Annotated in this window: 110 protein-coding genes, 3 tRNA genes and 1 pseudogene (2 of these 114 cut by a window edge); 44 read left to right on the top strand and 70 right to left on the bottom strand. The window is 71.5% G+C overall.

Features of this window, described 5'->3' with window-relative positions; all coding sequences use genetic code 11:
• The 8 genes from G567_RS0103200 to G567_RS0103165 all read right to left on the bottom strand — a co-directional run.
• A protein-coding gene (locus G567_RS0103200) for a helix-turn-helix domain-containing protein (RefSeq protein WP_245585518.1) crosses the window boundary here: on the bottom strand, positions 1-1660 show its 5' portion. It extends 554 nt beyond the left edge of the window; only the first 1660 of its 2214 coding nucleotides appear in the window; it begins with the start codon at positions 1658-1660; the stop codon falls past the left edge of the window.
• A gap of 14 nt (positions 1661-1674) precedes the next feature.
• Positions 1675-2709 (bottom strand): alcohol dehydrogenase catalytic domain-containing protein, encoded by a 1035-nt coding sequence (locus G567_RS0103195; RefSeq protein WP_028928827.1) that lies wholly within the window; start codon positions 2707-2709, stop codon positions 1675-1677.
• 9 nt (positions 2710-2718) lie between these two features.
• Complete coding sequence (locus G567_RS0103190) at positions 2719-4062, bottom strand: malate dehydrogenase (RefSeq protein WP_084795798.1); 1344 nt, start codon at positions 4060-4062, stop codon at positions 2719-2721.
• Positions 4059-4688 (bottom strand): BMC domain-containing protein, encoded by a 630-nt coding sequence (locus tag G567_RS0103185; protein WP_028928825.1) that lies wholly within the window; start codon positions 4686-4688, stop codon positions 4059-4061. The genes G567_RS0103190 and G567_RS0103185 overlap by 4 nt, the downstream gene beginning before the upstream one ends.
• Positions 4685-5500: an ethanolamine utilization protein EutJ gene (gene eutJ, locus G567_RS0103180; protein ID WP_028928824.1), complete on the bottom strand. Its 816-nt coding sequence runs from the start codon at positions 5498-5500 to the stop codon at positions 4685-4687. The genes G567_RS0103185 and eutJ overlap by 4 nt, the downstream gene beginning before the upstream one ends.
• Positions 5501-6901 (bottom strand): aldehyde dehydrogenase family protein, encoded by a 1401-nt coding sequence (locus G567_RS0103175; protein WP_028928823.1) that lies wholly within the window; start codon positions 6899-6901, stop codon positions 5501-5503.
• An 83-nt stretch (positions 6902-6984) separates the two neighbouring features.
• Complete coding sequence (locus tag G567_RS0103170; protein WP_028928822.1) at positions 6985-7311, bottom strand: BMC domain-containing protein; 327 nt, start codon at positions 7309-7311, stop codon at positions 6985-6987.
• A gap of 86 nt (positions 7312-7397) precedes the next feature.
• The gene (locus G567_RS0103165; RefSeq protein ID WP_028928821.1) at positions 7398-7691 is read right to left on the bottom strand and encodes a EutN/CcmL family microcompartment protein; all 294 of its coding nucleotides are present in this window, start codon (positions 7689-7691) and stop codon (positions 7398-7400) included.
• A 180-nt stretch (positions 7692-7871) separates the two neighbouring features.
• Between G567_RS0103165 and G567_RS0103160 the strand changes: the two genes are divergently transcribed.
• Positions 7872-8876: a DUF7064 domain-containing protein gene (locus G567_RS0103160; RefSeq protein WP_028928820.1), complete on the top strand. Its 1005-nt coding sequence runs from the start codon at positions 7872-7874 to the stop codon at positions 8874-8876.
• Complete coding sequence (locus G567_RS0103155) at positions 8873-9856, top strand: HAD family hydrolase (RefSeq protein WP_028928819.1); 984 nt, start codon at positions 8873-8875, stop codon at positions 9854-9856. Before G567_RS0103160 ends, G567_RS0103155 begins: the two co-directional genes overlap by 4 nt.
• A gap of 29 nt (positions 9857-9885) precedes the next feature.
• On the opposite strand, the gene G567_RS0103150 is transcribed toward G567_RS0103155, so the two are convergent.
• The 4 genes from G567_RS0103150 to G567_RS0103135 form a co-directional block, all read right to left on the bottom strand.
• Positions 9886-12408: a pyruvate, phosphate dikinase gene (locus G567_RS0103150; RefSeq protein ID WP_051232170.1), complete on the bottom strand. Its 2523-nt coding sequence runs from the start codon at positions 12406-12408 to the stop codon at positions 9886-9888.
• Positions 12405-13025: a MarR family transcriptional regulator gene (locus tag G567_RS0103145; protein WP_028928817.1), complete on the bottom strand. Its 621-nt coding sequence runs from the start codon at positions 13023-13025 to the stop codon at positions 12405-12407. Before G567_RS0103145 ends, G567_RS0103150 begins: the two co-directional genes overlap by 4 nt.
• A 104-nt stretch (positions 13026-13129) precedes the next feature.
• Positions 13130-14563, bottom strand: a complete 1434-nt coding sequence (locus G567_RS0103140) for a hypothetical protein (RefSeq protein WP_028928816.1) — start codon at positions 14561-14563, stop codon at positions 13130-13132.
• A gap of 49 nt (positions 14564-14612) precedes the next feature.
• A complete protein-coding gene (locus tag G567_RS0103135; RefSeq protein WP_028928815.1) occupies positions 14613-15032 on the bottom strand; it encodes a PEP-utilizing enzyme in 420 nt (139 codons plus the stop codon).
• Positions 15033-15269: 237 nt separating this feature from the next.
• Here G567_RS0103135 and G567_RS0103130 point away from each other — a divergent pair, with 237 nt between their 5' ends.
• A complete protein-coding gene (locus G567_RS0103130; RefSeq protein ID WP_028928814.1) occupies positions 15270-16796 on the top strand; it encodes a class I adenylate-forming enzyme family protein in 1527 nt (508 codons plus the stop codon).
• 7 nt (positions 16797-16803) lie between these two features.
• Here G567_RS0103130 and G567_RS35345 read toward each other — a convergent pair whose 3' ends face one another.
• The 6 genes from G567_RS35345 to G567_RS0103100 form a co-directional block, all read right to left on the bottom strand.
• The gene (locus tag G567_RS35345) at positions 16804-17454 is read right to left on the bottom strand and encodes a hypothetical protein (RefSeq protein ID WP_211223830.1); all 651 of its coding nucleotides are present in this window, start codon (positions 17452-17454) and stop codon (positions 16804-16806) included.
• Complete coding sequence (locus G567_RS33835; protein WP_028928813.1) at positions 17409-17918, bottom strand: hypothetical protein; 510 nt, start codon at positions 17916-17918, stop codon at positions 17409-17411. The genes G567_RS35345 and G567_RS33835 overlap by 46 nt, the downstream gene beginning before the upstream one ends.
• Positions 17919-17981: 63 nt before the next feature.
• A tRNA-Arg gene (locus G567_RS0103115) sits at positions 17982-18054 on the bottom strand.
• A 54-nt stretch (positions 18055-18108) separates the two neighbouring features.
• Positions 18109-18197: transfer RNA gene (locus G567_RS0103110), tRNA-Ser, on the bottom strand.
• A gap of 83 nt (positions 18198-18280) precedes the next feature.
• On the bottom strand, positions 18281-20245 hold the full coding sequence (locus tag G567_RS0103105; protein ID WP_147200891.1) for an acetoacetate--CoA ligase: 1965 nt from the start codon (positions 20243-20245) through the stop codon (positions 18281-18283).
• 52 nt (positions 20246-20297) lie between these two features.
• Positions 20298-21002: a dienelactone hydrolase family protein gene (locus G567_RS0103100; RefSeq protein ID WP_028928811.1), complete on the bottom strand. Its 705-nt coding sequence runs from the start codon at positions 21000-21002 to the stop codon at positions 20298-20300.
• A 57-nt stretch (positions 21003-21059) separates the two neighbouring features.
• Between G567_RS0103100 and hisC the strand changes: the two genes are divergently transcribed.
• On the top strand, positions 21060-22112 hold the full coding sequence (gene hisC / locus G567_RS0103095; protein ID WP_028928810.1) for a histidinol-phosphate transaminase: 1053 nt from the start codon (positions 21060-21062) through the stop codon (positions 22110-22112).
• Between the two features lie 63 nt (positions 22113-22175).
• Here the strand turns inward: hisC and G567_RS0103090 are convergent, their stop codons facing one another.
• Both G567_RS0103090 and G567_RS0103085 read right to left on the bottom strand, forming a co-directional pair.
• Positions 22176-22448 (bottom strand): GlsB/YeaQ/YmgE family stress response membrane protein, encoded by a 273-nt coding sequence (locus tag G567_RS0103090; RefSeq protein ID WP_028928809.1) that lies wholly within the window; start codon positions 22446-22448, stop codon positions 22176-22178.
• A 134-nt stretch (positions 22449-22582) separates the two neighbouring features.
• A complete protein-coding gene (locus G567_RS0103085) occupies positions 22583-23275 on the bottom strand; it encodes a response regulator transcription factor (protein ID WP_245585517.1) in 693 nt (230 codons plus the stop codon).
• A 277-nt stretch (positions 23276-23552) separates the two neighbouring features.
• On the opposite strand from G567_RS0103085, the gene G567_RS36570 reads away from it, so the two are divergent.
• A complete protein-coding gene (locus tag G567_RS36570) occupies positions 23553-24686 on the top strand; it encodes a glycoside hydrolase family 16 protein (protein WP_211223829.1) in 1134 nt (377 codons plus the stop codon).
• A gap of 65 nt (positions 24687-24751) precedes the next feature.
• Here the strand turns inward: G567_RS36570 and G567_RS0103075 are convergent, their stop codons facing one another.
• Positions 24752-25504: an IclR family transcriptional regulator gene (locus G567_RS0103075; protein WP_028928807.1), complete on the bottom strand. Its 753-nt coding sequence runs from the start codon at positions 25502-25504 to the stop codon at positions 24752-24754.
• Positions 25501-26970, bottom strand: a complete 1470-nt coding sequence (locus G567_RS0103070) for an APC family permease (RefSeq protein WP_028928806.1) — start codon at positions 26968-26970, stop codon at positions 25501-25503. Before G567_RS0103070 ends, G567_RS0103075 begins: the two co-directional genes overlap by 4 nt.
• 218 nt (positions 26971-27188) lie before the next feature.
• Between G567_RS0103070 and G567_RS0103065 the strand changes: the two genes are divergently transcribed.
• Entirely contained in the window at positions 27189-29135 is a 1947-nt protein-coding gene (locus tag G567_RS0103065) for a primary-amine oxidase (protein ID WP_028928805.1), read from the top strand.
• On the top strand, positions 29125-30675 hold the full coding sequence (locus G567_RS0103060) for an APC family permease (RefSeq protein ID WP_028928804.1): 1551 nt from the start codon (positions 29125-29127) through the stop codon (positions 30673-30675). Before G567_RS0103065 ends, G567_RS0103060 begins: the two co-directional genes overlap by 11 nt.
• Before the next feature lie 68 nt (positions 30676-30743).
• On the opposite strand, the gene fmdA is transcribed toward G567_RS0103060, so the two are convergent.
• The 3 genes from fmdA to G567_RS0103045 all read right to left on the bottom strand — a co-directional run bounded on the left by fmdA (position 30744) and on the right by G567_RS0103045 (position 35329).
• Entirely contained in the window at positions 30744-31997 is a 1254-nt protein-coding gene (fmdA, locus tag G567_RS0103055) for a formamidase (protein WP_028928803.1), read from the bottom strand.
• A 128-nt stretch (positions 31998-32125) separates the two neighbouring features.
• Complete coding sequence (locus G567_RS0103050; protein WP_028928802.1) at positions 32126-32767, bottom strand: AmiS/UreI family transporter; 642 nt, start codon at positions 32765-32767, stop codon at positions 32126-32128.
• A 513-nt stretch (positions 32768-33280) separates the two neighbouring features.
• Positions 33281-35329 carry a M3 family metallopeptidase gene (locus G567_RS0103045; RefSeq protein WP_028928801.1) on the bottom strand — a complete coding sequence of 683 codons (2049 nt, stop codon included), beginning with the start codon at positions 35327-35329 and terminating at the stop codon, positions 33281-33283.
• A gap of 95 nt (positions 35330-35424) precedes the next feature.
• Between G567_RS0103045 and G567_RS37010 the strand changes: the two genes are divergently transcribed.
• The gene (locus tag G567_RS37010) at positions 35425-35766 is read left to right on the top strand and encodes a helix-turn-helix domain-containing protein (protein ID WP_373865875.1); all 342 of its coding nucleotides are present in this window, start codon (positions 35425-35427) and stop codon (positions 35764-35766) included.
• Positions 35652-36161 (top strand): zinc ribbon domain-containing protein, encoded by a 510-nt coding sequence (locus G567_RS26520; RefSeq protein ID WP_051232165.1) that lies wholly within the window; start codon positions 35652-35654, stop codon positions 36159-36161. The genes G567_RS37010 and G567_RS26520 overlap by 115 nt, the downstream gene beginning before the upstream one ends.
• A gap of 32 nt (positions 36162-36193) precedes the next feature.
• Here G567_RS26520 and mftG read toward each other — a convergent pair whose 3' ends face one another.
• On the bottom strand, positions 36194-37678 hold the full coding sequence (gene mftG / locus G567_RS0103035) for a mycofactocin dehydrogenase MftG (protein WP_028928800.1): 1485 nt from the start codon (positions 37676-37678) through the stop codon (positions 36194-36196).
• 18 nt (positions 37679-37696) lie between these two features.
• Here mftG and G567_RS0103030 point away from each other — a divergent pair, with 18 nt between their 5' ends.
• The 7 genes and pseudogenes from G567_RS0103030 (at position 37697) to G567_RS0102990 (ending at position 44685) form a co-directional block, all read left to right on the top strand.
• Positions 37697-38950 (top strand): M18 family aminopeptidase, encoded by a 1254-nt coding sequence (locus tag G567_RS0103030; protein WP_028928799.1) that lies wholly within the window; start codon positions 37697-37699, stop codon positions 38948-38950.
• A 107-nt stretch (positions 38951-39057) separates the two neighbouring features.
• Positions 39058-39282 carry a maleylpyruvate isomerase N-terminal domain-containing protein gene (locus G567_RS0103025; protein ID WP_028928798.1) on the top strand — a complete coding sequence of 75 codons (225 nt, stop codon included), beginning with the start codon at positions 39058-39060 and terminating at the stop codon, positions 39280-39282.
• Between the two features lie 92 nt (positions 39283-39374).
• Positions 39375-40195, top strand: a pseudogene (locus G567_RS26515) (globin domain-containing protein); the annotation flags it as partial.
• Between the two features lie 755 nt (positions 40196-40950).
• On the top strand, positions 40951-41823 hold the full coding sequence (locus tag G567_RS0103010; RefSeq protein ID WP_028928796.1) for an intradiol ring-cleavage dioxygenase: 873 nt from the start codon (positions 40951-40953) through the stop codon (positions 41821-41823).
• Positions 41824-42170: 347 nt separating this feature from the next.
• Positions 42171-42449: a FitA-like ribbon-helix-helix domain-containing protein gene (locus G567_RS26510; protein WP_037055588.1), complete on the top strand. Its 279-nt coding sequence runs from the start codon at positions 42171-42173 to the stop codon at positions 42447-42449.
• Positions 42446-42853, top strand: coding sequence for a type II toxin-antitoxin system VapC family toxin (locus tag G567_RS0103000; RefSeq protein ID WP_028928795.1), 408 nt, complete (start codon positions 42446-42448; stop codon positions 42851-42853). Before G567_RS26510 ends, G567_RS0103000 begins: the two co-directional genes overlap by 4 nt.
• Before the next feature lie 551 nt (positions 42854-43404).
• Positions 43405-44685, top strand: a complete 1281-nt coding sequence (locus G567_RS0102990) for a benzoate/H(+) symporter BenE family transporter (RefSeq protein ID WP_084795792.1) — start codon at positions 43405-43407, stop codon at positions 44683-44685.
• A gap of 32 nt (positions 44686-44717) precedes the next feature.
• On the opposite strand, the gene G567_RS0102985 is transcribed toward G567_RS0102990, so the two are convergent.
• Together G567_RS0102985 and G567_RS0102980 are read right to left on the bottom strand one after the other, a co-directional pair.
• Positions 44718-45380, bottom strand: coding sequence for a GOLPH3/VPS74 family protein (locus G567_RS0102985; RefSeq protein ID WP_051232163.1), 663 nt, complete (start codon positions 45378-45380; stop codon positions 44718-44720).
• A 164-nt stretch (positions 45381-45544) separates the two neighbouring features.
• Positions 45545-45629: transfer RNA gene (locus G567_RS0102980), tRNA-Ser, on the bottom strand.
• A gap of 188 nt (positions 45630-45817) precedes the next feature.
• Between G567_RS0102980 and ypfJ the strand changes: the two genes are divergently transcribed.
• Positions 45818-46759, top strand: a complete 942-nt coding sequence (gene ypfJ / locus G567_RS0102975) for a KPN_02809 family neutral zinc metallopeptidase (RefSeq protein ID WP_028928792.1) — start codon at positions 45818-45820, stop codon at positions 46757-46759.
• A gap of 39 nt (positions 46760-46798) precedes the next feature.
• Here the strand turns inward: ypfJ and G567_RS0102970 are convergent, their stop codons facing one another.
• A complete protein-coding gene (locus G567_RS0102970) occupies positions 46799-47443 on the bottom strand; it encodes a GNAT family N-acetyltransferase (RefSeq protein ID WP_028928791.1) in 645 nt (214 codons plus the stop codon).
• Positions 47444-47491: 48 nt separating this feature from the next.
• Between G567_RS0102970 and G567_RS0102965 the strand changes: the two genes are divergently transcribed.
• The 5 genes from G567_RS0102965 (at position 47492) to glfT1 (ending at position 51760) form a co-directional block, all read left to right on the top strand.
• Positions 47492-48487 carry an NAD(P)H-quinone oxidoreductase gene (locus G567_RS0102965; protein WP_028928790.1) on the top strand — a complete coding sequence of 332 codons (996 nt, stop codon included), beginning with the start codon at positions 47492-47494 and terminating at the stop codon, positions 48485-48487.
• Between the two features lie 56 nt (positions 48488-48543).
• A complete protein-coding gene (locus G567_RS0102960; RefSeq protein ID WP_028928789.1) occupies positions 48544-49107 on the top strand; it encodes a bacterial proteasome activator family protein in 564 nt (187 codons plus the stop codon).
• A gap of 78 nt (positions 49108-49185) precedes the next feature.
• The gene (gene wzm / locus G567_RS0102955; RefSeq protein ID WP_373865876.1) at positions 49186-50058 is read left to right on the top strand and encodes a galactan export ABC transporter permease subunit Wzm/RfbD; all 873 of its coding nucleotides are present in this window, start codon (positions 49186-49188) and stop codon (positions 50056-50058) included.
• Positions 50059-50063: 5 nt separating this feature from the next.
• On the top strand, positions 50064-50852 hold the full coding sequence (gene wzt / locus G567_RS0102950; RefSeq protein ID WP_028928787.1) for a galactan export ABC transporter ATP-binding subunit Wzt/RfbE: 789 nt from the start codon (positions 50064-50066) through the stop codon (positions 50850-50852).
• The gene (glfT1, locus tag G567_RS0102945) at positions 50849-51760 is read left to right on the top strand and encodes a galactofuranosyltransferase GlfT1 (RefSeq protein WP_147200890.1); all 912 of its coding nucleotides are present in this window, start codon (positions 50849-50851) and stop codon (positions 51758-51760) included. Before wzt ends, glfT1 begins: the two co-directional genes overlap by 4 nt.
• A 2-nt stretch (positions 51761-51762) precedes the next feature.
• Here the strand turns inward: glfT1 and G567_RS0102940 are convergent, their stop codons facing one another.
• Positions 51763-52164 carry a GtrA family protein gene (locus tag G567_RS0102940; RefSeq protein ID WP_051232243.1) on the bottom strand — a complete coding sequence of 134 codons (402 nt, stop codon included), beginning with the start codon at positions 52162-52164 and terminating at the stop codon, positions 51763-51765.
• 315 nt (positions 52165-52479) lie between these two features.
• On the opposite strand from G567_RS0102940, the gene G567_RS31715 reads away from it, so the two are divergent.
• The 8 genes from G567_RS31715 (at position 52480) to G567_RS35890 (ending at position 58796) form a co-directional block, all read left to right on the top strand.
• Positions 52480-53094, top strand: a complete 615-nt coding sequence (locus tag G567_RS31715; protein ID WP_051232160.1) for a hypothetical protein — start codon at positions 52480-52482, stop codon at positions 53092-53094.
• Entirely contained in the window at positions 53091-53411 is a 321-nt protein-coding gene (locus tag G567_RS0102930) for a transcriptional regulator (RefSeq protein ID WP_028928784.1), read from the top strand. Before G567_RS31715 ends, G567_RS0102930 begins: the two co-directional genes overlap by 4 nt.
• Positions 53401-54273: an ABC transporter ATP-binding protein gene (locus tag G567_RS0102925; RefSeq protein WP_028928783.1), complete on the top strand. Its 873-nt coding sequence runs from the start codon at positions 53401-53403 to the stop codon at positions 54271-54273. Before G567_RS0102930 ends, G567_RS0102925 begins: the two co-directional genes overlap by 11 nt.
• Complete coding sequence (locus G567_RS35900) at positions 54270-54593, top strand: hypothetical protein (RefSeq protein WP_245585516.1); 324 nt, start codon at positions 54270-54272, stop codon at positions 54591-54593. Before G567_RS0102925 ends, G567_RS35900 begins: the two co-directional genes overlap by 4 nt.
• Before the next feature lie 79 nt (positions 54594-54672).
• Positions 54673-55008, top strand: coding sequence for an ABC transporter permease (locus G567_RS35895; RefSeq protein ID WP_245585515.1), 336 nt, complete (start codon positions 54673-54675; stop codon positions 55006-55008).
• A 98-nt stretch (positions 55009-55106) separates the two neighbouring features.
• Positions 55107-55451: a N,N-dimethylformamidase alpha subunit family protein gene (locus G567_RS26495; protein WP_037055582.1), complete on the top strand. Its 345-nt coding sequence runs from the start codon at positions 55107-55109 to the stop codon at positions 55449-55451.
• On the top strand, positions 55448-57736 hold the full coding sequence (locus G567_RS0102910) for a N,N-dimethylformamidase beta subunit family domain-containing protein (protein ID WP_028928782.1): 2289 nt from the start codon (positions 55448-55450) through the stop codon (positions 57734-57736). The genes G567_RS26495 and G567_RS0102910 overlap by 4 nt, the downstream gene beginning before the upstream one ends.
• A gap of 79 nt (positions 57737-57815) precedes the next feature.
• Positions 57816-58796: a helix-turn-helix transcriptional regulator gene (locus G567_RS35890; protein ID WP_147200889.1), complete on the top strand. Its 981-nt coding sequence runs from the start codon at positions 57816-57818 to the stop codon at positions 58794-58796.
• Between the two features lie 88 nt (positions 58797-58884).
• Here G567_RS35890 and G567_RS0102900 read toward each other — a convergent pair whose 3' ends face one another.
• Together G567_RS0102900 and G567_RS26490 are read right to left on the bottom strand one after the other, a co-directional pair.
• On the bottom strand, positions 58885-59493 hold the full coding sequence (locus tag G567_RS0102900) for a DUF1707 SHOCT-like domain-containing protein (RefSeq protein WP_037055577.1): 609 nt from the start codon (positions 59491-59493) through the stop codon (positions 58885-58887).
• 50 nt (positions 59494-59543) lie between these two features.
• Complete coding sequence (locus G567_RS26490; protein WP_051232158.1) at positions 59544-61310, bottom strand: hypothetical protein; 1767 nt, start codon at positions 61308-61310, stop codon at positions 59544-59546.
• Positions 61311-61382: 72 nt separating this feature from the next.
• Here G567_RS26490 and dprE1 point away from each other — a divergent pair, with 72 nt between their 5' ends.
• A complete protein-coding gene (gene dprE1 / locus G567_RS0102890; protein ID WP_037055575.1) occupies positions 61383-62738 on the top strand; it encodes a decaprenylphosphoryl-beta-D-ribose oxidase in 1356 nt (451 codons plus the stop codon).
• A 33-nt stretch (positions 62739-62771) separates the two neighbouring features.
• Here the strand turns inward: dprE1 and G567_RS33830 are convergent, their stop codons facing one another.
• Positions 62772-63425, bottom strand: a complete 654-nt coding sequence (locus G567_RS33830; RefSeq protein ID WP_161631661.1) for an RNA-guided endonuclease InsQ/TnpB family protein — start codon at positions 63423-63425, stop codon at positions 62772-62774.
• Positions 63426-63556: 131 nt separating this feature from the next.
• Between G567_RS33830 and dprE2 the strand changes: the two genes are divergently transcribed.
• On the top strand, positions 63557-64306 hold the full coding sequence (dprE2, locus tag G567_RS0102880; protein WP_028928779.1) for a decaprenylphospho-beta-D-erythro-pentofuranosid-2-ulose 2-reductase: 750 nt from the start codon (positions 63557-63559) through the stop codon (positions 64304-64306).
• A 78-nt stretch (positions 64307-64384) separates the two neighbouring features.
• Here dprE2 and G567_RS0102875 read toward each other — a convergent pair whose 3' ends face one another.
• From G567_RS0102875 to G567_RS31705, 7 genes are all read right to left on the bottom strand, one after another.
• Positions 64385-65032, bottom strand: a complete 648-nt coding sequence (locus tag G567_RS0102875) for a response regulator (protein ID WP_028928778.1) — start codon at positions 65030-65032, stop codon at positions 64385-64387.
• Entirely contained in the window at positions 65001-65966 is a 966-nt protein-coding gene (locus G567_RS26480) for a sensor histidine kinase (protein WP_147200887.1), read from the bottom strand. Before G567_RS26480 ends, G567_RS0102875 begins: the two co-directional genes overlap by 32 nt.
• A gap of 93 nt (positions 65967-66059) precedes the next feature.
• The gene (locus tag G567_RS31710; RefSeq protein WP_051232155.1) at positions 66060-66464 is read right to left on the bottom strand and encodes a hypothetical protein; all 405 of its coding nucleotides are present in this window, start codon (positions 66462-66464) and stop codon (positions 66060-66062) included.
• Positions 66452-67084, bottom strand: coding sequence for a hypothetical protein (locus G567_RS26475; protein WP_147200886.1), 633 nt, complete (start codon positions 67082-67084; stop codon positions 66452-66454). The genes G567_RS31710 and G567_RS26475 overlap by 13 nt, the downstream gene beginning before the upstream one ends.
• Positions 67085-67103: 19 nt before the next feature.
• Positions 67104-67673: a hypothetical protein gene (locus G567_RS0102865; protein ID WP_028928777.1), complete on the bottom strand. Its 570-nt coding sequence runs from the start codon at positions 67671-67673 to the stop codon at positions 67104-67106.
• Positions 67674-67958: 285 nt separating this feature from the next.
• Entirely contained in the window at positions 67959-68624 is a 666-nt protein-coding gene (locus G567_RS0102860) for a nitroreductase family protein (RefSeq protein ID WP_028928776.1), read from the bottom strand.
• 7 nt (positions 68625-68631) lie between these two features.
• Positions 68632-69336: a class I SAM-dependent methyltransferase gene (locus tag G567_RS31705; RefSeq protein ID WP_161631660.1), complete on the bottom strand. Its 705-nt coding sequence runs from the start codon at positions 69334-69336 to the stop codon at positions 68632-68634.
• A gap of 170 nt (positions 69337-69506) precedes the next feature.
• Between G567_RS31705 and G567_RS26465 the strand changes: the two genes are divergently transcribed.
• The 3 genes from G567_RS26465 to G567_RS26455 all read left to right on the top strand — a co-directional run bounded on the left by G567_RS26465 (position 69507) and on the right by G567_RS26455 (position 78011).
• Positions 69507-72737 carry an arabinosyltransferase domain-containing protein gene (locus tag G567_RS26465; protein WP_051232153.1) on the top strand — a complete coding sequence of 1077 codons (3231 nt, stop codon included), beginning with the start codon at positions 69507-69509 and terminating at the stop codon, positions 72735-72737.
• 216 nt (positions 72738-72953) lie between these two features.
• On the top strand, positions 72954-75944 hold the full coding sequence (locus G567_RS26460) for an arabinosyltransferase domain-containing protein (RefSeq protein ID WP_051232151.1): 2991 nt from the start codon (positions 72954-72956) through the stop codon (positions 75942-75944).
• 90 nt (positions 75945-76034) lie between these two features.
• Positions 76035-78011, top strand: coding sequence for a glycosyltransferase (locus G567_RS26455; RefSeq protein WP_051232149.1), 1977 nt, complete (start codon positions 76035-76037; stop codon positions 78009-78011).
• 71 nt (positions 78012-78082) lie between these two features.
• Here the strand turns inward: G567_RS26455 and G567_RS0102835 are convergent, their stop codons facing one another.
• Together G567_RS0102835 and glf are read right to left on the bottom strand one after the other, a co-directional pair.
• On the bottom strand, positions 78083-80131 hold the full coding sequence (locus G567_RS0102835; protein WP_245585514.1) for a glycosyltransferase: 2049 nt from the start codon (positions 80129-80131) through the stop codon (positions 78083-78085).
• An 82-nt stretch (positions 80132-80213) separates the two neighbouring features.
• Positions 80214-81410 (bottom strand): UDP-galactopyranose mutase, encoded by a 1197-nt coding sequence (glf, locus tag G567_RS0102830; RefSeq protein ID WP_028928773.1) that lies wholly within the window; start codon positions 81408-81410, stop codon positions 80214-80216.
• Between the two features lie 96 nt (positions 81411-81506).
• Here glf and G567_RS0102825 point away from each other — a divergent pair, with 96 nt between their 5' ends.
• Complete coding sequence (locus tag G567_RS0102825) at positions 81507-83477, top strand: DUF6541 family protein (RefSeq protein WP_051232147.1); 1971 nt, start codon at positions 81507-81509, stop codon at positions 83475-83477.
• Positions 83478-83601: 124 nt separating this feature from the next.
• Positions 83602-84297 carry a class I SAM-dependent methyltransferase gene (locus tag G567_RS0102820; protein ID WP_028928771.1) on the top strand — a complete coding sequence of 232 codons (696 nt, stop codon included), beginning with the start codon at positions 83602-83604 and terminating at the stop codon, positions 84295-84297.
• Between the two features lie 36 nt (positions 84298-84333).
• Here the strand turns inward: G567_RS0102820 and galE are convergent, their stop codons facing one another.
• The 11 genes from galE to G567_RS0102760 form a co-directional block, all read right to left on the bottom strand.
• Positions 84334-85302, bottom strand: coding sequence for a UDP-glucose 4-epimerase GalE (gene galE / locus G567_RS0102815; protein WP_028928770.1), 969 nt, complete (start codon positions 85300-85302; stop codon positions 84334-84336).
• A gap of 173 nt (positions 85303-85475) precedes the next feature.
• Complete coding sequence (locus G567_RS0102810; protein ID WP_245585528.1) at positions 85476-86339, bottom strand: glycosyltransferase family 2 protein; 864 nt, start codon at positions 86337-86339, stop codon at positions 85476-85478.
• A gap of 11 nt (positions 86340-86350) precedes the next feature.
• Positions 86351-86770, bottom strand: a complete 420-nt coding sequence (locus tag G567_RS26450) for a DUF2304 domain-containing protein (RefSeq protein ID WP_051232144.1) — start codon at positions 86768-86770, stop codon at positions 86351-86353.
• Positions 86771-86774: 4 nt separating this feature from the next.
• Positions 86775-87431, bottom strand: a complete 657-nt coding sequence (locus tag G567_RS0102800; protein ID WP_245585513.1) for a glycosyltransferase family 2 protein — start codon at positions 87429-87431, stop codon at positions 86775-86777.
• A gap of 116 nt (positions 87432-87547) precedes the next feature.
• Positions 87548-88765 carry a hypothetical protein gene (locus tag G567_RS0102795; RefSeq protein ID WP_028928767.1) on the bottom strand — a complete coding sequence of 406 codons (1218 nt, stop codon included), beginning with the start codon at positions 88763-88765 and terminating at the stop codon, positions 87548-87550.
• 112 nt (positions 88766-88877) lie between these two features.
• Positions 88878-89795, bottom strand: coding sequence for a decaprenyl-phosphate phosphoribosyltransferase (locus G567_RS0102790; protein WP_028928766.1), 918 nt, complete (start codon positions 89793-89795; stop codon positions 88878-88880).
• Positions 89792-90316, bottom strand: a complete 525-nt coding sequence (locus G567_RS0102785) for a phosphatase PAP2 family protein (RefSeq protein ID WP_037055706.1) — start codon at positions 90314-90316, stop codon at positions 89792-89794. Before G567_RS0102785 ends, G567_RS0102790 begins: the two co-directional genes overlap by 4 nt.
• A 221-nt stretch (positions 90317-90537) precedes the next feature.
• Positions 90538-91350: a Cof-type HAD-IIB family hydrolase gene (locus G567_RS0102780; protein ID WP_028928764.1), complete on the bottom strand. Its 813-nt coding sequence runs from the start codon at positions 91348-91350 to the stop codon at positions 90538-90540.
• A gap of 190 nt (positions 91351-91540) precedes the next feature.
• Positions 91541-91993, bottom strand: coding sequence for a DUF350 domain-containing protein (locus G567_RS0102770; protein ID WP_028928763.1), 453 nt, complete (start codon positions 91991-91993; stop codon positions 91541-91543).
• 25 nt (positions 91994-92018) lie between these two features.
• Positions 92019-93185, bottom strand: coding sequence for a glutathionylspermidine synthase family protein (locus G567_RS0102765; protein WP_028928762.1), 1167 nt, complete (start codon positions 93183-93185; stop codon positions 92019-92021).
• Positions 93186-93809: a hypothetical protein gene (locus G567_RS0102760; protein WP_028928761.1), complete on the bottom strand. Its 624-nt coding sequence runs from the start codon at positions 93807-93809 to the stop codon at positions 93186-93188. It lies immediately after the preceding gene.
• 126 nt (positions 93810-93935) lie between these two features.
• On the opposite strand from G567_RS0102760, the gene G567_RS26445 reads away from it, so the two are divergent.
• Both G567_RS26445 and G567_RS0102750 read left to right on the top strand, forming a co-directional pair.
• On the top strand, positions 93936-95180 hold the full coding sequence (locus tag G567_RS26445) for a septum formation family protein (RefSeq protein ID WP_084795783.1): 1245 nt from the start codon (positions 93936-93938) through the stop codon (positions 95178-95180).
• A gap of 19 nt (positions 95181-95199) precedes the next feature.
• On the top strand, positions 95200-95550 hold the full coding sequence (locus G567_RS0102750) for a metallopeptidase family protein (RefSeq protein ID WP_028928760.1): 351 nt from the start codon (positions 95200-95202) through the stop codon (positions 95548-95550).
• Between the two features lie 133 nt (positions 95551-95683).
• On the opposite strand, the gene G567_RS26440 is transcribed toward G567_RS0102750, so the two are convergent.
• The 3 genes from G567_RS26440 to G567_RS26435 are packed head-to-tail and all read right to left on the bottom strand — an operon-like array spanning position 95684 to position 98238.
• On the bottom strand, positions 95684-96358 hold the full coding sequence (locus G567_RS26440) for a histidine phosphatase family protein (RefSeq protein ID WP_084795781.1): 675 nt from the start codon (positions 96356-96358) through the stop codon (positions 95684-95686).
• Complete coding sequence (gene pheA / locus G567_RS0102740) at positions 96355-97302, bottom strand: prephenate dehydratase (protein WP_028928759.1); 948 nt, start codon at positions 97300-97302, stop codon at positions 96355-96357. The genes G567_RS26440 and pheA overlap by 4 nt, the downstream gene beginning before the upstream one ends.
• A gap of 48 nt (positions 97303-97350) precedes the next feature.
• Complete coding sequence (locus G567_RS26435) at positions 97351-98238, bottom strand: hypothetical protein (RefSeq protein ID WP_245585512.1); 888 nt, start codon at positions 98236-98238, stop codon at positions 97351-97353.
• Between the two features lie 123 nt (positions 98239-98361).
• Here G567_RS26435 and G567_RS0102730 point away from each other — a divergent pair, with 123 nt between their 5' ends.
• Positions 98362-99168 carry a DUF2470 domain-containing protein gene (locus G567_RS0102730; protein WP_028928758.1) on the top strand — a complete coding sequence of 269 codons (807 nt, stop codon included), beginning with the start codon at positions 98362-98364 and terminating at the stop codon, positions 99166-99168.
• Here the strand turns inward: G567_RS0102730 and G567_RS0102725 are convergent.
• A complete protein-coding gene (locus G567_RS0102725) occupies positions 99165-99485 on the bottom strand; it encodes a DUF3817 domain-containing protein (protein WP_028928757.1) in 321 nt (106 codons plus the stop codon). The two genes, G567_RS0102730 and G567_RS0102725, sit on opposite strands and share 4 nt — an antisense overlap.
• Before the next feature lie 12 nt (positions 99486-99497).
• Positions 99498-99911 (bottom strand): hypothetical protein, encoded by a 414-nt coding sequence (locus G567_RS0102720; RefSeq protein WP_028928756.1) that lies wholly within the window; start codon positions 99909-99911, stop codon positions 99498-99500.
• A 37-nt stretch (positions 99912-99948) separates the two neighbouring features.
• On the opposite strand from G567_RS0102720, the gene G567_RS0102715 reads away from it, so the two are divergent.
• Positions 99949-100743: a CPBP family intramembrane glutamic endopeptidase gene (locus tag G567_RS0102715; protein ID WP_028928755.1), complete on the top strand. Its 795-nt coding sequence runs from the start codon at positions 99949-99951 to the stop codon at positions 100741-100743.
• 43 nt (positions 100744-100786) lie between these two features.
• On the opposite strand, the gene G567_RS0102710 is transcribed toward G567_RS0102715, so the two are convergent.
• From G567_RS0102710 to G567_RS0102660, 11 genes are all read right to left on the bottom strand, one after another.
• Positions 100787-101728, bottom strand: a complete 942-nt coding sequence (locus G567_RS0102710; RefSeq protein ID WP_028928754.1) for a DUF5926 family protein — start codon at positions 101726-101728, stop codon at positions 100787-100789.
• Complete coding sequence (locus tag G567_RS26430) at positions 101728-102696, bottom strand: DUF4328 domain-containing protein (RefSeq protein ID WP_245585511.1); 969 nt, start codon at positions 102694-102696, stop codon at positions 101728-101730. The genes G567_RS0102710 and G567_RS26430 overlap by 1 nt, the downstream gene beginning before the upstream one ends.
• A 19-nt stretch (positions 102697-102715) precedes the next feature.
• The gene (locus G567_RS0102700) at positions 102716-103048 is read right to left on the bottom strand and encodes a rhodanese-like domain-containing protein (RefSeq protein ID WP_028928753.1); all 333 of its coding nucleotides are present in this window, start codon (positions 103046-103048) and stop codon (positions 102716-102718) included.
• Positions 103049-103117: 69 nt separating this feature from the next.
• Positions 103118-104854, bottom strand: a complete 1737-nt coding sequence (locus G567_RS0102695) for a sodium/solute symporter (protein WP_028928752.1) — start codon at positions 104852-104854, stop codon at positions 103118-103120.
• A gap of 6 nt (positions 104855-104860) precedes the next feature.
• On the bottom strand, positions 104861-105811 hold the full coding sequence (locus G567_RS35330; RefSeq protein ID WP_211223828.1) for a hypothetical protein: 951 nt from the start codon (positions 105809-105811) through the stop codon (positions 104861-104863).
• Positions 105808-106677, bottom strand: coding sequence for a LytR/AlgR family response regulator transcription factor (locus G567_RS0102685; protein WP_028928750.1), 870 nt, complete (start codon positions 106675-106677; stop codon positions 105808-105810). The genes G567_RS35330 and G567_RS0102685 overlap by 4 nt, the downstream gene beginning before the upstream one ends.
• Before the next feature lie 146 nt (positions 106678-106823).
• The gene (locus tag G567_RS0102680; RefSeq protein ID WP_028928749.1) at positions 106824-107699 is read right to left on the bottom strand and encodes a S49 family peptidase; all 876 of its coding nucleotides are present in this window, start codon (positions 107697-107699) and stop codon (positions 106824-106826) included.
• Between the two features lie 25 nt (positions 107700-107724).
• On the bottom strand, positions 107725-108933 hold the full coding sequence (locus G567_RS0102675) for a sensor histidine kinase (RefSeq protein WP_084795777.1): 1209 nt from the start codon (positions 108931-108933) through the stop codon (positions 107725-107727).
• Between the two features lie 10 nt (positions 108934-108943).
• A complete protein-coding gene (locus G567_RS0102670; protein WP_028928747.1) occupies positions 108944-109819 on the bottom strand; it encodes an Fpg/Nei family DNA glycosylase in 876 nt (291 codons plus the stop codon).
• A gap of 3 nt (positions 109820-109822) precedes the next feature.
• The gene (locus G567_RS0102665) at positions 109823-110269 is read right to left on the bottom strand and encodes a hypothetical protein (RefSeq protein ID WP_028928746.1); all 447 of its coding nucleotides are present in this window, start codon (positions 110267-110269) and stop codon (positions 109823-109825) included.
• Between the two features lie 163 nt (positions 110270-110432).
• A complete protein-coding gene (locus G567_RS0102660) occupies positions 110433-111686 on the bottom strand; it encodes a cytochrome P450 (RefSeq protein ID WP_028928745.1) in 1254 nt (417 codons plus the stop codon).
• A gap of 158 nt (positions 111687-111844) precedes the next feature.
• On the opposite strand from G567_RS0102660, the gene G567_RS33825 reads away from it, so the two are divergent.
• Both G567_RS33825 and G567_RS26415 read left to right on the top strand, forming a co-directional pair.
• On the top strand, positions 111845-112345 hold the full coding sequence (locus tag G567_RS33825; protein WP_051232138.1) for a MarR family winged helix-turn-helix transcriptional regulator: 501 nt from the start codon (positions 111845-111847) through the stop codon (positions 112343-112345).
• Positions 112345-114189, top strand: coding sequence for an MDR family MFS transporter (locus G567_RS26415; RefSeq protein WP_084795773.1), 1845 nt, complete (start codon positions 112345-112347; stop codon positions 114187-114189). Before G567_RS33825 ends, G567_RS26415 begins: the two co-directional genes overlap by 1 nt.
• A gap of 36 nt (positions 114190-114225) precedes the next feature.
• Here G567_RS26415 and G567_RS0102645 read toward each other — a convergent pair whose 3' ends face one another.
• Positions 114226-114783 carry a methylated-DNA--[protein]-cysteine S-methyltransferase gene (locus G567_RS0102645; protein ID WP_028928744.1) on the bottom strand — a complete coding sequence of 186 codons (558 nt, stop codon included), beginning with the start codon at positions 114781-114783 and terminating at the stop codon, positions 114226-114228.
• Positions 114784-114963: 180 nt separating this feature from the next.
• On the opposite strand from G567_RS0102645, the gene G567_RS26410 reads away from it, so the two are divergent.
• On the top strand, positions 114964-115343 hold the 5' portion of the coding sequence (locus tag G567_RS26410; protein ID WP_084795771.1) for a phytoene desaturase family protein. It continues 1246 nt past the right edge of the window; 380 of the gene's 1626 nt are visible here — the first part of the coding sequence; it begins with the start codon at positions 114964-114966; its stop codon lies off the right edge, out of view.

Genomic DNA, 115343 nt, shown 5'->3' with positions numbered 1-115343 from the left:
CGATGGCCACGAGCATGTTGCCGCGGAGGCTGGCCAGGGCGAGCCCGCGCCCGTCCTCGGAGGATCGGACGGTACGTAGCACCTCGCGGCGGACCCGGTCGGTGTGCGAGGTGTCCCAGCCGTGTTCGGCGGCCAGCTCGTCGATGTTCTCGATCCGGCCGTGGAAGACCCGGAGGCCGCCCAGCAGCGACAGGTTGAGCTGCTGGGCCCGGGTGCGGGCGGCGAGCCGGTGCTCGACCGGCCCCTGCAGCAGGTCCCACAGGACCTGCTCGATCGCCTCGGCCCGGGCTCGGCTGGCGGCGCGCTCGCGCAGCAGCGCCAGCGAACACGCCATCGCGACCTGCCCCGAGGCGGCCTCCATGAGCTCGTCGGAGTGGTCGGCGGGAAGTAGGACGACGTGCCCGACCCGGTCGCCGTCCGCGTAGATCGGGCGGATCCAGCTGCGCGGCGCGACGTTGCGCAGGTCGGGCTCGGCCCCGCCCGGCGCCGTCCGCACGGTCGACGGCAGCGCGCTTTGCAGCCGAGTGCCGCTGTGGCCGGTGACGAGGCCACCGTCGCCGGCGTAGACGCCGACCTCGCCGCCGAGCTCGGTGGCGACCGCCCGGACGACGGCGGGGAGCCCACCGCCCTCGATCACGGTGCTGAGCAGCGTCTGCTGCAGGCGTGAGGAGCGTCGTAGCACGGCCACCTGGCCCTGTAGCGCGTCTCGGGCGCTCTCGGCCTCGGCGGCGGCGGCGGCCTGCTCGTCGTGCAGGCGGGCGTTGTCGATGGCGATGGTGGCGAAGTCGGCGAGGGTCACCATCCGGCGGGTGTCCCGCTCGGTGAACCGCGACGGGCGTCGCCGCCACACCTCGAGGACGCCGATGAACTCGCCCTGCAGCCGCAGCGGCACGGCGAGTGCGGACAGCGTCTCCTCCCGCTCGGCCAACGACATGAAGTCCTGGCTGATCGTCCGGTCCTCGAGGTAGGAATCGACCTTCGCCGGCTCGCCGGTGAGGAAGACCAGCCCGGCGACGCCTTGGCCGCGACGCATGCGCAACCGCGCGGTCTCGGCGACGCGGTTGCCGACGCACGCGCGCATCCGCACGACGTCGCCCTCCCGCAGCAGCACGCCGCAGATGTCGGCGTCGAGCAGCCGCAGGGTGCGCTCGGCGACGGTGTGCAGGACCTGGTCGAGATCGCGCACCGATAGCAGCTGGCGCAGGACGTCCTGCACGGCCGCAGCCTCGGCCGTCGCCGCGTCGATCTCGGCGTCCGAGTGTCGGCGGAGCATCAACAGGGACAGCCAGGCGCAGGCCTGCCCCAGCGCGGTACGCCACTCGGGTTCGAGCGGGACCTGCGGATCCCAGCAGACGGCCACGCCCCCGTCGGCCACCATGAGCACGCCGGCGCGGTCCCCGGGATCTGTTCCGTGTGGCGGCAGCCCGGTGAGCTCGGCCTGCGGCCCGGCGAGGACCGTCCACCGGTCGCCGGCCCACGCGGCGACCGTGATCGGCGTGCCGGTGAGCCGGCACGCGCGTTCGGCCAGGTCCCCGGCGGCCCCGTCGAGGTCGAACGGGAGGGTCCGGAGCAGGTCGGCGAGGTCGGCCGCTGCATCGCCGCGCCTCCACAGCGCACGCACCGGCACCGCCCTCGGGGGCTCGTCGGGCGTCGCGGTCAACTGCACCTCCGCCGCTATAGCGCGATCAGGGACTTGAGCGTACGGCGCTCGGCCATCGCCCGGTACGCCTCGGGAACGTCGTCGAGCGGCACGGTGTCCGTCACCAGGACGGTGGGATCCAGCATCCCGGACCGCAGCAGCGACAGGAGCGCATCCCCGTCGCGCATCAGATCCCCGATCGCGAAGCGCAGGGTCAGCTCCTCCGCGAACGCGCGCTCGACCGGCAGCGGCCAGGTCGGCCCGGCGGGCACGCCGACCGAGACGATCGTGCCGCGCCGGCGGACGAGCCCAAACGCGGCGTCCAGTCCGCGCGTACCTCCGACGGCGTCGACCACGACGTCCGCGCCGCGCCCGTCCGTGACGCGGTCGAGCACGCCGCGGGCCGCCTCCGAGGTCGCCGCCAGCGCGCCCTCGGCCGCGGCGAGTGCCCGCCGCTGCGCCACCGGCTCGACGAGGACGACCACGCCCGCCCCGCACGCCTGCGCGGCGAGGCTCGCGAGCTGGCCGACGGGGCCGCCGCCGAGCACCGCGACGCTGTCCCCCGGGCGCAGGCCGGACCGCTGGACGGCGGCGTAGCCGGTGGCGAGCGTGTCGCCGAGAAACACCGCAGCGTCGAACGGGACGTCCGGCGGGACCGCGCGCAGCACCGTGTCGGCAAACGGAACCCGAACCAGCTCGGCCTGAGCACCGGCCAGCGGGGGACCAAACGCCGAGCCGGTGCCGAAGAACTGGCGCCGGTCGCACTCCCAGTGATCCCCTCGGCGGCACCACCAGCAGCGTCCGCAGGCGGTGAAGTCCGCGCCGACGACGACGTCCCCGGTCCGGTGGCCCTGCACCGCGGCGCCGACCGCCACGATCTCACCGGCGTACTCGTGGCCGAGCACGGTACCCCGAGGTAGATGCTCGGGATGCGCGACGACGTGCAGGTCCGTGCCGCACACCGCGGCCCGCCGGACGCGCACGAGGGCGTCGGTCGGCTCGACCATCGCCGGGTCCGCGACGGATTCGACGGTGACCGCACCATCCGCGGCAAACAGGACCGCCCGCATCGCCGCCCCCTACGCCACTTCGGCGAGCGCCGCGAGACGCTCGCGAATGCGGTCGGCCGCCTCGCGTAGCGCGGCGAGCTCGTCCGCGCGCAGGTCGATTTCAACGATCTCGCGCACGCCGCCGCGCCCCAGCCGGGCCGGGAGCCCGACGTAGACGTCGCGTATGCCGTAGGTGCCGTCGGCGAGCACCGCGGCAGGCATGACCTCGCCGGAGTCGGCGGCCATCGCGAGCACCATGCGAGCGGCCGACCGCCCCGGCGCGAAGAAGGCGCTGCCGGACTTCAGCAGCCCGACGACCTCTGCGCCCGAGCCGCGCGCCCGGTCGACGATCGCGGCGAGCTCCGGACCGGCTACGAGGTCGGTGAGCGGGCGATCGTCGGCGGTGGCCTGCGACAGCGGGATGACCATCTCCTCGCCGTGGCTGCCGAGCGCCCACGCCTGCACCCGGTCGGCCCGGGCGGCCCCGGTGAGCGCGACGAGCGCCTGGAACCGGGCGGTGTCCAGCACACCGGCCATACCCAGCACTCGCTCGGCCGGGAAGCCGCTCGCCCGCCAGGCGTGCTGGGTCATCTCGTCGAGCGGGTTGGTCACGACGACGATCACGGCGCCGGGTGAGGTGTCCGCGACCCGCCGGGCCACGTCGCCGACGATCTCGGCATTCGTGCTGATCAGATCGGAGCGGCTCATCCCCGGCTGGCGCGGCTGCCCCGCGGTGATGATCACGTAGTCGGCGGGTCCGGCGGCCTCGACGGTGCCGACTCCGCGCACCCTCGTCGCGAACCCGCCGAGCGCGGCGGTGTGCACGAGGTCGACGGCGATGCCGGCGGCGCGGCCCTCGTCGATGTCGACCAGGACGACCTCGTCGAACACATCGGCGTCGGCCAGCCGCATCGCCGCCACCATGCCGACGTGGCCCGCACCGACCACGACGACCCGCCCGGAGGGTGTGGAGTCCCCGCTCAGCCGCACCGCGGCGGCGAGCGGTGCGCCCCTGCGGTAGAGCGCACCCGACGGCGGTCGTAGCGGCGCCGGGGCCAGGCGGGATCCGGCCGGGCGGGGGGCCACCCGCGGGATCGGCGAGGTCGGGGACGGTCGCGGCGAGCGTGCGGGCGGCCCAGGCGGCGGCACCGAGGCCGCCGGCGCGGGTGGCGCGGTCGGCTGCGGGACCGAGGACGTCGGGCGGTCCGGCACCGGCGCCGCCGGCTCGTTCGCAGCCGGGGCGGGGCCGACCACGATCTCCACCTCGAGCTCCCGGGCCCGCTCCCGCGCGAGCGGGGTGACGAGGTCACGGGGGCCGACGTGCAGCCGTCCGCCGATGGCCGCGTCCACATCGGAGGCGCCGAACACCGTCATCGCCGCTCCTCCCGTCCGTGCATCGATTCCAGTGCGGCGACGGCGGCGTCGCGCGCGGTCTGCACCTCGCTCTCGCTGCCGGACAGGAACATCCGCCCGAAGCGCCCGACGGCGCGCAGCTCGATGACGGTGATGTTCGCGGCCTTCTCCGCCTCGTTCGCGCCGATCGAGATGTAGGCCGCAGGCGCGACCTCCATCACGAACAGGCTCTGCCCCGGCATGAGCATCGAGCCCTTGCGCCACTTGTTGAGCAGCTGGGCCTGATACGGGTGCACATTGGTGATGAACTGGGTAGAGGCGATCACCGGTTTGAGCCGGTCGGCCTCGGTCATGCCGAGCTCGTCCAAGATCGCCTGGCCGGAGGCCAGCACCTCGGCCTGTTGCTCGGAGTGGATCTCGAGCAGCCCGAACTCGCGCTCGATGATCTGTAGCGCCGGGCGCACGCCCGCCGTCTTGAGCGCGATGTCGGCGGCCCGGAAGACCTCGTTCCCGGGAGCCATCTCGATGTAGAGCTCTGCCATGCCGGCCAGCGGGACGTCGCCGGGGCTGGTGGCCGCGATATGCGCAGCGCACTGCGGCTGCATCCGGTCGACGAACGCGTAGGTGCGCAGGGTCGGGCCGCTCATGAGGCCGCCCTCGCGATCCCGACGGGTGTGATCAACAGGGCGTGCGGATAGGTCACGACGGGCCGCTCCAGGTACCTGGCCAGCACGTCACCCGCGCCGGCGATCATCAGGGCGCCGCCCGCGAGGTGCAGCGGCAGGTCTTCGGCACCCCGGGTGAGGGCGCGCACGTTCTCCGCGACGCGCTGCAGCCCCGGCACCAGTATCGGGAACGCCTCGCGCGGGTGCGCGCGCTTGTACGGCTCGGCCTCCTCCAGCGGGATGCCCAGCGCCCCGGCCAGCATAAGATCGAGGTGATGCCCACCGCCGGCCCGGTCGTCGAGCTGGACGAGCTCGCCGTCGCGGAACACGCCGACGCCGGTGGAGCCGCCCCCGACATCGACGACGACGCCGTCACGCACCCCGAGCGTGCGCTGCGCGGCGGAGACCTCGTCAACGAGTACGACATCGGCGAAGCCCGCCGACTCACAGACGTAGGTGCACGCCCGCGCGTCCTTCACCGGGATGCACGGCGGATACGCGGTGGTCGCGGCCGTCAGCTCGACGTCGAGCGCCCGCTCCGCGGCCGCCTTGAGCCGGCCGACGGTTTCGACGGCTCGGGCGAAGTCCACGACGACGCCGTCGCGCAGTGCCCCTGACGGATGGGCCTCCACCCATACGGGCCGGTCCTCGGCGTCGAGGACCACGAGCACGCAGCTGGCCGTGCCCAGGTCGACACCGACCCGCAGCGGGCCGACCACGGCGTCGGGGGGTTCGGCTCCGATCCGGGCCGCCGCCGCGAGCAGCTCCCGCGGATCGCAGGCCAGGGCCGTCACCTAGAGCTCCACCGGGTCGTAGACGGTCCGCCAGGGCCGGACCTCGTGCGCAATGCGCTTGATGTTGATCAGATGCAGCGGAGTGACGTTGTCGGAGCAAATGGATCCGCTCCACGTACCCGTCCCGAGCTGGAAGGACGGGTCGACCTCGGTGGAGTAGCCCATCCCGCCGAACAGCGCCGGGGTGTTGATCACGATCCGGCCGGCGGGCAGCGTCCCGAACGGGGCGATCTCCTCCGGGTCGGCGGCGTGCACGGCGGTGGTGTGCCCCTCCCCGTCGAGGGCGAGGATCTCGCGGCAACGCCGCAGCCCCTCCGCGGCGTCGCGGGCGCTGTAGACCGAGAGGACCGGTCCGAGGATCTCGCGCGACAGCGGGGTCTCCACGCCCACCGAGTGCAACTCCGCCGCGAGCACGCGGGTCGTCGAGGGGACGGTGAAGCCGGAAAGCTCGGCCAGCCGCACCGCGGACTGCCCGACCGCGCCCGGGCGCAGGGCCCCGCGCTCGTCGAACAGCACCCGGACCAGCGCGTCCTGCTGGGCCGCGTCCAGCCAATAGGCCCCTCTGGCCTCGAACGCCGCGAGGAATGCCGGCGCGACCGCGTCGACGACCACGACCGACTGCTCGGCGACGCACGCGGTGCCGTTGTCGAACGACTTCGAGGCGATGATCATCTCGGCGGCCTCGGCGGCGTCCGGGACGCTCTCTCCCACGTACGCGGGGACGTTGCCGGCCCCGACCGCGATCGTCGGCTTCCCGCTGGAGTAGGCCGCCCGCACCATCCCAGGCCCGCCCGTCGCGAGCACCAGCGCGACCTCCGCGCGCCGCATCAGCTCCTGCGTGGACGGCAGCGTCGGCTCAACGAGGCAGGAGACCAGGTCCTCGGGCGCGCCGGCGGAGACCGCCGCGTCAGCCATGATCTCTGCGGTCCGCAGCGTGCATCGGGCGGCGCGGGGATGCGGCGCGTGCACGATCGCGTTGCCCGACTTCACCGCGGCCAGGCTCTTGAACAGGGTGGTCGAGGTCGGGTTGGTGACCGGGATGATGCTCCCGATCACACCCATCGGTGCGCCCACAGCGGTGACCCGGGCGGCGTCGTCGACCCACAGCACTCCGACGGCGCGACGCTCCAGCATCCACTTCGCGACGAACCCGGTGTTGTAACGGTTCTTGTAGATCTTGTGCTCGTAGACGCCGTATCCGGTCTCGTCGACGGCCAGCCGGGCGAGCTCCTCGGCGGCCTTCGTGCCGGCCAGTGCCATCGCGCGCACGTACCGGTCGAGCGTCTCCTGGTCGGTGCCCTCGAGTGCCTCGAAAGCGCGGCGGGCGGCGCGCGCCTTGGCCCGCACGTCGGCGAGCGCGGCGAGATCGGCGTCCAGAGCGGTATCAATGGCGGCGGTCATCTCTCACCTCGATGGGAACGGGGCGGACGGACAGGGGCCGGCGCGGGTCGGCGGACAGCGTCGACCCAGTGACCCGGCCCGAGTCAGCCCTTCGGTTGGGTGAGGGCCGCCAGGATGCTCTCGGTCTCGTCGTGCGGGCGCGGGATGACGTGCACCGAGACAACCTCTCCGGCCTTCCCCGCCGCAACCGCTCCGGCGTCCGTCGCGGCCTTCACCGCCCCGACGTCGCCACGCACCATCACCGTCACCAGGCCGCCGCCGATCTCGCGGTGGCCGACGATCTGCACGTTGGCGGCCTTCACCATCGCGTCGGCGGCCTCGACAGCCCCGACCAGGCCCTTCGTCTCGATCAGACCCAGGGCACCGCGGAGCGCCGGCGCCCCGTTCCCGCCTGCGGTGGTTGCAGCCATGTCGTCCTCCATGTGGTCTCGTCCTCGAGTGCCGGGGGTTCCCGGCCGAGCCGGGACGGGTGGAGTCGTGGTCGCCGTCGCGGCGGTCACGTCTTCTGGTAAGCGACCGAGCCGGACCGCACCACTGTGTCGGCGATGGCGACGACGGCCCTGTCGGTCGGGGTGTCGGCGCCGGCCGCGACCCGGGCAGCGCCGCCGGTGGTCACGAGGACCACCTCACCGACGCCCGCACCGACGAGGTCGACCGCGACGTAGGCGGCCCCGCTCGTCCGCTCGGGATCGGCGCCGGAGGCGTCCTGTACCAGCAACAGCGTGAACCGGGCGAGACCGGGTTCCTTGGCGGTCGAGACGACCTGGCCGAGCACCTTGGCCAGCTGCATGCCCGGTCACCTCCATCGGTCCGCTGGGCCGGAACAGTAGGGCGGGCAGAATCGCGCTGCGTTATCCGAGAGAGACAACGTCGCGATATGCCGTTGTCTGCGGACGCACTGGCCGGTGCGATGCGGAGCGGACACGCTCACAGAACACCGGCCGCGCCCGACACGCGAGGAGGTCCACCGGTGATCCGTCCCGAGGACGCGCAGTTCCATCCCCCGACCAGCAGCGACCCGCTGTGGGCCGAGACCAACTACTTCGGCCTGTACGCCGGGCAGGACACCGATCGGCCGATGAACATCGGTGTCTACGGGCTGTTCCGCGAACCGCTCGGCGTCGTCGGCTCGACGGTGTCGGTCAACTCCCGGCGCGTCACCGTGCCGTGGGCCGCGGACTACTGGGACGCCTGGGAGCACCTGGTGGTGCCGAAACCGTCGAACCTGCTCGACTACGAACTGGCCAACGGCCTGAAGGTTCGCTGCTCCGAACCCAACAAGGTGTGGGACGTCGACTACTCCGATGCCGCGGCCGGGCTGGAGCTGCACTTCCGGTACACGGCGCTGATGGAGCCCTACGACATCAACGATCCGGACATGGACCCGATGGCGGCCGGTCGCGATCTGGCCAAGACCTGGGGCCACGCCTACGCCGGACATTTCGACCAGACGGGGCGCTACGAGGGCGAGATCGTCCTGCGCGGGACGACAACCCCCATCGACTGCGTGTCCACGATGGACCACAGCTGGGGGATCCGTGCCGAACGCCAGACATCGCGACTGTCATGGCAGCACGCGCACGTCTCGCCCGACCTGGCGATCCACGTCATCTGCGACTTCAACACCGAGGCCGGCCCGGAGGCGCCGTCGGCCCAGACGATGACCCATGGCTACGTCCTCGACCACGGCAAGGTCTACGGGCTCAAGGCGGGCGGCGGCACCACCTGGCGTCGGGGTCTCTACCCCGAGGCGATCCAGCTCTCGGTGACCGACTCGGCCGACCGCACCTGGGAGCTCGAGGGCGACGCTCTCACCACCTTCCCCTGGCAAGCGTGGCCCGGAACGGTCGGTCACAATTGCCTGCTGCGCTGGAGCGTGAACGGCCTGCTCGGGTACGGCGAGTGCATGGACTTCATCGGGCTCGGCGAGCTCGGGGCGGTCTATGACCGGGTGCACGCGTCGTCGGGCGGATGATCCCGGTGCAGGCCCGGCCGCCGGTCCGGGCGGTGATCTTCGACCTCGACGGCACGCTGGTGCAGACCCGTGTGGCGTCGTGGGAGATCTTCGAGAAGGTCAGCAGACGGTTCGGGCTCGGGGTCGACCGGCCGGAGCAGTACTTCGGCCTGTTCCAGGGCAACGTCTACGCCTCGATCCGGAAGCTGTGCCGCGACGAGGCGCACGCCGACGAGGTCAAGGAAGCCTTCCTGCAGCTGCTGCGCGACGAGTACACCCCGCCCCTGGTCCCCGGGGTGGGCGACGTCGTGCGCCGACTCGCCGCTGACTGCACCCTCGCCGTGATGTCCTCGAATGCGACCCAGGTGCTGCGCCGGGTCCTGGAATCGAACGCGTTGGCGTTCTGCTTCGCGCACGTCTTCGGTGGAGACGTGACGCCGGACAAGCGCACTGCCATGCGCGCGTTCCTCGCGGACGGGGGCAGCGGCTTCGGACGCCGGTGCAGCGCCGACTACGACGAGGCCGGCCGACAGGTGGAGCTCGACGGGGCGAGCACCGTCCTGGTCACCGACACCGCGGGCGACGTGCGGGACGCGTTGGAGGTAGGCATCCGCGTCATTGGCGTGGCCTGGGGCATGCACACGGTCGAGGAGCTCACCGCCGCCGGCGCCGAGTTCGTCGCGCTGTGGCCCCAGGAGATCGCTCCGTATCTACTGGGTGACGCCGCCGCTCGTCCACCGGACGGTGCATGTGTGGTGCCGAGGGAGCTCGCGGAGCCGACGTCGGACTGCGGATGCGGCTGCGGCGGCGCGCCGGCCGGTACCGCGAGCGCCGACGGTGGGGTGGCGGCCGCAGCGGCGGTGCGCCGCAACCGGAGGCGAATGGCCGGCGTGCGGCTCCCGAGGCCGGCACCGTCCGGGGCGGCCACGGCAGGACGACCGGGCGCTACCGCGGAGGACGAGCTCGTGGCCGCGATCCGGCGGGTGTGCCGTCGTGGATGAGCCCGCCGGTGCTGGTTCCCACGTGGCGGTCAGCGGGCGAGCCCGGCCTTGCCCAGCGCGAGGATGAGAGGGCGAGTCTCCGCGGCGTCCACCGCGAACCGGCGGAAGCCGAGCGCGTACAGCTGCGCTGCCGCGGTCTCGGAGACCTCGCCGGACAGCCGCATCCCGACCTTGTCGCCGGATCGGTCGGTCGCCTCGGCGACGCCCTGCAGCAGGCGCTGGACCGACGGATCCAGCGTGGTGCGCGGGTCACAGCTCAGCAAACCGCGGCGCAGATAACCGTCCAGCGGCTCGGCGGTGAGCAGCTGGCGGGCGGGGATGCCGAACATCGCAGCCTGCAGCGTGCGCACCTCGAGCCAGACGACGTCGCTGACCGCGGCGATGTCCACCGCGCCGTGCGCGGCGCGCGGGCTGGTCAGGTATGTGCCGACGGCGATCTCCGGCCCGACCTGCTCGGCGAGGGCGTGCAGTGCCCGCGCCTCGGCGGGGTCGCTGACGTGTCGGACGGCGAGATGGATGCGGGCCCCGGACCCGGACTCCCGCAGTGCCCGCCGCAGGCCCTCGAGTTGCGCCCGTACCAGCTCCGGCCGCCCGAGCGGGACCGAGAGCTCCGGGTGCCGGGTGGTGACCGCGGTCTGCTGCAGCAACTCGCGGGCCTCGTCGGCGACGAGGTCGATCGCGCGCACGCCGACCTCCACGTCGCCGGCGGCCGCCAGCAGCGGGGCGAACTCGGCCTCCACCAGGGCCGCGATTCCGCCGAAGCCGTCCGCACCCGCTCCCTGACCGAGCAACCCCTCGACCAGGCCGTCGAGGTGCCCGGTGGCGGCGAGGACGTCGTCGACGGCGGTCACCAGGCCGGCGGCGCCGGCGGCCATCGCCTCGGCGACGTCGGCGGGCAGGGTGACTCGGCTGAGCACCTCGCAACCGCTCGCCGACGTGGCGGCCGCCAGCAGCGCGGCGAGGGCGTCGGTCGCGGCCGCGGGCGTGGCCGTCGGGAACCGCCCGGCGAACAGCTCACCCGTCGATCCGTCCAGCGAGACCTCGTCCCCCTCCCTCAGCGTCCGATCACCGACGGCGAGTGTGCGGGACGCCTCGTCGACGCGGATCTCCCCCGCGCCGACCACGCAGACGGTGCCCAACGCGCGGGCGACGACAGCGGCGTGGCTGGTCGACCCGCCGGTCGCGGTGACGATGCCGCGGGACGCGATCATGCCGTGGAGGTCCGCGGGGCTGGTGACCGGCCTGGCCAGGATCACCTCGCCTCCGGCGTCGGCGGCGGCCTTGGCGCGGTCGGAGTCCAGCACGAGCGCGCCGCCGACCTGGCCGGGGCAGGCGCCGATTCCGGTCGTGAGCAGCCGGTCGCCCGAGCGGGCGCGGTCGACCTCCCCGGGATCGAATCCGGGCCGCTGCACCTGCCGGACGTGCGCGGGCGAGACGTGGCGCGTCGCCACGGCCGGTGCCGTTCCCTCGTGCAGGAAATCGGCGGCGATCCGGACCGCCGCCTCCGGCGTGCGTTTCGCGCTGCGCACCTGCAGGAAGTACAGGACCGACCGCTCGACGGTGAACTCGATGTCGAGGACGTCACCCTGGCTGCGCTCCAGCTCGGAGCATGTCGTTCCCAGCTCGTCGAGCACCGCCGGGTCGAGCGCCTCGGCGATCGGGTCGGGCGTGCGGGTGCCCGCGACAACATCCTCGCCCTGGCTGTGGGCGAGGTACTCGCCGAACAGGCCCGGTTCCCCGGTGACGGGGTCGCGCGTGAACACCACGCCGGACCCGGAGTCCGCGGACAGGTTGCCGAACACCATCGCCTGTACTACGACGGCGGTGCCGATGTCGTGCGGGATCTTGTGGTGGTCGCGGTAGGTGCGGGCCCGGCGCGTGTTCCACGAGCGGAAAACCGCCTCGACCGCGCCGAGCAGCTGGGCACGCGGGTCGTCGGGGACCGCATCGCAGGTGTCGTCGGCCAACGCGCGTTGGCAGGCGTCCCAGATCCGGTCGTAGACGGCGCCGGGATCGTCGGCGGGGGCGACCCCGGCGACCAGCTCGTCGATCCCCTCGCCGCGGTCCATCGCGCCCAACACGGTCTCTGCGTACATCGCGTGGAACCGGGCGACCAGGTCGGCGACGAAGCGCGCATCGCCCGTCGCCTCCGCCATGGCGAGCGCGGCGGCGCGGTCCAGACCGAGGTTGAGGATCGTGTCCATCATCCCCGGCATGGAGATCGGCGCCCCGGATCGCACCGAGAGCAGCAGCGGCACCGGGCCGCCGCCGAACATCTTGCCGGCGGCGCGCTCCAAGTCGGCCAGCCGGGCGAGGACCTCGTCGGCGAGGCCGGCCGGCAGCGTCCCCTCCTCCAGGTAGCGACGGCAGGCTCCGGTTCCGATGACGTAGCCGGGGGGTACCCGCAGGCCCTGCTGCGTCATCCGCGCCAGGCCGGCGCCCTTGCCGCCGAGCCAGTCGACGTCGGAGGGATCCGCCTCGGCGAAGACCCGGGTGTAGCCGGCGTCAGCGGTGCCGCCGGGACCCGTCGTCGCCACGGTGGGGCTGCTCATTCGGTTCGTTCCCGGCCGAGGGTGCGCAGCAGGTCCTCGTGGAACTCGAACCAGATGTTGTGCACCGAGTCGCGGGTCGGGGACGAGACCAGGTCGTGGTCCCCGGCGTCGATCGCGGCGAGCACGGCATCGAACCGCTCGGGATAGCGGGCGAACCGCGGGTCGTGCCCGGCCAGCGCCTCGAACAGCGGGCCCAGCCGCGTCACCAGCTTGTGCAGCCGGTCGATGACCTTCGCGTCGTAGTCCGGAGCGGAGTGGTCGTTGGCCACCTTGCGGCCACCCATATCGACCTGCTGCCAGGACGACATGGCGGTGAGGAACTGCGCGTTCGTGGTCTCGAAGCGGTCGACCAATCCGGCAACGGCGTCGTCGTCGCGCAGCGCCGCGTACCGGTCGGCGGCCGTGGCCGCCAGGGCGGACTCGGCTCCGTCGGTGGGCAGCGCCGAGCCGCCGGCGACGACCACCAGGCCGTGGTCGGCGAGAGCGGCGAGGACGTCCGAAACGACCGTCGGGTCCACACCCGAGACCGCCGTTACGGCGTCGGCCGTCGCCATCTTCTTCAGCACCACGACGTTCAGCACGTCGTAGTCCATCCTGCTCAGGGAAAGCGCTGTCACATGAGAGTCCTTCGAACGGGGACGGGCGGCGCGACGGGGCCTGCCGCGCCGCCCGTCGGGGCCGGCTTTGGGTCAGTCAGTCCGCGGCGAAGCCGGCGAGGCGCCTACAGCCAGCGGTACTTCGAGCGGCGGCGGTCAGCGTTGTCGGAGAAGGGCAGGTAGCCAGCGCCCGAGAAGATCTTGCTGGGCACCGTCTCCTGAGCGAAGCCGCGCTTGGTGATGTCGTAGTAGTAGTTGGCGATCCGCTGGTCGATCTCCCACAGGTCGTAGTCGCGGCACGCCTTGTCGTAGGTGCCGGCCAGCCGCAGGTGCGGGAGGATCATGTCCACGTAGTAGACGTACTGCCCGTTCCAGATGAGGTCCCGGCGGCACATCTTCGACGTCTTGGTGTACAGCTTCAGCGTGGCGGTCTGCACGCGGCCGAGGTGCTCGGCGAGGTCGTCGATCTTGACCGGGTACACCTCGCCCATCGGGGTGTTCCACTTCTCGCGGACGAAGACCGCGCCGGCCGTGATGGCCTCGATGTAGTTCTTCGGCCGGGTGAACGTGGTAGAGATGTCATTGACCCGGATCTCCTCCAGCCCCATCTTCTCCGGGTCGATCACGAGCGCGAGCGTGTAGCAGTGCGGAAGGCCGGCGTCCTCGCACACATCGCTCCAGTGGAAGACCTCCTCGTTGACGAACAGATCCCGCAGGATAAGCAGCTGCCCGTCCGGCAGCTCATAGGGGCCGGTGTCGCCCAGGCCGAGTCGGCAGTCGTAGTGGTCGAGGAAGGACAGCAGCTCAGCGGCCGCGTTGAATTGTGTGAACGCGCTGTGCTTCGGGCTGCCTGCCTCGAGCGCCTCGAGCTGCGGAGTGAGCTGCGCGATGAAGTCGGGCTCGTGGATCCGGCAGCGGTAGCGGTCCTGGGAGTTGAGGATGTACCCGTCCTGGCGCTTGCCCCACAGCACCCGCTGCATGAATTTGAGGATTTCGTTCGACTCCTCGATGTAGTCGTCGGGCTTGATCGCCTCGAGGGCGAGCAAGCCGCAGCGACCCATGCCGAAGCCGACGGCCCCGATGCACCAGTCGTGCACGGCGTTGACCTTGGTACCGATCTCGCGCCGCGCCGTCGCCCCGATGTCCATGATCCCCTGACCGCCGCCGACCTCGTCGGTGGTCATGCGCAGGATCTCCGGCCACCGGTAGAACTCATGCATGAAGGCCAGGATCTCGTACTCCTGGCGCGGGATCATGCCGCTGACGCCCTCCGTGGCGCGCATGACGAGCACATCCCAGATGTTCCAGGCCAGGTAGTTGTTCAGGTCGTTGAGCTCGTCGATGGTGAACTGATCGCGGAGGACGTCCTCCCTCGACACCCGCTCCAGCACGCCGCTCTTGGCGCGCGCCTTCATCATCTTGTCACCCTTGATCCCATCGGTGACGGGCTCCATGCCGACGAAGTTGCCGGTGTAGGTGAGCTCCTGGAAGCGGAGGCCGTCGTCGCCTTCGGAGTACCGCTGCTTGTAGGTCGCGCGCTTGCCCTCGGTGGTCGTCACGTCGGTCTTCTCTCCTTGTCTGCGCCTCGGGATGGGATCGGGGCCGGTCTCAGTCGTCGGCGACGACGCGTCCGACCTCGTGGTCGGTGCAGTCGAGCCGAACCCGCCGGCCGTCGAGGGCCTTCGCGATCTCCTCGAAATGGGCTTCGTCGGTGTCGCCGACGACGTAGCGGGACTCGCTGTCAGTGAGGTAGGCGGTCATGACGCAGGGCGTCTGAAACTCGCGCGAGAGAATCCCCAGGTGCGACTCCGGCGCGCCGGACATCGTGATCACGCCGATGGCGCCCATGCTCAGGGCCGGCGCGAGGAAGGTCGTGGTGCCGCCGCGCACCAGCAGGATGTGCTCGGCGAGCTTCCCGGACTGGATCAGGCTGATCACGTCCGCCGGCGAGAACAGGTACTTGACCGTACCGCTGGGGGACTTGCTGGTGTCGAAGACGTTGTAGCCTTCTGCCAGCACTTCGGCCATGGGTTCCTCCTTGAACTGGTGGGTCGTGTCCTGCCGGCGGAGCATCGGTCCGCCGCATCCGTGGTCGCCGGCGCCCGGCGTTGCGAACGTCACAGTGCCGTGGTGCACCACTCTCGCCGATGGATGGCTCGGACAAAACTGCCGGACCGTCTTGTCCGGGCCGGATAGCGGCACCGCGCGGCGCCGGACGCGAGACTTGTGGCATCGAGCACACTCGTGGCACTGAGGAGGTGCGAGATGGATGACATGGTCTCGCCCGGAGGAATCCTGCCGCATGCGGCGGAGCGGTTCGGCGACAAGGTCGCCCTGGTCACCGCGGCCCGCACGCTCTCGTTCCGGGAGCTGGACGCCGCGAGCGACCGGGTGGCCGCGGCGCTGGCCGCCCGCGGCGTGCGCCCGGGCCGCCCGGTGTCGCTGTACGCGCAGAACCGCTGGGAGTGGGTCGTCGCCTATCACGGCGCGCTCAAGGCCGGTGCGGTGGTCAACCCGGTCAACGTCATGCTCACCCCGGAGGAGCTGGCGTTCGTGCTGCGCGACTGCGCCGCCGCCGCGGTGTTCACCAGCGCCGAGCAGGCCGCCGGGGTGGTGGCACTGACCCGCGACGTGCCCGGCCTGGGCCTCGTGGTCGCCTTCGGTGAGCCTCCCGAGGGCGCGGTCGGGTTCGCCGACCTGCTGGCCGCCGACGGTCCCGTCCCGCAGGTCGCGCCGGACCCGGCGGCGCCGTCGACCATCGGCTACACCTCCGGCACCACCGGGCATCCCAAGGGCGCGATCCAAAGCCACCGCGCCGTGCTGCTCAACTGTGCGCTCACGGCCACGATGCACGGGCGCACCTCGGCGGACGTGGTCGTCACGGCGCTGCCCGCGCCGCACGTCTACGGCAATGTCGTGATCAACGGCACGTTCCTGGTCGGTGGCACCGTGGTGTTGATGGAGCGGTTTGCTCCCGCCGAGGCGCTGCGGCTGATCGGCGAGCACGCCGCGACGATGTTCGAGGGCGTGCCCGCCATGTACGCCGCGATGCTCGCCGAGCCCGCGCTGGAGACCGCCGAGCTGTCCTCGCTGACCCGGTGCACCGTCGGCGGCCAGACCATCCCGCTCTCGACCATCCGGGGCTGGCAGGAGCGCTCCGGCGCGCCGCTGATCGAGCTGTGGGGCATGACCGAGCTCGCCGGGCTGGGCACCACCCACGCGCTGCACGCCCCGCCGGTGCCCGGCTCGATCGGGGTGGCGCTGCCCGGGGTCGAGGTGCGCGTCGCCGACCTGGCCGACGTGCGCCGCGACGCGCCCCGCGGCGAGCCCGGCGAGCTGATGGTGCGCGGCCCGATCGTCATGCTCGGCTACCACGGCAACCCGCAGGCGACGGCCGAGACCATCGAGCCCGACGGCTGGCTGCACACCGGCGACATCGCCACCATGACCGACACCGGGCACGTGTTCGTCGTCGACCGCCGCAAGGACATGATCATCACCGGCGGCTACAACGTCTACCCCGCGGAGATCGAGCGGGTGCTCGCCGCGCACCCCGCCGTGGCGATGGTCGCCGCCGGCCCGGTGCCCGACTCGGTCAAGGGCGAGCTGGCCTGCGCCTACGTGGTACTCGCGGCCGGTGCGACAGCCACGGAGGAGGAGCTGATCGCGTTCGCCGGGCGCTCGCTGGCCGCCTACAAGCGCCCGCGGCTGGTCCGCTTCGTCGACGACCTGCCCAAGACCTCCACCGGAAAGATCATGCGCCGGGAGCTCATCAAGCAGTACACGCCGTAAGGCACCGCTACCGCAGTCGACCCGCTCCTGGGTATGTCCGGAGGTGCTCCGCCACATCGACCGGAAACCCAGCCCGGCGCGAACGGTACGAGCGCTCGGGGGTGACCCTCCACGGCGCGGCCGAGCCGAGCTGTCGGCCCCCGCACCCGCACGCCCCGCCTGCCGGCGAGCTCGGCGCGGCGCAGTCCGCGTCCGCTGCTGCGCGGTCAGCAGATGCTCGTCGACAAGCTGGTCGGGCCAGACCGCCGCGCGCTCGGTCGCGGGCGGTCATCCGCGTCTCGTGCTCGAGGGCCTGGCCGAGTTCCTCGAGCACGTCGCGCGACCACAGCGGGCGGAAGGTGCCGGCGTCGGCCTGCGCCAGCAGGGTGTCGGTGAGGTACTGCGGGAACAGCACGCACGTGTCGAGGAACGCCGGGAACGCCAACGACCGAACCTTCCTACCGAGTGGGCCGCGGCGTGTCGGTCGCCTCGTAGAGATCGTGCTTGCCCGCCTCGTCGACCAGCGCGTCCAGGTGCTCTCGGCGCCGAGTGCGGGCAGCTCCCACCTGATGTTGTCCGGGCCGACCAGGGCCGCGTGCCCGGGCTCGACGCGCATCGCCGCGAGCAGCTTGGTCAGGGGCTCGATCTCGTCCGGTGGGAGCACGGTGCGTTCGTGCATCGTGGATGACATCGCCGACCGCGATCCGGGTCTGCGGGATCGCGCACCTCGAGTTCGAACTCGCCGAGCCAGTCCTCACCGGGGCCGGTGTCGAACACGTCGGCGTCCAGCGCGCCGATCTTCTGCCCGCCGATCAGCGGCCGGATGTGCAGACGGGCCAGACGCCGGTAGTTCTCCACGGTGTCGCGCTCGATGTCGAGCAGCTCGAAGTGTCGGTTGAGCAGTTGGTCGACGGTCGCCTTGGTGCGCGGGTTCCGCCGCTCGTCTACCTGCCCCGCGAGACGGCGCGGAATCTTCTGTGCCTCGGCGGCGGCGCGCGGGCCGGCCGGCACGGTCTCGCGGAGGTAGTGCCGGCACTCGGTCAGCGGATCAACCCCGGCGTAGACCGACACTCGCAGCGCGCCGCGCGGGCGATGCGGGACGCGGAGGTCGTCATGAGTGATCAGCGTAGCGGTTCGCACCACGATTGATTCCACGAAGCTGAGCGGAGATCACCGGCGCGAAGCGTTTCGCCTGTTCAGAGGTAGTGCGCCCGAAGGGATTCGAACCCCTAACCTTCTGATCCGTAGTCAGATGCTCTATCCGTTGAGCTACGGGCGCGTGCTCTTCAGTTGTATCCGGCGCCTGCCGACCCGGAAGTCGGCCACACCAGCGCGGAGGCTCCGGGATTTGAACCCGGGATGGGGGTGACCCCAAACCGCATTAGCAGTGCGGCGCCATAGACCAGACTAGGCGAAGCCTCCCGGGGCCTCTCGGCCTCCAGCAGGGGTAAGAGTACACAGCGCCCGGAGACGGGTTCAAAGCGGCCCGCCTCCGGCGCCCATGATCAGGATTTCGCCAGGTCGAGAAAGGGGACAAGCGCGTCGGGGTTCTGCAGCGCGCCCCGGCTCACCGCCTTGTCCGGGGCCACGCCCGCGAGGATCTTCTTGACCGGGACCTCGCACTTCTTGCCGTTGAGGGTGCGCGGGACGGCGTCGACGACGATGAACCGGTCGGGAACGTGCCGGGGCGACAGCTCTGAGCGCAGTGCCTTGCGCAGCCCGGGCTCCACGTCCGCCACGGCAGCACCCGGCGCGAGCACCAGGAAGCACAGCAGCGCGCCCTCGTCACGGGCACCCAGCTCGGTGGTGTCGATCACCAGCGAGTCGACCACCTGCTCGAATCCCTCGACGACCGCGTAGAAGTCCGCGGTGCCCATCCGGACCCCGCCGCGGTTGAGCGTCGAGTCCGATCTGCCATATATCACGTACGAGCCGCGCGGGGTCAGCCGCACCCAGTCCCCGTGCCGCCACACCCCGGGGAAGTCCTCGAAGTAGGCCTCCCGCAGCCGGGAGCCGTCCGGGTCGTTCCAGAACGACACCGGCATCGACGGCATCGGTTTGGTCACCACGAGCTCGCCGACCTCGTCGAGCAGCTCGTGGCCCTTCTCGTCGTAGGAGACCACCGCCGCCCCCAGCGCGGCGCACGAGATCTCACCCAGCCACACCGGCACCGTCGGGGCCGACCCGACGAACGCCGCGCACAGATCCGTTCCCCCCGACACCGAGCAGATCTGGATGTGTTCCCCGACGGCGTCGCCGATCCAGCGGAAGCCCTCCACCGACAGCGGCGCCCCGGTCGAGCCGATCGCCCGCAGCGTCGAGAGGTCGAACTCGTCGCGCGGGCGCAGACCCGCCTTCAGACATGCCTGGATGAACGGCGCCGAGGTACCGAGGACACTCATCCGGTGCGCGGCGGCGAGCCGCCACAGCGCCCTGAGGTCGGGGTGGCCGGGGTTGCCGTCGAACAGCACGATGGTCGACCCGACCAGCAGCCCGCCGATGAGCAGGTTCCACATCATCCAGCCGGTCGTGGTGAACCAGAAGAACCGCTCGCCGGGCCCCAGATCGAACTGCAGCCGCAGCGCCTTCATGTGCTCGAGCACGATGCCGCCGTGTCCGTGCACGATGCCCTTGGGCAGGCCCGTGGTGCCCGAGGAGTACAGCACCCACAGCGGGTGGTCGAACGGCACCGGCTCGAACTCCAGCGGTCCGGGCTCGGCAGTGAACTCCGTCCACGGCAGGGTCTGGTCCAGGCCCTCCTCACCGAGGAAGGAGACCAGGACGGTCGCGCGCAGCGTCGGCAGCTGCTGCTGCAGCGTGGCCACGGTGGGCCGGATGTCGAACCGCTTGCCGCCGTAGAGGTAGCCGTCGACGGCGAGTAGTACCGAGGGCTCGATCTGGGCGAACCGGTCGTGCACGGCGCGGACACCGAAGTCCGGGGAGCACGACGACCACACCGCGCCGAGGCTGGCCGCGGCCAGGAACATCACCAGCGTCTCGGGCGAGTTCGGCGCCAGCGCCACCACCCGGTCGCCGCGCCCGACGCCGAGACGCACCAACCCGGCCCGCGCCCGGCCGACCAGCTCACGCAGCTCGGCATGGAGGACGTTGCGCTCGACCCCGTCTTCGCGGACGAACACGAGCGCGATGTCGGCGTCCTCGCGGCCCGGTCCCGGGGTGAGCGCGTGCTCAGCGTAGTTCAGCGTCGCCCCGGGGAACCACTCCGCTCCGGGCATCGACGGCGCCCCCAGCGTGGCGGTCGGCGCTTCGTGGAAGCGGACCCCGAGGAACTCCGCCGCCGCCGACCAGAAACCCTCGATGTCGCGGACCGACCAGGCGTGTAGCGCCGCATAGTCGGGTGCGTCGATGCTGCGGTGCTCGCGCACCCAGCGGGTGAACTCGGCGATGGCCGTCTGCTCGACCTGGTCGGGGTCGGGAGTCCAGAGAACGTCGGGGGTTCCGGTTGACATACCCGGCAGCATCCCCCGCCCGAACCTCGGCGCGCCAGGCCGGGGCGGAGATCTACCGCAGGTGCGAGTCGAACCAGTTGAGCATGCGCTGCCAGGCGTCGGCGGAGGCGTCCGGATCGGCGTCGAAGCGGTACCCGGAGTGCGGATACGTCACCAGGTCCGTCGCGACCTCCGACGACGCGGCCGCCACGCGCAGCCGCTCCATCTCGGGATCGCCTGCTCCGTCGGAGGGCCGGCCGTAGATCCCCAGCCACGGGCACGTCAAACCCGGCGCCGCCTCCACCAGCGAGGGCAGGCCCTCGGACAGCGGCGAGCTGATCCCGCCGCCCGCCACCGTGACGGCGGCACCCAAGGTGCGTTTCGCCGCGACGAGCAGGGCCACCGATCCGCCGAGGTCGAAACCGACCACACCCATCCGATCGGGGGTGATGTCGTGTTCGGCCAGCCAGCCGAACGCCGTATCGGTGTCGGCCATGACCTGCTCGCCGTCGAGGCGGTCGATCTGGTTCTGTACCTGCTCGTCGGTGTCGGCCGGGTCGAGCTCGTCGGCACCGTCGCGATGGTAGAGGTGTGGCGCGACGGCGATCCAGCCGTCGGCGGCGATGCCTGCCACCAGGTCACGCACACTGGCGGTGACCCCGCGAGCCTCATGCAGGACGACGATGCCGCCGCGTACCGAACCGACCGGTTCCGCCACGGTCAGCCGCAGGTCGCTGCCGTCGACCAGGGGTACGGTCTCCGTTCGGATCTCGGTCATACCCCCAAGCGTCGCACGCTCGACGACGCTGTACAGACCCGGTCTACGGTGAACGGCATGAGCCTGATCCGCGCCGACCTTGACAGCCTGCCGGCCTATGTGCCAGGTCGCGCCATCCCGGGCGCGATCAAGCTGGCCAGCAACGAGGTGCCCATGCCGCCGCCGCCCGCGGTGCTCGCCGCCATCGCCGAGGCGGCCGCGGGGGGCAACCGCTACCCCGATCTCGCGGTCAGCGCGCTCACGGCGCGACTGGCCGGCGCGCTCGACGTCGACGCGGACCGGATCGCGGTCGGTTGCGGCTCGGTCAGCCTGTGCCAGCAGCTCGTCCAGATCACCTGCCGGGAGCCGAGCGACGAGGTGCTGTTCGCCTGGCGCTCGTTCGAGGCCTACCCGATCGTGACGCAGATCGGCGCCGCCACCGCCCAGACAGTGCCGCTCACCGAGGACTTCCGGCACGACCTCGACGCGATGGCCGCCGCGGTCACCCCGAACACGCGGCTGATCATGGTGTGCAGCCCGAACAACCCGACCGGGACGGCGGTGGGCCGCGCCGAGTTCGAGCGCTTCCTCGCCGCCATGGGGCCCGATGTGCTGGTCGCACTGGACGAGGCCTACCACGAGTACGTCACCGATCCGGACGTCGTCGACGGACTCAGCATGGTCGACGCCCACCCGAACCTGGTCGTCCTGCGGACCTTCTCCAAGGCCTACCGGCTGGCCGGGCTGCGGGTGGGCTACGCCGTGGCCGCGGCGGACGTGGCGCAGGCGCTGCGCAAGGTGTGTTCGCCGTTCAGCATCAGTTCGGTCGCCCAGGCCGGCGCGATCGCCGCGCTCGAGGCGAAGGACGAGCTGCTGGCCTCGTGCGCGGAGATCGTCGGCGAGCGGACGCGGGTGCGCGACGCACTGATCGCCGCGGGCTACACCGTCCCGCCCACGCAGTCGAACTTCGTGTGGGTCGCGCTGGGCGCGAAGACCGCGGACTTCGCGGCGCACTGCCTGGAGCACAAGCTGATCGTGCGGCCGTTCGCGCCGGAGGGGGTGCGGATCACGGTCAGCACCCCCGAGGAGAACGACCTGCTGCTCGCGGCAGCCACCGCGTTCACCGGCTGATCGGTCCGGACGTGCGACGGCCCGGACCGGTGACCACCAGCCCGGGCCGCATCGTGCCGCGAGTCAGCTCTTGACGGCGCGCCTCGCGTAGAGGCTGGCCACCGCACCGATGGCGATGAGCGCCACGATGAGCTGGATGATGTGCTCCCACCAGTCGATTCCAGAGGTGTCGGCGATGCCGATCCCGCGGGCGATCCAGGTGCCGATGTACGCCGCCACGATCCCGACGATGATCGTCAGCCAGACCGGGATGTTCTGCTTGCCGGGCAGGATCATCCGGGCCAGAACGCCCAGGATCAATCCGATGACGATCGCACCGATAATGCTGCCGATCATTACTGTGCCTCCCGACTGTGATCGGATCGCGTCCGGTGACGCTCCGCGTTGGCACTGGTTAGCACAGGTTTCCCGGCACTGCAGCACGAAAAACGCGGTAGAGGCGGAAGAGTTACCTGGCCGTTTCCGAGCGGTCAACCCTCGAGAACGTATCCGGCTCCGCGGACGGTTCGAATACGTTCCGGGCCGATCTTCCGCCGGAGATAGGAGATGTAGACCTGCACGAGGTTGGCCGAGGCGGGTTCGGACCACACCTGGCTGGCCAGCCGCGCGTGCGAGACGACGGCACCGGGTTCGGCGAGCAGCGCCATCAGCAACGCAAACTCGGTGGGCGACAACGCGACCGGGCGCCCGTCGACCGTCACTTCACCGAACTCGGTGTCGACGGCGACCTCGCCCTGGCGCAGCACGATCGGGACCGTGTCGGCGCCGAGGCGCAACCGTAGCCGGATGCGCGCCGCCAGCTCGTCCATCGCGAAGGGGCGCAGCAGGTAGTCGTCGCGGTCGGCACGCAGCAGGCCGAGCAGGCCGCTCCGGCGCTCCCGCGGGGTCACCGCGATGACCGGGACGTTCGGCGCCTCGGCCTGGAGCGCGGCGAGCACCGCGTTCTGATCGGGGCCGGGGAGTTCAACGTCGAGCACGACGAGCGCCGGTTCGCCGCCGCGCACGGCATCGAGGACACCGATGCCGTCGCTGACCAGGCTGACCCGCACCCCTTCGGAGCGGAGGCCGCGCAGCACGGAGGCGGACGCGGCGGTCGGGGGCAGCGCCAGCAGGACGTGGTCGTACGGGGGCACGGACGAGCGCGCCGACACAGATGTGGGCACGGCCGTGGACGCACCCCCCGGGGGAGCAGCGGGGAGCATCGACGCAAGCTTCTCGCGAGAAGCCCTCAATAACAATCGGCTAACGGTACGACCGGCGGTGAGCACGCGACGAACGGTCGAACCTGAGAGTCGCACTACTCCGTTCGGTGGGCGATCTGTACCTAAACGGGCGGTTGATCGCTTTCCGGCGCCACGCGATGTCCTCTCGTCGAGAGCGCGCAACCTGGGCTCTCAGGTTTGTCGATCACGGCTGGTGACCTTCCTACTGTTCCCGGTCATGCGACGGAAACCTTCCGCTGCGGATGATCGGCTCGACCCCCGCGAGCTGATCGCACGGATCACCGCAGAGCACGGCTCCCCAGTGCCCTCCGGCCGTCACCACCGGCGAGGATCCACCGCCGACGTCGAGGTCGAGACCGCTCCCCCGGCACGACGCTCCGCCCTGCGCAAGCTCACCCCGCTCGCCGTCGGCGCGGCCGCCATGGTCCTCGCCACGACGATCATGACAGCCGTCCAGCCGGCCGGCCAGGCCAGCCCCGAGCTCAACGCCGCGCTGGCCTCCAACGGCGCCGTGAGCAGCGCCCCGGGCAGCAGCACCGCCGCGAGCACCGCACCGGAAACCTCCCCGCCCGCCAGCTCCGCCCTCGCGCCGGGAACCGCCGCGGCGACCGAGGCCCGGGAGCGTGCCACCAGCCGAGCGACCCCCCGCCCCACCGCCGCGACCACGAACGGCGGCGCCGCCGCGAGCGCCGGGGGCGGCGAGCGCGCGGCAACGGCCGGCGCGGGAACCCAGGCGGCCGTCGTCAAGGGCTGGAAGCTCGTCGGTGGCGACGAGTTCAACGGCGGCCTCTCCGGCAGATGGGTCAAGTACGACGGTGCCGGGCACGCCGGCAACGGCCGCCGCTCGGCCGGTGCGATCAGCGTCGAGAACGGGTCCCTGGTCATCCGGGGCGACTCGAACGGCACGACCGGCGGCATGGCCTGGGCTGAGGGCCAGCGGTACGGCAAATGGGAGATGCGCGCGAAGTTCCCCGCGGGCGACCGACAGTACCACCCCGTGCTGATCCTGTGGCCCACCGACATGGGCTGGCCGGAGGGCGGCGAGGTCGACTTCGCCGAGACGACCAGCGCGTCGAACGACGTGTCGTTCTTCCTGCACTACGGCTCGAGCAACCAGCAGAAGTACGCGAAGAAGGCCCTCGACATCACGCAGTGGCACAACTACGCCGTCGAATGGACCCCGCAGGGGATCACCGGCTATATCGACGGTGTGCCGTGGTTCTCCAGCAGCGATCCGAGCACGCTGCCGCCCGGCAAGATGCACCCCACCATCCAGCTCGACTACTTCCCGAACGGTGGCTCCCCGAAGCCGTCCGAGATGTACGTCGACTGGATGCGCATCTACGCATAACCGCCCGTCCCACCCCCTGTGAGTGCGTAACAGTGTTAGAACACTGTTACGCACTCACAGGGCCGTCAGGCCAGGAGGGGCGCGAGACGTTCGGCGTGGTCGCGCATCAGGCCGATCAGTTCCTCGTTCGACTCGGCCACCCGGTGCGCGGGTCCGCACAGCGCGAGCCCGGCCACCAGCATCCCGGTGCCGGGTCCGCGCACCGGTACGGCGAGACACCCCCGATCCGCGCGCAGCTCCCCGCACTGCCGGGCCAGCCCCGCCTCGGCGATGCCGTCGAGCTGCGCGGACAGTTCCGCCCCGCTGGTCACGGTGAACTCGGTGAACCGGCGCAGATCCCGCACCAGGGCCCGCCAGTCGGGCTGTTCGGCGAGCAGTAGCTTGCCCAGCGCGGTGACCTGCGGGTATCGCGCGAGGACGTGGCCGTCGCTGGGCGGATGGTCCGGGTCCGGATCGATGAGGGTCACCTGCCCGGCCGAGAACGAGGCCAGGTGCACCCCCCAGCGGACCATGCCGCGCAGATGGTCGACGACCGTGCGCGCCGCCGTCGACAGGGCCGGGGCGACTGCTGGCGACAGCCGGGCGGCGCGGCGGCCGAGCGCGAATCCGCGCAGGTCGGGCAGCCGCACCAGATACTCCTCGGCGACCAGCAGGTTGAGCAGCCGGTATGTCGTCGCCTGCGGGAGCTTGAGCGCCGCGGAGATCTCCTTGGCTGTCACCCCGGACCCCGATGCGACGACCTCCTCCAGCACGGCGAGCGCGCTGCGCACCGCGCGGGGCTGGCGCCCGGACAGCGGCGCCGGGTCGAGCGACGTCACCGGATGCCCACCTGCCGCTCGTCGAACACGTCGGCCGCGACGGTCTCGTCGTACGCACCGATCCCGGCCAGCCGATCCGGGCGCCGCAGCCGCAGCCAGACCAGCCAGACCGCGCCGACGACGACCAGCAGACCGGCCACGATCGGCAGCGGCCGTCCCAGCGATGACACCACGAACGCGATCAGCACCACAAGCAGGATCGGCACGATCACCGCGGTCACCACGACCGGCGGCGTGGTCAGCTCACCGATGCGGCGCAAGAACAGCGGCGCGGCCAGGCAGACCAGTAGATAGGCCACCAGGTAGCCGACGGTCGCCACGGTGAGCAGCTCGCTGAGCACCCGGCCGGCGGGCATTCCCAGCGCCAGCAGCAGCGCGGGCACACCGGCCGCGATCGGCAGCGCGACGGCGATCGCGACGTGCGGGGTCCGGTAGCGGCGGTGCGTCGCACCGAAGGCGGCGGGCGCGATGCCGTCGCGGGCCATCGAGAACAACACCCGGACCAGCGCGCTGCCGGTGGCCAGGGCGCAGGCGAAGAACGACATCGCGATGCCGAGGTCGAGCAGCACCGACAACCACAGTCGGCCATGCGCGGCTGCCAGCTGCGGCACCGGCTCGGTCTGCCCCGCCAGCCCGCCCGGGACATCGGCGAAGCCCACGACCTGCGTGTAGGCGGCGAACAGGTAGAGCAATCCGGATATCCCCGCGGTCCACTGCACCGCCCGCGGGATCGTCTGGAACGGCCTGCGCGCCTCGACCCCGAGCGCGGTCGCCGCCTCGAACCCGATGAACGCGGCCAGCGCGGGGAGCACGCCCGCGGCGATGCCACCGAGCCCGGGGCCGGGGACCGCGTCGGCCGGCGGGACGCCGGACGATCCCTCGGAGCCGAGCAGCACGGCGAAGATCAGCACCATCAACGAGATCGAGATGGCCTCGACCAGCAGCACCACGCGCGCCGAGAGCCGCACCCCGACCAGCGCGAGGGTCACGGCCAGGATCGCGAGCGCACAGACAGCGGTCACCAGCACCGGCCGCGAACCCGGCGCTCCGAGTCCGGCACGGACGATCAGGGTGTCGAGGTATATCGCCGCACCGGCCAGCGCGGCCATCGCCAGCGCGCCGTACCCGACCAGCAGCGCCACGCCGCAGCCGAACGCCCAGCCCGGACCCAGGCCTTTCGCGGTGAGGCTGTAGAGCGAGCCGGCCGCGGCCATCCGCCGGGTGAACCGGCCGATGCAGGTCCCGATGAGCAGCGCCAGGACCGTGGCCACCAGGAACGACCATGTTGTCGCCGGACCCGCGGTCGCGGCGACGATCACGGGAGTGGCGGACATGGCGGCGGCGGGCGCTGCACCAGAGACCGACTGGGCGAACACGTCGAGCGGGCCGAGGTGGCGTCGGGCCAGCCCGTGAACGGGGGACCGCAGGCGCAGCTCGGCCAGTATCCGCCCGGAATCCTGCTGCATCATTGCTCCTCGCGCCCGCGTCGGCCGGACACGTTAACCCCGTTACGCTGCGCAGCGGCAGCTGCACGCGTCGAATGAGAAAAATCACACGGGTCTTCCCGGGTAGTGAGAGTGATCACACCACGCTTTCGCGTGACGGATGATCGGCCTTTGACCTCGCCCGGACGGGCGGCGACCGTCTGCGACCAGTCCCGTCGTCGCATACGGAGGAACCCGCCATGACCATTGCCGAAACCCCGGCGGCCACCGACCTCGGCGTCGCCCACCCGCTCGAGCTCACGACCGAGGCCGAGGTGGTGCGGGCCAGGGAGGTGCTCGCCGAGGCGGGCCTGCTGGGCCAGAATGTGCGATTCGCGTTCTTCGCGAACGAGGAGCCGGCCAAGGCCGAGGTGCTCGCCCATCGCGACGGGGCTCCGGCGGACCGCCGATTCCGGGCGGTGCTGCTGGATCTGGCAACCGGTCTGTCGACCGACAACGTCGTGTCGGTGACCCGCGGTGAGGTGCTGAGCAGCCGCGAGATCGACCCGCCGCGCGAGGGTCAGCCCCCGATCATCGACGCCGAGTTCGAGATGATCGAGGACGTCCTCAACGCCGACGCCGACTGGGTGGCCGCGCTGCGCCGCCGCGAGATCGACCCGGCCTCGGTGCGGGCGGTGCCGCTCTCGGCCGGCGTCTACGACTACCCGGAGGAGATCGGGCGGCGCATCGTGCGCGCCTTCGGCTTCCGGCAGGACCACGAACGCGACCACCCCTGGGCGCACCCGATAGACGGGCTGGTCGCCTACGTCGACCTGACCAGCCGTCAGGTCACCCGCGTGATCGACCATCAGGAGCTGCCGGTACCGCAGACCCCCGGCAACTTCGACGATCCACAGCAGGTCGGCCCGCAGCGCACCACCCTGAAGCCGATCGAGATCACCCAGCCCGAGGGGCCCAGCTTCACCGTCGAGGGCAACCGGGTGCGCTGGGAGAAATGGGACCTGCGGATCGGGTTCAACGAGCGCGAAGGCCTGACCCTGCACCAGATCAGCTTCGACGGCCGCCCGATCATCTACCGCGCGTCGGTGGCCGAGATGGTGGTGCCCTACGCCGACCCGTCACCGGTGCGGTTCTGGCAGAACTACTTCGACTGCGGCGAGTACATGTTCGCCCGCTATGCCGACTCGTTGCAGCTGGGTTGTGACTGCCTCGGCGAGATCCACTACCTGGACACGGTGATCGCCGACGACCTCGGCAACCCGCAGACGATCAGCAACGCGATCTGCATGCACGAGGAGGACTACGGCGTCCTCTGGAAGCACTCCGACATGTTCACCGGCAGCCGCGAGGTCCGCCGCCAGCGTCGGATGGTGTTCTCCTTCTTCACCCCGATCGGCAACTACGACTACGGCTTCTACTGGTACCTCTACCTCGACGGCACGATCCAACTCGAGGTCAAGGCCACCGGGATCGTGTTCACCTCGGCCTACCCGGAGGGCGGTTCACCGTATGCCACCGAGGTCGCGCCGGGGCTGGGTGCCCCGTACCACCAGCACATGTTCTCCGCGCGCCTGGACATGACCGTCGACGGCGTGCGCAACGCCGTCGAGGAGGTCGAGGCGCTGCCGATGCCGATGGGCCCGGACAACCCGCGCGGCAATGCGTTCCGCCAGTCCCGGACCCGGCTGCGCCGGGAGTCCGACGCGCAGCGCACCGCCGACCAGTCCCGCGTGCGGACCTGGCACATCATCAACCCGGAGGTGACCAACCAGTTCGGCAAGCCCGTCGGCTACGCGCTGCTTCCCGAGGGCAAGGCCGCGCTGCTGGCCGACGACGCGTCGTCCATCCACGCCAGGGCCACCTTCGCCACCAAACACCTGTGGGTGACCCGGTACGACCCGGCGCAGCGCTACCCCGCAGGAGACTTCGTCAACCAGAACCCGGGAGGCGCCGGGTTGCCCGTCTGGGTGCAGGCCGACCGGAGCGTCGACGGCGAGGACATCGTCGTCTGGCACAGCTTCGGCACCACGCACTTCCCGCGGCCGGAGGACTGGCCGGTGATGCCGGTCGACTACACCGGTTTCACGCTCAAGCCGGTCGGGTTCTTCGACCGCAACCCCGCCCTCGACGTGCCGCCCAGCCGGGGTGGGCATTGCTCCATGAACGGGGACTCCGATGGCGACTGACGCCAGCTCCGCCCCGATCGGCGCCCCATCCGGCGCCCCGGAGCCGACGCGGGCATTCCATAAGGCACTGGGTCTGCGCGACGTCATCGCGCAGAGCCTCTCGGTGATCGCGCCGGCGATGTCGGGAGCGTTCCTGACCTACCTGGCCTCCACCAAGGCAGGTGGTGCGACACCGCTGGCCTACCTGCTGGGCACGCTGGCGATGCTGTGCGTCGGGTCGGTCGTCGCCCAGTTCGCCCGCTCGCTGTCCTCGGCCGGGTCGATGTACACCTACATCACCCGGGGCGCGAACCGCGGCCTGGGTTTTCTGGGTGGCTGGTGCTACGCCGCCGCGTTCCTGATCCTGGGCGGCGCCGTGCTGTGCGGCTTCGGCTTCTTCACCGCCAGCCTGGTCGAACTGCTCGCCGGGACGAGCCCGCAGTGGTACTGGTTCTCGCTGGCCGGGCTCGTCGTGATCGCGCTGATGAGCATGTTCAACATCCAGGTCTCGACCCGGACCCAGCTCGCGATCCTGCTCGTCACGATGGCGGCGCTGCTGATCACCGCTGTCGTGGTGATCTCGATCGGGTCGCCGTCGGTCAGCGTGTTGGACAGGTCCACACCGGTCGCCGACGCCGGGGCGAGCCTCGACCTCGGCGCGTTCTGGCCGTCGGCCGCCGGGGTGCCATGGACCGGCATCCTGTTCGGGCTGAGCTTCGCGATGCTGTCGTTCACCGGCGCCGAGGCGAGCGCGGTGCTGTCGGAGGAGACCCGCAACCCCCGGCAGGTGATCCCCAAGGCCGTGGTCGGCTCGATCGTGGTGGCCGGCCTGTTCTACCTGGTGGTCACCTACGCCACCTCGATCGGCTTCGGGGTGCGGCAGGCTGCGACCGACTGGCCCGCCTCGGTGGCCGGGCTGGCGGCCGTCGCCCCGAACACGGTGTTCGCCGCCGTCGTGCTGGGGTGTGCCGCGCTGGCCAGCCTGTTCTGCGCGCTGGGCGTGCACATCGCGGTGTCGCGGGTGCTGTTCGCGATGGGGCGGGAGCGGGTGCTGCCGCATTGGCTGGGCACCTTGCACCCGCGGTGGAAGACCCCGTGGCGGGCGATCGGGCTGGACCTCGCGGTCTGGGTGGTGCTGGCCGGCGGGTCGGTGCTGCTGACCAGCCGGGAGACCCAGGTCGCGCTGGCCGGCGGCGTCGACGGACCGATCACCGGCGGGGTGTTCGTGTTCACCTTCCTGGCCGGCATCGGCACCCCGCTGGTGATGGCGGTGTACCTGATGTTGGGTATCGCCGGGGTCACCCACGGCACCCGTACAGGCAAGCTCGGCTTCCAGACCGCGGGGGCGCTGGCCGCGCTCGTCGGGGCGCTGGCCGTGTTCGGCAGCCTGTACTACTCGTTCGTCGAACCCGCCCCGGGAGCCGGCATCCCGGCGCTGGTGGCGATCGTCCCGTGGGTCTGCCTCGGGATCGCCGCGGTCGGTGCCATGGTCGCCACCTGGATCCGGCGCTTCCGCACCACCGACTGGGCGGACATGGGGACGATATTCGACGAGGTCTAACCCCCTGTGAGTGCGTAACAGTGTTCTAACACTGTTACGCACTCACAGGCCGGCTGGCCAGGGGTTGGTCAGAAGCTGGCCTTCGGCACACCCTGACCGGGATCGATCTGGTGCGGACCGCCCGGTCCGGGGCGGACATCGAAGTCGAAGATCGCGGTCGGGATGTAGACCGTCGAGCACGAGTTGGGGATGTCGACCACCCCGGAGAGCCTGCCCTCGATCGGTGCCGCCCCCAGGATCATGTACCCCTGCTCCGGCGTGTAGCCGAACTTGGTCAGGTAGTTGATCGCGTGCAGACAGGCCCGCTGGTAGGACAGATGCGAGTCGAGGTAGCGCTGCTCGCCGTCGAGCGTCACCGACGTGCCGGAGAACGCCAGCCACTGGCTGTACTGCGGGTCGGTGTTGCCCGGCATGAAGATCGCGTTCTCGGCGACACCATAGGTCTGCATCCCGCCCTTGATCAGGTCGACGTGCAGGTCGATGAACCCTCCCATCTCGATCGCGCCGCAGAAGGTGATCTCGCCGTCACCTTGGGAGAAGTGCAGGTCCCCCACCGACAGCTTCGCCCCGTCGACGTAGACCGGGTAGAAGATCCGGGACCCCTTCGTCAGATTCTTGATGTCCTGGTTCCCGCCGTTCTCCCGCGGCGGCGCCGTCCGGGCGGCCTCGGCGGCGACCCGGTCGAACTCGGCCCCGGCCAGGCTGCCCAGGATTGCCGAGTCGGGGTTGGGTGGCAGCGCCAGCGGCGGCACCCGGTCGGGGTCGGTGTCGATGAGCGCCTGCTCGCGGGCGTTCCACGTGCGGAGCAGTTCGGCCGAGGGCGCGGTGCCCATCAGACCCGGGTGGACGATGCCGGTGAAGGAAACCCCGGGCACGTGCCGGGACGTGGCGACCTGACCGCGGAAGTCCCAGACCACCTTGTAGGCGTCCGGGAACTGGTCGGTGAGAAAGCTTCCGCCGTTGCGCTTCGCGAAGATGCCGGTGTACCCCCAGCCCTGGCCTGCCAGCGGCCCGGAGTCCTCCTGCGGGATCGGCCCCACGTCGACGATGTCCACGATCAGCAGGTCGCCCGGCTGGGCTCCCTCCACCGCGATCGGCCCGGACAGCGTGTGCACGCTCGGCAGCGGCGCGTTCAGGATGTCCTCGGCGGAGTCATCGTTCTGGATAGCCCCGTCGAACCATTCCCGGCAGTGCACCCGGAATACGTCGCCCGGCTTGACCTGGACCTGAGCCGGGATATCCGGGTGCCACCGGTTGTGGCCGACGATCTGCTGGTCGGTGAACTTCTTGTTCGAATCGAGCGGGAACACGACTTCGGGCATTTGCTGTCCTTCGACTCGACGTTCGCGGCCGCCGGGATGCGGTCGCGTCTTCGGGACGCCCGGGCCACCGCGGCCCGGGCGCCGTCACGGACGCGTCGCGTCCGCGAGATTGCGGATCCGTGGCGGGGTCAGCTGTGGCTCTCGGCCACGGTGTGACGGCTTTCGGGCGAGACGGTGAGCTGGCTGGGACGCATCCGCATCCACAGCGCGCCGAACACGACGACACCGAAGATGGCCAGTGCGATCGCGGTCGTCGCGTCGGCCCGCCCCCACTGTCCGGTGAGCAGCAAGAACGCCGGGATCGCCCCGGTGACCCAGCCCTGGATCGCGGTGACCGCACCCGTATAGCGGGTGATCGGCTCCATCTTGCGACCCAGCAGCAGGAAGAACAGGAACCAGAGGAAGGCCCAGTACAGCCAGATCACCCCGAAGGCGTTGTCACCCACCTGGAAGAAGTTCAGCCCGGAGTACGCCAGCGCGCAGACGGCGACGAAGGCGGAGAAGTAGCCGACGCCGGTGCTGTCCAGGTCGGCGAGCAGGTTGAACGCGACGTAGAGGTAGGTGAACCCGAACAGGTACAGCCCGGAGGCGTTGAGGACGATGGCCGGGTCGCCCTGGGCAGTGAAGATCAGATAGGTAGGGGTGACGACCTGGAGCAGCCCGACGAACAGGTTGAGCGGGGCGGCCGCACGGGCGTCGACCCAACCCAGCAGCATTACTCCGTTGAGGAACAGCACGGCTCCGACATAGAGCAGCCCCACGCTGGCCATGGACGTCCACCTCTCTGGTCACGAGTACGGCATCCGGCCGGGACTCGGCCGGTCAGGACGGCCTCGCGTCCTATTTCCGCGACGGCTGAAGACCGGCGAAAGGACGTTTTCGATGCCGGGGCGCTGCTATTTCTGGATCGCTGAATAGATCGGTGGCATGGTATTTTCCGACCCCGTTGACGGCACATCGGTACTGATACGTCGCCATAACCGGCCAGCCCCCTTTGGCAACCGTCGGCACTGCAACCGAATGCGGATCCACACCGAGTGTGGTCAGGTGACGCAGGCCACGTCAATAGCCCGTTTGATGTAGCGAGCATGATCGTTTCTGCAGCTCAGCGGGCTCGGAAACGGCTGGCCACAAGGACGTAAAATCACAGATCAGCGCCCGTCCTGACTGGAATTCACAGCTGTAATCCGACTGCATGAAAACGATTGTCAACAGGTTTGGCAGATCCATTCTGGACGATGCGGCACCGGCGCCGGCCCGGAGCCGGGATCAGCCCGCGAGTATCAACTGAGGCCGCGGCGGGCCAGCAGCGGGGCGATCTCGGGATCGCGGCCGCGGAAGGCGCGGTAGGCCTCCATCCCGTCGACGCTGCCGCCCTTGGCCAGCAGCGCGCGCCGGAACGCGTCGCCCAGCTCACGGCGCAACCCACCGTTCTCCCTGAACCACTCGACCGTGTCGGCGTCGAGGACCTCCGACCAGATATAGGAGTAGTAGGCCGCGCTGTAGGCACCGGCGAAGATGTGGTTGAAGTAGGTGCTTCGGTAGCGTGGCGGCACCACGGACAGCGCCACCCCGGCTTTGGCCAAGGCTTCGGCCTCGAAGCGCTGCACGACATCGTCTCCGTCGAACTCGTCGTCGGCACCGAGGCTGTGCCAGGCCAGATCGAGCAGCGCGGCGGCGAGGTATTCCAGGGTCGCGAAGCCCTGGCCGTACCGGCGCGCGCCCAGCAGCCGCTCGACCAGCTCCGGCGGCATCGGCTCACCGGTCTGGTGGTGCCGGGCGTAGTTGGCCAGTACCTCCGGCCACACCGACCACATCTCGTTGACCTGTGACGGGTACTCGACGAAGTCGCGCGGCACGTTCGTGCCGGAGAATCGGGGATGGCGCACATCGGACAGCAGCCCGTGCAGGGCGTGCCCGAACTCGTGGAACAACGTCCTGACCTCGTCGAACGTCAGCAGCGTCGGCTCGCCCGCGGGCGGTTTCGCGATGTTGAGCGTGTTCATCACGACCGGCCGTGTGCCCAGCAGATGCGCCTGCGCCACGAGCGCGTTCATCCAGGCGCCGCCGCGTTTGGTCTCGCGGGCATACAGGTCGGCGCCGAACAGCCCGAGCGGGCCCTCGGCGTCGAAGACCTCCCAGACCCGCACGTCCTCGTGGTACATGGGCAGGTCGCGGCGCTCGACGAAACGCAGCCCATACAACCACCCGGCGGCATGGAAGACGCCGTCGTGCAGCACCCGATCGAGCTCGAGGTAGGGACGCAACGTGGTCACGTCGAGGTCGTAGCGCTCGCGGCGGACCTGTTCGGCGTAGTACCCCCAGTCCCACGGGGCGAACTCGTGTCCGCTCCCGGTGGCGTCGACCGCGGCCTGCAGCTCGACCGCCTCGGTCTCCGCGTTCGCCACCGCCGCCGGGACCAGCCCGGCCAGCAGCGCCGTCACGTTCTCGACGGATCCCGCCGTGCTGTCCGCGATCACATACTCGGCGTGGTTGGCGAACCCCAGCAGCCGGGCGCGTTCGGCGCGCAGCGCCACCAGCCGCAGCACGAGCTCGCGCGTGTCATTGTCGTTGCCCCGCGCGCCCCGCGAGGCCGAGGCGTCGAACAGCCGGGCACGCAGTTCCCGGTCGGTGAGCGACGCCAGCGCGGGCTGCCCGGTCGGCAGGACCAGGGTGAGCAGGTAACCGTCGCGCCCGCGAGCCGTCGCGGCCGACGCCAACCCAGCGATCGCATCGGGCGGCAGACCGTCGAGCCGCGCGGGATCGTCGACCGCCACGGCCGAATCGTTCATCTCGGCCAGCAATCGGGTACCGAACACCGTGGACAGCGTCGACAGCTCGGCGTTGAGCGCGCGCAGGCGCTGCTGGTCCGCCTCGCCGAGCTCGGCCCCGGCGCGGACCGCGTCGAGGTGGTAGCGCTCCAGCAACCGCAGCGACTCGGGGTCGAGGTCGAGCGCGTCACGCCGGTCGTGCAGGTCGCGGATGCGCGCGACGAGCCGTGGGTCGAGCTCGATGGCGTCGCGGTGCGCGGCCAGCCGCGGTGCGATCTCGGCTTGGAGTTGTTCGATGGCCGAGTTCGTGTGGGCGCTGGCCCGGCCGAAGAACACGGCGGAGACCCTGGTCAGCACCTGTCCGGAGCGCTCCAGGGCCACGATCGTGTTCTCGAACGTCGGCGGCTGCGGGTTCGCGGCGATGTCCTCGACCTCGGCGCGCTGCTGCGCCATCCCGTGCTCGAACGCGGGCAGATAGTGCTCGTCGATGATCCGGCGGTAGTCGGGTAGCTGGTAGGGCAGGGGACTCGGCGCCAGGAACGGGTTGTCCGCCACGGTCATCAGAGTTGCGCCGGGAGACCGCTCGCTTCGGCGGGCGGAGGAACGGCGCTGCCTCCCTTCGCGAAACTGTCGGTGGGGCGTGAAACGGTGACACGGTGAGATTCCGCCTGTACCCGACCTCCGAGCAGGAGGCCGGCCTGCTCGCGCACTGCATGCACGCCCGGTACGTGCTCGACGGAACTGGCGGGGCGGCACCCAGGGCCGCCCGACCTGGCGGCGCAAGGGCCGGCACGAGGGCTTCCGCATCGTCGGGCCGCAGGCCCGCCGGGTCGCGCAGCTGGGCCGCCGCTGGTCGCGGGTGTGGGTGCCTAAGGTGGGCTGGGTGCGGCTGCGCCGCACCCGCGCGGCCATCGCCCGGCTGCGCGCCCGGGAGGCCGACCGGCGCCGCGACTGGATCGAGCAGACCTCCACCGCGCTGGCCCGCCGCTACGACCTGATCCGGGTGGAGGACCTGCGGATCACCGTCATGACCCACTCCGCGCGGGGCACCGCCGAGACCCCGGGCCGCAGCGTGCGGGCCAAGGCCGGGCTCAACCGGTCCATCCTGGCCGCCGGATGGGGCGGCCTGGTCCGGCGGCTGGCCGACAAGGCCCCCGACCGGGTCGAGAAGATCAACCTCGCGTTCACCAGCCAGCGCTGCTCGGTCTGCGGGCATGTCGCGGCGGAGAGTCGCCAGCGCCAAGCTCTCTTCGCCTGCGGACACGCGAGCCACGCCGACCGGAACGCGGCGCGGAACATCGCGGCCGGACGGGCCGTGACCGCGCGGGGAGGCACCCGGTTGCGGGCGCCGGCGAATCGCGAACCTCAATCCGTGACCTCCCCGGTCGCGTAGTGGAATCCCCGGCCTTCGGGCGGGGGAGGACGTCAAGCTCCCCAACCTAGTGCGGCGGCGCGCTCGCCCAGCGCGATCGCGGTGGCCGCGGGGCCGCGGCGGGGCACCACCGACAGCACGGAGGTGTCGACCACGCGCAGCGCGTCGATCCCGTGCACCCGCAGCCGCCCGTCGACGACCGCCTCGGGATCACCGGCCGGTCCCATGGCCGCGCTGCCGCACAGATGCGCCGAGGTCGTGAGCCGCTCGCGCAGCCAGCCGTCGAGCCGGTGATCGACGCCGAGCACCCAGCCGTCGAGCCCGTCGCGCTCGCCGAGCCCGGCGCGCAGCAGCCCGGCCGCGATGCGCACGGCATGCCGCAGCCGGCGACGGTCGGCCTCATCGCGCAGGTAGCGCTGCCGGATCCGCAGCCGGGCGGCCGGATCGGGCGAAGTCACGGTGAGCACGCCGCGGCTGCGCGGCGCCTGCAGCGCGCACATCAGGTGCAGCGGCCCGCCGTCGACGAAGGGTCGGGTGAACAGCAGGATCTCCAGGTCGCCGGCGGGGTCGGCCCCCGAGTCCAGATGCAGCGCCGCCTGCGCCGTGACGGCGTGCGGATGCGGCGCAGCGGCCGCCCGCGGGCGGAAACCGACGAAGACGGCGGGATGGTCCGACCAGTTGCGGCCGACCCCCGGCCGGTCGTGGCGGACCTCGATCCCGGCGGCGCGCAGGTCGTCGGCGGGGCCGATACCGGACAGCAGCAGCAGGTGCGGGGTGTTCACCGCCCCGGCCGCGAGCACGACCTCCCCGGCCTCGACGACCCTGCGCTGCGTCTCGACGCCGACGGCGCGGTCGTCGTCGAGCAGCACCCGGACGACCGGGGTGTCGCCGCGCACGCATAGGTTCGGCCGATCGAGCACCGGCAGCAGGTATCCGATCGCGGCGCTGACCCGCAGGCCATCAACGGCGTTGGACGGCACCGGCCCGGCCCCCGGCGACCCGCCGGCGTTCTTGTCCGGTTCGGCCGGGAAACCGAGCCGCGCGGCGGCCTCGAGGAACGGGTCGGTCGTCGGGCTGCGCAGAGCGTCCGCGGGGCGGCGCACCGGGATCGGACCGCGGTCGCCGTGACCGGGCCCGGTGCGGTCCAGATCGCGCTCGGACCGGACGTAGGCGGGCAGCAGATCGGCGAACGTCCAGCCGGGAATCCCCCAGCCGTCGGCGTCGGTGGGGGTCGCACGGATGAAGTACCCGCCGTTGATCGCGCCCGACCCACCCAGGATCCGGCCGCGGGCCACCACATCGGCCCGACCCGGGACCAGCTCGACCGGATACGCCCAGTTCAGCGCGTGTGCTGCGGCCGTCGCGGCGAGCGAGGTGACATCGCGGGCCGCCGATGGAAAGTCCGCAACGCGGCGCGGCGCCGGTCCGGCCTCCAGCAGCAGCACCCGGCGTCCGGGATCCTCCGACAGCCGCGCCGCCAGCACGCAACCCGCGGAACCACCACCCACGATGACCACGTCGAAGCGCTGCCCGGGCACAGGGGGAGGATGCCTCATATGGCTGACCTCGCACTGGATCTCGCGGAGTTCATCACAGCGAGCCCGACCCCGTATCACGCGGTCGCGGAGACCGTACGCCGGTTGACCGCTGCCGGGTTCGCCGAACAGCCCGAGACGGGCGAATGGAACACCGGTGTGGGCGGGCGCTACCAGGTTCGCGACGGCACCGTGCTCGCCTGGTGGCAGCGCGGCGGGCCGGCGCCGCTGCGGATCTTCGCCGCCCACACCGACTCGCCGACGCTCAAGGTCAAGCCGCTGCCGGATACCGGGGCAGGCGGCTGGCGGCAGATCGCCGTGGAGGTCTACGGCGGGGCGCTGTGGAACTCCTGGCTCGACCGCGACCTCGGTCTGGCCGGGCGGCTCGTCCGCTACGACGGATCGACGCTGCTGGTGAACGTCGCCCGGCCGCTGCTGCGGGTGCCGCAGCTGGCGATCCACCTCGACCGATCCGTGAACAACGAGGGGCTGCGGCTGGACGCGCAGCAGCACCTGCTGCCGATCTGGGGTCTCGGCGCCGCCGCGGACGGCGACCTGCTCGGCTTCCTGGCCGGCGAGGTGGACGTCGACCCCGACGAGATCGCCGCGCACGACCTCGTCGTCCACGACCTCACCCCGCCCGCGCGGCTCGGCGGGGAGAAGGAGCTGCTGGCCGCGCCGCGGCTGGACAACCTCGCGTCCGCGCACGCCGGGATCACCGCGCTGCTCGACGCGGCCGCGCGCGAGCCCTCGGTGGTGCCGGTGTTCGTCGGGTTCGACCACGAGGAGATCGGCAGTGGCACCGCGACCGGGGCGGCGGGCCCGCTGCTGGAGACGGTGCTCACCCGGCTGGCCGGGGGCTTCGACGCCCGGGCTCGGCTGTTCGCGACGTCGCGCTGCCTGTCCGTCGACGTCACGCACGCCGCGCATCCCAACTACCTCGGCCACCACGATCCGACGCACCGCTCGCTGCCCAACCGGGGTCCGGCGATGAAGGTCAACGCCAACCAGCGCTACGCCACCGACGCTCCGGGCGCCGCAGCGTGGCAGCGGGCGTGCCGCGCCGCCGGAGTGCCGACCCAGTACTTCGTCGGCAAGAACACCGTGCCGTGCGGGACGACCGTCGGCCCGATCGTCGCGACCCGGCTGGGCATCCGGACCGTCGACGTCGGTATTCCGGTGCTGTCGATGCATTCGGCCCGCGAGCTGTGTGGGGTGGCCGATCCGGCGCACCTCGCCGCCGCGGCGGCGGAGTTCCTGACCGATCCGTCCTGAGCCCTCGCCGGTTCCCGCTCCGGGACGCACCCGGCTCACGGCCGGGCAGGGAGCCGCGGCCCGGCCTGGACCGATGAGTCGCGACCCCCGCGCCGGTCCTTCCTGGCATGACAGCACCCGTAGACCTCGAACCCGCCGCCGCCCGCCTCGCCCGGCTGCTCGACGGCATCCCGGACGACCGGCTCACCGCGCCCACGCCCTGCGCCCGGACCACCGTCGGCGACCTGCTCAACCACCTGCTGGGGCTTGCCGAGGCGTTCCGCGGCGCCGCGGAGAAGGCCCCCGACCCCGGGCCGCCGCCTCCCGTCCCGGGCCCCTCGCCCCCGGGATGAGGTGCAGATCCAGGAGTTGGTAAAGGCCCCGACCGGCCCGTTGCTGCTCGCCATCGGCTGGCAACGGCCTTGACCTCATACGAAAGAACACTGTGCTGTCGGAGTCCTCCGCCGGCGTGGTGCGCGCGACGCTGCCCGCGGTGCGCGCCCACGCCGTGAAGATCACTTCTGAGTTCTACCCGTCCATGTTCGCCGCCCACCCCGAACTGCTGGATCTGTTCAACCAGGGGAACAAGCCAACGGCAAGCAGCGCCAGGCACTGGCCGGTGCGGTGGTGATGTTCACCGAGCACCTCTTGGGGGACCGTAAGGCGCCGTTCGCCCCGATCGCCAAGCACATCGCGCACAAGCACGTGTCGCTCGGGATCACCGCCGAGCAGTACACGATCGTCGGCCGGCACCTGCTCGGCGCGGTCCGCGAGGTGCTGGGGCAGGCGGTCACCGACGAGGCGCACGCGGCGTGGGACGAGGTGTACTGGCTGCTCGCCTGCCAGTTGATCGCCGCGGAGGCCCGGCTGTACCAGCAGGGTGACATTGACCCGGCCCAGCCGTGGCGGCCATGGCGAGTCGCCAAGCGCATCGACGACGCCGACGACGCGGCAACGTTCACCCTCGTGCCCGACGATGACGGCCCGGTGCCGGACTTTCGCCCGGGGCAGTACGTCTCGGTCATGGTGACCCTGCCCGACGGTCGCCGACAGCCGCGCCAGTACTCGCTGTCCCAGGGGCCCGGTCGTGGATCGCTGCGGATCACCGTCCGGCGGGTGCGCGGCGAGAACGGCGCTCCCGACGGGGAGGTCTCCGACCGTCTGCATGAGCACGTGCACACCGACGACGTGCTGCTCCTCGGTCCGCCAGCCGGCGACCTCACCCTGGATTCGGGTGATGTCCCGGTGGTCCTGGTGAGCGGGGGATGCCAACCGATCGCATCCACACCGAGGTCTTCGGGCCCGGAATGCTCGACACCGCGCCGGTGCCCGCGCAGCAGGACGGGTCGACTCGTCACTGTGCGGCGCCGGGTTCGGCGGCGCATCCAGCAGCGGCAGCACCGTCTTCCACCCGGGTGTGGTCGGCGGTGGTGCCGTGGACCAGGATCAACGCCGGGCCCTGCCCGCTGCGCCAGTAGGCGATCGGGGTGCCGTCCCGCGAGATCACCTTCGCCAGGATCGGCTCGTGGCGGTCTTCGTGGTCATCGCGTCCTCCTTGCCTGAGGTCGAACGCCTTATTCGCGCGGCGGCTCGCGTCCCATCGCGAACAGCGCCACCAGTGACCGCTGGGAGGGAGCGCGGGACTCGCAGTCCCTCCGGCTCTCGACGCGCACGGCGTCGTGGCCAAGCGATCTCGGCTCGTCGGCTCTGGTCTACGAAGACGACGATTCCGGCACTCTGGCACGTCCGAGACCATGGCCGTAGATGGCGCTGGACAGGTCGTCGACCACGCGACAGGGTGGACGGGGCCGCGACGAGATCCGGAGGCGGGATGCGGAGCTTCGCGCCCTGGCCGACGAGCCGGCCGTGCCGTGCGGATTGCGCGAGCTCGGCTTGCGAGAGGACCAACTCGACACCGTCGCAGCGCTCACCGAGCCTTCCGTGCCGGAGGACAACTCCGTTTCCGTCGGAGACGGGTCGCTTCGGCGGCTGGGTGGGAGCCGCCTGGACGGGGAGGACATGTGAACCAGCAGGACGGGCGCGAGCAGGCGGTGACCGACAGTGTCGTCGCGAGCTTCACTGAGACGAAGGACGACCGGCTGCGCGAGGTGATACAGAGCCTCACCCGGCATCTACACGCGTTCGCGCGGGAGGTCCGGCTCACGCAGGCCGAGTGGGAGGCAGGCATCCGGTTCCTCACCCGCGTCGGGCACATCACCGACGATCGCCGCCAGGAGTTCATCTTGCTCTCCGACGTTCTCGGGTTGTCGATGCTCACCGTCGGCATCAACGCGCCGGCCACCGAGGGAGCGACCGAGTCGACGGTGTTCGGGCCGTTCTTCGTCGCCGACGCACCGGAGATCCCGCTCGGCAGCGACATCGCGCAGGGTGCCAAGGGCAGGCCGTGCTGGGTGTCCGGCACCGTGCGATCGACATCCGGCGAGCCGATCCCCGATGCGCGGATCGACGTCTGGGAGGCCGACGAGGACGGCTTCTACGATGTGCAGTACGAGGGCAACCGGACAGCGGGGCGCGGTTGGCTGCGCGCCGGGCCGGGTGGCGAGTACCGCTTCTGGTCGGTCCGCCCGGCACCCTACCCGATTCCGGACGACGGCCCGGTCGGTGACCTGCTCACGGCCACCGGCCGCAGTCCGATGCGCCCGGCGCACCTGCACTTCAAGGTCACCGCACCCGGTTACTGGCCGCTGGTGACGCACATCTTCCGGGCCGGTGACCCGTACCTGGGCCGCGACGCCGTCTTCGGGGTCAAGGATGAGCTGGTGGTCGACTTCGCGGAGCACTCGCCGGGTACGGCCCCGGACGGGCGTTCGCTCGATGATCCGTGGACCAGCATCAAGTTCGATCTCGTGCTCGCGCCGCTGACGAATCGATGACCGACCATCGTCCGGTTGCAGTGGTCTGACGTGGATCTCGACGCTCGACGCATGGTCGTCCGACGGTCGTGCTCCGACTGCTGCAGCCTCGACGCCGAACTCGCTGCGGCGGTCTCCTACCGCCGAAGTCAGCCGACCGTGCGAACTGCCCGGTCGAAGGGCTGAGTCGGCACGCCTGGGCCCTGGCCGGGCTCTGCCTTCGGGCCGAACGGGTGCGGGATCTGGTCGTGTTGCGTGCCGAGTGGCTATCCGCAGCCCGGTGGGCCGAGATGGCACCCGCGGCATGCTGACCGCGACCGACCCGGCGTGAACTTGAATAGGCAGCAGAATGAATTCATTATGTATGCATGTCGACAGTAATCACGATTCGCGACGTTCCCGATGACGTGAAGGACGTCCTGGCGCGGGAAGCCCGCAGCGCAGGGCAATCACTGCAGGCGTTCCTGCTGGGAGTCCTCAAACAGCAGGCCGCGTTCGGCCGCAACCGGCAGATCATCGCGGAGATCGAGCGTGACCTCGCGCGCGGGGGCGGGGTGGGGGACGATGCACCGGACGCCGCCGACGTCCTTCGCGCCGAGCGCGCCGAGGGGACGGCCGCACCGGGCCGCGCCGGCGGGACGGTGTGATCGTCGTCGACGCATCCGCACTGGCCAACATGCTCGTCTACGACGGGGAACGTGGACGTGCCGCCCGCACCGTGCTCACCCGGGACCCGGCATGGGCGGCTCCCGAACACTGGAAGGCCGAGCTCTTCTCGGTCCTGCGCGGGCTGAGCCTTGCCGGAAAACTCTCCCTCGACCGCGCGGAGTGGGCCGTTGCACGGATACCGCGCCTGGGTGTCGAGCACGTACCGCTCGACGGGCTTCTCCCGCGAATGTGGCAGCTTCGCGACAACATCAGCAGCTATGACGCGGCGTACGTGGCTCTCGCGGAGCAACGTGCACTCACCCTCGTGACATCCGACACCCGACTGGCGCGCACCGCGACCGGTGTCTGCTGCGTCGAGCTGGTCGGCGTCACCGCCCCTTGAACTCTGGGGCACGTTTCTCGAGGAGACCTGCATCGCCCCGATGAGGTCCTCGCTGGGCAGGAATGCGGAGTTCGATGCCGCCGCGCACGGCAGGCCGACGGCGAGCTCACGGGCCAGTTCGCGCGCCGTCCACACCACCCGCCGGTCTGCCCGAAGGCGGTCTCCCTCGGCCTCGTCTGCGTTCTGCCCGCTGCCGCCGCGGCTCATCTGTTCCGGCTCGCACGGAGAGAGGCGCGGTCTGAGAACGGATGCCGCTGGCCGTTGCTCGTCGGCCTTGACGACCGTGGCCGGGGCCGGGAGAGCCAAGGACATCGGCGTGCTCGACAACACCGCACTGCTACGCCTCGTCGAGCAGCTGTCGGGACGTCTGACGGGCTGAGGATCTCCGATGGCAGCCCCTGGTGGTGCACCCACCAGGGGCACGACGACGACGTTGCCGAGCCGACGAGAGGGCTGGGCGGAACACCCCGAAGGTGCGACGGTGCCCCTCCGCGGGAACGCCGTCAGCTCTGCGCGGGAGAGCGTGAGGCGCTGAGCGAACAGGGGTGACCATGGAATCCGAGCACACCGAGCCGAACGCCGCTCCTGGCAAGGGGACCACACCTCGTCTGATCGAGCGTCCCGCTCAACCTCCCCCCGGCCTGCATCGCCTGGCCAAGGACTTCGGCGCGAGCTACGCCGCCAACGGGCTGATCGGGCTGATCTTCGCTGCCACCGGGCCGGTGGCGGTGATCCTCGCGGTCGGCACCCAAGGCGGGTTGTCCCAGGAGCAGCTCGCGTCCTGGATCTTCGGCGTCTTCGTCCTCAACGGCTTCCTCACCGTGCTCGCCTGCTGGCTGTACCGCCAGCCGCTGGCATTCTTCTGGACGATCCCCGGGACCGTGCTCGTCGGTCCCGCATTGACCCACCTGAGCTGGCCTCAGGTCATCGGGGCGTTCTTCGCCACCGGGCTGCTGATCCTCGTCCTGGGGCTGAGCGGATGGGTCCGCAAGGCGATGGCTGCCATCCCGATGCCGATCGTGATGGGGATGGTCGCGGGGGTGTTCCTGCGCTTCGGCACCGAACTGGTGCTCGCGCTGGGTCGGGACGTACTCATCGCCGCGCCGATGGTGCTGCTGTTCCTGCTGCTCAGCGCGTGGGCCTCGCTTGGTCGCTGGCTGCCGCCGATCATCGGCGCGCTGCTGGTGGGAGTCGTCGCCGTGGCGCTGTCCGGGCGCTTCAACCCCGGGCCCACGGCGACGGGGTGGATCGCCGCACCGGTCTTCCAGGCGCCGCAGTGGTCGCTGCAGGCGATGGTCGAGCTGGTCGTCCCGCTGACGATCACGGTTCTGGTGGTGCAGAACGGTCAGGGGGTGGCGGTGCTGAGGGCCGCCGGGCACGCCGCGCCGGTCAACGTGACCACCATCGCCTGCGGTGTGTGGTCGCTGCTCGCCGCGGTGGTCGGGGCGGTGTCGACCTGCCTGACCGGGCCGACGAACGCCCTGCTGACGGCCTCGGGGGAGCGGGCGCGCCACTACACCGCCGGCATCGTCTGCGGGCTGCTGGCGATCCTGTTCGGACTGTTCGCGCCGCTGTTCACCCAGCTGATGCTGGCCACCCCGCCGGCGTTCATCGCCGCGCTCGGAGGGCTGGCGATGCTGCGGGTGCTGCAGTCCTCCTTCGTGACCGCGTTCAGCAGCCGGTTCACCCTGGGGGCACTGGTCACGTTCGTGGTGACCGTGGCCGACATCAAGTTCTTGAACATCGGTGCGGCGTTCTGGGGATTGATCGCCGGCCTCATCGTCTCCTGGCTGCTGGAGCGCCCCGACTTCACCGAGCCCGCCACCGGGTGACACCGATCAGGCCAGGCCGTCCCGTGAGTGGATCACCAGCTCGTGGACTCCACTGCCCACCCCGGCGAAGGCACGATCCCCAGGGCGGCGTCGAGGGCGACGACGGCCTGCCGGACCGCCGCGCCGACCCACTGCCCCTCCGCGATCTCCTGCATCCGGTGCCTGACCGCGCGCCGGTCCGCCCGGGGAAAGAGGTGCCGCTCCAGCCCGACGGCCAAGGCCAGCGAGGCCACGGCCGCGGTCTCACGCGAGGCCGGATGGCCCAGGACCACGGCGTCGTGCAGGTGGCCCACCAGCTCGTGCTCGATCCGGCCGTCGACCTCGGGCGTGCAGTGCCCCGTGGGGATGAGGCCCAGCATCCTGTGGTCGTCGTGCCGGAGCACCCCGGCCGCGACCAGACGGTCCTCCACCGCCGCGCGGACTCCCTTGGCCAGGTGGCGGACCCAGTAGCCGCGGTCTCGCGCCTTGGCCTCACCGGCGATCTTGGACAGAGCGGCGTCCAGCAACAGGTCACCGGTGGCCGCGGGGTCGACGACGGTGACGTGGGAGTCGACCAGCGCCACGCGCTCGCGCAACGCCAGATCCAGTAGCAGCGCACCGCCGAGCCCGAGGTCCAGGCGAGCGGGACCGGTCAGCAACCTGCCGGTCTCATCGTCACAGGCCAGCAGGAAGAGGTCCTCGGCAAGGGTGACCACGTCCCTCAGCGTACGAGGCCTCCTGCGTCCGTGCTCCGCGCTGGCCACGAAGCGCACGGCCGGGCGCCTGACAGAGGACGGCCACAGCTATCGCGCGTGACGCGATGGTTACTGTCAACGGGACACAAATGATCAGCACGATCATTGATCTTGCTCCTTACCTGCGGAAGCGGAGGGATTCGAACCCCCGGACCCTCGCGGGTCTCTCGCTTTCAAGGCGAGTGCATTCGGCCGCTCTGCCACGCTTCCGTACCGCAGCCTAGCCGCCGGCGCCGCAGGCCCAGGGGTGCGCGGGTCGGCGGGTACCCGGGGCCCGTCCCTCCTGCCCACGGACTCACGGTGCCTCGTCCTCTCCCGGCGGGCCCCAGTCGCCCACGTACGGGTGATGTGGTGGGATTTCTGCTCGCTGGGCGCTGGCACGGTCGGGGGAGAAGCCGATGCGGTTCGACGAGAACGCTGATCTCGATACCTCGCATATCGACGACTTGCGAGGCTCGGGCGGCGGAGGTGGGGGGCTCGGGGGCCGAGTTGCGATCGGTGGCGGCGGGGTCGGGATCGTCGGGCTGATCCTCTTCTTCCTGTTGTCGCAGCTCGGCGGCCTGGGCGGAGGCGGCGGTGTCGCGCTACCCGGCGGCCTGTCGGGCCTCGGGAGCGGGCAGAGCGCCAACAACAGCGAGATCGCGGAGAGTTGTCGAACCGGCGCCGACGCCAACACAAAGCTCGACTGCGAGGTCATCGCCGTCACGAATTCTCTCGATGGCTACTGGTCCGACGCGTTCGCGCGGTCCGGACAGACCTACCGTCCGCCACGCACGAACTTCTTCAGGGGCGGGGTCAACACCGGCGGGTGCGGCAGCGCGACATCGGATGTCGGGCCGTTCTACTGCCCTGCGGATTCCGAGGTGTACATCGACCTGAGGTTCTTCCAGGAACTGGAGACTCGCTTCGGGGCCCAGGGTGGGCCGTTCGCCCGCGCCTACGTGATCGCCCACGAGTACGGCCACCACGTGCAGAACCTGCTCGGCATCAACCGGCGCGTGCGCGCGGGCGATTCCGGGCCCACGTCCGGTTCGGTGCGGCTGGAGCTGCAGGCCGACTGCTACGCCGGTGTCTGGGCCAACCACGCGACCAGCGTCCCGACCGCCGGCGGCCGGCCGTTGATCACTGATGTCACGCGGGACGACGTCAACGCCGCGCTCGACACCGCCGAGCGGATCGGGGATGACTTCATCCAGTCCAACCTCGGCGGGGGCCGCGTCGACGAGAGCCAGTTCACCCACGGCAGTTCCGCGCAGCGGGAGAAGTGGTACACGACCGGCTTCCGGACAGGCGACCCGGCGCGCTGCGACACGTTTTCCCGCGGAGTCAACCTGGGGTGAGTTTCCGCAGCTCAACCCCCCTGTGAGTGCGTAACAGCGTTAGAACACTGTTACGCACTCACAGGGGCCCTCGACCTGCAGCGTCCAGTCCGGCCGGACGAACCACTCGCGTTCCAGCAGGTATCGCACCTCCTCGGCGGGTCTGCCGCGGCGCGCGACCGTGAGCGTGCCGTCGCGGCGGTATCCGAGCCTCGCCGAAACCCGATGCGACGCGGCGTTGTCCGCGAACGCGGCGGAACGCGCGCGCAGCGCGCCGAGGTGGTCGAATGCGAAGGCCAGCACGGCGGCGCGCATCTCGGTGCCGATCCCCCGGCGCTGATGGCGCAGGCCGATCCAGGACCCGGTGCTGACCTCGCGGGTGATCGCGAAGTCGACCGCGCTCAGGCTCTGCACGCCGATAACGGCCCCGTCGAGACGCACCAGGAAATGCACCGACCAATTCGTCGGCGAGAGGGCCGAGCGCTGCTGCCAGAAGTGCTGGAGGATCCCGCGCCCGAGGTAGGGCGGGTCGGCGTCGGTCCACGGCACGAGGAACGGCATCTCCTCGGGCGGATGAACCCCGCGATAGGCCTCGGCGACGAGCTCGAGCAGGCCCTCGTCGTCGTCCGGACGCAGTTCGAGGCGCGGGGTGCGCAGCACGAGCAGGCGCAGCGGCCATGGCTCGGGATGGTCCACCGGGTCCATGACCACGGAGGGTGCCCCATACCGCGGGACGGCATAACGTCCTTGTCCATGTACGCGATCACTGTGCGCGAGCCCGGCGGCCCCGACGTCCTGCGGTGGACCGAGGTGCCGGACCCGCAGGCCGGGCCCGGCGAGGTCGTCATCGATGTGGCCGCCTCGGCGGTCAACCGGGCCGACCTGCTGCAGCGGCAGGGCAACTACCCGCCCCCGCCCGGCGCATCGGACATCATCGGGTTGGAGGGCTCCGGCACGGTCTCCGCGATCGGCGATGGCGTCATCGATCTGCGGATCGGGGACGAGGTGTGCGCGCTGCTGGCCGGGGGCGGCTACGCCGAGAAGGTGGCGGTGCCCGCGGCGCAGGTGCTGCCCGTGCCCGGCGGTGTCGACGTGGTGACCTCCGGCGGGCTGCCCGAGATCGCCTGCACGGTGTGGTCCAACGTCGTCGCCGCGGGACGGCTGAACGCCGGCGAGACGCTCCTCGTACAGGGCGGCAGCGGTGGCATCGGGACGCACGCCATCCAGGTGGGCAAGGCGCTCGGCGCCAGGGTCGCCGCGACGGCCGGCACCCCGGAACGGCTGCAGCGCTGCCGCGACCTCGGCGCCGATATCGCGATCGACTACCACGACGACGTCGCCGCGGAGCTCAAGAAGGCCACCGACGGCCACGGCGCCGACGTCATCCTCGACAACCTGGGCGCCAAGGGCCTGGCGAACAACATCGCCGCGCTCGCCAAGGACGGCCGTCTGATCATCATCGGGATGCAGGGCGGGGTACGCGCCGAGCTCAACATCGGTGCCCTGCTCGCCAAGCGGGCCAGCATCACCGCGATGGGTCTGCGCGGACGGCCGGTCGAGGGGCCCAACGGTAAGGGCCGGATCGTGTCCGGAGTCCGGGAGGAGATCTGGCCGTTCGTCGCCGACGGCCGGGTCACGCCGATCGTGCATGCCCGGGTCCCGATGGAGGACGCCGCCGAGGCACACCGGATGCTCGAAGAGGGCGGCGTGATCGGCAAGATCTTGCTGCTGGCACCGGCGGCCCGCTGATCTTCGACGCCGGGGGCCGCGGCGACAGATGCAGACGTCGGCGTCATCATGGAGACATGAGCCAGCCGGGAGACCAGAACACGGCAGAGAGCCCCGAGCAGCAGGTCATGGTGATCGGGCCGGACGGACGGCCCGTGGGGGTCGCCCACGTCCCGCAGTCGAGCGAGGACGAGAACGGCGAGGATCAGGGCGTCGGCTCGATGGTCGAGCAGCCCGCCAAGGTCATGCGCATCGGGACCATGATCAAACAATTGCTCGAGGAGGTCCGCGCCGCACCGCTCGACGAGGCGTCCCGGGCGCGGCTCCGCGAGATCCACGAGAACTCGATAAAGGAACTCGAGCAGGGCCTGGCCCCCGAACTGCGCGAGGAGCTGCACCGGCTGAGCCTGCCGTTCACCGACGAGGCCACGCCGTCCGACGCCGAGCTGCGCATCGCGCAGGCCCAGCTCGTCGGTTGGTTGGAGGGGTTGTTCCACGGCATCCAGACCGCGCTGTTCGCCCAGCAGATGGCGGCCCGAGCCCAGCTGGAGCAGATGCGCCGCGGCCTGCCGCCGGGCGCGGGCGGGAGTCCTCAGCAGATGCCGGAGGGCCTGGGCCGGGGCACCGGCCAGTACCTTTAGCCGCCTCGGGTGACGGGACGGCGGGCTCCGACCGGGCGTCGCCGTCCCGTCACCCGCCGGTACCCTCGGGCCGTGGCCGTGACCGTGACCGCCGACGACGAGCGCGCCGAGGGGGCGCGCCCGCTCGCCGACGACGTCCCGGGTCCCCGCAGCTGGCAGCGCGCCTTCGGCGACCTGCGCCAGGGCTGGCGGCAGCGTCCGCTGTGGGGCTACCTGGGCTGGCAGGACATCAAGCAGCGCTACCGCCGCTCGGTGCTCGGCCCGTTGTGGATCAGCATCAGCATGGCCGTCATCGCCACCGCGATGGGCATCCTCTACGGGGCGCTGTTCCAGGAGCAGATCGAGACGTTCCTGCCCTACGTCGCGGTCGGGCTGCTGATCTGGAACTTCATCAGCGGCTGCATCCTCGAGGGCAGCGAGGTTTTCATCGCCAACGAGGGCCTGATCCGGTTCCTGCCCGCGCCGCTGAGCCTGCACGTCTACCGGCTGGTGTGGCGGCAGACCCTGTTCTTCCTGCACAACCTGGTGGTCTGGGTGATCCTCATGATCATCTTTCCGCATCCGCTGGGTTGGACGACGCTGGTCGCGCTGCCCGCCTTCGCGGTGCTGGTCGCCAACGGCGGGTGGATCGCGATCCTGACCGGCATCATCGCGACCCGGTTCCGGGACATCCCGCCGATCATCGCGAGTGTGACCCAGCTGGTCTTCTTCATGACGCCGATCGTGTGGTCCTACGAGCGGCTGGTCTCGAACCCCGCCGTCGCGGAACGGGCCCGGCTCGCCGAGCTGAACCCGGCGCTGCACTTCGTCGAGATCATGCGCCAGCCGATGCTCGGCGACCCGATCGTCCTACGACACTGGTATGTCGTCGGCGTGATCACCATCGTCGGCTGGGCTGCCGCGTTGGTCTGCCTGCGCAACTACCGCGCGCGCGTCGCGTACTGGGTGTGAGGGGCGTGAGCACCGAGAACGGCAACGGCGCACCGCGGATCGACATCGTCGACGCCGGCGTCGACTTCCCGATCTTCGACGCCAAGTCGCGTTCGCTGAAGAAGGCCGTGCTCGGCAAGGCCGGCGGGCGCATCGGCACCGAGAGCAAGGTCCCGATCATCGAGGCGCTGCGCAGCATCAACGTGTCGCTGCGCAAGGGCGACCGGGTGGCGCTGGTCGGGCACAACGGTGCCGGCAAGTCCACCCTGCTGCGGCTGATGTCGGGCATCTACGAGCCGACCCGCGGACGTTCCTTCGTGCACGGCAAGGTCGCCCCGGTCTTCGACCTCGCCGTCGGGATGGACCCGGAGATCTCCGGGCTGGACAACATCCTGATCCGCGGGCTGTTCCTCGGGATGACGAAGAAACAGATGGAGGCGCGGATCGACGACATCGCGGAGTTCACCGAACTCGGCGACTACCTGTCGATGCCGCTGCGCACCTACTCCACGGGCATGCGGGTGCGGCTCGCGCTCGGCGTCGTCACCAGCATCGACCCGGAGATCCTGCTGCTCGACGAGGGCATCGGCGCCGTCGACGCCGAGTTCCTGGCCAAGGCCCGCGACCGGCTGTTCGAGCTGGTCGAGCGCTCCGGGATCCTCGTGTTCGCCTCGCATTCCGACGAGTTCCTCGCCGACCTGTGCGAGACCGCGATCTGGATGGACCACGGCACCATCCGCGAGCACGGGCCGCTGCGCGAGGTTCTGCACCACTACAAGGGCCACGACGTGCTCGCGGAGTTCGAGTCGCGGTGACCGGTCCGCTGCCACCCGGTTCCGTCGTCGCCGTCGTCGTCACCCGGCACCGCTGCGAGCAGCTGATCGACTCGCTGGCCGCTATGGCCAAGCAGACACATCCGATCGCCCATCTGATCGTGGTCGACAACGGGCCCGACCAGCCGGCCCGCGACGTCGTCGAGGCCTGCGGGCTGCCGGCGACGTGGCTGCCCTCCTGGCGCAACCTCGGCGGCGCGGGCGGGTTCGCCCTCGGCATCCTGCACGCGTTGGCGCTGGGCGCGGACTGGCTCTGGCTCGGTGACGACGACGGGTACCCGGCCGACGAGACGACGCTCGCCACCCTCGTCGAGCTCGCCTCCCGCAGGGGGCTGGCGGGGGTCTCGCCCGTCGTCGCGGACAAATCCGATCCGGACAAGCTGGCGTTCCCGCTGCGCCGCGGCCTGACCTGGCACAAGACGCGCTCGGCTCTGGAGGGCGTCGACGGCGAGCTGCTCCCCGGGATCGCGGCGCTGTTCAACGGGGCGCTGCTGCGGGCCTCGACGCTCGAGGTCATCGGCGTTCCGGACCTGCGGCTGTTCGTCCGGGGCGACGAGGTGGAGGTGCATCGCAGGCTCGTCCGCTCCGGGCTGCCGTTCGGCACCGCACTGCGGGCGGCCTACCTGCACCCGGCCGGCCTGAGCGAAGACAAGCCGATGCTCGGCGGCCGGTTGCACGCCCGCGACCCGGACGATCCGGTGAAGCGCTACTACACCTACCGCAACCGCGGTTACCTCCTCTCCCAGCCCGGCATGCGCCGGATCGGGCTGCTGGAGCTGCCCCGGTTCGCCTGGTACTTCCTGGTCACCAAGCGGCGTCCGGCCGAGTTCGCCGAATGGTTGCGGCTGGTGCGCCAGGGCCGCGGGGAGCGGTTCGACCGCCCGAGCTGAGGTCAGGCCGTCGCGGGCTTGGCGGCGCGGAACACCACGGTCCGCAGCATCACGAAGTTGATCGCGGTGGCACAGCCCTGGGCGATGACCCAGGCGATCGAGGTCCTGAACGCGATCTCGGGCAGCACGGCGAGCGCGACCGCGTTCATACCCACGTTGATGGCGAACGTCGTCCCGTAGAGCAGCAGGAACGCCGCGAACCGGCGCGTCCCGCCGTCCACCCCGGTGAAGGTGAAACGGCGGTTGAGCAGGTATGCGGTGGTGGTGCCGAGGATGAAGCTGACGGCCTTGGCCAGGTGCACGTAGGTGCCGAGGCTGAGCAGCAGGTGGTAGACGCCGAAGTCGACCAGCGCCGACACCGCCCCGACGGCGACGAACCGGCTGAGCTGGGCCAGCAGGCTCATGCCGGCCGGCTCGGAGCGCGTCGCGGTCACCGGGCCAGGGTATCGAGCGGCGGGCTGGTCCCCGGCCGTGACCCGCCGCCAGCTCGAACCCAACCCCCACCGCGCCCTCCTGTGATCGACTTTTGGGCGGGGGAGCCGCGAAATTCGCGGTTGCCCGTTCCCAGGTGCCGATCTTGTTGAGGGGGCGTGGGTGGCTGGGCGAGCGGGCAGGCCGGCGCCCGGCGGATTCAGTGGTTGGCGTCACGGCGGCGACACCTCGCACTCAAGTTTGTGTTACAAAGTAGCTGTCACTACAGAGCACTTTGGGGGACTGCGATGAACGACCCGCACCACACCGATGCCGAAGGCCCGCCGAGCGCCGCCGACGCGCTGGCCATCATCGAGCGCGAGCAGGCCCGCACGTCGTCGAAGGTGATGCCGAACATCGCGCTGTTCTACGCGCTGTGGGGCGCGATCTGGCTGGCCACCGGCGTCCTGTTCTTCCTCCTCGACCCGGCCACGGCGAGCTGGGCGACGGCCGCGGTCGTCGCCGTCGGCGTCGTGACCAGCGCCGTGCTGGGCGCCCGCCCCGGGCGTGGCGTCACCGGCGCATCCACCCGGCAGGGGCTGTTCTACGGCCTCGGCTGGGCGATCAGCCTGTCCGCGGTCGGCGTGTTCGTCGCCGGCATGGCGGCGCTCGGCGTGCCGGGCACGGCGATGGCGGTGCTCAGCCCGGCCCTGCTCGCGCTGGTCGTCGGCGCCCTCTACCTGCTGACCGGGGCGACGTGGAGCAGCATTCCCGACTTCGCCCTCGGTGCCTGGGTCATGGTGGTCGCGGTCGCGTCGGTCTTCGCCGGGCTGCCGGGCAACTCGCTGGTGCTGGGGCTCGGCGTCGGTGGTGGGCTGCTCGTCGTCGCGGGACTTCGGCTGACCAGGGGACGGCGCGCATGATCGGCCTGCCCGAGCTCGACCCGGTCATCCACGCCCAGGCGCGGCTGCGGGTCACCTCCAGCCTCGCGGCGCTGCCGGCCGGCGACAAGATCACCTTTCCGCGGCTCCAGCAGCTGCTCGAGATGACCGCGGGCAACCTCTCGACGCACCTGCGCAAGCTCGAGGACGCCGGCTACGTCGAGATCACCAAGAGCCACCAGCGGCGCACCCCGGTCACCTACGTCGAGCTGACCAAGATCGGGCGGCGAGCGTTCGAGGACTACACCGCCGCACTGCGCACGCTGCTCGAACCCCCCTCGAACGGAGGTGCTTCATGACGGAACTGCTCGCCGCGCCATCGGTGTCACCAGACGATACGGGGCGACGGTCGCGCTCGACGGCGTCGACCTGGACGTCCCCGCAGGCTCGCTGACCGGGCTGCTCGGTCTCAACGGCGCAGGCAAGTCGACACTGCTCAACCTGCTCGTCGGGCTGCGCAGGCCCGACGCCGGACAGGTGGAGCTGTTCGGCGGCTCGCCGCGCGACGCGGCCCGGCGTCGCGCCCTCGGCCTGACCCCGCAGGACACCGGGCTGCCCGCGGCCGAGGTGCTCGGCTTCGTCGCCCGGCATTACCGGGCACCGCTGCCCGCGGCCGAGGTGCTCGAACGCTTCGGGCTCACCGGGCTGGAGCGGCGCCAGACCGGGAGGCTGTCCGGCGGCCAGCGGCGGCGGCTCGCCGTCGCGTTCGTCGGCAAGCCTCGGCTCGTCGTGCTCGACGAGCCGACCACCGGCCTCGACGTCGAGGCGCGGCGCGCGCTGTGGGACGGGGTGCGTGCCTTCCACGCCGACGGCGGCACCGTGCTGCTGACCAGCCACTATCTGGAGGAGATCGAGCAGCTCGCGCAGCGCGTCGTCGTCATCGGGGCGGGCCGGATCCTCGCCGACGGCGATCTCGACCAGGTGCGCGGAGTCGTCGCGCTCACCATGGTCAGCCTGCGCACCCCCGAGCTGCCGCCGCTGGCCGGGATCGGCCGAGTCGTGCGCACCGGGGACCGCTACGAACTGCACACCTCCGACGCCGACCGGCTGGTCCACGACCTCGTCCACAGCGGGGTGCCGTTCAGCGACCTCCAGGTGCGGCCCGCGTCCCTGGAGGAGGCCTTCCTCTCCCTGACCACTCCCGAGGGGGCGAACCGATGAGTCTGACGCTGGTCCACTTCCGTTATCTGCTGCTGGAGAACCTGCGGGTGCCGATCGGGCTCGTCTCGGCCGCGGTGTTCCCGGCGCTGTCGCTGCTGTTCTTCGTGCTGCCCTTCGACTTCGGCGACGACCCGGTGGCGGCGACGACCGCCGTCGCACAGCTGACCGTGTTCGCGGTGCTGAGCAGCTTCCTGTTCACCTTCGGCGTCGGAGTCGCCGACGACCGGGAGAAGTCCTGGGATCCCTACCTGCGCACCCTGCCCGCACCCATCTGGCCGCGGAACCTCGGCGGCTGCTCACCGGATTCGCGTTCGCGGTGATCGCCGTCGTTCCGGTGACGGTGGTCGGGGCACTCTTCACCCCGCCTCGGTCGATCCGCAACAGCTGGTCGTCGGGCTGGTGGCGCTGCTGGTGGCCGGGCTGCCCTTCCTGTTCGGGGGTCTCGCGATCGGCTACGCGCTGCCGGTCAAGGCCGCGCTGCCGGTGACCCAGCTGGTGTTCTTCCCGATGGCGTTCGGCGGCGGGCTGTTCCTGCCACCGACGATCTTCCCGGACTGGCTCCAGACCGTCTCCGCGATCCTGCCCTCCCGTGGTGCCCGCGACCTCGTCGTCGGGGCCGTGACCGGCGCGCCGCCGGATGCCGTCGCGATGGTGGCGTTCGCGGTGTGGACGGTGGTCACCGCGGTGCTGGCCGGCTGGGCCTACCGGCGCGACGAGGGACGTCGCTTCGGCTGATCCGGGCGGTGTGGGCAGAGCTGCCCATTGAGCCGCGCCGCCTCCGCCCGGTTCGCTGAGGCTCCCACCCGGGGCCCACCAGCGAGAGGCGGTAACAGATGCGGGATCGGCAACTCGAGGTCTACGAGCTCTTCGAACAGCGGTCGCGAGAACGCGTGGCCGGACTGCTGACCGACGAGCTGATCGCCGAACACGCCGCCAACCCGTCGGGCCCGCACAGCGACGCCCTGCAGCGCGTCCTGCGCTACCTGCGCCGTGCGCCGGTGCCGGGAAAATACGTCATCGTCGCGGTCGAGCCGTGGAAGGAATACCGCATCGGGGTGCTGAGCGCGGCGCGCGGCGAGGCACCGGCCGTGCTCGACGACGGCCCGTACGGCACCGAGGAGGAGGCCATGCACGCGGTCTTCCGAAAGCGGGTCGACGACCTACGGGGAGCGGCATGATGGTCGACGTCGTGCGTCCCGCGGTCACCGGCTACGCCGACCGGTTCTCGGTCGCCCCGGGCGAACCCATCGAGTTCAAGATCAGCTGTGCTGAGCCCGGCGAGTTCACCGCCGAGGTCGTCCGGCTGCGCAACGGCGACACCAATCCGGCCGGGCCCGGCTTCCGCGAGGAGGTGGTGCCGACCCCGGCCACGGGACGTTATCCGGGTCGGAAGCAGGAGATTCGCACCGGCTCGGCGGTGATCGTCGACGATGCCGGCGGTCTCGCGCTCACCGCCGCGGGCGCCGTGCACGTCCTCGCCCAGCCGACCACACCGGCCCTCGACGGTCAGACCCTGCTGTCGCGGTGGGACTCCGCGATCGGGACCGGGTGGTGGCTCGGCCTGACCGACGGCGGGCGTCTCACGCTGCGTCTCGGCGACGGCTCGACGGTGCACGAGACCGTCACGCAGCAGCCGCTGCAGGCCTGGACCTGGTACTCGATCATCGCAAGCTGGCACGAGGGCGCCACCCAGCTCACCGCCGATCCGACCCTGACCTCGGTGAACAGCCTGTGGAGCCCGGCGATCGGAATCGTGACCAGCACCGACGGGACGGGCAGCGGGGCCCCGGCGGCGGCCCTCGCGGCGGCTCCGACGGTGCTCGCCGCATGCTGGGACGGCGCGGCCGGGATGATCTGTGGCCACTACAACGGCAAGCTGGATACCCCCACGATCCTCGACGGCCCGCCGGACGACGCCGCTCGCGCGGCGCTCGCCCGGGGCGAACGCCCGGCGTCCGGACTGCTCGCCCGCTGGGAGTTCAGCGCCGAGATCGGACCGGCGGGCGTCGCCGCGGACCGCTGCGCCGACGTCGGGCCCCACAGCTGGCACGGCCGCTGCCACAACCAGCCCTACCGAGGCATGACCGGCTGGAACTGGACCGGCGAGGAGGAGAACTACCGGCACGCGCCCGAGCAATACGGCGCCCTCCACTTCTGTGCGGACGCGCTCGAGGACGCGCGCTGGGACACCGATGTCACCCTTGTCGTCCCTGATGACCTGCCCAGCGGCGTGTACGCGCTGCGCGTGACGCTCGGCGGACACGTCGACCACATCCCGTTCTGGGTGCTGCCGCCGCGCGGCACCGCGACGTCACGGGTGCTGCTGCTGTTCCCGACCGCGAGCTATCTGGCCTACGCCAACGACCACATCGTTCCCGAGGTGCCGGTCGCCCAGTCGATCCTCGGACACACCTCGGTGATGGCCGCCGCCGACCTGAACCTGCTCGAGCACCCCGAGTTCGGGCTGTCGACCTACGATCACCACGCCGACGGCACGGGGGTGGCCCATTCGTCGCGGCTGCGTCCGATCGTCACCATGCGACCCGGCTTCCGGCACACGACCGGGTCGCTGTGGCAGTTCCCCGCCGATCTGCACCTCGTGGACTGGCTCATGGGCATCGGCGTCGAGTTCGACGTGGCCACCGACGAGGACCTCGAACGGGAGGGCACCGAGCTGCTCGGCCGCTACCAGGTCGTCATCACCGGGACCCACCCCGAGTACTACTCGACGCGGATGCTCGACGCCTGGGAGACCTACCTCGCCCGCGGCGGGCGGGCGATGTACATGGGCGGCAACGGATTCTACTGGGTGACCAGTTACCACCCGGACAAGCCGTACCTGATCGAGGTGCGCAAGGGCGAGGCCGGCTGCCGGGCCTGGCAGGCCCGGCCCGGCGAGCTGCACATGACGTTCACCCCCGAACGCGGCGGCATCTGGCGCAACCGGGGCCGCGCCCCGCAGAAGCTGTTCGGCGTCGGCTTCGCCACCGAGGGGATGGACCGCTCGTCGGCCTACGTACCGCTCACCGACTTTGCCCATCCACAGGCGTCCTTCATCACCGACGGTCTCGACGACACCACCCTGATCGGTGACCACGGGCTGGTCGGCGGCGGCGCGGCCGGTCACGAATGCGACCGCTACGACCTCGCGCTCGGCACACCCGCCCACGCGCTGCTGCTGGCCACCAGTGCGGGCCGCCACTCGGACAACTACCCCCTGGTCGCGGAGGACATCTTCTTCCCGTTCGACGGCATGGGCGGAACCGACAGCTTCCAGGTCCGCGCGGACATCGTCTACTTCACCACGGCGGGCGGCGGCGCGGTGTTCTCGACCGGCTCGATCGCCTGGGCCGGCAGTCTGGCGCACAACGACTACGACAACGACATCTCCCGGCTCACCCGGAACGTGCTGACCCGGTTCGCCGACCCGGAACCGATCGAGCCGATGCCACTCGGCGCCTGACCCGCGTCCGACCGGCGCTTGTGACCCCCTCCCGCGGTGGAGAGACTGACACCGTCTCCACCGCGGGAGGGAGTCAGTCGTGCAGGACGCCATGACCCTGGCGATGAGCCTCGCTGCCGCCGCACACGGTCCGGTCACCCGCGAGGAGGCGGCCGCGGAGGTGCTCGGCGAGCTCTGCGCCCGCGCGCCGGTGGTCGCCGCCACGGTCGTCGCCTTCGACCCGATCGTGCGCGAACACGTCCCGCTCTGCGTGACCGGCTACCCCACGGACGTGCTGGACTTTCTGTGCTCGCCCGCGTTTCTCCGCGACGACGTCGGCTACCGGTTACTGGTGACCCGTCCCGAGCGGCGCGCCCGCTGCTGGCGCGATATCGACGTCGACTACACACGCACGCCCTCGGTGATCCAGGTCTTCCAGCCCGCGGGCTACGCCGGGGGTGCGACCGCCCGGCTGACCACCCGGGACGGCCGCTACACCGGCGACCTGCATCTGAGCACCACCGACCCGGACCTGCCCACCCCGCCGATGATGGCCGCGCTGCACCATCTGGCGCCGCTACTCGCGTCGGTCACCGACGTCACGCGGCGGATCAGCCTGCTGCTGGACGATCTCGAACGCGACGCCACCGCGGCGGTCGTCAGCGACCAGGCGGTCGTCGTGCCGTTACCCGACCGGGACGTGCCGGTCCCCCTCGATCGGGATCCGGATCTCGTCCGCCGGGTGACGGCGTGGCGTGGCGGTCCGGACGCCGTGGCCGAGGCGCGCTTCCTGCACCGGACGGGCGACCGATGGCATCGGGTCCGGCTGGTGAAGATCGCCGGTGGCACCCTGGTCGTGCTGCGCGAGACGCCGCCGCCCTACGGCCTCACCGCACGCGAGCTGCAGGTGCTGACCCTGCTCAGCGCCGGGCTGCTCAACGTGGCCATCGCGCACCGGCTGGGGATCAGTGAACGGACCGCGGCGCACCACGTCGAACACGTCCTGGCCAAGCTCGGGGCGTCGAGCCGGACCGCGGCCGCGCGCGGCGCCGTCGAGGAGGGTCTGCGCCTGCTGCCCTGACCCGGCCGTCGCCAACGAGGTCGTGGCGAAATCGGATCGATCCAGCTCGCCGCAACCTCGTTCTCGACGCGGCGGAGGCGGGGCTGGGTCAGAAGGTGATACCCGCGAAGCGATAGCGGTGGCGCACCGTCACCGAGCCCATCCCGCTGCGCCCGTACACCCGGAAATGCGGGTGGCCCGGGACGGGGGTGGCGGGAACCTTCGAGCGGACGGTGCCCATCCCGGCGACGAGCCCGTCGACGTCGGCGGTGGCGCCGTCGGGCACCAGCAGCCGGGCCGAGCCCGCGCCGAGCTGCAACTCCACCTCGACGACCGGATGCGGCAGCTCGGCGTCGCAGAAGTCGAGCAGGACCGAGCCCATCCCGCTGTGCACCCGCAGCCGCGCAGGCACCTGCCAGACACCGGTCCGGCGCAACCCGCCCATTCCGGCCCGCAGCACCACCGGCGGCCCCGCCGGCGTCGACGACACGGGCAGGGACCCGGTGACGTCGAGCGGGTCGCCGGGCAGATCTTCCAGCGGCGGGACCAGGTCGGCGCCGAATCGGGCGGCGTAGACGGCGGCGAGCCGCTCCTCCAGTTCGGCCACCGTGATGCGGCCCTCCGCCAGCGCCTGGTGCAGCCGCTGCGCGGCGCGCTCACGGTCCGCATCGGAGATGCGGATCCCGCGGCTGTCACCGGACGGGGGTTGCAGGCTCACAGAACGGAGCCTAGCCATCGGGTGCCCGCGACGTCCGCCCCGGACGCCGCTCAAAGACGGAACAGCCAGGCGTCCGCCACGCGCTCACCCGGACTCCCGGTGACCCGCCGGGTCCAGTCGAGGATCGGCCCCGCAGCCGCGTCCGGCGGGGGAACCACGATCACGACCGTCGCCCGTATCGACCGCAGCTCGGCACCGGCGTCGGCGGCGTAGCCCTCGTCCGGCGTGCCCTTCCCGTCCGCGATCCACGCCGCGCCGATCTGGTAGCGGTTCCACGGCGACTCGATCAGCACGTCGTGGACGGCGTCGGAGCCGATGAAATAGCCGCCGGTGGTGCGGTAGGCCATGCCTGACGCGACCTGCCAGCGCAGCGGCTCGGCGCCGCCGTACCACCAGCTGTTCAGCCGCGGATAGGTCTCGACGACGTCGTCGGCCCGCAGATGCTGCGCCGCGGTGGCGAAGAAGGCCGGCGTGGCGGCGGACTGGGTCTGCTGGCGGTCGGCCGGCAGCCAGGAGAGCAGCGCGACGGCGGTGAGCGCCGCGACGGCGACGCGCGCGCCGCGCGGTGCCATCGACGGCAGCCGGTCCAGCCACAGCGCGACCACGACCGCGACACACAGCACAACCACGATCTGGAGCCGGACCGGTTCGGCCTCCAGTAGCAGCGGTACCCCGGTGAACACCCGCCACGGCAGCGGAACGCCGGTGTGCTCGTCGAAGATCACCAGGGTGGGCCCGAGCGAGAACACATACGCGATGGCGCCCACGGTCGCGGCCACCCGCAACGCCGTGCACCGCACCGCGACCACCGCCACCACCAGCAGCGCGAGCATCGCCGGCCCCAGGTAGCCGCCCTGCTCGCCGAGATGTCCCTGCATCCGCTCGGCCGGCCCGTCGGGGGTGAACCGGAACGCGGTCAGGGACGTGGGGACGACCGCGTTGGCGAGGTCCGCCCCGGAGAACTCGACGTCCCGGATCGGGGCCCGGGGCCGGACCGGTCCGGCGAGGATCAGGTACAACGGGTAGGCGCACAGCACGGCGTACACCCCGAGGCAGGCCGGCCCGGCGCGGCACAGGCCGGGAAGCGCCGCGAGCGCCCGGCGCGGCCACCGGGCTGCGAGCACGGCCGCGGTGACGACGAGCATCAGCACGCCGAACGCGAGGGTCTGCGTGTAGAGCACCGTCTGGGCGGCCAGCACCACCCCGACCAGCGCGCCGGTGCGCAGCGGCCGCTCCAGCCTGCGCACGAACAGCACGTGCACCAGATACAGCAGGACCGGCGGCAGCACCGACCAGACGAGGTTGAGGTGGCCCGCGGAGGTGTGCGCGAGGTGGAACGGGCCGAACGCGTACAGCGCGCCGGCCACCGCGCGCGGCGCCCAGCGTCGGACGTACGGGCCCAGCGCCGCCGCCAGCGCCACCCCGGACACCACCGGGCCCAGGATCATGCCGGTGTTGTAGGCCGCGACCGGGCCCGCGGTGAGCGTGATCGGGGCGAGCGCCAGACCGAGCAGCGGCGTCCCGGTGTTCCACATGGCGTTGACGCCCAGCGGATAGTGCTGATGCGTCGTGAACAGCGGGTTCTCGCCGTGCAGCAGCGCCCACGGCGTCCAGTTCAGCCACCACATGAACAGGTCCGAATCGGCCGTGACCCGGCCGATCGTCGTCGTGGTGAACCCGCCGAGGACGCGGTGATGCAGGGCGAGCGAGCCGGCCAGGTACAGCGCCACCACCAGCACCGGCGGCGCCAGCCGTCGGACCCGGTCCGGCCGGGGGCGCGCGACGGTGTCCGCGGACCCGGTCCTCACCTCCAGCACACCGGGCAGCCTGGCACAGCCGCGCCGAGGTCACCGCGGAGGCGGTCCCCGCCACCGCGTAGCCTGGCGCCGATGTCGAGCCGGACCAGGAGCCTGCACGGCTGGGGACGCACCGCACCCACCGTCGCCGATGTGATCAGCCCGCGCAGCCCCGAGGACGTGGCGGCCGCGATCGCCGCCGCCGGTCCGCGTGGGATCATCGCCCGCGGGCTCGGTCGTTCCTACGGTGACCCCGCCCAGAACGCGGGCGGCACCGTGCTGGACATGACCGGGCTGGACACCATTCATTCCGTTGACGACGAGTCCGGGCGGGTCGTCGTCGACGCCGGGGTCAGCCTGGACACCCTGATGCGTCACGCGCTGCCGTTCGGGCTGTGGTTGCCGGTGCTGCCGGGCACCCGTCAGGTGACGGTCGGCGGCGCCATCGGCGCGGACATCCACGGCAAGGCCCACCACGTCGTCGGGAGCTTCGGCAACCACGTCGAGTCGCTCGACCTGGTCACCGCGGACGGGACGTTGCGCACGCTGACGCCCGACGGCGCGGACGCCGAGCTGTTCTGGGCGACGGTCGGCGGAATGGGTCTGACCGGCGTCGTCGTGCGCGCCACGCTGCTGTTGCAGCACGTCGAGACCGCGTACTTCGTCGTCGACACCGAACAGATCGACAACCTCGCCGACCTGATGGCCCGGCAGACCCAGGACGACGACAAATACGCCGAGTCGGTCTCCTGGTTCGACGCGGTCACCACCGGCAGGCATTTCGGCCGCGGGCTGCTCACCCGCGCCAACCACGCGAAGCTCGACGGCCTGCCCCCCAAGCTGCGTCGCGACCCCCTCAAGTTCGACGATCCGCAGCTGCTGACCGTGCCCGACGTCTTCCCGTCCGGGCTCCTCAACCGGGTCACCGGAAAGATCTTCAGCGAGCTCTGGTATCGCAAGTCGCCCACCAGGATGGGCGCGATCCAGAACATCACGCAGTTCCTGCACCCGCTGGACATCGTCGGCGAATGGAACCGCGGCTACGGTCCGCGCGGGTTCCTGCAGTACCAGTTCGTGGTGCCACCCGAGCGCGGCGAAGTGATCCACACCGTGCTGGAGCGGATGACCGCGGCCGGGCAGGTCTCCGCGCTCAACGTGCTCAAACGGTTCGGGGCAGGCAACCGGGCGCCGCTGTCGTTCCCGAAGCCCGGCTGGACGCTGTGCGTGGACATTCCCATCGGTCCCGGCCTGCGGGAGCTGTGCGACGAGCTCGACGAGCTCGTTCTCGACGCCGGCGGACGCCACTACCTGGCGAAGGAGTCGCGGACCTCGCCGGAGGCGATCCGGCGCGGCTACCCACGGCTCGACGAATGGCGCAAGGTTCGTGCCGCGGTGGACCCCGAGGGCGTGTTCGTCTCCGATATGGCGCGACGACTGGAGCTGCTTTGACGTCCTCCCGGCCCTGAAGGGCCGGGATTTCCACTACGCGACCCGGGGAGGTGCGTGTTGAGGTTCGCGCTTCGACGCCGACGAGTTCTCGGCTCCACGCACGGCCCGCCCGGCCGCAATGTTCTTCGCTGCGTTCACGTCGGCGTGCTCGGCGTGTCCGCAGGCCACGCAGCAGAAGAGGGCTTGGCTCTCGCGGCTCTCCCGTGCGATGTGCCCGCACGCCGAGCACGTCTGGCTCGTGTACGCGGGGTTGATCTTCTCGACCCGTCCGGGGGCCTTGTCCTGCAACCGCCGGAGGAACAGGCCCCAGCCTCCGGCGAGGATCGACCGGTTCAGCGCGGCCTTGGCGGCGACGTTGCGTCCGGGCCGCTCGACGGTGCCGCGGGCGGACCGGGTCATGTTCTTGATCCGCAGGTCCTCGATGCGGATCCGGTCGAACCGCCACGCCAGCTCGGTGCTGGCCTTCTCGACGAAGTCGCGGCGCCGGTCGGCGTTACGGGCGTGCAGCCGGGCCAGGCGCTGTCTGGCCTTGCGGCGGTTGAGCTGCTCCCCATACCCGGGCATGTGCTGGCCGGGCCGGGAGTGGCCGAGCTGTTCGACGGCGAGGTTCCACACGTGGCGGGCGTGCGCCCAGTGGCCGAGCAGACCCGCCTCCTGGGCGCGGGTGGGGTAGCGCCGGAGCCTCATGTGCGCACCATCCCACGCCCCACCGACAGTTCCTGGGAAAGGAGGCAGCGCCAGTCCTCCGCCCGCCGAAGCGGGCGCTCTCCTGGCGCAACTTCGATGAACGACATGATCGACACTGTGCGGAGCGAGCAATGATCGACGCCGTGGGCAATCCGCAGAGCATTCTGCTGCTGGGCGGAACATCCGAGATCGGGCTGGCCATCGTCGAGGCGTTCGCCGCGGGTCGGCCGCCGCGAGTCGTGCTCGCGGCGCGGCCGTCCGACCGGCTCGATGCGGCGCGCGGGCGCCTGGAGGCCTCCGGATGCGCGGTCGAGACGCTCGACTTCGACGCGCGGGCGGTGGAGACCCACACCGAGGTGGTGCGCAAGGCCTTCGCCGGCGGAGACATCGACGTCGCGATCGTGGCCTTCGGTTTGCTCGGGGACAACGAGAAGGCCTGGACCGACGTTGCCGTGGCGGTCGAGCTCGCGCAGGTGAACTACACCGGCGCGGTAGCGGTCGGGGTGGCGCTGGCCGAGCGGTTCTCCGAGCAGGGCCACGGCAGCATCGTGGCGCTGTCGTCGGTGGCGGGCGAGCGGGCCCGCCGGGCCAACTTCGTCTACGGCTCCACCAAGGCCGGGCTCGACGCGTTCTACACCGGTCTGACCGAGGCGCTGCGCCCGCGCGGCGTGACCGTGACGGTCGTCCGGCCGGGCTTCGTGCACACGAGGATGACCGAGGGACTCAAGCCCGCCCCGTTCTCCACCACCCCGGGGGCGGTGGCGGCGATCGTGGTGGACGCGGTGCGGACACGGAAGGAGCTGGTCTGGGCACCGGCTCCGCTGCGGTTCGTGATGAGCGCGCTGCGCCACCTCCCCCGCCCCCTCTTCCGCCGCCTGTGAACCCCTGTGAGTGCGTAACAGTGTTCTAACACTGTTACGCACTCACAGCCCCACCTGGGCAGCGCAAACAGGGCCGGATCAGCCGCCCAGCCCGGAGCGGCGGGCGAGCGCGGCCGCGGCGGCCCGGTCGGCGACCTGCAGCTTGGCGAAGATGTTCGAGACGTGGTTGCGCACGGTCTTGCCACTCACGCCAAGCCGCGCCGCGATCTGCGGGTTGGTGAGATGGCGGGCGACAAGGTCGAGCACCTCCCGCTCGCGGACCGTGAGTTCGGGGAACGGCGGCGCGGCCGGTTGCGCGGGCGGCGCCGCGAAGTACACCCCGAGCCGGGCGGCCACACTCGGCCCGAAGATCGCCTCGCCGTCGGCGACCGCGCGAACCGACCGCAGGATCTCGGTGCGGTCCGCGCCCTTGAGCAGGTAGCCGCGCGCCCCGGCGCGCAGCGCGGCGAACACCGACTCGTCGTCGTCGGACATGCTCAGCACGAGCACCCGCGCGTGCGGGCTGGCCGCCACGATCCGCTCGGCGGCGGCGACACCGCCCATGCCGGGCATGGTCAGGTCCAGCAGCACCACGTCGGGCTGGTGCGCCGCGACCGCGGCGAGCGCCTCCTCACCGCTGGCCGACTCGCCACACACCTCCAGGTCCGGGGCAGTGGCCAGCAGGGCGCGCAGCCCGGCCCGGAAGTGCGCGTGGTCATCGACCAGCAGGATCCGGACACGGTCCACCCTCGCCCTCCTCCGCCCGCCTCAACGGCAGCTCCGCACGCACCAGCGTGCCGCCACCGGCGCGGTCGATCACAGTACAGCTCCCGCCCAGCTCGGCGGCCCGCTCCCGGATCGACGCCAGCCCGACGCCCATGTCGCTCTCGTCCCGGTCGGCCGCCCCGCCACGCCCGTCGTCGGCCACCTCGACGACGAGCGTCCCGCCCCCCACCGCCAGCCGGATACACGCCGAGCGCGCCGCGGCGTGCCGGTCGACGTTAGTCACCGCCTCGAGAGCGATGCGGTAGGCCGCCACCTCCGCCGCAGCGGGCAGCGCGGGCAGCGCGGGCAGCGGGGCGGGCACCTCCAACGCGACGGGGGTGCCGCCGCCGGGCCGGCCGGCGAGATGCGCCTCGATCGCGCCCGCCAGTCCGAGCGTGTCCAGCGCGGGCGGCCGCAGGCCGTCGACCAGCCTGCGCACGTCATCGAGGGCGGTCTGCGCGTCCACGGCGATCTCGGCGAGCAGGTTGCGGGCCTGCGCGGGGCCGAGCTCGCGGGCGGCCTCAGCGCGCATCGTCAACCCGGCGAGCGCCGGCCCGAGGCCGTCGTGCAGGTCGCGACGCAGCCGGCGCCGCTCCTCCTCGCGGGCGACGACCAGCCGCTCCCGCGAGCGTTGCAGGTCGGCGGCGAGCCGGGCGGCGCGATCGGCCTCCCGCACCGCGCGGGCCGCCACTGCGATCGGCCGGGCGAGCTCGCGCAGCACCCGCAGATCCCGCGGGCCGAGCGTCCGCTCGCCGGGGCGAGGCCCGAGCACCAGGCTGCCGATTCGTTCGCCCTCCGTGATGAGCGGCACGACGGTGGGCTCCGCAGGCTCGGGGCCCAGCGCGACCCGCCGCCCGCCGTCGACCTCGATCGCCACCGAAGAGAGCTGCAGGGCGTCGCGGACGGTCGCGGCCACCGTCGGCAACGTGCCAGCGTCCTGCACGAGCTCCAGACGCCGCCCCAGCCGCGAGAGCACCGCGTAGGGATCGCCGCGCTCGCCGTAGAGCAGTCACTCGACGCGGCGCTGCAGCCGTGAACGCAGCGGCGCGAACAGCACCTCGGCGAGCCCGGCGCCGAGCAGCGCGGCGGGCAGCTCGACCGCCGAACCCAGCACCGGGGCAAGCCAGGCTCCGGCGAGCGCGACCACCGCGAGATAGATGCCCGCCACGCAGCCGGAAAGCACCACCAGCAGCACGGTGCGCCCGATGAGGCGGTCGATGTCGAACAGCCGGTGCCGGACGACGGCGATACCGACCGCGACGGGGAGCAGCGCGCCTGCCACCCCGCCTGCCAGTTCCCAGGGCAGGCTGCCCACCGGGAAAACCGCGTCCGGGTTATCGTCGGTCAGCCCGGCGACGAGCCGTACGACGATCACCAGCGCGGCGAGTCCGACCGCGTAGGCTAGCCACTCCACCTGCCTGCGCCGCTCCGGATCAGCCCCGCCACCAGCCCGACCCCGGCCGCGACGAGCACCAGGCCGGTGCCCAGGGTGAACACCGTGGCGAACGCGTCGGCGAGCGGCGCGAGGCCGGGCACGCCGACCGGGTTGGGCCTGCCCGGCACGCCGAGCTGGGTGTCCGGGCCCGGTCGCAGCGCGTTTAGCAGGGCGGTCACGACGCCCAGCGAGGCGAACGCGGCGAGCGGCCACCGCCATCGCGCTCCGGCCTGGCCGTCGGGGAAGAACACCGGCACCGCGGCGAGCAGCGCGTTCGCCGGCACCCACAGCCAGGTCTGCGGCCAGCCGAGTGTGACGGCGGGCGGGCCCTCGAGCCACCGCGCCGCCCGCCCGCAGGCCTCGAGCGCGGCGAAGCAGGCTGCGCTGCCGAGCAGTAGTGCACCAACCGGGTTGGCCGGGCGCTGCCGCACGACGAGGCCGCCGGTGACGCCGCAGGCGACGACGAACACCAGGTAGACCAGGTCGATCACGGGCACGCCCGCGGCGAGGGCGAGCCCGGCCCCGATCCCGACCAACGCGAGGGTGATACCAGTCAGCGGCAGCGCCGCCCGCCGGGCGAGCCGCGCGCCTGCGTTCATCGGCGCAGACGATATCCGGTCAGGGGCGAGCGGTTCGGCGCGCCAGCGCGGCACCCGTCCCGATCAGCCACAGCGCGCCAGGCACGACGGCGATGTACTGCACCGGCAGCACCTGAGTGGCCGCGAGCAGCAGCGCCATCAGCGCGCTGAACAGGGCGACGACCCGGCCGACCGAGCCCCGGCGCAGGCCACCCAGCGCGACCGCTCCCGCCGAGAGAGCCAGCCCACCCCACAGCCACGCCATCGTGTTGTAGATCGCGACGTGAGCGCCGATGGTGTCGGGGTCAACCGGCTGCGCGCCGGTGAGCGCCCAGTACAGCTCGGTGGAGATCCCGCTGCCGACGAGCAGCGCGACCGCGGTCAGCACGATCCCGCTCGCTGCGATCTGGGACACGAGACCGCCAGCGGGCTCCTGGGTGGCGAGGTGGCGCCGCAGCCCGGCCGCGAACACGACGAGGCACGCGGCGACCACGGCGCAGACCGCCTGCTGCACCCACACCAGCGTCGCGCGCTCGGCGACGGCGGCAGCCAGCGCACCGTTGTCGGCGACGACGCCGGTCTTGAAGTCGTAGAGGTCGCCCGTGGCCATCAGCCCGACGATGCCGAGCAGGCCGCCGAGGGCGCCGGCCCACGCCCAGCCGCGGCCGGTGGCCGTTGGCCGTTGGCCGTTGGCGGGGCGGTGGTCACCGGTCGGGGCAAGCTGGCAGTGGAATCGGTGGCGGTCATGACACGCTCCTTGAATCGGGGATCCGGTACGTGTCGACCCTCCCCGTCGCGACGGCCCGCGGTCACGGGTCGGCTGTCCCAGCTGCGCCGGGAAGTGTGCGGGACAGCCCGGGAGGCCCTGTGAGTGCGTAACAGTGTTCTAACACTGTTACGCACTCACAGGGGACCACGAGTTGAGGTGGAGGACCGCGTCCAGGGACTGGCGTGGGGCAGGCTTGAAATCGGTGCCCTTGGTATAGGCAACCGGCAGCAGCACACCCTGGCGCACCCGCGCCGGGATACCGAGCAGCTCGGCAATCTCCTTCTCGTACTCCAGGTGCAGCGTCGTCCACGCGCTGCCCAGCCCGCGGGCCCGGGCCGCCAGCTGGAAGCTCCACGCCGCCGGCAGCAGTGAGCCCCACAACCCAGCCTGGTTGCCGGCAGGTAGCTGCAACCCGACGAAGATCGCGCCGATGACCAGCACCGGGACCTCGGCCATATGCGCGGCCAGATGGTCGGCGCTGGACGCGACGCGGGTCTGGGTGGCGTCGCGCGCCGGGTCGTCGAATCTCCTCGCCCCGCTATAGCTCGCGGAGCGCCGGTAGGCGTCGAAGGACTGCGCGTAATAGCCGGCGATGGCCTTCTTCAGCCCGGGGTCGGTGACGACGATCCAGTGCCAGCTCTGCGCATTGCTTCCGGTCGGCGCCTGCAGCGCCACTTCCAGGCACTCCCGGATCACCTCGAGCGGGACGGGCCGCTCCAGGTCGAGACGCTTGCGCACCGATCGCGTGGTCGTCAGCAGTTCGTCGGGGTTCAGTGGCAGCAGCTCGGTCATGCCCCGATCATCGTCCACCGTCACGGGTCCGGCACCCGGTCTTCTCCAGAACGAAGACCGAGGATTCACCGGATCCTGGTGCGACGAGCAGGTGGCCCAGGACGAACTGGGTGACGGCCGGGGCGGCGCGCAGGTCGAGCAGCTTCGGCATCCGCCCGTAGGGCACGTCCCACAGCCCGTCGCTGCCCTCCCGGACGATCCGAAACCCCGCGTCGGTGAGAATGGTTCGCCACCGCGCATGCGGCTTGAGATTGATACGCATCGGGTCGGCGAAGCCGGACCAGTTCGTACCGCCCAGCTCGCGTCCCCGCCCGCCGGGGTCGGTCACCACGAGCAGCACTCGCCCGCCGGGACGCAGCACCCGTCGCCAGGTGCGAACCGCCTCAGCTGCGGCGACGTCGTCGAGGCGCTCCAGGACATGAATCGCGACGACGCCGCGGAACGCGCCATCGGGAAGCTGGTCCATCGACGTCGAGACCGGGTAACCCGGCGCGTTCTCCCGCGCCGCGCGCGCCGCCTGCTCGGAGATCTCGAAACCCGAGGCCGGTCCGTGTCGCGCGAGCCTGCGCAGCAGTTGCCCGGAACCGCAACCGAAGTCCAGATACGGGCCGGGGCCGAGGTAGCGGCGGACCATCCGGACGTACCAGCGAAGCGGTGGCCTGCTTTCGAGCTGCATGGCGGTGGCGTGGTCCTCGTCGTTTTGCGTACTCATCGCGCCCGATCCGATCACAGAAGCCGCACGGCCCGCGCCTCCGGACACCATCCGGTCGCCGCGAATGCCGAGGTCATCCCGCCCCGTGAGTGCGTAACAGTGTTAGAACACTGTTACGCACTCACGGGGCGGAATCGGGACCGCAGCCGAGGATGTCTAGCCTCTGCCGCGTGCTGACGTCCGACCAGGCGATCACCGACAGACGTTGGGGCCCCGGCAGCCCGGGGCCCCAACCCACGCACAGCCCCTCCCGATCGCGCTGGACAGCCGCGGCGCTCGGCCTGCTGGCCGCCCTGCTCGCCGTCGCGTTCCCCCTCCTGCCGGTGCAGCAGAACACCGCGGAGCTGCGGTGGCCGACCGCGTCCGGCGGCACCGCCCCGGTGACCGCCCCGCTGGTCGCCTACCGGCCCCAACACCTCGACGCCGAGATCAGCTGCTCCGCTATCCGGGACCTCGACGCGCACAGCGCGGCATCCGCGACCCTGTTCGCGACGACCCCACCGGCGTCTCCCGACGGCGCGCAGGTCGGGCTGACGGCCACGGTCGGCGACGGGATGCTGACCGTCGTCAATCGCGGCGAGCAGGTGGCCGACGCCCCTGTCCCGCCCGGTGACTGCGTCCTGACCATCCGCACGGACGCGGCGCACACGGTGGTCGGTCTCGGCGGGAGCATCCTGGTGAGCCAACGCGGGGACCACCGGCCGCAGGTCGTCGGCGTTTACTCCGATCTCGACGGCACCCGGGACGACGTCGCGGGCGCCGCGGTGCGGATCGAGGTGGACAACCGCTTCGACACCTCGGCAACCGGCGTGAAGATCGCCGCGGGCGTCCTCATCGTGCTGGCCATGGTCGGCAGCCTGTGGGCGCTGCGGCGGATCGACGGGCGCGAGGGTCGCCGGCTACCCCGCACCGGGAAGCTGCCCGGCAGGCTCCGCGGCCACGACCCGGTCCGCGATCTCACCGTGCTGGCCGTCCTGGCGGTGTGGCTGGTGATCGGCGCGACGACGACCGATGACGGCTACATCCTCGATATCACCCGTGCCAAGGAGTCGTCCGGCTTCATCGGGAACTACTACCGGTGGTTCAACGCGCCGGAGGCCCCGTTCGGGTGGTTCTACGAGTTGTACTCGCTCTGGTCCGGGGTCTCCGGCGCGGTCCTCTGGTTGCGGATTCCCGCGTTCGTCATGGGGGTGGCGTCCTGGTTGCTGCTCAGCCGGTGGTTGCTCCCGAGGCTCGGGGTGCAGGTTCGCCGCAGCCGCGCCGCCGGCTGGGCCGCCGCCGCGGTGTTCCTGTGCTTCTGGCTGCCGTTCAACAACGGCCTGCGACCCGAGCCGGTCGTGGTGATCGCGGCGCTGCTGTCGCTGTGCGCGATGGAGCGCGCGCTCGCGACCCGGCGGCTGGTTCCGGTCGCGCTCGCCCTCGTCGCCGGTGCGTTCGCGGTGGCGGCGACACCGACCGGGCTGCTGGCGCTGGCCCCGTTGCTCGGCTCCGCGCGCCCGCTGCTGCGGTTGCTCCGGGAACGGGCCGCGACCGTCGGCTGGGCGGCGGTGCTGGGCCCGCTGGCCGCCGCCGGAACGGTGGTACTCGTCGCGATCTTCGGCGACCAGACCTACGCCGCGATCGCCGAGGCGACCAGGGTCCGGACCGAGATCGGTCCGAACCTGTCCTGGTTCGCCGAGCTCTACCGCTACAACCTGCTGTTCTCCAACGGCCGCGACGGTTCGCTCGCCCGCCGGTTCCCGGTGCTGCTGCTGATGCTCTGTACCGCCGTCGCGACGGTCGTGATGCTGCGCCGCGGCCGCATTCCGGGGGCGGCCCTGGGTCCGGGCCGCCGGCTGATCGGCAGCATCGTGTTCGCCTTCGCGGTGCTGACCCTCACACCGACGAAGTGGACGCACCACTTCGGGGCGTTCGCCGCGCTCGGCGCGGGAATGGCGGCGCTGGCGGCACTGGCCACGAGCACCCAGGTGCTCCGGTCCCGGCGCAACCAGGCCGCGTTCCTCTCGGTCGTGCTCGTCGTCACCGCGTTGGCCTTCACCGGTCCCAACGCCTGGTACTACGTGTCGAGCTGGGGAGTTCCGTGGTTCGACAAGGCCCCGGTGGTGAACGGGTACACCGCGATGAATCTGCTGCTGATGGCGGCGGCCGCCGCGCTCGTCGTCGCGGTGATCGAACATCTGCGCGGGCCCGAGGTCCCGCGGCCGGTCCGTCGCAGACCGGACGGCCGGACGAGGGCGTTGCGCCTCGGTTCGGCCCCGCTGGCGGTGATCTGCGGGTTGGTGGTGCTGTTCGAGATGGCCTCGATGGTGAAGGGCATGCAGAAGCAGGCGGGCAGCTACTCGCTGGGCGCGGACATCCTCACCGACCCGGCGGGTGCGCGGTGCGGCCTCGCCGGACGGCTGTTCGTCGAGACCGAGCCGTCGGCCGGGGTTCTCCCATCCGCTCCGCCGGTGGGCGACGATCCCGGGCAGGATCCGATCGCGGAGGGTTTCCATCCCGACGGGCTTCCGCCCACCGGCCCCGGTTCGCTGCGCGACACCGACGGCCAGGGCAACCGGGAGGACGGGATCACCGGCACCGGCCCGCTCGGCGGGCCTGTTCTCGGGAGCTTCGTTCCGGACGTCGACGCCACGGGCACCCTGCGGACCGGCTGGTACGCGCTCCCCGCGCACGCCACGAGCGGCGCGGCCCCGCTGGTGCTCGGGATCGCCGGGCAGGTCGGCGACGGCACGTCGCTGACGCTGGAGTTCGCCCGGACCGGCCCCGACGGGACCCAGGTCGTCGAGCGGATCGAACCCGCGGGCCACGCAGGCACTGTGACCACGACCGCCGATCCGCTCGGTTCGGCGGCGGGCACCGCGGCCTGGCGCGATGTGCGGCTCGACCTGGCCGGGCGGCCCGCCGCGGAGGCCGACCGGGTGCGGATCCTCGCCGAGGACCGCGCGGTGACCTCAGACGGATGGATCGCGGTCGCGCCGCCGCGGGTGCCGCTGCTGACGCCGATGACCGAGCTGATGGCGGGCTCCGCTGGGGCCCTGGACTGGCCGGTTCCACTCGCCAGCCCGTGCCTGCGTCCGTTCGGCATCGACCGCGGGGTGGCGGAGCTGCCCCGCTACCGGGTCCTTGCCGACCAGCAGCAGCGCGAGGTCGGGGACGACTGGAGCTCCGCGTCCGCCGGCGGGCCCCTCGGGTGGATCCAGCAGACGACGCAGCAACGGCTGGTGCCGACCTATCTCGAAGGCGAGTGGGACCGGGACTGGGGCCAGCTCCGCCTCCTGCAGCCGTATGCCCCCGACGCCGGACGTCCGGACGTCGTCGAGGGGACCGAGACGGTGTGGGGATGGCAGCAGGCGGGTCCGATCGGGGCGCCACCTCCCGACCGCAGCCCCGCGAAGGAATGACCGAGCAGTCCCGTTCCGCCGACGACCGACGGACGCACTTCCCGACCGTCGAGCTGATCGCGCCACGACAAGCCCAGGCCCCCCACCCGTGAGTGCGTAACAGTTTTAGAAAACTGTTACGCACTCACGGAGCGAGGGGCGGCGACGGGGCGCCGATAGCCTGGCGAGGTGCTGTCGCCGGCTTCCGCACCCGAGTCCGTCGGCCGAAGCGGATCCGTGGACATCCCCACACCGACACCCGCGACGGGGCCGCGGCGCTGGGCCCTCGTCCTCGGCCTGATCTCCGCGCTGGCCGCGCTGGCCTTCCCGTTCGCGCCGGTCACCCAGCCCGTCGTCGAGTACTCGTGGACCCCCGCCGACGGAACGGCCGCCGCGATCCCGCTGATGCCCTACCAGCCGGTGGACCTCTCGGCGTCGGTGAGCTGCACGGCAGTCCGGACGGCGGCACCCGGCACCCTGGTGCTGGCGACGGTCCCACCGCAGACCGACCCGACCGCCGAGCGCCTGGCCGGGCTGGAGCTGCGCGCCGCGGGATCGGGGCTGCAGGTGCGAAGCGCGGGGGTCGACCTCGGGATGGCGGCGCTTCCCCCCGGGGACTGCACCTTCACGCTCACCTCCGACTTCAACCGCACCCAGCTGCTGCGCGACGGCATCCCGGTGCTCTCGGGCGAGGGCGACCTGCGGCCCGCGGTGGCCGGCGCCTTCACCGCAGCCGGTGACCCCGCCGGGCTCGCGCTGAACCTGACCGCCGACACCCGCTTCCAGACCACGATCGGCCCGCTCAAGGCGACGCTGGCCGCGCTGTGCGTGCTCGGCCTGCTCGGGATGCTCATCGCGCTGGGCCGCTGCGACCGGGCGGTACGTCTGCGGGTGCGGCTGCGCGGTCGCATCGGGCGGCCGAGACCGGTGGACCTGGTGGTCACCGCGCTGCTCGGGCTGTGGTGGGTGATCGGCCCGATCACCGTCGACGACGGCTATATCACCGGGATCGTCCGCAACCGCGACAGCAGCGGCTTCATCGGCAACGTCTACCGCTGGCTCGACGCGCCGGAGGCCCCGTTCAGCTGGTTCTACGAGCTCTACCACTGGTGGTCGCAGATCTCGGCGTCGACGCTGTGGATGCGGCTGCCCTCAACCCTGCTGGGGCTGGCGTGCTGGGCCGTGCTGTCCCGCGCCGTGCTGCCCCGGCTGGGCCGGTTCGCCGCGCGGCCGAGCGCGCCGTGGCTGGCCGCGGTCGCCTTCGCCGCCTGGTGGCTGCCGTTCAACCTGGGGCTGCGGCCCGAGCCGTGGGTCGCGCTCGGGTCGCTGGCGGTGTTCGTCGCGGTGGAACGCGCGGTGGCCACCCGCGCGGTGCTGCCGCTGGCGGTGGGTCTGCTCCTCGCCGGGGCGACGACCGCGCTCACTCCCGGCGGGCTGATGGCATTCACCCCGGTGCTCGCGGCGGGCCTGCCGCTGCTGCGGCTGCTGCGCGTACGCCGCGATCTGCACCGGCTGCCGCTGCTCGTCGCGCTCGTGGCGGCGCCCGCGGCCGCGGTGCTGCTGATGTTCGCCGACCAGAGCCTGGCCGCGGCGCTGGAGGCCGTGCGGGTTCGCGGCCTGATCGGGGGCGGCGTCCCGTGGTATCAGGAATACCAGCGCTACCAGCTGTTGCTGGAACCGGACAACTTCCAGGGCACCATCGGGAAACGCGCCCCCGTGCTGCTCACCCTGCTCGCCACCGCCGGGGTCGTCTGGTCGCTGGCCGCGCGCGGCCGGGCCGGGATCGCGGCCGGACCAGCACGCCGGCTTGTCGTCGCGTTCGGGCTCTCGCTGGTGGCGATGGCCGCCACCCCGACGAAGTGGACCCAGCATTTCGGCGACGTCGCGGGCCTCGGTGCCGCGGTGCTGCTGCTCGGGTTCGTCGCCTGGTCGGCGCCCGCATTGCGGGTCCGCGCCGGGACCGCGAGGCCGGTGCTCGCCGGGCTCGCGCTGCTCACCGTGCTCGGGTCGCTCGTGCTCGCCGGGACCAACTCGTGGCCGTATGTCTCGGGCTGGTACTCGATCACCTGGAGCACGATGTCGCCACAGCTCGCCGGCGTTCTGTTCGCCGTGGTGTGGCTCGTCGCGGGTGTCGTGCTGCTCGTCGCGCTGCTGGTGCGTTCGGCTTGGCGCGGATCGGCGGCGGGCTCCGGTCCGGCGGCGCGCCGGGTGGCCGCGGCGGTCCCGCTGCCCCGCCGGGTGCCCGCCCCGGCCTCGGTGGCACTGGTGCTGGTGTTCGGGGTGGTGGCGCTGCAGGTGCTCGGTTTCGCGAAGACGAGCCTCACGCACCGCGACGGCTACACGCTCGCCGCGGACGCCGCGGCCGTCCTGGGGGGCCAACCGTGCGGGCTGCAGCGGGATCTCTCGGTGGAGACCGACCCGGCGGCGGGGGTGCTCCCCACGGTCGGAGCGTCCGCCCCGGTGTTGCCGGTGGTGCCCGCCGATACCGGCGGTCACGTGCTGCCCGGGATGGCCGTCGCCGGAACCGGCACCACCCCGTGGTTCGGGCTGGACGACGACCAGCGGACCGGACGGCTGCCCGTCGTCGTCACCGTGGCGGGATCGATGCGCCCGGGAGACCGGCTGCACGCCGAGTTCGCGACGCGGCCCGACGGTGAGGTCCTCGCCGAGCAGCCCGTGACCTCGCCCGGGCAGGCCGCCACGCCGGCCGACGTGCGGCTGATGGCTCCCCGCGGCGCCACGGCCGTCCGGCTCGTGGTCGACGCCCCCGCACTGCCGGTGGCCGGGACGGCCACCCCCGCGGTGGTCTCGCTGCCCCGGGTGCCGCGGCTGACCCCGATGACCGAGCTGCTGCCCCCGGGCACGCCCGCGATCCTCGACTGGCCGGTGGCGTTCGTCTTCCCGTGCCTGCGGCCCGAGCCCCTGTCCCTCGGCACGGCGGGCGTCGCGACCTGGCGGGTCGGTCCCCCGGCCGACGACCCGGCGGCGGCGATCACCTACTCGCCCGGCCATGGCGGCCCCTTCGCCGGACCCCGGCTGCTGGTCACCGAGCAGCGGATGGCCACCTACCTGCGCGGCGACCCGACCCGTGACGCCGCGCAGCTCTATCGATGGGTTCCGATCCAGCCGCTCGCCACTCCGGCACCGAGCGTGACCGATCGCACCGTCGCCGGTTGGTACGCCGAGGGGCGCACCCGCGTGCCGGGCCTGGATCCGGTCGGTCGGTGAGCGACACGCTTCGGCCCCGAAGCACCATCAGCGGCCCGTCTGACCCACAATGTTCGTGATCCCACCCTCGACCGGAGGACGACCTTTCGCATGCCTGGCTCACCCGGCTCCACCGAGACGCAGGCGCGCACCGTCATGGACGCCGCCATGAACGACGTGCCCGCGCCATCCGCCGCCGCGGCGCCGGCGCCACCTCCCGAACCGACGGCCCGGCTGGTCATCCAGCGCGGCCTGTGCCGCGGCCCCTCGGCGCTGGTCCCCGAAGATCTCTACTGCGTGGTCGAGTGGGGTGGGGCGCGCCGTGAGCGGCACCGCGTCGAGCTCGCCCCGGCCAGCCAGGTCAGCACGAACACCTACTTCGGCCGGGTCCACGCCACCTACTGGCAGCGCTGGACCGATGTCACCGAGGTCGAGGTCTCGATGCGCGCCAGCGGGTCGGGGCGGATCCGGGTGCTGGCCTCGGACACCAACAAGGTGTGGCGCATCGTCGCCGCATACGACGTGGCCGACGCGCAGGGCGCCGCCGTCCGGCTGAACGCGCCCATCGACCGCTTCGTCGACGGCGGCGGGCTGTGGCTGGAGTTCACCACCGAAACCGGTGAGCTCGCCGTCTCCGACGTGCGCTGGACCGTCCCGGCGCCGGCCGTGCGCCCGGTGTCCGTGGTCATCTGCACCTACAACCGCGTCGAGGACGGCCTCAACACCCTGCAGGCGCTCGCCGACGACCCGGAGCCGCTCGCGACCGTCGACCTGATCTACGTCGTCGACCAGGGCAGCGACCCGCTCGAGTCGCGGCCTCGGTTCGCCGATGTGGCGGCGCGGCTCGGTGACCGGCTTCGTTACATTCGCCAGCCGAATCTGGGCGGGGCGGGCGGGTTCACCCGCGGGTTGTTCGAGGTCGCGGGCGCCGGCGACGAGCGCGCCGACGTCGTGTTCATGGACGACGACGTGCTGCTGGAGCCGGAGATCCTCATCCGGCTCACCGCGTTCGCCAACCGCACGACGCACCCCACGATCGTCGGCGGGCAGATGCTCAACCTGCTGCATCCCGGGCATCTGCATATCAGCGCAGAGTACGCCGATCCCGAGCTGTTGCTGGTCGGCCTTCCGGTGCCCGGGGCGCTCAAGGAGGCCTATCTGCTCGGTCTCGACGAGCGCCGGCTACCGATCGTGCAGGAGCGGCGGGTCGACACCGAGTACAACGGCTGGTGGTCGTGCCTGATTCCGGCGGAGATCGTCGACGCGATCGGCTACCCGCTGCCGCTGTTCTTCCAGTGGGACGACGTCGAGTTCGGGTACCGGGCGCGGGCGCACGGCTTCCCGACGGTCGCGCTGCCCGGGGCCGGGGTGTGGCACGCCGACTTCGGATGGAAGGACTGGGACGAGTGGCACCGGTACTTCAACATCCGCAACGGCTTGATCACCGCCGCGCTGCACACCGGGTTCTCCGTCAGGCGGATCGGCCGCCGGGTCGGGCAGCTTCTCGCGCAGTACCTGGTCGGGATGCAGTACGGGCTGTCGGCGACGCTGCTGCAGGCCGTCGAGGACTTCCTCGACGGCCCGGAGATCCTGGACGACGGTTCGGCCGCCGCGGCCGCGAGGATCCGTCAGATCCGGGCCGCCTACCCCGAGACCGTGATGCACCCGATCAGCGAGGGGGGGAACGACTTCCGCGATATGCAGGTGGTCCGGGCGGCCAACCCACCCGGCAAGGAGCGCCTGACCTGGCTCAAGCGGGCCGTGTTCCACGCGACCGGGCGCTCGGTGCACCGGACCGGGATGGTGCCCGCCGGTGACGCGCATTGGTGGCACGTGTCGAACTTCGAGCGTGCGGTCGTCACCGACATGTCCGAGCAGGGCATCCGGATCCGCACCCGGGACCGGGCCCTGGCGCTGGAGCTGGCCAAGCGCGGGGCGCGGGTGCTGCGCAGGCTGGCCGTGGAGGGCCCGTCGGTGGTCGAGCGGTACCGGGCGGCGCAGCCGCGGCTGACCAGCCGCGAGAACTGGGCCCGCCTCTACGGCCTGGACCAGCCCCGCCCGCCCGTCCACAGCGTTATGGAGCCATAACGTCGTTCGAACCCGGCCGCCACGCGCGTTATGGAGCCATAATGTCGTTCGGGGCTGGGCGGGCGAAGGCGTCAGCGCTGGAAGATCTGCCGCCAGCCCTCGCGGCCGGTCAGCTCCGGCTGGGCCTCCCGGTAGCGGCGACGCAGCTCGGGCCAGGCCTTACCGATCTCCCGCAGCTGCGCCATCGACCGGCGCAGCTGCGCGGTGAACAGCTGCCGGTCGCGGCGCCGGAAGGTGACGCCGCGGCCGTCCGGAGTGGTCACCGTGGCCGAGTCGAGCCGGGACAGCACGAACCACTGCGCCTGCCGCGACGACACGTTGCGCTGCGGCACGACCTGGTCCGCCGGATCGGATGGGCGCAGATTGTGCAGCACACCCTTGACCAGCCCCTTCGCGATCGCCACCTTGCCGACCGGGGGTTCGGGGAACATCTGCGCGGCCATCTCGTCGAGATGCGAGAGCGGGACCTCGGTGGCGGAGTCGAGCGGACAGCCGTCGTCGTACTCGGCGCGCTTGGCCCGGATCTCCCCCAGCACCACCGGCAGCTTCGGGAACAGCGCCTCCGGGCCGGCCAGGAAGTCGCGCAGCGCCATCTCCTGCAGCGCCACCGCCGAATACTCCATCAGCAGCAGATGCCGCAGCGTGCGCTTGAGCGTGTCGCGCAGCAGCGCCTTCGGGTCCTCGGGGCCGTGCAGCGCCGCCGCGACGAACCGGTTGCGGTAGTGGAAGTAGGCCTGCCAGTCGCTGGTGTCGTCCTTCTCCATGAACGACATGTGCCAGATCCCGATGCCCGGCACGGTGGCCGTGCGATAGCCGCGGGACCGGGCGCGCAGCCCGTACTCGGCGTCGTCCCATTTGATGAACAGCGGCAGGGGCAGCCCGAGATCCTCGGCGACCATTCGCGGGATCAGGCACATCCACCAGGCGTTGTAGTCGACGTCGACGCGGCGGTGCAGCCAGGGCGTCTGGCGCAGGGTCTGGTCGGCGAAGTCGTGATGCGGATGGGTCTGGGGGGCGTTGCGCCACAGGAACGTGTTGCGGTCGACGACCTCACCCATCGTGGACAGCTGCGAGCGGACCTGCAACGACAGCATCTGCCCGCCGACGAGCATCGGCTCGCGGGCGAACCGGGAGAACGCGACGGCCCGCAGGATCGAGTCCGGCTCGAGCAGGATGTCGTCGTCCATGAACAGGATCTGCTCGCAGTCGATGCCCGCCCCGTCCGAGCCGTACAGGGCCTCGTACATGATCCGGGCGTAGCCGCCGGAGCCGCCGAGGTTGGGCTGGTCGATGATCCGCAGCCGGCCACCGAGCCGAGCCGCGGCCTGCGCATAGCCGTCGGCGTCGCGGACCTTCTGGGTGCCCTGGTCGGGCAGGATCACCGCGGTCACCACATCGAGGACGGCCGGGTCCGAGCCGATCGCGGCGAGCGTGGCGACGCAGTCGGCGGGCCGGTTGAACGTCGGCATCCCGACGGTCACCGCGGCCCGGCCCGGCGCCTCCTGCGCGGCGTACCAGCCGCCCTCGTGCACGACGAGCCCGTGGTCGTCGGTGGTGAGATCGAACCAGTACCAGCCGCCGTCCTCGAACGGGTGCAGGTCGAGGCCCAGGTCGACCTCGTGCCGGTCGGGTTCGGCGAGCAGTCCGCCGCAGACGTAGATCTGCGAGCCGTCGGCCTTGGTGCGGTACACGTCGACCCGTCCGGCGCCCTCCAGCGACAGCCGCAGGCGCACCTCGGTGAGGATCGACCAGCGCCGCCAGTAGCCGGCCGCGAAGCCGTTGAAATAGGCGCCGAAGGACACCTCGCTCTGCGCGGGCACGACGGCCGTCGTGCGCGAGGTGACGCGCAGCCGCCTGCCGTTCGCCGTCGAGACCGTCAGCGTCATCGGGTCCGCCAGCTCGCCGGGCTCCGGTTCGGTGGGCGCGAGCCGGGTGGCGGTCCGCTCGTCGACGTAGAGGGCGCGCACCCGCACCGGGTCGCTCGGGCGGGGCAGGATCACCCGCTGCAGCAGGCTGTGCACCTGGGCGGGCGGCTGTTCGAGATCCGGCCGCGGGCTTGACGCGGAACGGGCGGTCTCGGTGGCGACGTCGGTCATCGGGTGGGGTGCCTCGGTCCTCATGGGTCGCAAATCAGTGGTATCGGGTTGCGCGCCCCCGGATCGTGGTGGGCGCACGACGGCCGAGCGTAGTGGCGGTGGGCGCTCAATCGTCGGCCGACTCGGTCCCGGACAGCGGCCGGCCCTCGGTGAAGAACGGGAGGATGCGGTTGTCGAACATCGTCAGCGCCGACCCGATGGCCATATGCATATCAAGGTATTTGTATGTGCCGAGACGGCCGCCGAACAGCACGTTCTGCGTAGCGGTCTCCTTGCGGGCGCGCTCCCGGTAACGTTCGAGCTTCGCGCGGTCCTCGGCGGTGTTGATCGGGTAGTACGGCTCGTCACCGGAGTTGGCGAAGCGCGAGTACTCCCGCACGATGACTGTTTTGTCCATCGGATAGTCCCGTTCCGGATGGAAATGCCGGAACTCGTGAATCCGGGTGAACGGGACCTCGATGTCGTTGTAGTTCATTACCGACGTTCCCTGGAAATCGCCGGTGTCGCGCAGCACTTCCTGCTCGAAGTCCAGGGTGCGCCAGCCCAGCTCGCCCTCGGCGTAGTCGAAATAGCGGTCCAGCGGCCCGGTGTAGACGGTCGGGATCGCGGCGGGCAGCTCCTCGCGGACGTCGAAGTAGTCGGTCGAGAGCCGGACCTCGATGTTCGGGTGGTCGGCCATCCGCTCCAGCCAGGCGGTGTAACCGTCGACCGGCAGGCCCTCGTAGGTGTCGTTGAAGTAGCGGTTGTCGAACGTGTAGCGGACCGGGAGCCGGGCGATGATCGACGCGCCGAGCTCCCTCGGGTCGGTCTGCCACTGCTTGGCCGTGTAGCCCTTGACGAACGCCTCGTAGAGCGGGCGACCGATCAGCGAGATCGCCTTCTCCTCGAGGTTCTGCGCGTCGGCGGTGGCGATCTCGCTGGCCTGCTCGCGGATCAGCGCCCTGGCCTCGTCCGGGGTGTGCGACCGGCCGAAGAACTGGTTGATCAGCGCCAGGTTCATCGGGAACGTGTAGACCTGGCCCTGGTACTTCGCGAACACCCGGTGCTGGTAGCCGGTGAACGCGGTGAACCGGTTGACGTAGTCCCACACGCGTTTGTTCGAGGTGTGGAACAGGTGCGCACCATAACGGTGGATCTCGATCCCGGTCTCTGGTTCGGCCTCGGAGTAGGCGTTGCCGCCGATATGCGGGCGCCGGTCGAGCACCAGGACCTTCTTGTCCAGCTCGGTGGCGGCGCGCTCGGCGATCGTCAGCCCGAAGAAGCCGGACCCGACCACGACCAGATCCAAAGCTGCATACGTCACGACACCCGAGGGTAGCGGCGGCGAGTCGGGGGGTGGGGCCCGCCCGCTCGCTATGCTCCGGCCGAAGTTCCTCATGTCCGGACGTCTGGTGGTCTCGTGGTCTCAGCGCAGCTCGCGCACGGTGCGTGGGTCGTGTTCGTGTACCTGGTGGTGCTGTGGACGCCCGGGCTCGCGCTGGCGCACGCGCTCCGCGCCCGCGGCTGGACGCTCATCGGGGTCGCCCCGCTCGTCACGTACGGCGTGGCGGGTGTTGTGGGGCCGCTGGCCGCGCTGGCCGGAGTGCCATGGTCGGCCACGACCTATCTCACCGGAACCGCGGTGCTCGTACTCGCGGCCGCCGGGCTGGCGTTGCGGAGGCCGCGATCTCGGAGTTCTGACGCGGCGGGCTGGTCGACCGCCGCCCATCTCGGGGTGGCCGGGGTGCTCACTCTGGCGGCCATGGTGGGTGGCGCCGTGATCGCCCGCGCGATGAGCGACCTGGCCGCCGTCCCGCAGGACTGGGACGCACTCTTCCACGCCAACGGCATCCGCTACCTCAGCGACACCGGCGACAGCAGCCTCTACGGCATGTCGACAGTGAACTGGTTCGAGCCGGGCACCGCGGTCTTCTACCCGAACGCGTACCACCTGCTCGGCGCCGTGGTGTACCAGCTCACCGGGGCGTCGATCCCCGCCGTCCTGAACGCCCACACGCTGCTCATCCCGGGTCTGACGGCGCTCGCGCTGGTCGTGTTGATCCGCCGGTTGGGTGGGCGGGCGGTGCTCGCGGGAGGCACCGCGATCGTCGTGGTCGGGCTCAGCGCGCTGTACGACATGCTGTGGCGCGGGCCGCTGCTGCCCTACGCAACGGCTGTGGCGCTGACGCCGCTCGTCGTCGTCATGCTCTTCGATCTCGTCGACGCGACCAGCGTCAGGGACCGCGTCCGGTGCGGCGGGCTGGTGGCCGTCGGGCTGGCCGGCCTCGTCTGCCTCCAACCGGCGTCCCTGTTCGGCGCCGTCCTGTTCGGCGCCCCGGCGTTCCTGCAGCGCTGGTGGATTCGGCCGCGACTGGTCGTGTCCGATGCCCCGCTGGTCATCCTGGCCGGGATCGCCGCGGCCGTGTTGACGACGATGCAACTGACCGCCGGGTTGGGCAGCGCCGGGGATCTCGACGCCATGGACTGGCCGGCCGACCTCCCGCCGAAAGCGGCGCTGGGCGAGTTCCTCACGTTCAGCCACGCCGCGGCCACGCCGCAGGTGTGGATCGTCGTCGCCGTCCTCGCCGGGCTGCTGGCCTACCGCAGGCTGGGCGATCTGCGCTGGATCGGCGCGGTGGCGGCGGCGTTCGGCATGCTGTTCCTCGTCGCCGCGTCCTCCGACGCGCCATGGGCAAACTCGATCACCCGGTTCTGGTGGAACGACCGATGGCGCCTGATCGGACCGGCCGCGATCGCGCTGGCCGTCGTCGCCGGGCACGGGCTGGCCGAAACCCAACGTTGGATCGTCACGGCCGCCGGGCGGATGCGACGCCGCGACCGATCCGGCCCGCCGAGGCGGCTCGCGATCGCGGGGCACGCAACCGTTGCCGTCAGCGTGCTCACGGTGTTCGCGGTCCTCACCGGGGGGTTGTACCTCAACCGCAACACAACCCGAATGGCCGTCAGTTTCGCGCCCGGGCCCGCGCTCACCCCCGACGAGGTGGTCGGCCTGCACGTGCTTGCCGACATGGCCAGACCCGGAGCGCGGGTGCTCAACGACCGCGGCGACGGGACGGCATGGATGTACGCGTTGACCGGGCTGCATCCCGTGGCCGGGCATTACAACGCTGCGAAGGTGGGGCCGGAGGCCACGCTGCTGGCTGAGCGGTTCAACCAGTATCCCCACGATCCGGCCGTGCGCGCTGTCGTCGGTCAGCTCGGGATCCGCTACGTCATCCTCAGCGAGAGCTTTCTGCGCCCGGAGGCGCACCGCCAGCCCGGGCTCGTGGGGCTGGACGACGCGGCCTGGCTGGAGCGCGTGTACCACAACTCCGACGTGGTGATCTACCGGATCAAGTCGGACGTCGCGGCCGGCTCCTCGGGCGACTGACTCCTGAGGAACGCCATGATGTTGACGAGCGGATAGCGCGAGGTCGTGCACTGACCTCGGTCGCTGTGCGTAGCCATGTGATCCCTGACGGTGGTGTCTGACCCGGCCGCTACGCTCCTGCTGCATGGACTGGGATCAGTACGCGCAGACCTACCCCCAGCTCGACGACAAGGACGCGGTACCCCCGCTGCTACAGCAGGCCATGGCCGGGTCGTCGGGATCCGCGCTCGACATGGGCTGCGGTGAGGGAGCGTTGCTGACCCTGCTCCGCGACGCCTTCAGCCACAGCTGGGAGCTGTCCGGGTTCGAGGTGAGCCCGACTCGCGCCGAGGCTGCGCGCAACCGCGGTCATCATGTCGCCCTCGACGAGGGCGCGGCCGTACCCTTCCCACCCGGCTCGTTCGACCTCGTCATCTCCACTCACGTGATCGAACACGCTCCGGACGACCGCGCGTACGCCCGCACGTTGCGCGATATGGCGAAGCCGGGTGGACTGGTTTACGTCGAGACGCCGGTCAAGCTCCCAGGGGCGTGGTACTTCCGCCGGAATCCCCAGGCGGGCTGGGTGCTCGATCCCACACATGTGCGCGAGTATCGGTCGGCCGCGGCGGTGAACGAGGTTCTCCGGTCAGCCGGCCTGGAGATCCTCGACGAGGACGTTACCAAGATCGTCTTCCCGCTCGCAGCGGGCGAGCGACTGGTCCGTCGGATGCTGCGAATCCCGCCGCAGACAACCCAGCGCCTCGAGGGCCTGCGCGCCACAAGTGTCCCGATCCCTCGCTACCGCCAGCAGGCGGTGTTGGCACGTCGACCCGCCTAGACCGGACGGAGGGTCGATGGGGTGCCCTCCGCCGGATCAGCCCGCGGCGCCGGACCACCATGCATCCCAAGCGCTGGCCACGATGTCCTCCACGCCGAAACGGGCCTTCCATCCCAAGTCGGACTCGATCCGGGAGACGTCCGCGACGACCGACGCCGGATCGCCCGGTCTGCGCCCGACCACGCAATGGGGCACCGGCCTGTCAACCACCCGCTCGACCTCGGCGAGCATCTCGAGCACGCTCACCCCGGTACCCCGGCCGACATTGAACACCCCGGCCCGCAACAGCCCGCTCTCCAGCCCGTCAACCGCCGCCCGGTGTGCGTCGGCGAGGTCCTCCACGTGCACGTAGTCGCGCACACACGACCCATCCCGCGTCGGCCAGTCGCCGCCGAACACCTCGGTCACCCGTCCCAGCTCGACGTTACGCAGGACGATCGGCAGCAAGTTCGACACCCCCCGATCCGCCAGCATGGCATCCGCGGCGCCCGCAACGTTGAAGTAGCGCAGCGCCGTCCAGGCCATCCCGTGCGCTTCGGCGGTGCGCCGCACCAGCCACTCGGCGGCGAGCTTGCTCTCCCCATAAGGACTGGTCGGAACCGTGGGATGGTCCTCGCTCAACAGCCCAGCCTCGCTCGCACCGTAGACCGCAGCGCTGGAGGAGTAGAGCAGGTTATGTACACCGGCCCGAACCGCGGCCCGCAGGAGCGCCACGGTGCCGGTGACATTCTGCTCGAAGTAGTAAAGGGGTCGCTCGACCGACTCCGCGACCGCCTTCTTGGCCGCGAGATGAACAATCCCGGTCACCCCATGTCGGGCCATGGCCGCAGCCAGGACGTCTTCTCCCTCGAGGAGGCTCGCCTCGACGAGAGGCACGCAGGAAACCCGCTCCCGCAGACCGGTGGACAGGTCGTCGAGAACGACGACCTGTCGGCCCCCGGCCTGTAGGGCACGCAGCACGTGCCCGCCGATATAGCCGGCCCCTCCGGTGAGCAACCACGTCACCGATGACCACACCCCGGGCACGGCCAGGATCGGGTCGGTTCAGGCGTCCCGGCCGCGCTCCACGAAGGCGAGATCGCCCCACGTGACGCACCCAAGAGGCGGTAGATCATCAGGTTCCTTCGCGGTCGGGTGTGCGTGGCTGATGTCGCGTGATCTGCTTGAGGTGCGAGGCGCTAGCTCAGCATCCGGCCGACCATCGCCCGGGCGCCGGACAGGTCACCTGCCGTTGCCATTTCGACCGCCACCTTCAGCGCGTGGAGCCGGGAGAAGACGTGCAGGTCGGCCGCTCGGGCGGCCCGCGCCCAGCCGCGGAGACGTAGCTGCAATGCGATCTCCCGGAAGTACCGCTGCTCCTGGTCGTATCGTCTGCCGTCGCGGGCACGCGTCGACGAGTCGCTCGCGCCGTGGCGCCGATACCGGAAGGCCGGCGCCGGGTCGATCGCGATCCTGCCGCCACCGAGCAGGAGATCGACCACGAACGCGAGATCGTGGATCGCATCGATGCCCTCGTGGAAGGGAATATCCACCACAGCCGCGGCTCGATAGGTCAACGACGGCGTGTACAACCAGTTACCCGCCAGCAGACTGCGCACACCCGCCTCCCCTTCGATGGTTCCCCGCGAGCGGGGCCGGGCGCTGATGACCCGCTTCACCCGGTCCGCCAGGCTGTCACCGACACCACCGTTCTCGTCGACCACCGTCACACCCGGTTGCACCGCTACCACTGACTGGTCCCGGAAGTGGCCGGAGACGATCTCGACGTATTTCGGCTCCAGCAGATCGTCGGCGTTCATGGTGCAGAGCAACTCGCGGCGGCCCAGCCGGGAACACTTGTACGTGTTTCCGTTCGGTCCCAGTCGTTCGGAGTTGCGGAGGTACTCGATGCGGCTGTCGCCGAGCGATACCAGGTGGTCGGCGACGACCCTGCCGGGGTAGCCATCGTCCACGACGGTGAGTTCCCAGTCGGAGACAGTCTGTTTGCGGACGCTGTCGACCGCGTCGATCAGATACCCGGGGTCACCGTAATACGGGATCACGAAGTGGATGCTCACGAATCCCTCGCAGAGGGGTGCTCGGGCTGGCCCGAGGTCACCGCCGTGACGACCGGGTCGGACGCGGAGAGCAGCCCACGGTCACGGTTGACGATCTCGGCTTCGCGGACTGCGAGCGTGCGGGCCAGCTCGGTGAGCTGACGCTCCACGCCCTGGAACCGCAGGTAGGTGTTGAGCATCGCAAGCAGGAACACCACGACGAGCGCGTAGAGCAGCAGGTCCGTGCCACGCCCAACCCCGAACCAGTTCGCGACGGCCGTCAGGTCGTCAGGCCGGAGGATGGCATAGAAGTTCACCAGCGCGAACAGCACCAGGCCGATGCGCTTGCCGGCCTGCATCCGGACGCCGTGACGGCTCCGGACGAAGACGACGAGTAACCCGGAGATCACGATCAGCAGGAGGATCTGGATGAGCACGGCTTCACGCTCCCCGTTGCCGCACCGACAGATCGAACAGGACGTTCACCCCGTTCACGAGCGACTGGCCCTTACTCATCGAATAGTCGGTGTAGAGGACGGACACCGGCATCTCCGCCACGCGCCATGAAGAGCGCGAGAGGTAGGAGACGATCTCAGATGCGTGCGCCATACGGTTCATACTGATGCGGAACTCCTCCACGACGGGCCGCGTGAAGACCCGTAGGCCATTGTGTGCGTCGGTGAGGTTCAGCCGCCGCGCCGCGGGGCTCAGCGCGGCGATGCATCTGAGCACGAACCGTTTCAGCGCGGGCACGGTCGCCGCGCTCTCGAGAAACCGGGAACCGAGCACCACGTCGGCCTCACCGGAGCGAGCCTTGGCGACCATGTTGAGTGCGTCCTCCACCCGGTGCTGACCGTCCGCGTCGAAGGTGACGAAGTACTGCGCGCCCGGACGGGCACACGCGTAGGTCAGGCCCGTCTGCAGCGCAGCCCCCTGGCCGAGATTGATCGGGTGCCGCACCAGGTGTGCGCCGGTCGATGCGATGGCCTCGGCCGAACCGTCCGAACTCCCGTCGTCCACGCAGACCACGTTGGGATAGGTGCGCAGGATCTCCTCGATGACCGACCCGATCACTGCCTGCTCGTTGAAGACGGGCACGACGAGCCATACGTCGTCGACGCCTCGCGGAATTGGCATTCGGTTCTCCGGTCGTCGGGGCTGATGAGACGAGGGTAGCCGCGCCCGCCGCGTCAGCCCGACCGGTCCGGACCCGCTCACGGCGTCGGCGCGCTCCGGATCCGGCCGACTGCCCTCACGGTGCCCAGGGCCGCCCAGATCGTCACGACCGCCGGTCCGAGGAGTTGCGCCGCCAGGGCGCCGCCGATGGGATCCGACGAGACGAGGAGCACGGAGAGGAAGGCGACCGAGCCCACGACCCACGAGACGATGACGGTCCGCTGAGCGTCCAGGGCCACGAGGGCAGCCTGGAAGGTCAACGCAGCCATCATGCAGATCGTGGCGGCGGCAAGGAGCGCAACGTGCAGCGCGGGCGGGCGCTCAGCCGCGTTGAACAGCACCTGCACCGCCCATGGACCGAGCATCGCGGCGATAAGGACACCGACGGCGCCGAGCGCGGCCAGCACGGCGAGTGCGCGGAGCAGATGGCGCTTGAGCAGGTCCGGTCGCCGGGCCGCCACCGCGCGAGCGAGCGCAGGGACGAGGAGCGCCTGAACCGGTGAGAAGAGGAAGAGCGGCACCCGTGCGGCGACGAACATGAGCGCGAACACGCTGGCGGCCAGGGCGTCCGGCATGCGGAACGTCACCACCACAGGCCCGAGGTTGGCCATGGCCTGCATCAACAGTCCCGCTGCGACGAGCATGGCCACCGAGCGGCCCGCGCGGGCCACATGGGATCGAGCCGACGAACCCGGGTCGAGCCTCAGGGCCGGTGCCAGCGCCAGACCCGCGACCAGTGCGCCCAGCGCGAAGGCGAGGGCGTACCAGGTCGGTTGTCGCACGGCGAAGGCCAGCAGGACGACACCCGGGAGCAGCCGCGCGGCACCCTCGAGATAGAGGGTCAGCGCGTACGGTCGTAGCCTCTTCTGCCCGCTGAGGAGGCCACGGACCCAGTACATGACCGCAGCGCCCGCCGCGGCGACCACCACGGCGAGCAGAAGGCCGGCTTGCCCGGCGAGCACGCGGCTCAGCACCGGCGGCCACAACAACAGCAGCAACGCCGCGACCACGACGGTGACGGCAGCGGCGATCCGGCCGGTCCGTGCGGCGACCTCTCGGATCGACCCGCCCTCGCTGCGGGCGGCGGTGACAGCCCGGCTCGTCTCCTGTTCGACAGCGAAGAAGACGCCGGGCCCGATGATATTGATCAGGAAGTACACCGAGGTCAGCGCGCCGACCTCCGCAGCGTACGGCGGGGTCGGAAACGTGTGCCCGACGACGACGACGAAGGCGTAGCCCGCCAGGCCGACCGTCACCAGGCCCAGGGCAAGGTGGGTGGCGGTACCAGTCCGCCGAGACGAAAGGTGTCGGGAAAGTCCGATGCCCTTCCGGCCGCGGACGGTATCGCTCATACCCGAAGACCCATCGTCACGTGTAGATCGCCAGCACCAGCGTGCCGATCCACACCGCGGCCAGCACCTGCAGCACCCGGTCGGCCAGGGCGATCTCCTCGGGCTGCCCGCCGTTACCGCCGTCGACGTCGACGGAGTACCGCAGCACCGCGATGACGAAGGGCACGATCGAGACCACCGACCACACCGAGCTGTGGTGGACCTCGCGGATCTCGAACGCCCACAGGCTGTAGGTCGTGATCAGCACGGTGGCCGAGAGCGCCCACACGAACCGCAGGTAGGACGCCGAGTAGCCCTCCAGCGACTTGCGGATCTTCGCGCCGGTCCGCTCGACGAGCATCATCTCGGCGTAGCGCTTGCCGGCCACCATGAACAGCGAGCCGAACCCGGCCACGAGCAGGAACCACTGCGACAGCGGGATGGCCGCCGCCGCGCCCCCGGCGATCGCGCGTAGCAGGAAGCCGGACGCGACGATGCAGATGTCGAGCACCGGCTGATGCTTGAGCCAGAAGCAGTACGCCAGCTGCACCGCGATGTACACGGCCACTGTGATCAGCAGCGGTATCGACGCGAGCAGGCTCAGCGCCAGCGCACCGAGGAACAGCACCACCGCGACGACGATGGCCAGCCGCGCGGGCACGATGCCGGCGGCGATCGGCCGGTTGCGCTTGGTCGGATGCGCGCGGTCGGCCTCGACGTCGTTCGCGTCGTTGACGAGATACACCCCGGACGCGGCGAGCGAGAACGCGGCGAAGGCGATCACGAGGTTGACCGCGATGTCGCCGCTGAACAGGTCACCGGCCGTGAACGGCGCGGCCAGCACCAGGACGTTCTTCACCCATTGCCGCGGGCGCATCGTCTTGAGCACGCCGCCGACCACCCCGGCGGCGCTGCGCACCGGTGCCTCCACCGAAGCCGCGTCCGTGCTGGTCATCGCGACACCCCCCGGCGTCGGCCGAGCCGGCGCGAGCCGAGGGCGACGATCGCGCCGAGGACCGAGCCGACGACCACGTCGCTGGGGTAGTGCACGCCGAGGACCAGCCGCGACAGCGCCATCGGGGGCACCAGCGCGGGGACGAGCGGGCGGCCCAGCAACCTGCCGTACAGGACCGCCGCCGCCGTGGTGGACGTCGTGTGCGCGGACGGGAAGCTCAGCCTGCTGGGCGTGCCGACGAGCACCCGCACCGACGGGTCCTGCGGCCGGGGCCGGCGGACGACGCGTTTGACCGCGATCGACGCGCCGTGCGCCGCGGCGACCCCGGCGGCGGCGATGAGCCAGTCCCGGCGGCGGGAGCGGTCGACGGCCGCACCGAGCAGCCCGATCGCCAGCCAACCCCCCGCATGCTCGCCGAACAGCGACATTCCGCGCGCGACACGCACGAGCGGCGGCCGCGCGGCCGCGTCCTGGACGGCGTTGAGCGCCCGGACCTCCAGGGTGCGGTCGGATTCGGGCAGGAATGGCGGGGCGGGGACCGGTGTCGGGGAGATCGGGTGCCCGGACGGGGCCGGGGCTGCGAGGCCATTTCGGACGGCGGGCTCGGCCACGGTGTGGGGCCTCCTGTGCACCTGCGCTGTCGAGCTGCGGGCGCGGGTCGGCGGTGGTTTCCGTCGGGCGATGCTACGCGGGGGCGGATCACGCTCGGCGCCGACGTCCCGAGCCCTCCGGAGACGATCTGTCAGAACCAGCGCTCCAGAACGAGCGCGAGCCCGTCGTCGACGTTCGACGCGGTCACCTCGTCGGCGACGTCGAACAGCGTCGGGTGGGCGTTGCCCATCGCCACCCCGTGCCCGGCCCAGCGCAGCATCTCCAGATCGTTGGGCATATCGCCGAACGCGATGACCCCGTCGGTGTCGACCCCGGTCCCCTGCGCGACCTCGGCCAGCCCGGTCGCCTTGGTGATCCCCGGCGGGGAAGCCTCGACCAGCCCCCGGGGGTTGGAGAACGTGAGGTCGACCGCGTCGCCGACCAGCGGGCGCAACGCCGCGACCATCTCGCCGCTCGTCATCTCCGGCGCCCGGATCAGCAGCTTGACCGCGGGGCGGGCCAGCAGCTCCGAGCGGGAGACGCTGGCGTTGTCCGGGTTGGGCCAGGCGTGCCGGTAGTCGGGTTCGGCGACGAACTGCGCCGCCGCGTCGTCGAATGCGCCGGTGCCCACCCGCTCGACCGCGAGCCCGCATCCGGGCAGCGCCTCCGCGGCCGCGGCGGCGAGATCGATGAGGGTTTCCGGCGCGATCTGACGGGCCCAGAGCACCCGGTCCTCGACGGCGTCGTAGAGCACCGCGCCGTTCGCGCAGACCGCGAGGCGGGCCACCCCGAGCTGCTGGACAACCGGCGGGATCCACCGCGGTGGACGCCCCGTGACCAGCACGAACCCCACCCCGGCCGCCGTCAGCCTGCCCACCACTGCCGCGGCCCGCACACTGACCCGCTCGTCGTTGTCGAGCAGCGTGCCGTCCACGTCCGTGGCCACCAACCGAGGTGCCTGCACTCCTAACGCCGTCCGTCGATCATGTCACCAGGATACGTGGTCGACAGAGTGGCGGGCCGCGCCGCCGCGGCGCTGGTCCGGGTCGCGCCCGACAAGAAGCTGGCCGAGCGGGTGCGCGCGGCGGCGGATTGAGCAGGCGGATTCGCGGAAACCCGGCGACTCGGTCGCGGAAATACCCCGACTCCCGGAGTCAGAGGATGGCGACGGCGACGACGAGGCCCAGCGCCAGATGCGCCGCCGCGACGACGAAGACCTGCGGCTTGACGTCGGGTGCGGCGAGCGCCGAACCGATGTCGATACCCGTCACCCACTCCAGCAGCCGGACCGCCGCCACCTGCGCAACGATGCCGACGAGGCCGAAGATCAGGGCCGAGAGCAGGCCCTCGGCGAGATCACCCGAGGCGCCCCAGATGGCGATCACCACGATGAACGCCATGCTCACCATGCCGGCCGCGGTCACGATGACGGAATTGGGCAGTCCGGCCCGGACCATGCGGTTGAGCTTGCCAGGGGTCGTGAGGTCGATGGCGTAGAAGCCGAGCAGCATCAGCAGCAGCCCGATCAGCGCGTACAGCAGGATCGCGCCCACGCCGCGGCCGACGTTGGCGAAGTACCCCGGCGCGAGGGCCAGCAGGGTCGTCACGGTGATCCTCCAGAAATGGGGAGCGTCAGGAGTTGGGAATGCGGTGCGGGACGAACGCCGCACCGTCGTCGGTCACCAGTCCCACCGTCTCGCGGATGCCCAGCCCGGCCGAGATGTCCCCGACGATCCAGGCACCCAGCGCGGGCCGGAACCCGTCGAACTCCGGCAACGGGTCGAACAGCTGGTAGACGTAGCCTTCCTCGCCGTACACGCCGCCGGTCGCGACCTCGCTGCCCGGCGAGACGATCGAGATGTTGGCGCCCTCCCGCCCCAGCCGCGGCTTGCGGACGTACTCGGTGAGCAGCCCGGGGTTGTCGAGGTAGGCGGGCAGCAGGTTGGGGTGGCCGGGGTACATCTCCCACAGCACCGCGAGCAGCGCCTTGTTCGACAGCAGCGCCTTCCACAGCGGCTCGAGCCACAGCGTCTCGGGCAGGCTGCGCACCACATGCTTGCCGAACTCGTCGGTGAGCACCCACTCCCAGGGGTAGAGCTTGAACACCGCCGACATCGGGGCTTCCTCGAGATCGACGAACCGGTCGAGCGCGGCGTCCCAGCCGATGTCCTCGATCGCCAGCCCGACCGTGTCGAGGCCGGCCTCGGCGGCCGTCTCCTGCAGGTAGCCGACGGTCAGGTGGTCCTCCCCCGAGGCGTCCGAGCCCGACCAGGTGAAATACACCTCGGAGCTGGGCAGCCCATCGGAGACCTCCCCCCAGCGCTCGACGAGCTTCTCGTGCAGGGAGTTCCACTGGTCGTCGTCGGGATGGATGTCCTTGAGCCAGTGCCACTGCAGGATCGACGCCTCCAGCAGCGTGGTCGGGGTGTCGGCGTTGTACTCCAGCAGCTTCGCCGGGCCGCCGCCGTCGTAGCGCAGGTCGAAACGCCCGTAGATGTGCGGGTCATGGCGCTTCCACGAGTCCGCGATCTTCTGCCACGACCACTCGGGCAGCGCGAAGTCGCGGAACCGCTCGGTGGTCACGACGTGGTCGACGGCCTCGAGGCACATCGAGTGCAGCAACTCCACGTCGGCCTCGAGGGAGAGCACCTCGTCCATCTCGAAGACGTAGTGCACCGACTCGTCCCAGTACGGGCGGGCCGCACCGCCCGCGCCGCGCCCCGGCGTCCCGAACACCATGCCCTGCTCGGCGACCCGCTTCTCCCAGTCCGGACGCGGGGCCCCGGTCTCACGACGCATCTACGATCCGCTCTTCGATCCGCCGCTGGAGACCCCGAGACCCCCGCGCGAGATCGTCTTTCCGGACGGTGTCTTCACCGTCGCGTTCCTCGGCTGCGCGGTGCTGCCGCCGCTGACCGGCTGCCCGATGCTGCCGCTACCCCCGTAGTTGTAGTGGTACTGGCGGCCGCCGGTGCCGATGAAGATCGGGTAGAAGCCGCCGCCGGAGTGGTAGGTGGTGTTCGACGCAGGCGTCACGCAGTTGCTCTCGTCGACGACGATGCCGGCCTGGTCGACGCAGCGCGCCTCGACCGATTCGCCCGCGTTCACCACGGAGTAGCCGACGGCGATGAGGGCGACCACGCCGACCGTCACCCCGGCGCCGATGAGGATGCGCTTGCGCCTCTTCCCGCTCGCCTCCTGCGCCGCGAGCTTCGCGGCCGCCTCCTCCCGCTCGCGGCGGGCGGCCTGCTGGCGGGCCCGGCGCTCGGCCAGCGTGGGTTCGCGGGGCACGGTGGTCTCGTCCTGGAAGCGCATCCGGCCGGTACGGTCGGGCGAACCCGGTGACGAACCGGCGGCAGGCTCGGATGACCCGTCGGGCGGCAGCTCGCCGCCCGGACGGTTGCGTTCGTCGTTCTCGCTCATCGTTCACCCCCGTGGCGCACGCTACAGCCCGAGCCCGCACGGCGTCATCGAGGTCGCTCGCAGCACCTCAGCGACCGATGGCCGCCTGATCCGCGACCACCGGAGGCACTCGTTCGAGGTAACGGCATGATGACAACCGTCATGGCCAACCTCTTCACCGCGCCGGAGAGGCAGCGCCCCCCAGCTGCCTCCCGCCGCTCCCCCGGTGACGGCCCGCAGGCGCTGGGCTCCCCCACGGCGCCCGGCGGCCCGCGACGTACCCCCTTCCACCCCGCCCGTCGAATCGTCATCGGCGTCCTGACCGGAGCATTGATCATGCTCAGCGTCGCCACGCTGGACCGGTTCGGCAATACGACAGTGCCCGTCCTCGGCTCGTTCGCCGCCCTACCGGTACCCGAGCCGACGGAGGCGGAGAAGCTAGCCGAGATCCCGCCGCCCCCCGCCACGCCCGGAACCTGCCTGAACTGGAGCCGGGCCGACGCCGCGGACACCACGGTGGTCGACTGCGCCCAGCCGCACCTGTTCGAGCAGGCCGGATCCGTGCAGCTGGTCGACCTGACCACGCTGCCCGACACGGGCGGCTGGCGTCAGCTCGTGAACGAGCGGTGCACCCCGGTCGTGCTGACCTACCTCGACGGCAAGTTCGACCCGGACGGCCGCTTCCGGGTCGGCGCGCTGAAGCCGGCACCCAGCAAATGGGCCGAGGGCGACCGCGGGCTGCGGTGCGGGTTGCAGAGCGCGTCGCGTTCCGGCGCGCTGTACCCGATCACCGGGAAGGTGGCCGAGCAGGACCAGTCCGCGGTGTACGAGCCGGGCACCTGCCTGGCCATCGACGGGCGCACGATCGGGGATCCGGTCTCCTGCGCCGGGCCACACGCGGTGGAGACCGTCGGCGTCATCGACCTCTCCGAGAAATTCCCCGACGCCTTCCCGGCCGTCGCCGACCAGGACGCCTTCCTGCAGCCCGCGTGCACCCGGATCGCGGGCCAGTACGCCGGCGGCCCCGACGTGATCAGCGAGAAGAAGCTGACCGTCTACTGGGACAACCTCACCGAGGAGTCCTGGAACGCCGGCACCCGCCGCGTCAACTGCAACCTGGCCGCGCTGCTGCCCGACCGCAGCGGCTTCGCTCCGGTCACCGGCCCGGTCAAGGGCGATGTGACGGTCGGCGAGGAACCGGCGCCGCCCGCGACGAACACCCCGCAGCCCGGTGCCCCGGCGCCGATCGAGCCCACGCCCGAGCCGAACCCGGCGCCCGTCGACCCGTCCACCCCGCCGGCGTCACCGGAACCGTCCGACCCGCCCGCCACGTCGGTGCTCCCGGTTCCGGTCCCACCGGTCACCGAGGTGCCTGCGGGCGGAACCGCCTGAGATCGGCGAGACTCCGCGGATGGGGATCTGGATGACGCGCCACCGGTTCGAGGAGCTGGTGTCCGACGCGCTGGACACGATCCCGGCCGAGCTCACCGCGGCGATGGACAACGTGGTCGTGCTCGTCGCGGACCGCAACGAGCACGATCCCGGTCTGCTCGGGCTCTACGAGGGCATCGCGCTCACCGAGCGCACGAGTTCCTACGGCGGCGTCCTGCCGGATCGGATCACGATCTACCAGGACGCGATCCTGGACATCTGCCTCGATGAGGACACGGTGGTCGAGGAGGTCGCGATCACCGTGGTGCATGAGGTGGCGCACCACTTCGGCATCGACGAGCAGACCCTGCACCGCCTCGGCTGGGGCTGAGACACCCCGCTCCCGACCACGTCATGGCTCCATAACGCGCTGGGCAGGCGGACCCCGACCACGTTATGGCTCCATAACGCGGTGCTGGCTTGGGCGGGAAGCGCGTTATGGCTCCATAACGTTCTGGACGGGCTCAGGCCGGGGCGGCGCCCGCGGTGACGTCGCCGATCAGCGGCGGCCCGCTGTCCCAGTGCGACAGGCTCCAGCCGGTCGGCGCGCCCGGGTCGTGGGCCAGCACGACCCGTCCGGTGTTCGGCACGTACTGCGTCTCGGCCAGCTCGCCGAGCAGCGCCGCGGCCGCGAGCCGGATCGCGGCACCGTGGCTGACCAGCACCACCGCGCCCCGCTCCCCGTTGCTGCGCGCGACGATCCGATCGACCGCGGGCAGGAACCGGGCCCGCAGGTCGAGGGCCGACTCCCCCCCGGGCAGCCGCCGATCCAGGTCACCGCCCCACCAGGCGTCGTAGACCTCGTCGAAGGCGGTGCGGGCCGGCAGGTCCGAACGTCCTTCCAGCTCGCCGACCAGCACCTCGTGCACCCCGTCGAGGACGGTCACACCGAGCCGGTGCGTCGCGGCCACCGGTGCCGCGGTCTGCTGGGCCCGGATGGCGCGCGAGGCGTAGACCGCCCGCACCGGCCAGCCCGCGAGCACCTCGGCGACCGAAACGGCCTGCCGCAGCCCCAACGCGTTGAGCGGCGAACCGGGCGGGACGGTGTCCAGCTCGCGGCGCACGTTGGCGTCGGTCTGGCCATGTCGCACCAGCACCAGTCGCAGGCCATCGATCCCCGCATCCTGCTCGTCCCTCATCCACACCCTCCGGTCCGCACCGCCGCCAGCCATGCCTCGGCCGCGGCGAACTCCGACTTGCCTGCCACGCTGAGCGGGACCGCGGGCGCGCCCGATCCCGCCGCCGGACCCGCCGAACCCACCGCGCGCGGGTAGGAACCGAGGAAGCGCACCTCGTCGCAGCGCCGATGCAGCCCGGCGAGGGCCTCCCCCATGGCGGGCTCGGCAACGTGCCCGCTGCAGTCGAGGTGGAACCAGTACTCCGCGTGTCGGTCCTTGATCGGGCGCGACTCGATCCTGGTCATGTCGATGCCGCGCACCGCGAGCTCGGTCAGCAACCCGAGCAGCGAGCCCGGCCGGTTCTCGGTGGTGGCGGCGAGCGTCGTGCGATCGTGCCCGGTGGGCGGCGGTGGCGGGCCTGGCGGGGCCACCAGCACGAACCGGGTGACGGCGCCAGGGTTGTCGGCGATGTCGTCGGCGAACACCTCGAGGCCGTGTTGCGCGGCGGCGACCGGCGCGGAGACGGCGGCGTCGATCTCGCCGCGGGCCACCTGCGCCGCGGCCTCCGACGTCGAGGTCGAGAGCAGGATCTCGGCGTCGGGGAACGTGCGGGCGATCCAGCCACGGGTTTGCGCGATGCCGTGCGGATGTGAGGCGACGGTGCGGATGCCGGCGACGGTCGTCCCCGGTCGCACGAGCAGCGCGAACCGAACGGCGAGCAGCGCCTCTCGCACGATCACCAGCGGCGGGTCCTCGACCAGCCCATCGAGTACCGGGGGCACGGCGCCCTCGACGCTGTTCTCGATGGGCACACATCCGGCGTCGGCCCGGCCCTCGCGGATGGCCGCCAGTACCGCGGGGTTGCCGGCGCACGGCACCAGCTCGGCGCCGCGTGACTCGGGAAGCGACCGCAGCGCCTGCTCGGTGAAGGTCCCGTGCGGACCGAGAAACGCCAGTCGGCTCACATCCTGCGACTCTAGCCGGGGCCGCGGACCCGACCTGCAGTCGGTACGTCAGGCGAGCAGGCCGAGCCCGGCGAAGGCGTCGGCGGGTGCCGGCTCCGGATCGGCGCCGCACCGCGAGAGGAGGCCGCGCACGTCCAGGACCGCCCGCTCGGACAGGCCCGCGAGCTCTCGGGCCAGCACCTCGCCGTCGGTGCAGCGCAGGGCGGTGGCGATATCGCCCGCGTGCAGGGCCCTCGCCACCGTGACGAGCAGGTTGAGCATTCCGTGCTGGGCGCCGTCCTCCGCTGCCGGACGCACGACCTGGTTCACGCCGAGCACCGTGAACCCGCAGCCGGCCTCGACCACGACCTCGATGAAGCGTGCCACCTCCGCGTCGCTCGGAACGTCGGACGGGCGAGGCCCACCGCAGCGCAGCTTGGGGGCACAGCCGTTCTCGGCCACCCGGCGCACGGCATCGAGCCAGGCGTCGATCTCGGCGGGGTTGCCGCTCAGCGGCCGCCGCGGCTCGATCACCGGCAGCACGTCCTCGGGGACGAACTCCGAGACCCGCTCGAGCCAGACCGCATCGACGTCGGGCGGCGCGGCCGTCTCGACGGTGCGCGGGGTCAGCAGGCCGGACCGGGACAGCACCATGGACAGCGCCTTGGGCACGGCCCCGAGCCCGGTGTCGACGACGAGCGAAAGGTCGACAGGACGGTTCGGCGCCAACCGGGCCAGCTCGGTGACCAGCGCGGACAGCCGCGAGACCGGGCACACCAGCTGGCCGATCATGCCGCCGTAGCGACCGTCCCGGGCCGAGAGATAGCGCGCGACCACCGCATCGACCCCCGGGGCGAGCATCCGAGGCAGCAGCAGGCTGATGTCGTCGACCAGGTCGGCGAACAGCGGAGGGATCGACCAGGGCCCGGCTGAACCTCCCGATGGCACCGTCGTCACGGAACGAGACGCTAACCCGTCGCTCACATTCATCTCACATCGGGTGAGGCGGGACGGATCCGTCCTGGACAGGGCCTTGATCCGGAGGTTAAGTTAGCCTCACCTAATTTCGGAGGTGAATCGTTGGGCAACACCCGGATCCGACGCCCGCCGGCACCCACGGCCGCCGAGCGCGCCCGCAGCCTCGCAACCCGCAGCGACAGCGTCGCGTTCGTCGGCACCAGCACCCCCGAACCCGTCGCCGTGGCCGTCCACCATGTGGCGGCCGACGGCTCCGCGACGCTGCTGCTCGACGACAACGCCCCGCTCCTGGAGCAGATCCGCCGCGCCGCCCGCGGCGAGCTCCCGGTGATGCTCGAGGTCACCGACCGCGCACCGGTCGAGCTGCGCCAGCCCGTGCGCGGACTGCTGTGGATCAGCGGCTGGCTGCGCATCCCGGACCCGGAGACCGCCCGCCGGACCGCGGTCTGCATTGCCGAGGTCCACCCGCACCCTCGACTGCTGGATCTGGGGCATGGGGCAACGCTCGTGCGACTCGACCCCAACTCCGCCGTGCTCTCCGACGCCGAGGGCAGCGCGGCGCTCGCGCCCGTCGAGCTCGCCGCGGCGCAGCCCGACCCGTTCTGCCAGCTGGAGCGGCGTTGGCTCCGCCACCTGGAGGAGGCCCATCCCGAGGCGTTCGTGGCGCTGGCCCGGCATCTGCCACCCGCGCTGCGGTCCATCCAGGGCGCGCAGGTCCGACCGCTCGGGATGGACCGTTGCGGGCTGCGGCTGCGGGTGGAAACCCCAACGGATGATCACGACGTTCGGATCGCGTGGCCGCAGGCGGCCACCACCGTCGAACAGCTGCGGCGGCAGTTCGGGCTGCTGGTGGGCTGCCCGTTCCGCGGCCTTGGCCTGCCCGACACCCAACCCGGCCTGAACCCCTAGCCCATCGTGGCGAGGGCGGTCTCCTTGATCTGCCGGGTGACCTTGCGCTCGGCGACGAAGGACGCGATCGGGATCGTCCCGGCGAGCAGCACGACCAGCGCACGGACCGGCTTCCACCGGCAGCGCTCGGCGAGCAACAGGGTGCACACGATATAGATCATGTAGAGAAAGCCGTGCAGCATGCCGATCACCGCCACCGGGCGCGGATCACCGAAGAGGTACTTCGCCGGGATCGCATAGAACGTCAGCAGCAGCAGCCCGACACCGGTGACCCAGGCTGCGACCCGGTACGCGCGCAGCGCGATCGCGATCGACACTCTCGACCTTCCTCACTCGTCCTGCTGGGCAAGCCGGGCCAGCATCCGGTTGTACTCGGCAAGCTCCGGATCCTCGTCGTCGGTGACCGAAGGCGCGGGTGCGCTGCGGATCCCGAATGGCGAGAACGTCGGCTCGGCCCGCCGTGGCACGGGTAGTTCCGGCTCGGGTGTTCCGGAGCCCGCCGAGTCGCCCTCTTCGAGGCTCTTCAGCCGTCGTACCTCGAGCCGCAGGAACCGCCACCACATGTACCCGAAGAACACCGCGAAGACCGGCCATTGCAGGCCGTAGCCCACGTTGAGCGCCGAGCCCATCGCGGATCCGGCCTTGCCCCACTGCCACATGGCCAGCCAGCCGCAGGTGGCCATCGCGCCGAGGGTCAGCAGGTGCCAGGCGATCCACCGTGGGGAGAGGATCAGCTGTCGCACGGTGACCAGAGTACGCCGACGGGTAACGTCACCGAACGTGACCGACGGCCTCCGCAGCTGGCTCGCTCCGCCGCCCGCCGCCGTCCCCGTGATCGACGACCCGGCGCGACGACGGCTCGTCGTCACCGAGATTCTCGTCGTCCTGACGGTAACGCTGGGGCTCTCGGCGCTGCGGGGCGGATTGTCGCTGGTCGACGCGCTGCTGGCGCCGATCCCGCTCAACGAGCAGCAGGTCGCGCTCAACGCGCCCGCGGCGCGGGCCGGGCTCGTCGATCTCGCGTTCCAGCTCACCCGGGTCCTGCAGCTCGTCGGCTGGGGCGCGCTCGGGGCATACCTGTTGATCCGCGGCGGGCTGGCACTGCGCGCCGTCGGCCTCGACGCCCGCAGGCCGGTGCACGACGCCGGCGCAGCGGTCGGGCTGGCCGCCCTCATCGGCATCCCCGGGCTCGGGCTCTACCTGCTGGCGCGGGCGATCGGGGTCAGCGTGACCATCGCGCCCACGACACTGGACGACACCTGGTGGCGACTCCCCGTGCTCCTGCTGGCGGCCGCGGCCAACGGATGGGCCGAGGAGATCGTCATGATCGGCTACCTGCTGACCCGGCTGCGCCAGCTCGGCTGGTCGGAGAACCGTTCGGTGCTGGCCGCCGCCGTGCTGCGCGGCGGCTACCACCTCTACCAGGGCCTCGGCGGGTTCGTCGGCAACGTGGCCATGGGGCTGGTGTTCGGCCGCTACTGGCAGCGCGCCAACCGGCTCTGGGCGCTGGTGGCCGCGCACACGCTGATCGACGTCGTGGCCTTCGTCGGCTACGCCGCGCTCCCGCGCCCGTGAGTGCGTAACAGTGTTCTAACACTGCTACGCACTCACGGGTGGCTCAGCGCAGGGTGATCTGCTTGCCCAGCAGGGCGTCGCGGGACCGACGCTCGACATCGGTCAGCGGCTCGTCAGCCAGCCCGGCGACGGTGGCCTCGAGGCGGGCGGCGAAACCGGCGGCCGGGGCGACCCATTCCTTGGGATGCGACTCCCGGTCGAGGTCCCAGACCGGGACGACCAGCCCGTGCGCCCGGAACGCGCCCGCGTAGCGGGTGCCCTCGGCCAGCGCCAGCTCGCCGCGGGCCTGCAACCGGGCCAGCGCGGCCATCAGCGTCTCCTCCGGCTCGGGGCGCACCCAGCGCAGATGGGCCTTGCTGCCGGTGTCGACCCAGTACGCGGCGCGCACCCCCTCCGCGATGACCGGCTCCGTCGGCATGATCACCGAATTGGCCCGCTCCAGCGTCGCCTGGATCTCCGGGCCGGGCTCGCCGGCGCTGCGGTCAAGCCACCAGCCGAAGTCCTGGTGCACCGTGAGCTCCAGCGGCGCCTCCGGATCCAGCACGTCCTGCAGTCGCACCAGAGCATCCCCGCCGATGCCGGGTCCGACCACCGGCAGCGCGCTCCCCGGCGCCGCCGACTGCGCCCACCGCAACGCCCTGGCCAGGTCGGCCGACAGGTCGCCGGAGCGGGTCTGCATCTGCATCGCGAGCAGGATCTCGCCGCTGGGCCGGACCAGGGCGGCGGACGCCCCGGGCAGCACGGTGGCGAGCGTGACCGGAACGTCGGGCGCCTCGCGCAGCGGCAGGGGCGCCACGGCCGAGGGCAGGAACTCGCGCATGGCCACCAGGTCCGGCTCGGCCGCCAGCCCGGCGAACGGCCGCGTGACGATCACGTCGTCGCCGCGGCCGTGGCAGGCCTTATACCGCTTGCCCGATCCGCAGGGGCAGGGACGGCGGGGGTTCTCACCGGGGGCGGACTCCCGGCTACGTGTCTTCTTGGCCATCAGGACGCCGACCGTAGCGGGTGCCTCGGGCTGGAGCGGTGGGTGGCCGGTGGGTACACCGCGACCAGCACCTCGCGACGCATCTCGCGAGGCGGCTCGAGCAGGCGGGTCAGCCGGTGCACGACCAGCGCGGTGACCACCGCCGTGGCCGCCGCAACCAGGTCGAGCACCGCGTGCAGCACGACACCGTCGGCCATCGCCTGCACCCCGGAGCGAAACGACCACGCCAACACCACAGCGGTCAGCACCAGGCCGGCCACCCACAGCGCCCACCAGATCAACAGCAGGCGCGAGGGACGGGGCCGGGCATCGGCCGCTCGGTCGAGGCCGCCGTGCTCGATCTCGGCGAGCACCGCGCCGGGTACCGACAGGTTCACCCCGGGAACCACCCAGCCCAGCACCATCGCGCGCGGCGAGCGGGACGGGACGTACCCGCCGCGTTCGGCCGCCGCCTGCTGCGCCCGCACCGACCAGCACACGACGAGGACGCCGGCGACCAGACCGAGCACCGCGGCGAACCAACCCACCCCGACGACCAGCATGTCCGACGCGGCGACCGCGCCGGCCGCCAGCGCACCCGACCGGCTTGCGACCAGCAGCCCGTAGCGCCATGCCTCGGCGCCCGCCGCGAGCACCGCGACGACCGCCAGAACCCACAGCACCATGGTCGCGGTGTGCGCGATCGAGCGGACGGCCGCGACCGTCCGCGGCGGGTCCGGCTGCTCCGCGGCGCCCCACGGCCGGACCGGGAACCCCCACAGCGGCGGGACCTGATACCGCGGCGGCCCGGCGTATCCGGACCGCCCCCGGGGTGGCACCGGCAACTCCGACGCGGACGGCGGCGGCTCGGCCACCCAGCGCAGCGGCGCCAGATACCGCCCGCAGTACGGGCAGAACGGACCGGCCGCCGGCGCGGACTGACGCCCGCAGCGCGAGCACGTCAGCCACTGCGGTCGGTGGGCGGACACGGCAGGCACCGGGTTGCGGCTAGATGATCTCCGGGGCGCGGCCGCCCTCGGCCACGATCTCCCGGCCGAGACCCGCCCATGCCTTCATCCCGCCGTCGACGTTGACGGCCGGGTAGCCCTGCGCCGCCAGATAGGCGACGACCCGGGCGGAGCGGCCGCCGGAGCGGCAGACGACGTAGAGCGGATCGGAGTCGGGCAGCTCGTCGAGCCTGCCGGTCAGTTCCGACATCGGCAGGTGCTCGGCGGTCGGTGCATGACCGGCCGCCCACTCGTCGGCCTCCCGGATGTCGAGCAGGGCAGCGTCCGCGGGCAGGTCGGCGGCCGGGACGGCTGGGACGGCGGGACCAGTCATGCGCCAAATCCTCGCACGCCCGGCGTCATGCACGGGTGAGCGACCGGGCCCGATCGGGGAGCGCCGCACTCACCGATCGTCGCGCGCGTCGAACCTGGAGGCGGTGAGGCCGAGCCGCTCCGGGGCGTGCAGCCGCAGCAGCGTCCGGTCGACGTCGGCGGGCACCCCGGAGCGGGTCAGCAGGCTGACCACGATCATCGTCAGGAACGCGGCGGGCACGGTGACCGCGGCCGGCCGCAGCAGCAACACGCCGAGCAGCCCCGGCCGCACCGACGCGAACAGGCTCACCGCGACCGCGGCCGCCGAGAGGCCACCGCCGACCAGGACGCCGGCGATCGCGCCGGCGGGCGTCAACCCCCGCCACCAGATGCCCAGCACCAGCAACGGGCAGAACGTCGAGGCGGCCACGGCGAACACCAGCGGAACGGTCAACGCGAAATCCAGGCGGGTGACCGTGAGGGCCAGCACGATCGGGAGGATCGAGGAGAGCACCGCGGCGAACCGGAAGTCGCGCAGCCGCCCGGTCAGCACATCGGTGAACAGCACCCCGGCCAGGCTGACGACCAGCCCCGACGACGTCGCCAGGAACGCCGCCGCCACCCCCGCCGCGACCAGCCCGCTGATCATCCAGCCGAACCAGCCCGCACCCAGCGCGGCCGTCGGCATCATCAGCACCGCAGCGTCGGTCTGCCCGGTGACCAGCAGTTGCGGGGTGTAGAGCCGGGAGAGCGCGCCGAGCTGCGTCACCAGCAGATAGAGCCCGCCGATCATCGCGATCACGAGGACGGTCGTGCGGCGGGCGGCCTCGCCGTCGGGATTGGTGTAGAAGCGGACCAGCACGTGCGGCAGCCCCATGGTGCCGAGGAATCCGGCGATCAAGATCGAGTAGATCTCCAGCAGCTGGTTCGGCGCCGAGCCCGACATCGGGTTGAGCCACTCCTGGTCGGTGATCGGGGAGCCGACGGGGGTCGGCACCTCGGTGCCGGACGCGAACCGCAGCGAGCTGCCCGCCCGGATGACGTGCTCACCCGGCTCCCAGTGCACCTGCCCCTCCACCTCGTGGCCGTCGACCTCCCCGGTGGCGTTGAAGGTCACCGGGCCGCCGACCTGCAGCACGACGTCGGTGCGGATGCGCACCGAGGTATCGACCGGAAACTGCGGCGCCGAGGGCCGGTCGAAGGTGCGGGCGTCGGACAGGAACAGCCCGCCGATGATCAGGGCGGGCACCGCGACCGAGGTCAGCTTGAGCCAGTACTGGAACGCCTGCACGAAGGTGATCGACCGCATCCCGCCACCGATCACGGTCAGCACGACGACGATCCCGGCCCCGGCGACCCCGATCCAGCCCGGCAGCCCCGTCAGGATGGTCAGCGTCAGCCCGGCACCCTGCAGCTGCGGCAGCAGGTAGAGCCATCCGATGAGCAGCACGAACAGCGTGCACACCCGGCGCAGCCGGGACGAGCCGAGCCGGACCTCGGCGAAGTCGGGCACCGTGTAGGCCCCCGAGCGGCGCAGGGGCGCCGCGACGAACAGCAGCAGCGCGAGATACCCGGCCGTGAAGGCGATCGCGTACCAGAGCGCATCGGCGCCCTCCCGCAGGATCAGCCCGGCGACACCGAGCAACGTCGCGGCGGACAGATACTCCCCGGAGATCGCGCTGGCGTTCGCGAGGGGACCCACGGTGCGGGAGGCGACCAGGAAGTCCGAGGTGCTGCGGGCGACCCGCACCCCGAGCGAACCGATGATGGCCGAGATGACGCCGACCAATGCGATCGCCGCCAACGCGATGAGTGCTGATGTGCTCAACTGCCCTCAGTCCTGCACGTGGTCGGCGAACTCCTGCTCGGCCCTCTCCGCGGACCGGACGTACCACCAGCCCAGCCCGAGCAGGAACGGGTAGACGAGCACGCCGAGCAGCAGCCAGGGCAGCCGGAGCCCGAGGACGCTCATCCGTCCGAGCTCCGGGAACAGGGCGAACAATGCGGGCAACACCGCGAGCACGAGTCCGGCGACCGCCGCGACCCGCAGCGCGGCGCCGAGCTGGCTGCCGATGAGGTTGGTGCGCAGGAGGTCCCCGACCGGCGTCAGCTCCTGTACGTCGACGACCGTGCGGACCGAGCGGGCGGCGCTGGCCTTACGTTCGGAGAGCACGATACGGACCCGGGTGGGGGTGGGGGTGGCGGGATCGTCGCGGCTGGTGAGATCGGCGGTGGGGGGGCCGGGGTCGGGCTCCGGGATGCCGGAGGGCGACTGCGGCGCGGAAGTGCCCAAGATCCTGGCCGGCGGGGTAGCCGGCTCCGGTGGTATCGGCGGGTGCAGGGTGTCGGCGGTGTCGGTACGGGCCATCCAGGCGGGCCGGGGCGGGCGGTGGATGGCCGGCGAGGCTTCCGGGCGGCCGGGCGGGGGCACGTTGTCGGATTCCGGGGCGGCCGGGGGGGAGGCGGGGCGGCGCACGCCCGGCCCGGGCTCGTCGTCGCGCCCCAGGTAGTCCTCGATGCCCGGCCGGTCCACCCCCTCGCGGCGCGCGTGCCGCCCCCCGCCCGCCGAGCGGTTGACCTCCATCCGCCGCCGGATCTCGGCCTGCAGCCAGACCGGCCCCGAGCTCGGCTCGGCGGGCTCGGGCGGGTCGGTGTGATCGCCGGCCGCCTGCGGTGGGTCGTGCGGCCCGGCTGCGGGTACCGGGCTCGGCTCCTGCTGACCGTCCGGGCCATTTCGCATCCCGGACGACACCGACGGCGGAGCACCGTCGGTGTAGGTGCTCACCGTTGGCTCCACGCCTGTTTCGTCGCGCGTACCAGACGGTCCTTCAGCTCACGGGTGTGCCGGCGGCTGACGGGGAGCTCCGCGGTGTCCGGACCCGAACCGACGCGTACGACGTAGCCGGAACCGGACAGCCGCAGCTCGGTGACCAGCGGCAGCGCCACCAGGAACGACCGGTGGATCCGGACGAACCCGGCGTCGCGCCAGCGGTCCTCGAGCACCGAGAGCGGGATGCGCACCAGGTGGCTGCCGTCGTGAGTGTGCAGCCGGGCGTAGTCGCCCTGAGCCTCGACATAGCGCACCGCCGACCGTGGCACGAGCTTGGTGGTGCCCGCGAGCTCGACGGGAATGACCTCGTCCTCGCTGCTGTCGGGCTGCGCGGGTTCGGCGGCGGTGGCGGTGCGGCTGGCGAGGATGCGGTCGAGCGACGCCGCCAGCCGCTCCGAGCGCAGCGGTTTGAGCAGGTAGTCGACGGCGCCGACCTCGTAGGCGTCGACGGCGCGGTCGTCGTGCGCGGTCACGAACACCACCGATGGCGGGGTGGCCATCGAGGAGAAGACTCTGGCGAGCTCGAGACCGTCGAGACCAGGCATCCGGATGTCCAGGAACACGACGTCGACGTCGGTGCGCTCGGCCAGCCTGGTGCCGGTCACCGGGTGCGGGGCCCCGCCGCGGCCGGGGACCTGCGGGACATCGCGCACACCCTGCCTGCTGTTCAGGATGCGCAGCGCCTCGGTGGCGTCGGAGGCCTTGAGCACCGTGCCGACCCGAGGATCCTCGGCGAGCAGGAAGGCCAGTTCTTCGAGAGCCGGCTGCTCGTCATCCACCGCCAGGACGACCAGGCCTCCGGAGCTGTCGCTACTGTCCACGATCTCCTCATCCTGCCGATTTCGGCACTCCAGCGGGTGGTCGGAACGATCACCCCACCCCGTCGACTATCGTGACGGCGAATCGGGCGGAGTGCCAGGGCACATCCACATTCCGGTACCGAACGAATCCGAGCGGTCACGCCGCGCTACAAACCGTAGCGCGCCCAGCGGGTCCGCACGTCCACCGCCTCGACGGCTCCGAGCAGCGCGTCCAGCGGCGCGGACAGCGCCGCGGGGGCCCCCAGGCCAAGCCGGGCAAGAAGCGGCTTGCGCGCCTCGACGGTGGTGATCTCCGCGTCCGGGAAGCGCTCGGCCAGGACCGCCTGCGGTGTCCCCAACCCGTCGACGAGGCCGAGCTCGACCGCCTTCGCGCCGGTCCAGACGTCGCCGGTGAACAGGTCCGCCCCGGTCTTCAGCCGGTCACCACGGCGCTCGATCACCCACTGCTGGAACATCTCGTGCAGCTGTCCCTGCAGGCCGCGCAACCACTCGACGTCCTCGGGCTTCTCGGGCAGGAACGGATCCAGCCGCGACTTCCACTCCCCGGCCGTGTAGAGGCGGCGCTCGACGCCGACGCGCTGCAGCAGACCCTCCAGCCCAAAGCTCTGGGTGACCACCCCGATCGATCCGACCAGCGACGTCGCATGCGCGTAGATCTCGTCGGCGGCGCACGCCAGCCAGTACCCGCCGGACGCGGCGACGTCCTCGCAGAAGGCCAGCACCGGGACGTCGTGCTCAACGGCGAGGCCTCGGATCCGGTCGGCCACCAGTGCCGACTGGGTGGCCGAGCCGCCCGGCGAGTTGATCTGCAGCGCGACGGCGGCGAGCCGATCGGGAGCGAACGCGCGCTCCAGGACCTTGTCGAGGACTGCGATGTTGATCAGTGCCCGGGGGACCGGCGTGGCTGCGGGAGTGATCACCCCGTGCAGCCGGACCAGCGACACCACGCTGCGATCCGCGCGTTCCCCGAACCGTCCCGGTAGGCGGGACACGAGCCGGTCCGGGATGCGGAGTGAATCCATGCCGCTACGGTACGCGCGAGCGGGCTCAGACGCGGATACCCGCCCGGAACTTCGGTACCCGTAACGTGATCTTCATACCGGCTCCGATGTTGGTGTCGACCACCAGCCCGAAGTCGTCACCGAAGGCCGAACGCATCCGGTCGTCGACGTTGCCGAGGCCGACGTGCGCGCCGGAGAGATGGGCATCGTCGAGGTCCTCGGTGAGCCGAGCCGGGTCCATCCCGACGCCGTCGTCCTCGACGATGATCACGCATTCGGCGCCCGCGTTCTCTGCGGTGATCGTGATCGTGCCGCCGTGCGGCTTGCCGGACAACCCGTGCCGCACGGCGTTCTCCACCAGCGGCTGCAGCGCCAGGAACGGCAGCACCACGTTGAGCACCTCGGGCGCGATCTGCAGCTTGATGTTGAGCCGGTCGCCGAAGCGGGCCTTCTCCAGCGAGATGTAGCGCTCGATGTTGGTCAGCTCGTCCGACAGCGTCGTGTACTCGCCTGCGGCGCGGAACGAGTAGCGGGTGAAGTCGGCGAACTCGATGAGCAGCTCACGGGCGCGCATCGGATCCGTGCGGATGAACGAGGCGATGGTGGTCAGCGCGTTGTAGACGAAGTGCGGGGAGATCTGCGCGCGCAACGCGCGGACCTCGGCGCGGGCCAGCCGGGCGCGCGACTCGTCGAGCTCGGCGAGCTCGAGTTGGCTGGAGACGTAGCGCGCGACCTCGGCCGTGGCCCGCAGCAGCACCGGCCCCGCGGTCGAGGTCGTCAGCGCGGCGAGCGTCCCGACGATCGCGCCGTCGGTCTCCAGCGGGACCACCACGATGCCGCGGACCTCGCAGTCGGGGCGGTCGCACGAGATCGTCGAGTGCGAGGCGACCTGCTGGCGCCCGGTGGAGATCACCTGGTCGGCCAGCGACCGGACGTCGGGCTCGTGCTGGTCGGCGTCGCCGTCCCAGGCCAGCGTCTCGCCGCGGGCGTCGGTCATGGTGAGCGCACAGGTCTCCAGCAACGTCCGCAGGTAGGGCAGGGCGAACGCGGCCGAGCTCGGCGAGAGGCCCTCGCGCAGCGCGGGCGCGGCCAGCGCCACGGTGTGCAGGGTGGCGAAGGTGGCCCGCTCCAGCGGGGTGGCGAAGGTGTTGCGCCGGGCCCTGCGCAGCTGCAGGAACAGCGCCACGACGATGACGGCGACGATGATGCCCACCAGCACCAGCAGCGCGGTCGGCGAGTTGAGCAGATCCTCCACCTTCCGACCCTCATTTCACCAGCCGGGACAGCCGCCGGTCGGCGAGCGGCTTACCACCGGTCTGGCAGCCGGGACAGTACTGGAACGAGCGGGCGGCGAAGGACACCTCCCGCACGGTATCCCCGCAGACCGGGCAGGGAAGCCCCGTGCGGGCATGCACCCGCAACCCGGAGCGCTTCTCCTGTTTCAACGTGGCGGCGCCCTGCCCCACCGACCGGTCGACGGCGTCGGTGAGGACCGAGCGCAACGCGGCGTGCAGGGCGTCGATCTGTGCGTCGGTGAGCCGCCCGCCCCCGGTATAGGGCGATAACGCCGCGGTATGCAGGATCTCGTCGCTGTAGGCGTTTCCGATTCCGGCGATCGTGGCCTGGTCGACGAGCAGCGTCTTGATTCGTTCGGAGCGGTCGGCGAGCAGTTCGGCGAACTCGTCGCGACTCAGCGCCAGCGCGTCCGGCCCCAGCCGCGCGATGCCGGGGACCTGAGCCGGATCGGAGACCAGGTGGACCGACAGCCGCTTCTGGGTGCCCGCCTCGGTGAGGTCGAACCCCGGCCCGCCCACCGCATCGAGGTGGACGCGCAGCGCGAGCGGCCCGCGGCCCGGTTTGGGCGGGGTGACCGTCGCGGTCTCGTGCCAGCGCAGCCAGCCGGCCCGGGACAGATGGGTGATCAGGTGCAGCGGCGCTCCGGGCCGGTCGGCGAACTCGACGGCGAGGAACTTCCCGTACCTGGCCGCCCCGGTGACGACCCGCCCGGCCAGCCCGGACACCGGCGGGTCGACGGTCTTCAGCACGCTCATGCTGGCCACGTCGACCCGCGCGACCGGCCGGTACACGGCGTGCTCGCGCAGGTGGTGTGCCAGCGCCTCGATCTCCGGCAGCTCGGGCACGACCTAGTTCACCGGCTGCAACGGGCTGTCGGCGTATCCCGGGGTGGCTCGGGTACGCAGGCTGCGCATCACCACCCGCATCTCCTCGCGCGACCGGGTGAGACCACGGACCATCCCCGACCAGTGCTCGGGGGGCAGGCCGTCCTCGTAGCTGCCCTCGGTCTTGGCGACGATCGTCCACGGTCTGCGCAGCAGCCAGCGCACCGGGAAGAACCCGGCCGCCAGCACCGCGAGCACCCAGAGCCACCACGGGATGTGCACCTGGGCCGGCGCCCACGCGATGAGGATGACCCAGAACAGGAACAGCGCGGAGAGGATGATCACGGCGGCCCCGCGCCCGCCGTCCACGTCGTGCTCGAAGTCGTCCCCGGTGGCGGGGGTGGACCATTCGATGTTCCGGCGCACCAGCCAGGTCCGCCCATCGGCCCCGGCGACCGTCTTCGTCCCCATCATCTCCGCCGTTTCGTCGCTGCCCGCTTCACTTTCCCATAGCGGCCCGCGCTACGGCGATCACCGAATGGCTGCCGTGCGCACTATGGAGCCATAACGCGGTCCGCGCCCGCCGCCGATGCGCACTATGGAGCCATAACGCATCTGGGACGGGCGTCTTGGCTCACCAGCGCAGCAGCAGCGACTTCAGCCCGTTGATGAAGTTCGAGGTCAGCCGGCGGGGCGCATCGGCGAGTTCGACCTGTGGCAGCCGGGTGAGGAACTCGGTGAAGAAGATCCGCATCTGCATCCGGGCGAACGCCGCCCCCAGGCACAGGTGCGGGCCCTGACCGAACGCGAGATGGTCGTTCGGCTCCCGGGCCGGGTCGAAGACATCGGGCCGGGGGAACTGTCGCTCGTCGCGATGTGCCGAGACGTGGTAGACGACGACCTTGTCGCCCTCGGCGATCGGCCGGCCGGCGAGCGTCAGGTCACGGGTGGCGGTACGGCGGAAGGTCAGCACCGGTGGGTGCCAGCGCAGCATCTCCTCGATGGCGAGCGGCAGGCGGGTGAGGTCGGCCCGCAGCCGGGCGTACGCGTCCGGGTGCTCGACGAGGGCCAGTACCCCGCCCGGCAGCGCGCTGCGCACGGTGTCGTTGCCGGCGATGACGAGCAGGAAGAAGAACATCTTCAGCTCGGCGTCGGTGAGCCGCTCGCCGTCGACCTCGGCGTGCACCAGCGCGGTCAGCACGTCGTCCGCGGGCTCCCGCTGTTTGCGCTCGGCGAGCGCCTGCGCGTAGTCGAACATATCGGCCAGCGCGGCCGGCGAGCGCGGGTTGATCGGCTTGCCGTCGGCGTCGTAGGCGACGCTGCCGTGCTCCGGGTCCTGGTAGCCGATGACCCGGTTGGTCCACTCCAGCAGCAGCGCCCGGTCGGCGGCCGGGACGCCGAGCAGGTCGGCCAGGTTCAGCAGCGGGAACTCGTCGGTCACGTCGGCGGGCAGGTCGCATTCCCCGGCCCCGGCGACGGTGTCGAGCAGGTCGCGGGCCCGCTGCGTGATCTGGTCGGTGAACCGTTCGAGGCGGCGGCGGCTGAAGGCGCCGGTGACCAGCCTGCGCAGCCTGGTCTGCTCGGGCGGATCCATGTTCAGGATCATCCGGCGGATGAACGGCAGGTCGGCGGGGTCCGGGTCGCGGATCTGGGTGGCGCCGAGCGCGGAGGAGAAGTCCTGCGGGCTGCGCAGCACATGCCAGACGTCCGCGTAGCGGGTGACCGCCCAGAAGCCGGGGCCGGCGGGCCAGATGCCGACCTCGTGCTCGTCCTGCCAGCAGACGGGGTGGCGGTCGCGCAGGAAACGCAGCGCGTCGTGCGGGACACCGGCGGCGAAGATCCGGGGGTCGAAGACGTCCGGGATCTGGGTCGTGGGCGGCGCGGGCACGCGGCAATCGTAGGCACGACCGTCGGCACTGTGGCCGGGCTCTCATGGCCGGCACCGGGAATCCGGGTTGCCGCGGGCCGCCGAGCAGGTGCATGGTTGACCATTGCAACTTCTTGCGTGACGCACGCAAGGTAAAGGTGGGGCAAAGTCAGGATGTGATGACGGTGGGTCGAGAGGCGCTCACCTCCGAGGACCTCGAGCTCGCGGACGCGCTCGCCCGCGAGCTCGCGATGCTGATCCGGCTCGTCAAACGCTCCGCCCGATATCCGGGCGCCGCCGGGATGGACCGGGCCGGCTTCCAGGTCCTCGTCCGCCTCGCGACCGAGGGTCCGCAGCGCGTCGTGGACGTCGCCGAGGCGGTCTGCGCCGACCCGTCCACCGTGAGCCGGCGGGTCGCGGCGCTGGTCAAGGAGGGCCTGATCGAGCGGCAGGCCGACCCGCAGGACGGCCGCGCCAGCCTGCTCGCCGTCACCGAGCAGGGCCTGGAGACGCTCGAGCACAGCCGCCGCTACCGGGCCGAGGTCATCGCCGCAACCATCGCCGACTGGCCCCGCGAACAGCGCCGCCAGCTCGTCGAGCTCCTCGGGCGGTTCACCGCCGACTTCCAACGTCACGACGTACCGGCCGCGATCGCGGGCCGGCCCGGAGGGGGAATCTGATGACCACGGAGGCCGCCGGCGTAGCGACTCGCGCACCGGTCCCGCCGACGCGCGACCCGGGAGAGCTCAGCCATCGCCAGATCCTCACGATCCTGGTCGGTCTCGCGCTGGGCATGTTCCTCGCCGCGCTCGACCAGACCGTCGTCTCGACCGCGATCCGCGTGATCGCCGACGACCTCGGCGGGCTGAGTCTGCAGGCCTGGGCCACGACGGCGTTCCTCATCACCGGAACGATCAGTACCCCGCTGTACGGCAAGCTCTCGGACCTCTACGGCCGCAAGCCGTTCTTCCTGATCGCGATCTCGATCTTCATCTTCGGCTCGGTGCTGTGCACGTTCGCGACGTCGATGTACTCACTCGCCGCGTTCCGGGCCGTGCAAGGGTTGGGCGCGGGCGGCCTGTTCGCGCTGGCCCTGACCATCCTCGGCGATATCGTCCCGCCCCGGGAGCGGGCCCGGTACCAGGGCTACATCCTCGCGGTGTTCGGCACCTCCAGCGTGATCGGCCCGATCATCGGCGGCGTGCTGTCGGGCCAGCCGACCATCCTGGGGATCGACGGCTGGCGCTGGATCTTCCTGGTCAACGTTCCACTCGGCGCGATCGCGCTGGCCGTCGTGGCCAGGGTGCTCAACGTCCCGCACACCCGGCGGGCGCACCGCATCGACTGGCCCGGCGCCGTCTCGCTGGCGATCGGCCTCGTGCCGCTGCTGATCGTCGCCGAGCAGGGGCGCGAATGGGGCTGGGACTCGACCAAGGCCCTCGTCTGCTACCTGATCGGCATCGTCGGACTGGTGGCGTTCGTGCTCGCCGAACGGCACTACGGCGACGACGCGCTGCTGCCGCTGCGGCTGTTCCGCAACCGGGTCTTCGCGACGACCGGCGCAGCGGGGTTCGTCATCGGGATGGGCATGTTCGGCGGCATCGTGCTGCTGCCGCTGTTCCTGCAGATCGTGCACGGGGTGACACCCACCGAATCGGGCTTTCTGATGCTGCCGCTGGTCGCCGGCATCATGCTGGCCTCGATCACCACCGGCCAGATCACCTCACGCACCGGCCGGTACAAGATCTTCCCGGTCATCGGCACCGCGCTCATGATCGGCGCGATGCTGCTCATGCACTTCAGGATCACCGTTGACATGCCGCTGTGGGAGCTCAACCTCTACATGGCGATGCTGGGGCTCGGCCTCGGATGCTGCATGCAGACCCTCGTGCTCGCCGTGCAGAACGCGGTGCCCGCCCGAGACATGGGCGTCGCCACCGCGTCGGCCACCTTCTTCCGGCAGCTCGGCGGCACCATGGGCGTCGCCGTCTTCCTCTCGATCGTGTTCTCCACCGTCGGTGACAAGATCGCCGACGCCTTCCGGGCCGCGGCGGGCACGCCCGAGTTCCGCAGCGCGCTGACCGATCCCGCGGTGCGCAGCAACCCCGCCAACGAGCCGGTGCTGGGCGCGCTGAACGGCGGTGGCGGCGTCGACAGCACCGGGGTGCTCAACGACTCGTCGTTCCTGCAGCACATCGACCCGCGGCTGGCGCGGCCGTTCCTGATCGGCTTCGCCGAGTCGATGGCGCTGACGTTCGTCGTGGTCGCCGGGGTACTCGTGGTGGCCTTCGTGCTCGCGCTGCTCATCAAGGAACTGCCGCTGCGCACGATGTCGGGCGTGCAGGCCCGCGCCGCCGAGGACGCCGAGACCCCGCCCCCGCCCGCGGCGGTCTCCGCCACCGCGCCGGAGGGCGACGGCGCGCAGATCGTCGGCGCCGGGCCGTCCGGCAACGGGGCGGGCGAGCCGAGCACCGGACCGTCCGGCCGGCGCACCGGCACCGGGGCCGCAGCCGAGCCGGAGTAGCGCCGCTCCCTGACCCGGGACCCATGCGGTCGCGGGTCAGGAGGCGTCGAAGTCCAGCGCCGGGGTGAGCACACCCTCCAGTGCCAGCAGCCATTCCTTGGCGGCGCGCCCGCCCCCGAACCCGCCGAGGGTGAGCCGGTTCGGCCGGGCGGCGGCCAGCACCCGATGACACGGGACGATCACCGGGATCGGATTCGAACCCATGATCGAACCAACGCCGCGGGCGGCCGCCCAGTGCTCGTCGAAGGCCCCGCAGCGGATCGCCAGCTCGCCGTAGCTGATCGTCTCCCCGTAGCCGACGCCGGCGAACAGGGTCTGCAACACCGTGCGCTGGGTACCGCTGGTCGCCCGCCAGTCGATGTCCAGATCGAATACCCGCCGGGTACCGGCGAGGTACTCGGTGAGCTGCGCGACGACCGGGGCCGTCCGCTCCGGGTCGGCCACGAGATCCTCGCCGAGCCGGCGTGCCGCCTCGCGGACCCCGCCCGGAGCGTCGCCGAAACCGACGTGCACGACCGAGCCATCGGCGCTCGCGCCGACGGTGAGGGCTTCGATCGGGGCCGGAGCGGACACCGTCGTCCAGGCAATGGCCATGTCCCCATCCTCGCCCAGCATCGTGGTTGAACTCCAGCGTCACCCGAACGGCCCTGCGTCGTTTGACCGGATGTCCGCTCCCCGCGACGCCGCGCCCCGGGCCGCCCGCCCGGGGTAGCGGCCGACGGTTCCGGAGCGGCGCGTCCGGTTCGCGGCGGGCGAGCGGGGTACCTCGCTGGAATGACGACACCCAGCAGCGTGGGTACCCCGGACGCGGTGGTGATCGGGGCTGGACCGAACGGCCTGGTCGCGGCCAACATCCTCGCCGACGCCGGCTGGCAGGTCGTGGTCTGCGAGGAGCAGCCGGAACCGGGCGGCGGGGTACGCAGCGGACCCGGCCCGGCCGACGGCTTCGTCTACGACCACTGCAGCGCCTTCTACCCGATGGCCATCTCGTCGCGCGCCATCGGTTCGCTGGAGCTGGAACGGTACGGGCTGCGCTGGTTGCACGCCGACGAGGTGCTCGCCCACCCGCTTCCCGACGGCCGTGCCGCGGTGCTGTCGCGCGACCTGCACCGCACCGCCGAGGGGCTCGACGAGCTGGCCGCCGGCGACGGTGC

Origin of the sequence: Pseudonocardia asaccharolytica DSM 44247 = NBRC 16224, assembly GCF_000423625.1 — a bacterium.
In the GTDB taxonomy this organism is placed as follows: Bacteria; Actinomycetota; Actinomycetes; order Mycobacteriales; family Pseudonocardiaceae; genus Pseudonocardia; species Pseudonocardia asaccharolytica.
This window is presented reverse-complemented; position numbering and strand designations above follow the sequence as displayed.

Coding starts and splice junctions, on each gene's coding strand:
- G567_RS0103150 (WP_051232170.1), bottom strand. CDS start 12,408: ATGAGCAGCCCCACCGTGGCGACGACGGGTCCCGGCGGCACCGCTGAC.
- hisC (WP_028928810.1), top strand. CDS start 21,060: ATGAGCCTGATCCGCGCCGACCTTGACAGCCTGCCGGCCTATGTGCCA.
- G567_RS0103030 (WP_028928799.1), top strand. CDS start 37,697: ATGGCTGACCTCGCACTGGATCTCGCGGAGTTCATCACAGCGAGCCCG.
- fmdA (WP_028928803.1), bottom strand. CDS start 31,997: ATGCCCGAAGTCGTGTTCCCGCTCGATTCGAACAAGAAGTTCACCGAC.
- G567_RS0103100 (WP_028928811.1), bottom strand. CDS start 21,002: ATGACCGAGATCCGAACGGAGACCGTACCCCTGGTCGACGGCAGCGAC.
- G567_RS0102710 (WP_028928754.1), bottom strand. CDS start 101,728: ATGGCCAAGAAGACACGTAGCCGGGAGTCCGCCCCCGGTGAGAACCCC.
- G567_RS0102750 (WP_028928760.1), top strand. CDS start 95,200: ATGGGGATCTGGATGACGCGCCACCGGTTCGAGGAGCTGGTGTCCGAC.
- G567_RS26455 (WP_051232149.1), top strand. CDS start 76,035: ATGCCTGGCTCACCCGGCTCCACCGAGACGCAGGCGCGCACCGTCATG.
- ypfJ (WP_028928792.1), top strand. CDS start 45,818: ATGCGGTTCGACGAGAACGCTGATCTCGATACCTCGCATATCGACGAC.
- G567_RS0103060 (WP_028928804.1), top strand. CDS start 29,125: ATGGCGACTGACGCCAGCTCCGCCCCGATCGGCGCCCCATCCGGCGCC.
- G567_RS31705 (WP_161631660.1), bottom strand. CDS start 69,336: ATGAGTACGCAAAACGACGAGGACCACGCCACCGCCATGCAGCTCGAA.
- G567_RS0102940 (WP_051232243.1), bottom strand. CDS start 52,164: ATGAGCCTGCTGGCCCAGCTCAGCCGGTTCGTCGCCGTCGGGGCGGTG.
- G567_RS36570 (WP_211223829.1), top strand. CDS start 23,553: ATGCGACGGAAACCTTCCGCTGCGGATGATCGGCTCGACCCCCGCGAG.
- G567_RS0102680 (WP_028928749.1), bottom strand. CDS start 107,699: ATGGATTCACTCCGCATCCCGGACCGGCTCGTGTCCCGCCTACCGGGA.
- G567_RS0102820 (WP_028928771.1), top strand. CDS start 83,602: ATGGACTGGGATCAGTACGCGCAGACCTACCCCCAGCTCGACGACAAG.
- G567_RS0103195 (WP_028928827.1), bottom strand. CDS start 2,709: ATGCGGGCGGTCCTGTTTGCCGCGGATGGTGCGGTCACCGTCGAATCC.
- G567_RS0102965 (WP_028928790.1), top strand. CDS start 47,492: ATGTACGCGATCACTGTGCGCGAGCCCGGCGGCCCCGACGTCCTGCGG.
- G567_RS0103175 (WP_028928823.1), bottom strand. CDS start 6,901: ATGACCGCCGCCATTGATACCGCTCTGGACGCCGATCTCGCCGCGCTC.
- G567_RS26445 (WP_084795783.1), top strand. CDS start 93,936: ATGATGACAACCGTCATGGCCAACCTCTTCACCGCGCCGGAGAGGCAG.
- G567_RS0103090 (WP_028928809.1), bottom strand. CDS start 22,448: ATGATCGGCAGCATTATCGGTGCGATCGTCATCGGATTGATCCTGGGC.
- G567_RS0103065 (WP_028928805.1), top strand. CDS start 27,189: ATGACCATTGCCGAAACCCCGGCGGCCACCGACCTCGGCGTCGCCCAC.
- G567_RS0102700 (WP_028928753.1), bottom strand. CDS start 103,048: ATGACTGGTCCCGCCGTCCCAGCCGTCCCGGCCGCCGACCTGCCCGCG.
- G567_RS0103105 (WP_147200891.1), bottom strand. CDS start 20,245: ATGTCAACCGGAACCCCCGACGTTCTCTGGACTCCCGACCCCGACCAG.
- G567_RS26440 (WP_084795781.1), bottom strand. CDS start 96,358: ATGAGGGACGAGCAGGATGCGGGGATCGATGGCCTGCGACTGGTGCTG.
- G567_RS0102765 (WP_028928762.1), bottom strand. CDS start 93,185: ATGCGTCGTGAGACCGGGGCCCCGCGTCCGGACTGGGAGAAGCGGGTC.
- G567_RS0103050 (WP_028928802.1), bottom strand. CDS start 32,767: ATGGCCAGCGTGGGGCTGCTCTATGTCGGAGCCGTGCTGTTCCTCAAC.
- G567_RS0103170 (WP_028928822.1), bottom strand. CDS start 7,311: ATGGCTGCAACCACCGCAGGCGGGAACGGGGCGCCGGCGCTCCGCGGT.
- G567_RS26415 (WP_084795773.1), top strand. CDS start 112,345: ATGACCACGGAGGCCGCCGGCGTAGCGACTCGCGCACCGGTCCCGCCG.
- G567_RS0102760 (WP_028928761.1), bottom strand. CDS start 93,809: ATGAGCGAGAACGACGAACGCAACCGTCCGGGCGGCGAGCTGCCGCCC.
- G567_RS33830 (WP_161631661.1), bottom strand. CDS start 63,425: ATGAGGCTCCGGCGCTACCCCACCCGCGCCCAGGAGGCGGGTCTGCTC.
- G567_RS0103155 (WP_028928819.1), top strand. CDS start 8,873: ATGATCCCGGTGCAGGCCCGGCCGCCGGTCCGGGCGGTGATCTTCGAC.
- G567_RS0102910 (WP_028928782.1), top strand. CDS start 55,448: ATGATGGTCGACGTCGTGCGTCCCGCGGTCACCGGCTACGCCGACCGG.
- G567_RS0102970 (WP_028928791.1), bottom strand. CDS start 47,443: ATGGACCCGGTGGACCATCCCGAGCCATGGCCGCTGCGCCTGCTCGTG.
- G567_RS0102665 (WP_028928746.1), bottom strand. CDS start 110,269: ATGGGGACGAAGACGGTCGCCGGGGCCGATGGGCGGACCTGGCTGGTG.
- G567_RS26510 (WP_037055588.1), top strand. CDS start 42,171: ATGTCGACAGTAATCACGATTCGCGACGTTCCCGATGACGTGAAGGAC.
- G567_RS0103025 (WP_028928798.1), top strand. CDS start 39,058: ATGACAGCACCCGTAGACCTCGAACCCGCCGCCGCCCGCCTCGCCCGG.
- G567_RS33825 (WP_051232138.1), top strand. CDS start 111,845: ATGACGGTGGGTCGAGAGGCGCTCACCTCCGAGGACCTCGAGCTCGCG.
- dprE1 (WP_037055575.1), top strand. CDS start 61,383: ATGTCGAGCCGGACCAGGAGCCTGCACGGCTGGGGACGCACCGCACCC.
- G567_RS0103165 (WP_028928821.1), bottom strand. CDS start 7,691: ATGCAGCTGGCCAAGGTGCTCGGCCAGGTCGTCTCGACCGCCAAGGAA.
- G567_RS0102930 (WP_028928784.1), top strand. CDS start 53,091: ATGATCGGCCTGCCCGAGCTCGACCCGGTCATCCACGCCCAGGCGCGG.
- G567_RS0103130 (WP_028928814.1), top strand. CDS start 15,270: ATGGATGACATGGTCTCGCCCGGAGGAATCCTGCCGCATGCGGCGGAG.
- G567_RS35345 (WP_211223830.1), bottom strand. CDS start 17,454: ATGCACGAACGCACCGTGCTCCCACCGGACGAGATCGAGCCCCTGACC.
- G567_RS31715 (WP_051232160.1), top strand. CDS start 52,480: ATGAACGACCCGCACCACACCGATGCCGAAGGCCCGCCGAGCGCCGCC.
- G567_RS35900 (WP_245585516.1), top strand. CDS start 54,270: ATGAGTCTGACGCTGGTCCACTTCCGTTATCTGCTGCTGGAGAACCTG.
- G567_RS0103135 (WP_028928815.1), bottom strand. CDS start 15,032: ATGGCCGAAGTGCTGGCAGAAGGCTACAACGTCTTCGACACCAGCAAG.
- G567_RS0103185 (WP_028928825.1), bottom strand. CDS start 4,688: ATGAGCGGCCCGACCCTGCGCACCTACGCGTTCGTCGACCGGATGCAG.
- dprE2 (WP_028928779.1), top strand. CDS start 63,557: ATGATCGACGCCGTGGGCAATCCGCAGAGCATTCTGCTGCTGGGCGGA.
- G567_RS0102835 (WP_245585514.1), bottom strand. CDS start 80,131: ATGAGGACCGAGGCACCCCACCCGATGACCGACGTCGCCACCGAGACC.
- G567_RS0103070 (WP_028928806.1), bottom strand. CDS start 26,970: ATGCAGCAGGATTCCGGGCGGATACTGGCCGAGCTGCGCCTGCGGTCC.
- G567_RS0102860 (WP_028928776.1), bottom strand. CDS start 68,624: ATGACCGAGCTGCTGCCACTGAACCCCGACGAACTGCTGACGACCACG.
- G567_RS0102645 (WP_028928744.1), bottom strand. CDS start 114,783: ATGGCCATTGCCTGGACGACGGTGTCCGCTCCGGCCCCGATCGAAGCC.
- G567_RS0103045 (WP_028928801.1), bottom strand. CDS start 35,329: ATGACCGTGGCGGACAACCCGTTCCTGGCGCCGAGTCCCCTGCCCTAC.
- G567_RS26495 (WP_037055582.1), top strand. CDS start 55,107: ATGCGGGATCGGCAACTCGAGGTCTACGAGCTCTTCGAACAGCGGTCG.
- G567_RS0102960 (WP_028928789.1), top strand. CDS start 48,544: ATGAGCCAGCCGGGAGACCAGAACACGGCAGAGAGCCCCGAGCAGCAG.
- G567_RS0102865 (WP_028928777.1), bottom strand. CDS start 67,673: ATGGCCACGGGCGACCTCTACGACTTCAAGACCGGCGTCGTCGCCGAC.
- G567_RS0103190 (WP_084795798.1), bottom strand. CDS start 4,062: ATGACGGTGTTCGGCGCCTCCGATGTGGACGCGGCCATCGGCGGACGG.
- G567_RS0102990 (WP_084795792.1), top strand. CDS start 43,405: ATGGAATCCGAGCACACCGAGCCGAACGCCGCTCCTGGCAAGGGGACC.
- G567_RS26475 (WP_147200886.1), bottom strand. CDS start 67,084: ATGAACGCAGGCGCGCGGCTCGCCCGGCGGGCGGCGCTGCCGCTGACT.
- G567_RS0102790 (WP_028928766.1), bottom strand. CDS start 89,795: ATGACCAGCACGGACGCGGCTTCGGTGGAGGCACCGGTGCGCAGCGCC.